Here is a 114,899-nt window from a genome sequence, read left to right on the forward strand (position 1 = left end):
GGCCAGGCCAGGCCAGCCGGTCACGGTGTTGTCCGCCTTGCGGCCCCACAGGTCGGCGGTACCGTCGCCGTCGAAGTCGCCGGAGGAGCCCAGCGTGGGGTAGTCCCCCTGAGGCAGCAGTGGGCCGTCGATCTTCGTGCGGTGTCCTTCGGTGCCCCAGGTTGCGTAGTTCACGGCGGTGTTGGGGTCGAGGGGGTCGGCTTCGCCGTAGGCGCGGTAGAGCTCTCCGCTGCTGTTCTTGCGCATCAGCAGGTCCGGACGGCCGTCCTTGTTGAGATCGCCGGGCGCGACCAGGGTGAACTGGTCCCAGTCGCTGCCGCCGACGGGGATGGGGTGGGCACGGACGGTGTCGAGGTTCTGGGTGCGGTTGCCGTAGTACACCCACAGCTGCTTGCCCTGCTTGACGAGCAGGTCCGGCATGGAGTCCTTGTTGAAATCACCGCCGAGGACCTGATCGGCATCAGACCAGTGATCGTCGCCTGTCCAGCCAGGGGTCTGACGGCACTTGGGGGGAATCACCCCGGGCTTGGGGCAGGCCACCTTGAGGGTTCTGACGTCCTCGCTCTGGGGGTTGATCACACCGCGGCCGTTGTTCGGGTACATCCGCAAGGTGTTCTTGCCGGACTCGCTGTTGCGTTCCAGGGCGATGAGGTCGTTCTTGTCGTCCTCGTTCCAGTCGCCGCTGGCGGCGACCTGCTGGCCGGGGAAGGCGCCGCCGCCGTTGGTGGCGACCGAGAACTCCTTGTTTCCGTGCCCGGCGTAGGTCAGCAGGGTGCCGTTGGCATCGACACTCCAGATGTCCTTGAAGGTGTCGCCGTTGAGGTCGCCGGGCTGGTCCCGTGTCTGGTTGCGGTCGGCGTAGTAGAGGTAGCTGGCGGTGTCGGAGCGGTTGCCGGCTTTGTCCACGCTGAAGGCGTAGACAAGGTGGGGGCCGGCGTTCGGTGGAGCGGCGCCGGTGGTCCAGGCGGTGCCGGCCTGGGAGACGTTGACCCGGGGGTCGGTGTCGGTCCACCAGTGGTAGGCCACTACGTCCTTCACGCCGTTGGGTCCGAAGGTGAAGTGGCCGTCGTCGTTCACGTTGCCGTTGGGCTCGTCCGGCCAGCCCTTGTCGCCGCTGGGGAACACGGTGGAGGTGATGGTCGGCGGCTGGCTGGGGCGTTCACGGTCCACCGTGAATGTGCAGGTGTCGCTCCAGGGCGAAGTCGCGTTGTCCTGGTCCCGGGTCTGGACCTTCCACGTGTAGTCACCACTGGGGACTGCATCGCCTGGCAGGGTGATTGAGGCATAGCGGTTGTTGAGGGCCGGGATCTCAGTGTCGACCACCGCCTTCGCGGTGCCGGTCTTGAAGACCTGGAAGTGGGCCTTGAGGTTGCCGGTGTCCTTGTCGTCGACGTGGGCGGCGACGCTGATGGGCGTGTTGCCGATGGTGCCGCCTGCGGTGCAGCTGGTTGCCGGGCTGGTAGTGAGGTGGTCGGGCTTCTTGGGCGGGTTGTTGTACTTCACCTCCAGCACGGCCGTCTTCTGGTCGAACTTCTTCCACTGGTTGACGTCGTTCTCATTGGGGGCGTAGAGACCGAGCGTGAGGCTTACCTCGTTGGCGGCGACGCTGTCGCGCAGCGCCGACGTCGCGTCGTATTCCAGGTTGCCCGCGGGGCACTGCGAAGGGCTCCAGCCCTTGGACTCCTTCGACGTGGACAGGGCACCGCCGATCTTCTTGGGCTGGTTGTTCCAGGTCGTTGCGGGAGAGATGTCCTCGGTGCGGTACAGCGTGGCTGGGGCGTCCTGGCAGGACCAGGACCATACGTTCCGCAGGCGGAAGGTGGCCGACTGGATCTGCGCCCCGCTCACGTAGCTCGTGTCGACGCGGAAGAAGGAGCGTGAGGTGCCGTTGGTGTCGCTCTCATGGCCGACCCGCACCACGTCGTTCGCGTTCCAATAGGAATGCTTGGGATAGCTGTTGTAGACGCGGGTCCAGCTCCACTTCTGGCGGTCGCCCCAGCCCCAGGTCGGGTCGATGTACACCGGGTACGTGGTGCCGGATCCAGTGAGCAGCTTCTGGTCCGGGGTTATGGCCAGCTTGTCACCGGTGATCTCGGCGTCCATCGGAGCGTCCTTGGCTCCGGCGCCGGGCTCGAAACTGTCGGCGGGTGCGCTGGCGGCCTCCCCTGCGGCCAGCGCACGCTTGGCCACAGGGGCCGCGGCGGGAGTGGGGGGATTCGCAGGGGTACTGGAGTCCCACATCATCGGGGCCGGGCTCGTGAACACCGTCTGCCCCGAGGGGTCCGTCGCGACCAGCGACTTGGTCTCTTCGTCCTTGGCGATGTCCAGGCCGACCGTGTTCGTGGCGAACTGCAGCTGGGCGAGCTCCGGGTTCTTCGCCGCCTCGGCCGTCTTGACCACCAGGAGCTGAGAGAACCCCTCGATGTCGGCCTTCAGCTGCAGGTCCACCCCGGCCAGCACCTCGGGATAGGTCGCCACGTTCCCGTTCAGCGTGGGCTTGGGCAGCGCCTTGGGCCACGACAGCGTCAGCGTCCGCCCGTCCTTGGCACCCGACAGCATCGGCCCCGTACCACCACCGGAGAACCTCACCGCGACCGTCGACGCCTTCGGCACCACCGAACCATCCGCCGCGAACCCTAGCGTCGGATCCGTCGCCACCCACACACCGTCACGCCACACCCGCACAGCCTGACCGTACTGACGCACCGAGAACGACCCGTCCGGCTGCGCCCACGTATCCGTCGCCTCGGTACGCGCCGACGTCAACTCATACGGCTGTCCGGTCGACTTGGCCTGCTGCAGCGCGTACTCCTCCCCGGTCATGACACCGCGCGCCACCGGATCCGGCTCCGCCGAAGCAACCGCCGGAGCCGCCATCGGCGAAGCCGCTGCGGTTGGCAGCGCGACCACAGCAGGAGCAACAACCCCTGCAGCAAGGAGCACGGACATGGCGCGTATGCGCGAGCGGTTTCTCGGCCAGATTCTGACTTGTCGCCTGTACACCTCATCCACCCTTTCTCGATAGAGCAAATTGAAGGCGACTCTATAGCGCCAGAATCGGTCGCCGAGACGCACCATCAGATTCCTCTCGCGCACACTTACTTTACATCCATAAATGACCGCAATCATGATCTTTCGACTCAAAGCAGACGCACAGGTTGCTCTTAGATTTCAATGGCCCACCTCGCTTGACCTGCAACAACCAGAGGAGGTAAAGAAGCTGTAAGTGTCCTGTGTGTCATCTCGGCAGGGCTTCTGATTTCCTCTGCACCTGCCGATGAAAAAGGGAAGTTGACACTCGATTTACACGGCTTGGTACGCTCCGGCGATCATTTTTTAGATGCGCAAGGGGTGGGACGTGAGCCGATTCGGCATGCGTGCACTGGCCGTTACTGCGGCCGCTGCAATTACGGTGGGGGTGCTACCAGCGGTATCGGTGGCCGAGGGGAAGGATCCCGGTCTACCCGGGCTCAAACAGCCAAAGGCTGTGCACGTGGAGAAGGCTCAGCCCGGGGGGATGAAGCGGAAGGACGCTGCGGCCAACCCCTGGAAGAAGCCGAAGGTCACCTGGCCGGCCGCCGCCACCGCCGAGATTGACCTCGCGGCCCCAGATGCGGCGTCAGCCACAAGGAGTGGCTCTCAGCCAGGTGAGCAGCCTGTTGGTAAGAAGCGGGCCGGTTCTCTGCCGGTTTCCGTCACGAGCGGCACAGGCGAGCGAGGCTTCAACCAGGCAGACCCAACCAAGATAAAGGTCACGGTCGCGGATCACGCGACAGCGCAGAAGGCGGGCATCAGCGGCCTACTACTGTCCGTCAACCGAGCGGACAAGGCCACCAGGCCCGGCTCGGCACAGGTGGAACTGGACTACTCCGCTTTCAAGGGCGCCTACGGAGGCGACTGGGCTGCCCGCCTGCGTTTGGTCCAACTCCCCGCGTGTGCCCTCACCACGCCCGGCGAGGCGAAGTGCCAAGTCGGCACACCGCTTGTGACGACCAACAACACCAAAGCCAACACCCTGTCCGCCAACGTGAGCCTGGCAGGCGCCGCACCGATGTTCGCCCGCAGCGCGGCCAGCAGTGCGACGGTGCTCGCCGCCACCGCAGGCAACTCTGGTGGCTCTGGCGACTACAAGGCGACCCCGTTGGAAGCCTCGGGGGCCTGGAGTGCAGGCGGTTCTGGCGGTGCCTTCAACTGGTCCTACCCGATCGGCGTGCCGTCGGTGCCGGGCGGCCTTCAGCCTTCACTCGGGCTGAGCTACAGCTCACAGGCGGTGGACGGCAAGACCGCTGCGTCGAACAGCCAGGGTGGCTGGCTTGGTGACGGCTGGTCGATGGAACCCGGTTTCGTGGAACGCCGCTACAAGGCGTGCTCCGACGACAAGGCCAGCAGCACCAACACCACCAAAATCGGCGACCAATGCTGGTACAACGACAACGCCACCCTGTCGCTCAACGGCAAGAACACCGAGCTGGTCTACGACAAGGCCACCGGCTGGCACCCCGCAGACGACTCGGGCGAGAAGGTCGAGAAACTCACTGGCGCCGACAACGGCGACAAGGGCACCGCCGGGGCCAACGGTGAAGGAGGGGCAGGCGAGCACTGGAAGATCACCACACCCGACGGCACTCAGTACTTCTTCGGTCTGAACAAGCTTCCCGGCTGGCGCGCAGACAACCCAGACACCAAGGACAAGGTAGACCCCGACCCGGTTACCAACTCCACTTGGACCGTCCCTGTCTTCGGTAACCAGCCTGGCGAACCTTGCTACAACGCCTCCTTCGCCTCCGCCTGGTGCCAGCAAGCTTGGCGCTGGCAGCTCGACTACGTCGTCGACCTGCATGGCAATGCCATGTCCTACTACTGGAACACCGAGACCAACAACTACGGCCGCAACGTAGTTGAAAGCACTGGCAAGGCCACTCCCACCTCCTACGTGCGGGGCGGCTGGCTCGACCGCATCGACTACGGCCTCCGCTCCGACAGCGTGTACACCGCCAAGGCCATGGGCCAGGTCAAGTTCGACGTCTCGGAACGCTGCCTCACCACATGCGGAACGTTCGACGAGACCAACCGGCTGAACTGGCCTGATGTCCCCTATGACTTGTACTGCAAGGATGGCGCGACCGAATGCAAGGGCCAGTTCTCACCCACGTTCTGGTCGCGTAAGCGCCTGACCATGATCACCACAAGGGTCCTGACCGGCGGCGTCTACAAGGACGTCGACTCCTGGGCACTTGACCAGGGCTTCCCCGCAAACGCCGGGGATGGCATCTCCTATCCGATGTGGCTGAAGTCCATCACGCGAACGGGTAGGGCCGGCGGAACCACCCCACTGCCACCTGTGACGTTCACCGGTCAAGGAAAGGCCAACCGGGTCGACAAGACAGGCGATGGGCTGGCCCCGTACATCCGGCTGCGCATGTCGCAGATCACCACGGAGTCCGGTGCAACCATCGGCGTCGACTACCTCGACCCAGACTGCACCGCCACCACCCTGCCAGCGGCCGACGGCACGAACACAACTCGCTGCTTCCCCGTGAAATGGCACTACGAGGGAGAAACCGCCAAGCAGGACTGGTTCAACTCCTACGTCGTCCAGCGGGTCATCGAAGGCGACAATCTGGCAACCACGCCGGACACCGTGACCGAGTACAGCTATCTTGATGGCGCCAAGTGGGTCAAGAGCACGGACGAGTTCGCTAAACCCGAAGACCGCACATATTCGGTCGCCCGCGGCTACGAGCGGGTCCAGACCCGCAAGGGCGCCGACAAGGAACAGCGGACACTCACGGAGACCCGCTACTTCCGGGGAATTGACGGCGCCGCAGTGAAGGACTCCGCCGGCGTCAGCGTGGCTGACCGAGAGCAGTTCGCCGGTATGAAGCGGGAGGTCGCCACCTACAACGGCGACGGCGGACCACTCGTTTCCGCCACCTCCTACACTCCCTGGCGCTCGGACAAGACAGCCGGTCGGCCCCGCACCGGACTGCCAGACCTCCAGGCCTTCCACACGGGCACCGAGAAGGAAACCACCCGCACCACCGTCACCGACGGCACCCGCACCACCGAGCTGACCCGGCACTACGACAGCTACGGAATGCCGGACACCGTCTCCCAGGCCGGCGACGTCGCAAAGTCCGGGGACGAGCGGTGCACCACCACCATCTATGTGCGCAACACAGGGATCTGGCTGCTGGACACTGTCTCCCAGACCAAAACGGTCGCCCTGCCATGCGGCACGGCAAGCGACACACCCCGCGACGCCACCATTGATGACACTCGCACGTACTACGACAACAACACTGACGTGAACAGCGCCCCGTCCAAGGGCGAAGTCACCAAAACTGAAAAGATCAAGGGCGCCGGGCTGGGCTACGACACCGTCACCTCCATCCCCAGCACCTGCGGTCCGCTCAAGACCACACTCTGCTACGACCAATACGGCAGGACGCTGGCATCGGCAGATGCCTACGGGAAGGTCACGACCACGGCCTTCACCCCAGCCTCTGGTGAAGCAGCTACAAAGAAGCTGGACACCAACCCCCTCGGGCACACGGTGGCCACCCTGCTTGATCCACTGCGGGGGCAGCCGACACAGGTCACAGACGCCAACGGCAAGGTCACCACGACGGCGTACGACGGACTTGGCCGCGTCATCAAGACCTGGATCCCCACGCGTTCGGTGAGCGAATACCCGAACTCTGCGAACTACACGTTCGACTACCAGATCCACAATGACGCACCCAACGTCGTCACCAGCACCAAACTCACCCACGACGACGCGCGGGAAACCACTTACGCCTTCTACGACGGCCTCCTGCGCCCGCGGGAGACCCAGACTGAGTCCCCCGACCGCTCCGGACGGCTCATCACCGAGATGTTCTACAACACCCGTGGTGAGACCAATCGCTCTTCCGGGACCTACTACGCGACGGGTAAGGCCGAGCCCGTACTGGTGACCGGCGCCGAGTCCTCGGACTACCCAGCCTCCGCGGAAACCATTTTCGACGGGGCTGGCCGCACCACGGTCGTAATCGGCAAGCGGTTCGGGGACGAAACCGCTCGGACCACTACGCGCTATACCGGCGACACCACCACCGTCGTCCCTCCCAAGGGCGGCACCACCACCACGACCGTTGTCGATGCTCTCGGCCGCACCATCGAGCAGAGGCAGTACACGGACGCGGAGGGCAAGAACTTCCAGTCCACGCTGTACACGTACAACAGCCTTGGACGCCTCGAACAGCTCACTGACCCGTCCGGCGCCAAGTGGACCTATCGCTACGACTCCCGCGGCCGCCAGACGCATGTCGACGACCCGGACAAGGGCGCATCGGACATCGTCTACGACCAGGGCGATCGAACAACAGACACCACAGACGCTCGCGGCATCACCCTGCACACCGACTACGACGCCCTCGGACGGCCCACTGCGCGGAAGAACGGCGCGGCAACTCTGGCTACCTGGACCTACGACACCGCAGCCAAGGGCAAGCCAGCGAAGTCAACCCGGTATGACGGCACCAACGCCTTCACTGCTGAGGTAAAAAGCTACGACGACCTGTACAACCCTAACGACACCGCAGTGACGGTACCTGCCAGCGAAGGCAAGCTGGCCGGAACCTACGAGTGGTACGCCCAGTACAACGCCAACAGCAACCAGCTGACCGACCTCTACCAGCCAGCCCTCGCCAGCCTCCCTGAAGAGACCGTCAATACCTCCTACACGGCCGTCCACGGGCTGCCCAATACGGTGCACGCAGGCAACGACCCTCTGATCTCGGACGTCACATACGACCATTACGGCCGCGCCACCCGCCTGGGATACGGCGCCTTCAGCCAACATGTATGGTCCACGACCGAGTACGACGACCACACCGGCAGGCCCACCCGCGTCACTACGGACAAAGACACCTCTCCTAAGCGCGTCGACGACACCAAGTACACCTACGACCCGGCTGGCAATATCACCTCGATAGCCGCCGCCCTCGGTCAGGACACTGCCCGCACCACCGACACCCAGTGCTTCACCACCGATGCCTTGCAGCGCATCACGGAAGCCTGGACTAATTCCGGCGAGCAATGCGCCGGTGCACCGTCGGCTGATGTAGTGGGTGGCCCAGACGCTTTCTGGACCAGTTACGCCTACGACCCTGTCGGTAACCGCAAGACCGAAACCCAGCACAAGACCGCATCCGGCCCGGTCTCTGACACCACCCGCACGTACGCCGAACCGGCCAACGGCACCCACAAGCTACCCAAGGTCACCCAGACCGGCGCCAGCAGTCACGAGGAGACCTACTCCTACGACGAAGCCGGAAACACCAAGACCCGGACCGCAGGCCCAAGGACGCAGAACCTGACCTGGGACGACGAGGGGCACCTCAAGACCCTCGCCGACGGCGCCAACACCACCAGCTACCTTTACGACACCGACGGACAACGCCTCATCCGCCGCGACTCCACCGGCACCACCCTCTACCTCCCCGGCGGCAACGAACTTCACGCCGATCAGGCTGGCGTTGTCACTGGCACCCGCTACTACAGCGCCGCCGGACAGACCGTCGCCATGCGCACCGGTGGCAAACTCACCTACCTGCTCGACAACCACCAAGGCACCGTCAACACCCAGATCTCCGCCGACGCCACTCAGACCGTCACGCGCCGCAAAACCACAATCTTCGGCGCACCACGTGGTGACCAACCCGCGATCTGGGCCGGAGACAAGGGCTTCGTCGGCGGCACCAAGGACGCCGACACTGGACTCACCCACCTCGGCGCCCGCGAATACGACCCCATCATTGGCCGATTCATTTCGGTCGACCCCGTCCTCGAATCAAATAAACCCCAGTCGTTGACTGGCTACGCATACGCCGAAAACAATCCAGTAACCCTCTCTGACCCCACCGGACTGTACACAGTACGCTGTAACCCTTGCAGCGATGAGCAGAAATTTGTCGAAGAACATGTCTCACCTGACACGTTCAGCGGCGAAACTTGGGAGTCCAAGTATCCCACCTACCGAAAGCTCAAAAATAGAAATAGGGGTTCAATAACCCAGGCCAGCTCAAAGCCTACGCCGCAGCATTACCAATACGAAGTCAATGGCGTATGCGTTTGGGCCATGGCAAGCAGCTGCGAAACCGTAGACAATCTGCCGACCACGGCTGCCGAAGTTCCCGACCTGCCTTGCACCCCCGACGAAGCGGGGTGGATCTGCGACCTGAGGAACTCCTATTACAAATCCATGGTCCGCTTCGGCCCACTAATAGGAATGGCCGGAGCCTCCCGCGGTTTGGGTGGACGCACAGCCGGATCCGCCGGGGCGGCCGTAGCCGCAGAGGAGGAAGGAGCTGCGGGTGCCCTAGCTCGCTCGACCGCGGCCACCTCCGATGCGCTATCTGAGATCGCTGAGTCTTTCTCCACGGAAAAACTCTCCGCACTGGGAAAGAATCCAGAAAAGAACAACTTCACGCGCGCCGGCCTTGAGCTCCAGAAGCACGCTAATCGCACGTCGAACACTGGACAATGGCCGTACCCTTCAGGGAAGAAAAACCCGTGGACATGGAGCGATGCAGGGCAAGAGGCACTGGATGGGATTCTCAACGACAAGCGGTCCGCAGTGCAGCGGTACGTGAGCCGCAACGGAGACCACATCATCGAGTACTCTGCTCCGTGGGGCGGCGCCATGTTTAAGCAGACGGGAGGCCAGGGCGACTGGATGTTCTATTCATTCAGGGAGTACGCGGACCGCAAGCAGCCATAAACGCAATCAATTGAGGAGCCCAGTTGACGTATTATCGATATCATGGCGCGCTGATCGAGACGGTCGCAATCAGTGACGGTTCATCAGACCTCGACGGCCATGTCGTCGAATTCTGGGATACCACCCCCGGGGGTCGTGGAGAAATGCTCCACATCTATTATAGTGCGGGCAAGTACTGGAAACTCGACACCTTGGGCCAGACGCTGGAGTCGGAGTTTACGGACTGGGCTCTCGCCATCGCTAAGGATGAACTTCTCGGGCCATAGTCAGCCCTGGAAGCAAAAGGATTCTTGGCGGGATCGCGGCGGCCATGGCCACCGCGATCCCGCCGCCCTTATATAAATATTGACAGCCACCCGGGAACCGGCCGAATTTAGGCCGAGATAGCCTTCCCTAGAAATAGGAGCCAATCGAATTAATTGGCCATAGAGAGATTAATTTTTCGCGCCATATGCGTCCACCAGCAGCCGCGCATAGCCCAGGAGCCAGCCAAATCGCGGCGACAGGTGCTCCTCCCGCGAGCCGGAAGACTCCGTAGTAGACGAAGGTGGCAACCGGGGTCAGGACTCCGGTAACGGCAGTCTCGTCGAGTTCGAGGCCGTGTCGCAGAGCCACGGCGACAAGCCAACCGACGGCAGCTGGCACACCCGTACGCAGCAACGAGGCGTAGACGTTCATGCGGGTACTCCTTGATCAGATGGGGCGGTCAGCTGAAGAGCCGGCGCCAGGTCTCGGGGCCGGGGTAGCCGTCGGCATCGGATCCGGTCCAGCCCTGGGCGCGCTGGAAGTCCTCCGTGTTCTGGCGGTCGGCCTCGCCCCAGTCGCGCGAGGGGCCGACCCTGTAGTGACGGCCGTATCCCTTGCGGACGAGCTGCTGGCCGATCAGGAGGATCGAGTCGTTGACCTTCCCGTCGCCGAACGCGGAAGCGCCGGGGAAGGGCGGAACGGTCGGAGTCGGCTTCTCGCCCGAGGATCCGCCGTTGAGGTAGCGCGCGACACGTGCGCGGAAGTCGTTCATGGAGAAGGAAGGGTCGGGCTTGCCGGGCTGCCATCCCTTGCGGCCGATCACGGACCGCTCGCTCCAGCCATGTGCGCGGCACAGGGCCGCTGCCCAGCGAGCAGCCGCGTCGACCTGGGCCTTGGGCCAGGGATCGCTGCCGTCACCGGCGTTGATCAGCTCGGTGCCGTAGAAGCGGCTGTTGCCGTCGGTGTTCGCCTCGTTGTCGACGGGCAGAGCCCGCTTGTCGATGACAGCCTGGAGCACGTCGGCGTCACCGAGTCCCGCGTGGTTGGCGCGGCCCCAGCCGACCATGTGGCAGGTCCGACTTGTCGATCACGGAGCGGCACAGCGGGCCTGGCGGGCCGGAGTAACCGGTGTAGCAGAGGTCGACCATCTGGGACTGGCTGTACCTGACTTCGACGATGTTCAGGACGGCGGCTCGCGGTGCGGACAGGGCATGGCCGGACGTAAGGGGTGTTGTCATTGGCCGCGTCCCTCGGGGGCGAAGAGGGCAAGGCCTTTCTCATCGGTAAGGCACTCCGCTGTCCGTGAGTTCAACTCCTCCATTGTCCGCACTGCACAACCTGCGTCGATTCAGCTAAGCACCCCGATCCGCTTCCAGGGGAAGGGCTCTCGGGGGTCTCCAGGGGACACGTAGGGGACGGAAGGACCCGGAAGGATCAGGAAGGCCAGCGCAGAGCCAGAACGGTTGCAGGTCGCTGACCTGCGAATACGGGAAGATCGAGGCGAGATCAGGAAGCCGCCGGAAGATCCGAAAAGGACTCATAATCCGTCGGCCGTGGGTTCGAGTCCCACCCGCCCCACTACGAGGCGCAGGTGCAGAAACGATCTGGCCTGCGCCTTTGGCGTTTCTGGCGAGCGGGGCGGCTTCCGCCGGGGAGGGGCCGCCGGCCCCGCCCGGGGCGGCCGGGGCACCCCGTACGAGCGATCACCCGCACGGCTCCCTTCTCTCCCAGGGCGCGTAGCGCGCCGCCGCGCCGGGCGGGTTCCCGCGAGCCCGCCCGGCGCCCTCGGCAGGACCGCTAGGGCGTGGCCGTCATCCGCACACCGGTGCACCCGCGCTGCTTCGCCTCGTTGTCCGCGAACGCCTTCAGGGCGGTGTTCGCGAAGTCGGGGGAGTAGTGGGGGACCGGGTGGGTGATGTCGTTGCCGTGCAGCTCCAGGAGGTGGGTGATGACGAAGGCGGCGGGCTCGGTGGACTGGGGGCACTTGGCGGTGGCCGAGGCGTAGGTCCTGTCCCCGCCGGGAGACGTGAGCCAGCGGGTGGCTCCAGCGCGGAACATCTTCGCGCTCGTGCCGTAGAAGGCGTACAGCCCGTACCCGGGCTTCGTGGACGGCGTGGCCAGATAGCAGTTCACCTGGGGGGCCTGGGCGTCCGCCGGGTACTCCATGGCCTGCGGGACGTCGTGCTGAGCCGCCGTCGGAGCGAGGGTGCGCAACGCGGCGCAGGAGCCGGTCGCCTGGCCGAGGGGCTTGGCCGGGTTGGGCCCGGCGCCGTAGGGAGGCGATGACACCGTGGTCAGCTTTTCGCCGCCGCTCGCCTCACAGCCGTACTTCGCCGCCGTCTTCCGGGCGGTCTCCGTGGTCACCCTGCCCAGTCCCGTGAGGGCGGCAGCGCTCTTTGACGGGGCGAAGCCCGGTGCGGCGAAAGACCCGTAGGCGACGAGCGCCTTGCTCCTGTCGTTCCGGCAGTCGAGTGCGACCTGAACAGCCGCACTGCCGTCATTGCGCACGATGCCCGACCAGCCCCCGCCGAGCGGCGCGACCTGCCCCATGGCCCCGTTGTCGAGGTCGGAGCCGGAGGGAAAGGCCTCCAGGGACGAGGGCTTGGTAGTGCTCCAGCGCAGAGACATCTCCAGAGAGCCGTTCCTTCCGGAATCCGCCCTCAGTACCAGGCAATGGGCCAGGTAGCCGTCATCGAGATCAAGGGGTTTCGCGCGCAGTTCGGAGGATTCCAGAGCCGTGGCGAGATCGCCCTGTGCCAGGATTCCGCCGCAGGCCTGGTCCACCGATCGGCTGTTGCGCCAGGAGTCGTATATGCCGGTGCTGTAAAGGACTTGGGCCGCTATGGCCAGAACAGCGATGAATGTCCCCGCGTACCAGCCGGGGTGGATTCGTCGGAGTCTGGAGATCTTCTGCATGGTGCTCATTCTGTCGAGAGCCGTTTCGCAGGGCGTCAGCGGTCGGCGCGGAGGTAGATGAGTGTGCCGTTACGGCCCTTGTCGTATTCGTCCTGGGCGCCGCGGAGGATGAACTTGGTGTAGTCGCTGTCGATGTCGTGGCCGCGGCTCTGCCCCCACAGCCTGACCATGTGCTCCGCGTCGCGCTGTCCGGCCTCGTAGGTCTTGGCGTTCTCACTGGTGGCCGCGAGATTCGCCTCGGCCGTGTGTTCCTTGTTGGACTCGTACGTCCACAGGTCGACGGCCTTCGTGGCGGCATCTCCCACAGGGCTGAGACTGGACACGGGATTGAACATCAGTGCCGTGCTGAGGGAGGAGCCGATTCCATGGTTGAAGTCGGCTGCCCACTGGGTCTTCTTGAAGCGCTCGTCGAAGATGATGTCCGACCGGATGGCGTCGTAGCCTCCTATGGCCCGTGAGGATTCGGCTATGCGGTTTGTGATGGTGATGTTGTCCGCGTTCTGCGGAATAGCAGCCAGGACGTCGTGAGAGTATTTTTGCTCCGCGCCGTAGAGATGTCCGAAAGCCTCGGGATCATCGGCTATTCCGCGCATGAGCTGTGCCAGGTGGTTGGTTGAGACCGCCATGTGCGCGCCGTCCTTGTCGGACCAGACGCGGCCTGGATCGTCCTTGGGGATCTGGTAGGCCGAAGCGTCGTTCGCGAACGTCTGGTGTGTATCGGCTGTGTACGACGTCAGGATGTGCGCCAAAGGCTCGGTGAGGTTCTTCGGCAGCTTCTGGGCGTGGTTGTCCGCGCTCAGCGTGTCGATCGTCTGCTGCAGGATGCTCGCCTGCGCCGTCGTGTGGTGTCCGATGGGGTGATACGCGCCCGGCGCGTTCCCGGTCGTCGCGGCTTCCAGGGCGGCGCCGAAGCCCTTGCGGACGTCGCCGTCCTCCGCGGTGACCGCCATGCCCTGCGTGGTGCCGCCGGGCGGCGTCGCGAAGTGGTCCACGACCGTGTCCCAATCCCGGCCGTGCAGCAGGTACTTGAGGTTGTCGCTGTGGGCCGGGTCCAGGTAAGCGGTGCTGGTCGCCGGGTCGTGGGACATGATGCCGAGGACGCCGTCGAGCGGGTCGTTGGCGAACCAGCCCCGGTCGCCGCCACTGAACTTGTCCCGCAGGGCCCAGACCGAATCGAGGTTCCCCTTGGCCGTGTACGACACCTCCGCGTGCCGGATGTCGTCCGCGGTGTCCTTGAGGAACTGGCCCGAATAGCCGTCCCCGTGCTGCATCAGGGTGACCAGGCTCTGGTAGCCCCGGACCCGCTCGTTCGGGATCTTGCTCAGGCCGTCCAGCTTGAACTCCTCGGTACCGGCCTTCTGCATTTCGCTGCGGAAGTGCTTGTAGAACGCGGAGTCGGGGTCCTTGGTCGCCGTGGACAGTGTCGTGGCGAGGCCCTTCTGGATGTCCAGATACTGGCCGCTCTGCTTCTTGTCCTTGTAGTAGGCAAGGCTGTCGAGGGAGTTGGAGAGCTTCAGGGTTCCGTCGGCGCCCAGGTTGTCGAGCAGGGTCTGGCTGAACACCTTGTCGCCGGCATTGTCGCGGAACAGGCGCTGCAACTCCTGATAGTCGTGCGCGGTCGCGTCTCCCGAATCGACGCGCAGCGCGATGTCCTTGCCCTCGTCCGCCTCGTACTGCTCGATGTCGCCCTTGGCCTGCCCGTTGAACCCGTTGCTGGTGCCGTCGGTGATGACGGAGTCCTTGACGACCTCGGTGAGGGCCACCTCGAACCCCTCGTCGGCGTCGCACACACTCCGTACGGCGTTGTCGATACGGGACTGCCAACTGCCCGCCTTTTCCTGTGCGGACCGCTGGTAGTCGGGGTCGTGGTGGTAGGCGCTCAGCTCCGACTGGTCGAGTTTGCTGGTGTCGAACGTGACGTGTCCCGTGGATGAGACGGTCATGCCGTCCTTGATGGCGGCATCGCGTTCGGACTCCACCTTCTTTCGCAGGTCCACGAACTGCGTGTGGGCGTCTCTCAGAAGCGAGGCCATCGCCTTGGCCTCGGTCTGGGCTTTCTTGTACTCGTTGAGTGTGATGTCGAACATGGCGTTCGCGGCCCGTGAACTCTCACCCACCCACGACGTGGGGAGCGTGACGGTGTGCACCTTGTCGTGGTACAGCGTCTCGTGTTCCTTGAACTTCCCCGCCATTTCGTCCCACTGCGTCACCGCCGTGATCAATGTGGACAGGTCGGTCGCCAATATCTCTTGGTACGTGGGCATGTGTGAGGTCCTGTATGTCGGCGAAATGCGAGGGGATCAGTAGAGGTCCATGGGGGAACCGGGGCGCGCGATGCCGTGCTTGATCCCGAAGTCGGTGTCGTACAAATGCGTTTTGGCGCCGGTCAGTGAGGACTTCTCGTAGCTCAGGCGGTTCACCAGGGCCTGCACCTGTTCGCCCCAGGTGTGGTGGGCCTTCTTCAGCGCGCCGGACGTCACCCAGCCGTGGCCGTCGTGGGGCCCAAATGCCTTGATGGCGTTGGCCGTTGACTCGTCGGCGTGGGCGCCGGAATCCTTCGTTTCCCGTTCGAGGTGGTTCCCGATGGTGTCGGCGGCGGCCTTCTTCGCCTCGGGAGTCGAGACGAGATCCGACTGGCCTGATCCGGTGAGCAGTGGGGGCGGCAGGGGCTGGTGGTCCAGACTCATGCGGGACGGGCCGCCGTGCTCACTGGTCGTATCCATGGACATGCGAGATCTCCTGAGTCCGCTGGCGGCGGCCGACCGGCGTGCCGCTTCGGGCCGAGGCCGCCTCATGACTGACAGGTTCTTGATCCTATGGAGGGCCGGGTGCCGCGGGCGGGGCCCGGCAGTGCGGGCGGAACATGTGGGGGAATCGTGTGTGGGGGGCATAGCGAAGGCCCCCGGTGACTCGCACGGGGCGTGCGGCTGCCGGGGGCCTCTGGTCTGGGGCCGTGGGTTACGAATCTTTCACAGGGCGGACTGGAAGGCCGATGCGCTCGGCACGTTTCCGGCGGTTGTGGTGATGCGGTCGAGCGCGGTCGGGACGTGGCCCGCGTGCTGTGCCGCGGCACGCGCGGTGAGCGGCACGCGCCGGGCTGTCTGGGGGGCGGTGGTGCGGCGGGCGGCGGCGGAGATCAGGGTGTTCATGGTTGGCCTTCCGGCGAGATGCGTCGCCGCCCCCGCCTGATGAAGGCGGGGGCGGCGGCGACGCTGACTGATCGGGGGAAGCGTAGCGGCGCCCAGGGGCTTCGGCGCGCGCTTGTAGGCGTGGCATAAGGATGGTCCCCGCAACCGGATCGGGCCGCCGCGCCCCCGACCAGAGACGATGCGCGACGGGGGGCATGTCCACCGCCTCCGCACCGTCCCGGATACCGGGCTCCGGTGCGTTGACCCGCTCGGGGTACGACTGCCCCGGTGAGGGCCGTGACGGCCTGCGGGGGTGCGGCGGCCGCATGCCGGTGGGCGGGGGGCGGGGTCACCGGAGGGCCCCCGTGGGGGCGCCCCCTGTGAGGTCGCCCCTACCTGGGCGCTCGCGGTGGGAGTTAGCATCCCGCGTGACCGAACAAGCCGAGCAGCCCACAGAGACGCCCGTACCGCCGGGTGCCGCCACCCGATCCGGTACTGGGGTGAACCGGTCGGAGGACTCCACGGAGATACGCGCGGCGCGGCGCCGGATATTCGCCGACCTCACGCCGTTCCGGATATCGCCGGACTACCGCCGGCTCTGGTTCGGCAACATGGTGTCGTGGGTCGGCAGTGGCATGACCGCGCTCGCGATCTCGCTCCAGGTCTACGACCTCACCGGCTCCAGCTTCTACGTCGGCCTGGTCGGCATCTTCACCCTCGTACCGCTGGTCGCGTTCGGACTGTACGGCGGGGCCATCGCCGACACCGTCGACCGGCGCAAGCTCGGTCTGCACAGTGCGCTCGGATCGGCCGCGCTCTCCGCGGCGCTCGCGGCCGGGACCTTCGCCGGGGTGGCGAACGTGTGGTTCCTGTACGCGGTCATCGCGCTCCAGTCGATCTGCCAGGCACTGAACGCCCCCGCCCGGTCGGCGATGATCCCCAAGCTGCTTCCGCCCGAGCAACTGCCCGCAGCCAATGCGCTCAACTCCATGATCATGACGACCGGCACGCTCGTCGGGCCGATGCTGGGCGGGCTCGTCGTCGGCTTCGCCGGGTACAAGACGGCGTACCTCATCGACGCGATCACCTTCGCCGCCTCCCTGTACGCGATGTGGCGGCTGCCCGCGATGCTGCCCGAGCGGACCGGCGCCAAGCGGGCCTCGGTCCTGGACGGGCTGCGGTTCCTCGCCACCCGGCCCAATCTGCGGATGACCTTCTTCAGCGACTTCTGCGCGATGATCCTGGCCCACCCCCGCGCCCTGTTCCCGGCCGTGGCCGTGCTCTGGTACGGCGGCGATGCCCGCACCACCGGCCTGCTCGTCGCGGCCCCCGCCGTCGGCGCGCTGCTCGGCGGGGTGTTCTCCGGCTGGCAGGGACGCATCCACCGGCACGGGCTCGCGGTGCTGATCTCGGTCGGCGGGTGGGGCGCCGCCATCGCGGTGTTCGGGCTGACCCGGCAGCTGTGGCTCGGCCTGTTCATGCTCGCCGTCGCCGGGTTCTCGGACACCGTGTCCATGGTGTTCCGCAACACGATGATGCAGGTCGCGGCCCCGGACGACATGCGCGGCCGGCTCCAGGGCGTCTTCATCGTGGTGGTCGCGGGCGGGCCCCGGCTCGGCGACTTCCTCGCCGGTACGGTCGCCGACCTCACCTCGCCCGCCGTGATGGTGGTGGGCGGCGGCATCGCCTGCGTCCTCGCGGTGACGGCGCTCGGCCTCGGCCGCCGGGGCTTCGCGCGCTACGACGCCCGCAACCCCGTCCCGTAACGGGGAGTCACGCCCGCGCCCTGGTAGGCGCCGATGTTCGGCGGGGAGGCGACGGGATTGCCGAACCAGTCCCGTACGACCCCGTCGGCGATGGGCGTGCCCGCCCTCAACGCCGGTGATTCCGATCGCAGTTGCACGTCGTACGGGCCTGCCGGAACCGGGGCGGCGAAGGCGGGGTCGGCGGTCACGGGGGAGCGGTCGGAGGGCGGCGCCGCGCCCACGCCCCGGTACAGGTTGTGGTCGTAGGTGTTGCGGGGGTCCGAGACCGGGGCGCCCCCGGCGGCGCTCGACACGAAGACGTTGTTGCGGAAGGTGACGTTCCCGGGCCCGTTGTCGCTGACCATGGCCGTGCCGGACTGGTTGGTCACGATGGTGTTGTCGTACACCTGGGTGCGCGTCGAGGGCCCGCACACCACCGACACGATGCCGTAGGGCGCGCTGCGGTTGCGGTCGTTGACGCTGATGTTGTGGCGCACGGCGTTGTCGGCGGAGGTCATGCCGCCGCCGTTGCAGACGAGCAGGAAGCCGCCCTCGTTGTCGTGGCTGTAGTTGTACTGGTAGACGTTGCCGTTGTTGCCGCCGTCGATGTCGAACGCCATCGAGTCCCGGGTGCCGTGGCCGTGCGTGACCTCGTTGTACTGGTAGCGGACGTGGTCCGCGTTCCACGCCCACAGACCGGCGTTGTAGCCGGCGGAGCGCATGTTGAACCCGTCGACGCTGTTGTGCTCGGCGAGCGCGCCGTCCGTGTTCTGGACGACGATGCCGTCGCCGCCGGCGTCGGTGACGCGGTTGTTCTCGATGCGGAGTGCGGTGATCGGCACGAAGGCGGTGCCGGGGCCGTCGGGGTACTCGGGGCGGTGGCCCCAGGTCGACGAGGTCCCGATGCCGGTGCGGTCGACGTGGCTCACGGTGGAGCCGGTGACGGTGACGTCGTCGAAGCCGGTGGGGGTGGCTGCGCCCTGCACCGCGAAGAGAATGCCGCCGGACGGGTCCGGGTCCTTGAAGTCGGCCCCGTTGACGTCGTGCACGTCCACGTCGCGTACGGCGTAGTGGTGGCCGGTGCCGAAGTCGGTGAGCCGGACGAGGACGCCTGCGCGGCGGGCGGTCGTGGTGGCGGGGCCGGTGTTGGAGACGTCCAGGTCGTGCAGTTCCCACTGCTGGACGTTGTCGAGGAGTACGGCGGCGCGGGCGCCGTTGCCTTGCAGGCGCGGCTTGTTGCCGGTGCCGCTGCCGTACGCTCCGGCCGATATGGGGCGGCCGGGGGTGCCCGAACCCCTTGGGGTGAAGGTGCCTGTGCAGGTGGTGCCGCGTTGGAAGAGGATCTGGTCGCCCGGGCGGTACGTTCTGGCGCTTGCCCTTGCGAGCGTGCGGAGGGGTTTGGCGGGGGTGGTGCCGGGGTTGTTGTCGTTGCCGGCGCGGCAGTCCACGTAGTAGGTGGTGGGGGTTTGGGGGGGCTGATGCTCCGGCTTGGGCGGGGGCGGTCAGAAGGGCGAGGGCGGTGAGGGCGGTGAGTGCGCCCAGGGCCGGGAGTGGGGGCGGGTTTCGTCGCGTCATGCGGGTGAGGATCCCCTTGGGGGTCGGCTTCCCAACCGGGCGTTCGCGAAAGTCCAAGGGGCCGGTTGGTTTGTCCGGGGGCGCCGGCCCGCCCGCGCCCCCGGCGTTGGTGGGCCCGGCCCGTCCTGGGGCTCGGCCCCAGACCCCGATGGCCCCACCCCAGGGGTGGGGTGGGGGAGGAGTTACGCGCCCAGTACCCCCCTCGCCACCCCCAGCTCCACCAAATCCTGCGGGCGCAACCGGAGCTGGGAGGCCGTGCTCCGTACCTCCGATTCCGGTCGCTTCAGGATCGCCGCCGCCAGCTCCGGCGCGATCACCGAGAAGTAGCTGTCCGCCGTCACCCACGTGCGGTCCGGGGACGTCAGGGCCAGGGCTCCTCCCGAGCCTCCCTCGCCGATCACCAGCGTGGTCACCGGCACCCTCGCGGAGGCCAGCGCCGCGAAGGCGTCGGCGATCGCGGCGCCCTGGCCCGCCCGTTCCGCCGCCGCGTCGTTCGCCGCGCCCGGGGTGTCCACCAGGGTCAGGACCGGGATGCCCAGGCGGTCGGCCAGGCGGATCAGGCGGGCCGCCGTGCGGTAGCCCGCCGGGGTGGTCGCGGTGCCGGTCTGCGCTGCGTACGCGTACGAGATCCCCTTGTGCAGGCCGAACCCGCACAGCATTCCCGGGTCCACGCCTCCGCACCGGTCGCCCGACAGCGCCTGCCGGTGGGGGAAGTACGCGTCCAGGTAGGACTCGGCCCGTGGGCGTTCCGGCGAGCGGGCCCGGGTCACCGCCTCCCAGCCGTCCGCCGGGAGGCCCGACGCTCCGAACGGGGCCGGCACCGGTGCCGGGCCGCAATGGCCGGCTCCGGCCAGCAACGTCAGCCAGCCCGCCAGCACGGTCCGCAGGTCCTGCGTCCGTACGATCGCGTCGATCTGGCCCGCCGCCAGCTGGCCCTGCGCTCCGTACGCCGCCGGGTCCGCGTCCGCCGGGCGCACCCGGGAGCCCGCGAAGCCGATCTGGGCGCCCGGCAGGGCCAGGATCACATCGGCGCCCGCGCCGAGGGTGGCCCAGCCGCCGCCCGTCGTCGGGTCGCGCAGGACCGCGATCTGGGGGAGCCCGGCCTCTCTGAGCAGCGTCGACTGCCGTGCCACGCGCTGGAGTTGGGTCAGTGCCAGCATGCCCTCCTGCATGCGGCTGCCACCCGTGGCGATCAGCGACACCAGCGGAAGACGCCGCTCCCGCGCCATCTCGTACGCCGCCTCCAGGCGGTCACCCGTCCGCTGCCCCAGTGACCCGCCCAGGAAGCCGAACTCGAAGGAGAGCAGCACGCATGGCCGTCCTTCGACGGTCGCCAGGCCGCAGATCACCGATTCCTTCTCGCCCGTACGCTCCGTCGCGCGCGCCCGTGACGTTCCGTAGCCCGACCATGCGAGGGGGCCGTCCTGCGGGAAGTCCCCGTCGACGACCTCCAGTTCCTCGAAGGCCGTCGCCACGGCCGTGATCGCTTCCCTCGCCGACATCCGCTCAGACATGCAGGGCCCGCTTCATGATCTTCCCCATGTCGTTGCGGGGGAGTTCGGGGAGGTAGTGCACCACGCGGGGGCGCTTGTGCGGGGCCAGCTGCGTCGCTACGTGGTTCGTCAACTCGGCTTCCTCCGGCGGGGACTGGGGGTCCGTCGGGACCACCCATGCCACGATGCGCTCGCCCAGGTCCGCGTCCGGCTCGCCCGTCACCGCGGCCTCGCGGACGCCCGGGTGGTCGAGCAGCGCGTTCTCGATCTCGCCCGCTCCGATCTTGTAACCGCCGCTCTTGATCAGGTCGGTGGCCTTGCGGCCGACGATCCGCACCTGGCCGTCCGCGTCCCGGCTCGCCATGTCGCCGGTGCGGAACCAGCCGTCCTCGGTGAAGGCCGCGGCCGTCGCGTCCGGCCGGTTGAGGTAGCCGCTGAACAGGTTCGGGCCGCGTACCTGGATCTCGCCGATGCCGTCGGCCTCGTCGGCGAGGCGCAGCTCTACGCCGGGCAGCGGCAGGCCGACCGTGCCGGGGCGGGCCCCGCCGTCCGACCTCGCGGCGCACAGCATGAGGGTTTCGGTCATGCCGTACCGCTCGATCACCGCACGGCCCGTCGCCTCGGCGATCCGGCGGTGGTCGGGCGCGGGGAGCGCCGCCGAGCCGGACACCAGCAGGCGTGCGCCCGCCAGCGCCTTCGTCAACTCCCCGTCCCCGCCCACCGATTCGGCGATCCGGTGATACATCGTCGGCACCCCGAACAGCATCGTCGCGCCCGCCGACAGCTCCCGCGTCACGCCCTGGACCGAGAACCGGCCGAGGTGGCGCACCGAGCCGCCGCGGCGCAGCGGGCCGAGAATGCCGAGGATCAGCCCGTGCACGTGGAACAGCGGAAGGCCGTGCACCAGCACGTCGTCGGCCGTCCAGCCCCAGGCGCCCTGCAACGCGTCCAGCGTCGCCGCGAGCGCACGCCTCGGCAGCACCGCGCCCTTCGGCGGGCCGGTCGTGCCGGAGGTGTACACGATCAGAGCGGCCGACTCGTCGGCGGGCTCGGGCGGCAGCGCCGTCGCCACTCCGGTGAGCGGCACGTCGATCCTCGTCAACGTGGCGACTGCGGACGGAAGTTGGTCGCCCGGTGAAGCCAGCACCAGCGTCGGCTCGCTGTCTCCCACGATGTGGGTCAGTTCGCGTTCGCCCGTCTTCGGGTTCAGCGGCACCACGGGGACGCCCGCGACGAGCGCCGCCACCACGCCGATCACCGTCTGCGGGGTCGGCGTCGCCCAGACCGCGACCCGCCCGGCGCCCGCGATCCTGCGGGCGAGGGAGCCTGCCGCGCCCGCCAGTTCGGCGTGGGTCAGCGACAGGTCGCCGAAGCGGATCGCCTCCCGGGGCTCGGCGGCGTACAGGGAGGGGAAGAGAGGGGACACGTACGGGACTCCTCGGACATCGACGGCGCGGGCGGGGCCCGAACCGTGCCGGGTCCCAGGTCGTCGACCCTACGCGGCGCCGTCCGGACGCATGATCCGCATCCTGCCGTACGGGTCCCCGCGTTCCGCTGGAGCGGGCCGTTCCCTCAGGGCAGGGGGAGCGCGACCTTCACCGCGTACAGCGCGACCAGGCCGTACCCGGCGCGGAACGTCCAGGCGCGGGCCGCCGGGGAGATCCGGGCGCCGGCGAACCCGCTCGCCGCCACCAGAAACTGCTGCCAGGCCAGCGAGGCCAGGAAGACTCCCGTCACGAACACCACCCCCGCCGCGCCGCCGGTGAGGGAGGCGCCGCGGGCGGTGGTCAGGGCGGCGAAGTAGAGGGCGGTGGTGGGGTTGACGAGGGTGAGGGCGGCGAAACGGGCGAAGGTGCGGGCGGGTCCTTCCTTCTTCGCCGGGCGAGGCGTCTCGTCGCGTGCCTCATCCGCCTCGTGCGCCTCGCACCCGGTCCCACGCGACCGAGCCCCCCACAGCCCCCGCCCCGCGATCACCGCAAGCACCAGGGCCGACACCAGCCGCACCCACGCCTCCACGCCGGACAGCGCCTCGGCGACCAGGGGGCCGAGCGCGGTGGCCAGGGCCGCGTAGGCGAGGTCGGCCGTGGCCACGGCCGCCGCCGCGGCCATCGCGCCCCGGCGCCCGCGCATCCCCTCCTGGATCAGCAGCACACCGACCGCGCCCACCGGCACGGCCACTCCGAGGCCCGCCGCCGCGCCCGCCATCGCTGTCGTCCAGAGACCGTTCACGGCAGCCACTGTGGGGTGCCGTGCGTGCCGTACGCAGCCGATTTTCCCGGCACCCGCTAGTGCAGCGGGGCCTGCCAGGTCAGGGTCGTGCCGCGGATGCCGTCGTCGCGCATGCCGTTGTCGACGACGGTCAGGCGCACCCCGGGACGACCGTCGGGGAGTTCGGCGCCCGCGTCGACGACGACGCGTACCGAGGACACCCCGGCCCGGCGGTGGGCCGCCGCCAGTGCGCCGCGCAGGGCTGCGATGAGCTGGGTGTCCACCGGCTCGGCGACCAGCGTGTCGACCGCGCCCTCGAAGCGGACCGAGGGCCGGAAGCCGAGCAGCGCACCCGCGCCGGCCGTTTCGCGCAGGACCCGGCCGCGCAGGGTCGTCGGGGCGTCGGCAGGCGGCTGCTGGAGGGCGAAGATCGCGGTGCGGACCTCCTGGATGGTGGAGTCGAGCTCGTCGACGGCCCGGGTCAGCATCTCGTCGGTGTCGTCGGCCGCGGCCTTCTCGGCCCGGCGCCGGGTGGACTCCAGCATCATCTCGGTCGCGAACAGGCGCTGCACGACGAGGTCGTGGAGGTCGCGGGCGATCCGGTCGCGGTCCTCGTACACCGCGAGCTGTTCGCGGTTGTGCTGGGCGTCGGCCAGGACGAGCGCGAGGGCCGCCTGCGAGGCGAACTGGGCGGCGAGCAGCCGGTCGACCGCCGTGTACGGGCGGTCGCCGCGCCGCCGGGGCAGCGCGAGCGTGCCGATCAGCTTCCCGCCGCTCTGCAGCGGCAGCATCATGCTCGGCCCGAACCGGGTGCGTACGTGCGTGGTCATCCGGGGGTCGGTCGCCGAATCCTCGACGAACACCGGTTCCCCGCCCAGGAGTTGGACCAGGACCGGTGAGCCGGGCTCGATGGTCGTGCCGACGATGTCGTCGGGGTCGTCCGGCGCGGACGCGGCGACGATCTCCATGCCGCCGGCCGCGGTGGGCTGGAGCACCACCCCGGCCGCCGCGCCCGCGAGCAGCCGGGCCCGTTCCGCCACCGTCATCAGCGCGTTGGCCGCGCTCTCGCCGGTGAGCAGGGAGGTGGTGACGGCGGCGGCGCCCTCGATCCAGCGCTCCCGCAGCCGTACGGTCTCGTACAGCCGCGTGTTGCCGATGGCGATGCCCGCCTGTGCGGCGAGGACCCGCAGCTGCGCCAGGTCCTCCTCGGTGAAGGGGCCGCCGCGCTTCTCGGTGAGGTAGAGGTTGCCGAAGACCTGGTTGTGCACCCGCAGGGGTACGCCGAGGAACGAGGTCATCGGCGGGTGGCCCGGCGGCAGTCCGGCCGAGCGGGGGTCGGTGTGCCGGTCGTCCAGGCGCAGGGGCCGCGGGTCCTGGATGAGGGCGCCGAGCAGTCCGGTGCGGCCGTCGGGCAGTGCGCCGATGCGCTCGCGCTCGGCGTCGGTGAGGCCGGTGGTGTACAGCTCGGTGAGCAGGCCGCGCTCGGGGTCGACCACGCCGAGCGCCCCGTACCGGGCGTCGGTCAGCTCGGCCGCCGTGTCCACGATGTGCTGGAGCGTGGTGCGCAGTTCGAGGTCCGTTCCGACGCCGAGCACCGCTTCCAGGAGCATCGGCAGCCGGGGCGCGGTGCTGTCCGGACTCTCCGGCGGGCGGGGCGGCGTGCTGTCCGGACTCTCCGCTTCACTCATCCTTCGAGGATCCCTCACCGCGGCCGCCCGGCCCGGCAGGGGCGACTGTCGCGCCGCTCACTCGGCCAGCGGGTCGAGGACCATGGGGTGGATCTGGCCCTCCAGCATCGCGCCGAGGCCGAGGATCGCGCACACGTCGGGCCGTTCCGCGATGTGCACCGGCATGCCCGTGGAGGCGCGCAGCATCTCGTCGAGGCCGGGCAGCAGCGCACTGCCGCCGACCATCATGATGCCCCGCTCGGCGAGGTCGGCGACCAGGTCCGGAGGGCAGTCCCGCAGCACCTTGCCGATGCCGTCGAGCACGGCGGTCAGCGGGGTGTGGATGGCGTCGCGTACGGCGGCCGTGTCGACCAGGACCGAGCGGGCGAGGCCGGTGGCCACGTCGCGCCCGTGGATCTCGGTGGACTCCGGGCCCATCGGGCTGAGGCCGTTGCCGTGCAGGGCCAGTTGCAGCGGGCGCACGGACTGGCTCGGCAGCATCAGGGCGTGCTGGAGGCGCAGGTGCTGGATGACGGCGTGGTCGATGGCATCGCCGCCGACCGGGAGGCGGACGGCGGTCACGATGGCGCCGAGCGAGAGCACGGCGATCTGGGTCGTGGCCGCCCCGCACACGATGATCATGGTGGCGGTGGGCTGCTCCACGGGGAGCCCGCAGCCGACGGCGGCCGCGATCAGGGTGTCGACGAGCTCGACCCGGCGGGCGCCGATCCCCATCAGGGTCTCGCGCGCGGCGCGCTGGGCGAGCGGGTCGCTGTCGTGCGGCGTGCAGGCGGCGGCGCGCAGCCCCGGCTTGCGGCGCAACTGGCGGCGCAGCTTCTCGCCGAGGAGGTGGCGCAGCATGCGCTGGGCCATCTCGACGTCGACGACGGTGCCGCCGGTCACGGGGCGGGCCACCCGGATGTAGTCCGGGGTGCGGCCCGTCATCTGTTCGGCGAAGGTGCCGACGGCGATGAGCGCGCCGGTGCGGGTGTTGACGGCGGCCACGCTCGGCTCGTCCACGACGAGCCCGGCTCCCTTGATGTAGACCCGGGTTCTGGCGGCCCCGAGGTCGACGGCTACATGGCAACGGCGCAACTGCTCAAGACTGACGGTCACGGCAGATCCTCCCGAGAGCGGTACTTAGTTCGCATAGTGCGACCGCTCGGTGATCGGCGCGCGCTGGAATGCGCCGGTCGGGGAGCCGGGACCTGACGCCCAGCCAGAAAGCCTCCGGCCCGCAGGCCGACCTCCGTTTCTTCGGGCCCGGCCCGCGGTCGGGTCGGGGTGGGTGCTGCCGGCTTGTCGACAGGGCGGGTCGTTCGCGCGGCGGCCTGTGGACCTCAGGGCAGGAGGCGTTGCAGCAGCCCCCATGTGAATTCCGCGACGCGTGTGCCGCCGCCGGGCAGGGTGATGGCCAGCTGCCAGCGCGTCGGCGCCGAGCCCTCCATCGGGCGGGCCGGGGCGAAGGCCCGCGCCACCTCGTCCACCGTGCACGACCAGGGGCGCAGATCGTCCTCCCCGCGCAGCTCGGGACCCGGTATGCCGGGGGCTCTGACCAGCCATTCGTTCCACACCGCACCACCGGGCCCGGCCAGCACCTCGAACCGCAGCCCCGGCCAGAGCGGCACCGGCCACAGCTGCGCCTCGCAGTCCAGATCGCCGATCCTGCGCGGCACGACCGACTCGGGTGCCCCCAGGACCGAGCGGTAGCGGGACAGCGCGCCCCGGGAACGGGCCGAGCGGACCATCGCCTGCCAGCGTCTGTTGGCCTCGCGCATGTCCGCGATCGAGGCGCCCAGCTCATGGCGGGCGTCCTCGACGAGCTCCGGCTGGTGGTCGGCCATCCGTCGCAGCAGCACGAGTTGGAAGTCCAGCGGGCCGAACGGCCGCGTCACGGTTTCCGTCATGACGTCCATCCTGCCCGGCCCCACTGACAACGCCCCGGTCCATGGCGATTCGTCACGCGGACACGCCCCGGAGGCGGCTCTTCCGCACAAGATCCACACATCTCCGGCCCCTTTTGTTGCCCGGCCGCCGCATAGCCTCCCTGGGCCATGGATTACTGCCACTCCTGCCGACGGCACCTCAACGGCGCACTGGCCTGTGCCGGATGCGGAACTCCCGCGGAGGCGCTGGCGCCCGCGCCCGAGGACGAGCTCCTGGTGTACGCCGGGCGGCCGTCGTCCCGCCGTGCGGAGGTGTTCGTACCTTCCGGTCATCGCCGTGCCGGCAAGGGGCGCCGGGCCCGGCGCAAGCGGGGCAAGGTGGTCCTCTTCGGCTCGGCCGGGCTGGTCATGGTGGCCGTGGCGGTGGGATTCGCGCAACTGGCCCTGGAAGGTCCGGTGGACGACCGGGCCTCCACCGTGCACGAGGATCAGACCATCTCCGATCCCCAGCCCCTGCCGTCGGGCAGTGCGGCGGGGGTGCCGTCCCGGCCTACGGCCAAGCCCGTTTCCTCTCGGGGTCACGGGCGGGGGTCCGGCGCCGCCTCCGGGGAGCCCGGCCGCGCCGGCGAGGGTGAGGTCGCGGCGCGCAAGAGCGGCCCCCCACCCAAGACGTCTGCCCCGGGCGGCCCGGGCCCCCGGCCCTCCTCGTCCCTGCCGGCTTCTTCGGCTGCGCCGGGGGCGTCCGATGCGCCCGCGCCGGGCGGGTCGGTGCCCTCCGAGCAGCCTTCCCAGCCGCCGGCCCCTGCTCCGACCAAGCCCTGCAGGCGATTCCTCTGGTGGTGCACCTGAGCCGCTGTTGCCGTGGGCTCCGCCCCGGACTCCCGCTCCTCGAACTCCGCCAAGGGCTTCGTCCAGGGGGACCCGTAAGAGGCCGAGTGGGTGCGGCAGGACCAGACAGGCCCTAGGCCCCCAGCATCCTCTTGAGCAGATCCCGCAGCGCCGTCCGCTCCTCGGCCGAAAGTTCCGCCAGCGGCTCCCTCGCGAAGTTCAGGGAGTCGCGCAGGTCGGTCGCGGTGGTGAGGCCGTCGGGGGTCGGGGCGGCCAGTTTGACGCGGCGGTCCGCCGGGTCGGGGCGGCGTTCCACCAGGCCGCGCGCTTCGAGGCGGTCGACGATGCCCGTGATGTTCGACGGCTCGCACTTCAGCTTGTGGGCGATCTGCCGCATCGGCATCGGTTCGAGGGCGAGCAGTCCGAGGACCCGGGCCTGCGCGCCGGTGAGGGAGTGCTCGGCGGCGGCCCGCTCGTACTCCTCGTAGTAGCGGCCGACGACCGTGCCGATCAGCTCGACCACTTCGAGGCTCAGGGGATCCATTCGGGGGGACATGCCCTCAGCGTACCGAGTTACTTGACAATCTCAAATATCTCGGCGCATTGTTCTTTCAGTACCTGAAGTATTCGGGGTGCCGCCCACCAGGCCGCGCCCTGCCATGTACTCGATGTATCGATCAGCCTTTGCTTCGCAGGAGGACGCACCCCATGGCCACCTCGCCCGCACTCCCCGCCACCAGCCGTGAATGGCACCTCGTCGCCCGCCCGAACGGCTGGCCCGTGCCCTCCGACTTCGCGCTGCGCGAGACCCCTGTCACCGAGCCCGCGCCGGGTCGGATCCTGGTCCGGAACCTGTTCATGTCGGTCGACCCGTACATGCGCGGCCGCATGAACGACGTGAAGTCCTACGTCCCGCCGTTCCAGCTGGAGCGGCCGATGGAGGGCGGCGCGGTCGGCGAGGTCATCGCCTCGAACGACGACAAGTTCGCCGTCGGCGACCACGTCCTGCACGGGCTCGGCTGGCGCGAGTACGCCGACCTCGACGCCCAGCACGCCACCAAGGTCGACGGCGAGCTCGCCCCGCTCTCTGCCTACCTCGGCGTCCTCGGCATGCCGGGCCTCACCGCGTACGCCGGTCTCCTGGACGTCGCCTCCTTCAAGGAGGGCGACGCCGTGTTCGTCTCCGGTGCCGCGGGTGCCGTCGGCAGCCAGGTCGGCCAGATCGCCCGGCTCAAGGGTGCCTCGCGCGTCATCGGCTCGGCCGGTTCCGACGAGAAGGTCAAGTGGCTCGTGGAGGAGCTCGGCTTCGACGCCGCCTTCAACTACAAGAAGGGTCCGGTCCTGGAGCAGCTGCGCGCGGCCGCCCCGGACGGCATCGACGTCTACTTCGACAACGTCGGCGGCGAGCACCTCGAAGCGGCCATCTCCGCGCTCAACGTGCACGGCCGCGCCACCCTCTGCGGCGCGATCGCGGGCTACAACGACACCGAGCCCACCCCCGGCCCCCGCAACATGATGATGATCATCGGCAAGCGGCTGCAGCTCAAGGGCGTCCTGGTCGGTGACCACTACGGCATGCAGCAGCAGTTCGTCGGCGAGGTCGCGGGCTGGCTGGCCTCGGGCGAGCTCAAGTACAACGAGACCGTCGTCGACGGCATCGAGAACGGCGTCGACGCCTTCCTCGGCATGCTGCGCGGCGAGAACACCGGAAAGATGGTCGTCTCCTTCGGCAAGTAAGGACCTGGGCGGGCAGCTCCTCGACAGGCTGGGTGCGCGGCCCGGGGTGACCCATCGCACACTCCCCCTCACGGTTTCCGCGATCCGATAAGGTTTTTCCACATCCCGGCGGCCGTGAGGCGCGAGCGGCCGCGAACCCAGGAGGAGCACCCCAGCATGTCCATACAGAAGTCCGAGGTCCTCTACACCGCCGTCGCCACCGCCGAGAACGGCCGCGACGGCCGCGTCTCCACCGACGACGGCCGGCTGGACGTCGTCGTGAACCCGCCGAAGGAGATGGGCGGCAGCGGCGCGGGCACCAACCCCGAGCAGCTCTTCGCGGCCGGCTACAGCGCCTGCTTCCAGGGCGCCCTCGGCGTCGTCGCGCGCAACGAGAAGGCCGACATCTCCGGCTCGACGGTCACCGCGCACGTCGGCATCGGCAAGAACGACGACGGCTTCGGCATCTACGTCGAGATCACCGCGACCATCCCGAACGTGGACCGCGCCACCGCGCAGGACCTCATCGAGAAGGCCCACCAGGTCTGCCCGTACTCCAAGGCGACCCGCGGCAACATCACGGTGAACCTCGCCGTCGCGTAACCAGTGCCCTGCGAAGGACCGCGCCCCGACTAGGTGCGGTCCTTCGTCATGCCGCCCGGCGCGACCTTCCCGCCGGGCGGCGCCCTTTGCCATGCTGGCCCGCATGACCTTTCCCGAGACGGCCCCGTACGACCACGGCATGCTCGACACCGGTGACGGCAACCTCGTCCACTGGGAAGTCTGCGGAAACCCCGACGGAAAGCCCGCCGTCGTGGTGCACGGCGGGCCCGGCTCCGGCGCGGGGCCCTTCTGGCGCCGCTACTTCGACCCGGCCCGCTATCGCGTCGTCCTCTTCGACCAGCGCGGCTGCGGCCGCTCCACGCCACCCGTCAGCGATGCGGAGACCGGCCTCGAAACCAACACCACACACCATCTGATCGCGGACATGGAGCAGCTGCGCGAGCACCTCGGCATCGCCAAGTGGCTCGTGTTCGGCGGTAGTTGGGGCTCCACGCTCGGCCTGGCGTACGCGCAGACGCACCCGGAGCGGGTCAGCGAGATCGTCCTCTTCTCGGTCGTGACGACCAGCCGCGCCGAAGTGGACTGGATCACCGAGGGCGTCCGGGTCCACTTCCCCGACGCGTGGGCCGCCTACCGCGACGCGGCCCAGCCCCGTGAGGGCGAGCGAGTGGTCGACGCGTACGCCCGGCTGCTCGCCGACCCGGACCCGGCCGTGCGCGAGGAGGCCGCCCGCAACTGGTGCCGCTGGGAGGAGACCCACGTACAGGCGGCGGGCGCGCAACTCGTCGACGAGTTCCTCGATGAGCGGTTCTCCGACCCCGCCTTCCGGATGACCTACGCCCGCCTCGTCACCCACTACTGGCGCCACGCCGCCTGGCTGGACGACGGCCAACTCGTCGACGGCGTACGCAAGTGGGACTCGATTCCCGGTGTTCTCGTCACCGGAGGGCTGGACCTCAGCTCGCCGCCCGACCCGGCGCGGGCACTCGCCGCGGCCTGGCCGGGCTGCGAACTGCTGGTGATCGACGAGGCCGGGCACGGCCTGGGCCACTCCGGCATGAGCGGTGCGGCCCAGGCGGCGCTCGACAGGTTCGCCCGCCACTGAGCGATCCAGTGCTGAGCGATCCGATGCCGAGTGAGCCGTGACTTCGCCCTCTACTCGGCGATCGCCGCGTCGTAGACCGCGCGCGACAGCCGCACGTTCTCCGGAGCGGCGCCGCCCGGGAAGGCGAACCGGCGCCGCGTGTAGCCGTACGCGAGGCCCGAGCGCGGGTCGCCGAAGGCGAGGGAGCCCGCGGCGCCGCTGTGCCCGAAGGTGTCCGCGCCCAGCGACGGGTAGGTGACGCCGAGCGCCTCGAAGCCGAGGGCGAACGAGGTCGGGTTGCCGAGCACGAGGTCGGGCCCGGTCGAGTGGATGCGGGCGAACTCGGCGACGGTGTCAGGCTTCAGGAGCGGTCCCTGCCCGTTGAACTCGCCGAGGGCGGCCGCGTACATCCCGGCGATGCCGCGCGCGTTGCCCGAACCGCCCACGGAGGCCGGGCTCTTGGCGAGCGAGGCGGGCGAGTTGGCGAAGGCGACCAGGTCGAAGGACGGGTCGGCGCTCGTGTTGAACGCGATCGGGAGCCGGTTGTAGCGGCCGATCGGGTTCGCCGACAGGACGGCCTGCTGTTCGGGCGTCGGGAGCATCGGCAGCACGTCGCGGTAGCGGGACCGCTCGGCCTCGGGCAGGCCGAGGAAGAAGTCCAGGCCGTACGGGGCGCGGACGCGCTCCTCGAAGATCTCCTGGATGGAGCGGCCGGTCGCCCGCCGCACCACCTCGCCGGTGAGCGCGCCGATCGACAGGGCGTGGTAGCCGTGTCCCGCGCCCGGCTGCCAGAACGGCCGCTGGCCAGCGAGCCGTTCGGCGACCACGCGGTCGTCGGCCAGCTCCTCGGGGGTGAAGCCGTCGTCCGCGCCGATGACGCCCGAACGGTGCGAGATGAGCTGCCGCAGGGTCACCGCGCCCTTGCCCTCGGCCGCGAACTCCGGCCAGTAGTGGGCGACTTCGCGGTCCAGGTCGAGCACGCCGTCCTGGACGAGCAGCGCCACCACGAGGTGGGCGGCGCCCTTGGTGGTGGAGAAGACGCCGGTCAGCGAGTCCCCGGCGACGTCCCCGGACCACAGGTCCACGACGAGACGGCCGTTCTTGTACGCTGCGAGCTGGGCCGCCGGGTCGTGCTCCTCGCCGGCCACGAACGCCGCGAACTCCTCACGCACGCCCTCGTAGCCCTCGGCGACGGTGCCCTGCACGGTGGCGGCCGCGGCCTCGGTCTGGGTCGCGGTGCTGATGATGGTCGACATTGAAGTCCCCCCGGGATCGCTGCTGTTGATGGGCACAACCTATTGGTTAGCGCGGTCATTCCCCCAGCGCTGAGAAATTTTTGGGCGGCTTGATTCGACTCCGTGGCGGCCGGATAAGGTCGGTGCCATGCGTGATCTAGGGGCGGGCTTCGGATATCTGGTCAAGGGGCAGCGATGGGCCGCCGGGCACGGCAGATCGCTGGGCACAGGACTGCTGCCCGGCCTCATCACCCTGGTGATGTACGTCGGCGCACTGGCCGGACTCGCCTACGGCGCCGACGACTTCGTCGGCTGGGCGACACCCTTCGCCGACGGCTGGTCCTCGCCCTGGCTCGGCCTGTTCCGCGGCTGCCTCACCGCGCTGGTCTTCGCGCTCGGCCTGTTCCTCGCGGTGATCTCCTTCACCGCGGTGACCCTGCTCGTCGGCCAGCCCTTCTACGAGAAGCTGTCCGGCGACGTCGACCGGGCCGAGAGCGGCGGCGAGGCCCCCGAGTCGGGCCTGCCGCTCTGGCGCGAACTGTGGATCTCCGCCCGCGACTCGCTGCGGATCCTGGTCAGGGTCGCGTTCTACGGCATCCTGCTCTTCGGCCTCGGTTTCGTCCCGGTGATCGGCCAGAGCGTGATCCCGGCGATCGGCTTCTGCGTCACCGGCTTCTTCCTCGCGGAGGAGCTGACCGCGGTCGCCCTTCAGCGCCGCGGCATGGAACTGCGCCCCCGCCTCGCCCTGTTGCGCTCGCGCCGCCTGCTGGTCCTGGGCTTCGGCGTGCCGCTCGCCCTCGCCTTCGTGATCCCGCTGGTCGCGGTGTTCCTGATGCCGGGCGCTGTGGCGGGGGCGACGCTGATGGTGCGGGATCTGCTGGGCGAGTCGGCCGACTCGGACTCCGGCTCGGATTCCGGTGACGGCGGCGATGGCGATGGCGATGGAGAAGCGAACGGGTCCGGAGGTGGGGGCGGCGCCGGTCAAGCATCGGTCCGCGTCCCGGAAAGGCCTTGACCCCGGGGGCGGTCGCGGCCGGCATCGCCGCATGACCCAATGCGCCGGCGTGGCCGGATGAAGCCCCTTGAGCTCCTCAAGCCGCTCAACCTGCTGCTGATCTTCCTTCTCGAACTGGCGGTCCTCGTGGCGGCCGGTTACTGGGGCTTCGCCCGCGACGCCGGCCGGCCGGTGAGGATCCTGCTCGGCATCGGCACCCCGGTCGTCCTCGCCGCCCTGTGGTCGCTGCTCGGGGCGCCCGACGCCACGTACAAGACGCGCGGCGCGGTACGGGTCGGGGCCGGTGGGATTCGGGACGTAGTCCAGGGGGCCCGCACTGACCCTGCTGAGGGGCGCGGGGAACTGCGCGACCAGCCACGCACGGTCCGCGGGTGGAGGGGTTCGGTGGGGTTCGGGGCGTGGTCCAGGGGGCCCGCACTGACCCTGCTGAGGGGCGAGGGGAACTGCGCGAGCAACCACGCACGGTCCGCGGGTGGAGGGGTTCGGTGGGGTTCCGGGCGCAGTCCAGGGGAGCCCGCACCGGCCCCGCTAGAGGCGCGGGGGACTGCGCAAGTGCCCCCCCGCGCGGGGCGGAAGGGGTGGCGCGCTGGGGCGAGGTCTCCGGACAGGTACCCCCGATCGCCGCGCCCACGTGCGCAAATGGCATGATCTGGCCGTCATGACGAATCCCCGGTCGCCCCTGCGCACCCTGCGGGCCGCGATGTTCGCGGCGTTGTGCGTGGCTTTGGCCGCGGTGGGGCATTCGTCCATGTCCGGGCATGACATCCCGCTGTCCGTCCTCCTCGCCGCCTTCGCCGCGACGGCCGCGCTCGCCTGGTGTGCCGCCGGACGGCAGCGCGGAGTCGCCGCCATCGCCGGTGGCCAGGTCGCCGCTCAGGGGGCACTGCACGTCCTCTTCGCCAAGACCCAGCCGATGACCGGGATGGCCACCGCCTCGGCCCCCATGCCCGTGCCCACGCCGACCATGACATGCGGCGCCCGGTACGCCCACCTCATGCCGGACCCGCCCGACGGCAACGCGATGCACGACATGCCCGGCATGGGTGACATGGCCGGGATGGCGGGCACGGACTCCCTGACCGGGGCCGCCGGCCAGGCGCACGCCATGGCCATGGACGCCGCCGCCCACACCATGTCCGGCGGCATGCTCGCCGCCCACCTCCTTGCCGCCCTGATCTGCGGCATCTGGCTCTGGCGCGGCGAGGCCGCCGCGTTCCGGCTGGCGCGGGCCGTCGGCGCACTCGGTGTGCTGGCCGCCCGGCCGCTGCGCCGCGCCCTCGCTCTCGTACGCACCTGCGTGCCCGCGCCGCCGCGCCCGGTACGCAGGCCGCGCCCGCACCACCGCCCGCGCCCAAGGCTGCGCGGCGCGGTGCACAGCCATGCCTTCATCCGGCGGGGTCCGCCGGCCCGGGGACTCACCCGAGCCACGGCCCCCGGCCGACCCGCCCTCGCCTGATCCGGCGCGGGGCGTGGCCAGGGGTCCCTTCACCCATGCCCACGCCGATCGTCAGGATTCAGGATCCTCATGTCTGTCGACACCCCGAGCGACACCACAAGCGACACCCCATCGCGGGAAGCCGCACCCCCCACCACCCCGCGCCCCTCCACCTGGGCCGCACTTCGCCCCCTCCTCCTGCGGCTGCACTTCTACGCGGGCGTCCTGATCGCCCCGCTCCTCTTCGTGGCCGCCGTCACCGGCCTCCTCTATGCGCTGTCCTTCCAGGCCGAGAACGTCCTGTACCGGCACGAACTGCGGGTCCCCGTGGGCGACACCACCCAGCCGCTCACCGCGCAGGTCGCCGCCGCGAAGGCCGCCCACCCCGAGGGCTATGTGACGGCCGTCTGGCCCTCGCCCGAGAAAGGCGCGACCACCCGCGTCCTCATGAAGGCCCCGGGGCTCGCCGAGGACGAGTCCCTCGCCGTCTTCGTGGACCCGTACACCAATGACGTACGCGGCGCCCTCGCGAGCACCGGAAGCTCCGGCGCGCTGCCGCTGCGCAGCTGGCTCTCCTCCTTCCACGCCGACCTCAAGCTCGGCGAGCTGGGGCGCAACTACAGCGAGCTGGCGGCCAGCTGGCTCTGGGTCGTCGCCCTCGGCGGGGTCGCGCTGTGGGTGGGCCGACGCAGGCGGGCCCGGCTCCTGCGGCCCGAGCGCGGGCTCACCGGCCGTCGCCGCACCCTGTCCTGGCACGGCTCGGTCGGCCTGTGGGCGGTGGTCGGCCTGGTGCTGCTCTCCGCCACCGGCCTCACCTGGTCGCGGTACGCGGGCGAGAACATCGCCGACCTCAAGGACCGGCTCGGCGGCGCCACCCCCACCGTCGCGGCGGCGACCGCCGGCAGCACGAGCGGCGGTCACGAGCACCACGAGGGCATGGTCATGCCGCCCGCCGCGCCCTCCACGCTCACCCTGGACCAGGTCGCCGAGACCGCCCGCGAACAGGGCGTACGGGCCAGTATCCAGATCAGCCTGCCCAGTGCGGGCAAGGGCTTCGTGGTGCGCGAACGCGACACCGAGTTCCCCGTGCACCTCGACTCGGTGGCCATCGACCCCGCCGACGGCAAGGTCATGGACGTGCTGCGCTTCTCCGACTACCCGGTCCTCGCCCAGCTGACCCGGTTCGGCATCGACGCGCACATGGGCGTCTTCCTGGGCCTGCCCAACCAGCTCGCTCTGGCCGTCCTCGCCGTGGCGCTGATGGCGCTCATCGTCTGGGGCTACCGCATGTGGTGGCAGCGCAGGCCCACCAAGGGGCGCGCGCTCGGCGTCGGCCGCCCGCAGCCGCGGGGCGCCTGGCGCAAGGTGCCGCTGCCGGTGCTGCTCCCGCTCGCGGCGGTGACGGCGCTGGTCGGCTGGTTCGTCCCGCTCCTCGGGATCAGCCTGCTCGCGTTCCTTGTCATCGACGTGCTGCTCGGCCTGCGCGGCCGTAAGAAGGTCGTCACGACGTCCTGAACTCCCTCGGGCCCGCACGGAGTTGATCCGTGCGGGCCCTTCGGGGCTACTCCGCCGCCACCCGCACGATCGCCTTCATCTGCGCCACGATGTCGAGCCGGTTGCGTACGAACTGGGGGTCCGTCACCGTGCCCGTCGCGGGGTCGGTGTTCCCCGGCCCGAACTGCAGGACCGGGGTGTGCACATGACCGCCCGGAATGCTCAGGCGCAGGCGGTCGCGGAGCAGGGTGGCCCGGTAGGCGATCTCGTTGGAGAGGTAGTCGCCGCCGCCCCCGGCCCGCGCGGCCGAGCCCGGGGTCGGCCCGTCCGGGCGGTCCACCGGGTCCGTCGCGCCGGCCGGGATCTCGGTCACGTCGGTGTGGTCGTACACGGGGAAGCGCCCGGTGTTCGCCGCCGCAATGTCCTTGTACGGCAAGGAAGTCGTCGTCCACTGCGGCTGCGTCGCCGGGTCGGTCACCGGGACCTGCCCGGTGCTCGACGCGTTGTCGTTGTCCTGGAAGCCGCCCCGCCAGGCCCCGTTGGACCGCTCGACGTCGATGCGGCCGACCCGGCCCTGGCTCACCGTCGTGAACGCGTCCACCTTCGGCAGCACCGGCGCGAGCGCCTTCTCGACCACGCCGTCCGCGAAGTCCTGCCAGCGCACCGGGAAGGTCACCGTCTCGATGCGCGCGAGCTGCCCGTCGGCGGTACGGATCCAGGTGCCGTCCAGGGCCAGCGCGGTCGCCCCCGACGGGTTGCTGATCCGTATGTCCCTGTCCAGCGTGAACGGGTCGAAGCCGGTCAGCAGGATCCTCTTGAAGCCCTTGCCCTCGGGATAGCCGACGGTGCTCTGGCCGCGCGAGGTCCGCTCCAGGCGGTCCATGAGCTTGCTGCGGTCGGCCTCCGGGAGGCCGAACTCCGGCTCCCAGAGCCGCAGTTCACGGGTGAGGCCGAGCCGGGCCCAGTACAGCGGGCGGTCGTCGTCGCGGCTCAGGTCGCCGCCGGCGGGGCCCCGGCCCTGCGCCCGGTCCACCGCCCGCTTCCACAGCCGCGTCCCCTCCCGCTCGACGAGCCGCTCGGCCGCACCGTACGACCGCGCGGCCGCGAGTTTGTGCGTGAACTCCGGTGCCGCGTCCGCGAATCCGCTGCGGGCCAGGATCTCCTTCGGCACCGCCCCGTCGAGGCGCTGCTCCTCGACGGTGGCCTGCCGGGGCGCGGTCGCGGCCTGCGCGGGGGCCGGGCCGAGCACCGTACAGAACGTCATCGCCGCGAGGGCACACCCCAGCCGCGCCACCCGTACACGTCGTCGCACCACAGATCCTTCCGTCGAAGACCGGTCGCGCCCAGTATTCGCAAGGAAGTCCTGTGTGGATAGAGGGACTTATGAGGCGCCGTCGGCGGCGCCCGCTCCGTCCGGGATCCCGAGCAGCGCCACGAAGTCCTGGAAGGCGGCCGCCATGTCGACCGATTCCGGGTCGAGCAGCCACTGGAACTGGAGGCCGTCCATCACCGCGACGAGCAGCGGGGCCGCCCGCTCCGGGGTGAGCCCGCCGGGCAGCCGGTCGCCGAACTCGGCGCGCAGTACGCCCGCCATCTCCTCACGCACCTGCGCGTAGCGGCGGGTGAAGAAGGGGCGGGCCGGGTGCTCGTCGGTCACCGACTCGCCGAGCAGCGCCGAGAACGTCTGGACGATGCCGGGCCGCATCGCGTTGTACTCGACGAGGGAGGCGAGCAGTTCCAGGCGCCAGCCGTCGGCCGAGGTCCGCCGCCCGCCCGTGTCCCACTGGTCCCGCTCCTCCAGGACGGCGACGAGTAGGGCCTCCTTGGTGGGGAAGTAGTGCAGCAGGCCCTGCTGGGTGAGGCCCACGCGCTCGGCGACCGCGCCGAGGGACGCGCCCCGGTAGCCGCGTTCCGCGATGACCTCCAGGGCGGCGCGGAGAATGTCCGCGCGCCGCTCCTCGCTTCTGGCGCTCCTGGTCCTCGCCATGTCTGCCCCCGATCCGTGCCGGTCCGTCGGTGTGTCCGAGAGGACCGTACGGCATTCGATTGTCACGGACGGATAACTAACCCTACCATTCTACAGGTATCCCGGTCACCATGGTCCCACCAGCGGACTTCTACGAGGAGGTACGGCCGTGGCAGGCGCACCCGTTTCCACTCCCGACTACAGCGAGGCCGTCGAGACGGCCCTCGGCAAGCTCGATCTGGAGGCCAAGGCCCGGCTGCTCGCCGGGCAGGACATGTGGTCGCTGCCCGCACTGCCGGAGATCGGCCTCGGCTCGCTCGTGATGTCCGACGGCCCGATCGGGGTGCGCGGGGTCCGCTGGACCGCCGACGACCCCTCGATCGCGCTGCCGTCCCCGACCGCGCTCGCCGCCACCTGGGACCCGGCGCTGGCCCGCCGGGCCGGCACGCTGCTCGCCCAGGAGGCCCGCCGCAAGGGCGTCCACGTGCTGCTCGCGCCGACCGTGAACCTGCACCGCTCGCCGCTCGGCGGCCGGCACTTCGAGTGCTACTCCGAGGACCCCTACCTCACCGGCGAGATCGCCTCCGGCTATGTGGGCGGCGTCCAGGGCGGCGGCGTCGGCACCACCGTCAAGCACTTCGTCGCCAACGACGCCGAGACCGACCGCTTCACCGTCGACAACGTCGTGGCCCCGCGCCCGCTGCGCGAGCTCTACCTCGCCCCCTTCGAGGCCATCGTCGAAAACGCCCACCCCTGGGGCATCATGGCCGCGTACAACCAGGTCAACGGCGTGACGATGACCGAGCACCGCTACCTCCAGAACGAAGTCCTGCGCGGCGAGTGGGGCTTCGACGGGTTCATCGTGTCCGACTGGATGGCCGCCCGCTCGACCGCCGGGGCCATCCTCGGCGGGCTGGACGTCGCGATGCCGGGCCCGAAGACCGTGTACGGCGAGGCGCTGGCCGCCGCCGTCCGCAAGGGCGACGTGGACGAGGCGGTCGTCGACGACGCGGTACGCAACGTGCTGCGGCTCGCCGCCCGCGTCGGCATCCTCGACGGCGTCGACGGCGCCGTCACCGAACTCCCCGCCGCCGTCGACGGCCAGGCCCTGGCCCGCGAGGTCGCCCGCCGCGCCTTCGTCCTCGTCCGCAACGAACGCGACGTCCTGCCCATCGACCCGGCCCGCGTCCGCAAGGTGGCGCTGATCGGTGCCGCCGCACGCGACGCCCGTGTCCTGGGCGGCGGCTCGGCGACCGTCTTCCCCGAGCGCGTCGTCTCCCCGCTCATCGGGCTCACCGCGGCTCTGCCCGAGGGCGCGCTGACGTACACGGTCGGCGCCGACCCCAGCGACGAACTCGCCCCCGCGGACCAGGGGTTCGAGCTCCGCGCCGTCTGCCGCGACGGCGACGGGAACGTCCTCGGTACGGGGTCGCTCCCGGGCGGCCAGGTGCAGTGGATCGGCGACGACCTGCCCGCCGGGGTGACCCACGACGCGCTGCACTCCGTCGAGGTCACCGGCACCTTCACCCCGCGCGAGAGCGGCGAGCACACCTTCGGCACGCGGGGCATCGGCGCGTATACGCTCACCGTCGACGGCCGCCTGCTGTGGGACGGCACGCAGTCGATGCGCGACGGCGCCGACCCGTTCGAGGCGTTCTTCGGCGCCCCCGCCGAACGCGGCCGGGCCCACCTCACCGAGGGCGTGCCCGTGGAGGTCTCCCTGCGCCACACCGTGCACCGGAACGCCGACGCGCCGCTCACCGCCGTGATGTTCTCGCTCACCCACCTCGGCCCGCGGCGCGACGCCGACGAGCTGATCGCCGAGGCCGTCGAGGCCGCGCGGGCGGCCGAGCTCGCTGTGGTGGTGGTCGCCACCACCGACCGCGTCGAGTCCGAGGGCTTCGACCGCCGCGACCTTCGGTTGCCCGGCCGCCAGGACGACCTGGTGCGCGCCGTGGCCGCCGCCAACCCTCGGACCGTGGTGGTCGTCAACTCCGGCTCCCCCGTGGAACTCCCGTGGCGCGAGGACGTCGCGGCGGTGCTGCTCAGCTGGTTCCCCGGGCAGGAGGGCGGCGCCGCGCTCGCCGAGGTCCTGCTCGGCCACGAGGAGCCGGGCGGCCGCCTGCCCACGACCTGGCCGGCCCGCCTGACCGACGCCCCGGTCACTCAGGTGCGCCCTCGCGATGGCCAACTCCCTTACGAGGAAGGCCTGTTCATCGGATACCGGGCCTACGACCGGGCCGGCGTCGCGCCCGCCTACCCCTTCGGTCACGGCCTCGGCTACACGAGCTGGGAGTACGAGTCCCTGGAGGCGACCCCCACGCATGCCAAGGTCCGGGTCCGCAACACGGGTGCGCGCGCCGGGCGCGAGACCATCCAGGTCTACCTGGCGCCGGTCGCCGACGCGGTGTCGCGCCCGCGGCGCTGGCTGGCCGGGTTCGCGTCGGTGTCGGCGGCCCCCGGAGACTCGGCCGAGGTCGAAATCCCCCTGCCCAGGCGGGCGTTCGAGATCTGGGACGAGTCCGCGGGCGGGTGGAGCTTTGTCCCGGGCCAGTACGAGGTGCGGGCCTGCCACTCCCTGGGCGACGTCCGGCTCAGCGCGACGCTGGAGGTGTGAGGGGCGCTCCGCGGGGGTGCGGTTCATGTGGGCGCGGGCCGGCTGCAACGCGTCGCGCAGTTCCCCGCGCCTCTGAACCCGTTTTCGGCCGCGGGCCGTGCGTGGTGCTCGCGCAGTTCCCCGCGCCCCTGGCGGGGTCGGTGCCGGCCCGCACGGGGTCTGGGTCGGAGACCCCAGGGTTCTCCGACCCCCGCTGGTCAGCCGCCCGCCGTCACCTTTCGGTACGCGATCTCCGCCAAGCGGCCCTGCCCGTTCCGGCTCGGGTGGAACCAGTCCCAGGGGCTCAGCTGGTCCCCGTCGAAGGCGTAGTCGAAGACCGCGCCGCCGTCGTAACGGCAGGCGCGGTCCTTCGCGCACACGTCCCCCAGGACCTTGTTGTACGACACCACCCGGTCGTGCACCGCGGTGCGCCGCTCGGTCGCGACGGCTCCCAGGTCGTCCGCGTCGGCCAGCATCGACTGACAGATGCCCAGCTTCCAGATCTGCTTGCCCAGCGCGCTGCCACGCCCGGTCGACCACAGCCGTTTCAGGTCGGGCACGCTCGACACGTACACCTGGGACTTTGGCGACACCGCGCGCAGCTGCCTGAGCGACGTCTCGAACTCCGTGCGGAACGTGTTCACCGGTGTCATGTCCGACACGTCCTCGCGGCACGCGTCGTTCGCGCCCGCCATCACCGTGACCAGACCCGGGTGCTGGGCCGCGGCCCGGTCCATCTGGGCCGGCAGGTCGGCCATCCGGGCGCCGGTCTTCGCGTAGTTCCAGCTGTTGGCGGGGGCCGCGGGTCCCAGGAGGCGGACCGCGAGCGAGTCGACCTGCGCATCGCTGCCGGTCGCCCAGGAGACCTCCGGGCAGTCGGCGAGCACCGTACAGGCGTCGAAGCCACGGGTGATGGAGTCGCCCACCGCGGCCACCGACTTCGGGCTGCGGTTCCAGGCGGGGGAGGGGCTCGGCGAGGGCTTCTTCGAGGCGGACGGGCTCGCGGCCGCGTGGCCGCCACCGGACTGGCAGCCGGCGGTCAGGGCGAGGGCGCCCGCCGCGAACACGGCGGCGGTGGTACGGACGCGACGGCTCCGGCGGCTGTCCTGCATTCCGGGTCCCCCTCCGTACGGCGGTCGTTCGGCTTTCGCGGCGTCCTCGCGAGTGAAAGCTTGGTGTTCGAAGGCGCTCCGACCGACATTACGACACCCTGGGCACAGCTCCGCGCGGTAGCTTTGGCCCGTCCAGCCAGAGGAACCACGCCAGACGACTCCGGTAAATTACATCACGTCACATACTGTCCCATTTCAGGAGATTAGCTCCCGATGCTGTTTACTGTTGAAACCAGGGGCAGAATGTCAGGTGCTGTCCTGACCGGGAACGGCAGGGGCGCGAGGCCGCTGGGGAAGGCGAACCTCGAACCGCACTGGAGGTCCCGGTGACGACACGTGGAGTTCTCTACGTCCACTCCGCCCCGCGCGCGCTCTGCCCGCACGTCGAATGGGCTGTGGCCGGCGTCCTGGGGGTGCGCGTCCAGCTCGACTGGATCCGCCAGCCCGCATCGCCCGGCACGTGGAGAGCCGAATTCTCCTGGCGGGGCGAACCCGGCACCGCCTCCAAACTCGCCTCCGCGCTGCGGGGCTGGCACCTGCTGCGCTTCGAGGTCACGGCCGAGCCGTGTGCGACGGCGGAGGGCGAGCGCTACAGCGCCACGCCCGACCTCGGCATCTTTCACGCCGTCATCGGCATCCACGGCGACATCATGATCCCGGAGGACCGGCTGCGCGCCGCCCTCGCCCGTTCTATCCAGGGCGAGACCGACCTGGAGGCCGAGATCGCCAAGCTCCTCGGCAAGCCCTGGGACGACGAGCTGGAGCCCTTCCGCTACGCCGGAGAGGGCGCCCCGGTCCGCTGGCTGCACCAGGTCGTCTGAACCGCGCCCTTCGAACCGCGTACGCGAAAGGGCCCCACCGTCCGACGGTGGGGCCCCTTTCAGCTACGTACGCAGACCGCTCAGACCGAGCGGAAGGCGAGCACCACGTTGTGGCCGCCGAAGCCGAACGAGTTGTTGATCGCGGAGATCGAGCCCTCGGGGAGCTTGCGGGGCTCGCTGCTCACCAGGCCCGGGTCGACCTCTTCGTCGAGCTCGTCGATGTTGATGGTCGGCGGGGCCGTGCGGTGGTACAGGGCGAGGACCGTGGCGACGGTCTCGATGCCGCCCGCGCCGCCGAGGAGGTGGCCGGTCATCGACTTCGTCGCGGAGATCGCCACGTGGTCCAGGTCGTCGCCGAGGACCTTGCGCAGCGCCTTGATCTCGGCGATGTCGCCCTGCGGCGTCGACGTGGCGTGCGCGTTGAGGTGGACGACCTCGGACGGTTTCAGGTCCGTCGAGTCGAGCAGGTTCTGCACCGCGGCGGCGACGCCCCGGCCGGTCGGCTCGGGCTGCGCGATGTGGTGGCTGTCGGCCGAGAGGCCCTGGCCGAGGACCTCGCAGTAGACGCGGGCGCCGCGCTGCTCGGCGTGCTCGGCGGACTCCAGGATCACCACGCCGGCACCCTCGCCCAGGACGAAGCCGTCACGGGCCCTGTCGTAGGGGCGCGAGGCCTGCTCGGGGTGGTCGTTGTTCTTGGACATCGCCATCATGTTGGCGAACGCCGCGATGGGCAGCGGGTGGATGGCCGCCTCGGTGCCGCCGGCGACCACGACATCGGCGCGGCCGGTGCGGATCATCTCGACGGCGTACCCGATGGCCTCGGCACCCGAGGCGCACGCGGAGACGGGGGTGTGGACGCCCGCGCGGGCGTTCACCTCAAGGCCGACGTTGGCCGAGGGGCCGTTCGGCATGAGCATGGGCACGGTGTGCGGGGAGACGCGGCGTACGCCCTTCTCCTTCAGCACGTCGTACTGGTCGAGCAGGGTGGTGACGCCGCCGATGCCCGACGCGATGACCGTGCCGAGCCGCTCCGGAGTGACGCCGGACGCCTCGCCCGCGGGGGCGGAGAAACCCGCGTCCGCCCAGGCCTCCTTGGCCGCGATCAGCGCGAACTGCGCCGAGCGGTCCAGCTTGCGGGCCAGCGGGCGGGGCAGCACCTCGCCCGGGTCCACCGCGGCCGGGGCCGCGATCCGGACCGGCAGTTCGGCGAAGCGCTCACCCTCCAGGGGGCGGACACCGGAGCGTCCCGCCAGCAGACCTTCCCAGGTCGAGGCGGTGTCGCCACCCAGCGGTGTGGTTGCGCCGATACCGGTGACGACCACGGTGCGATTGGTCGAGCTCACAGGAAGTTTCTCCACGTGTGTAAGGGACGTGAATCAGCGGCGCCACCGCTGGGTGGCAGCCCGAATTCAGGTCCTGAATCAGGCCTGGTGCTTCAGGATGTAGCCGGCGGCGTCGCCGACGGTCTTCAGGTTCTTGACGTCCTCGTCCGGGATCTTGACGTCGAAGCGCTCTTCGGCGGCGACGACGACCTCGACCATGGACAGCGAGTCGACGTCCAGGTCGTCGGTGAAGGACTTGTCCAGCTGGACGTCCTCGACCGGGATACCAGCGATCTCGTTGACGATCTCGGCGAGACCCTCGACGATCTCTTCCTGCGTGGCGGCCATGTTGGCGCTCCTTCGGTGTTAATGCTTCGAATTACGGGCTTCCGGAAGATCCGGAGTGCCTAGGGGAGGGTAACGACCGTCGCGGCGTACACGAGACCCGCCCCGAAGCCGATGACGAGCGCGGTGTCGCCGCTCTTCGCCTGTCCGGTCGCCAGGAGCCGCTCCATTGCGAGCGGGATCGAGGCGGCCGAGGTGTTGCCGGTGGTCTCCACGTCACGGGCGACCGTGACGTGGTCCGGCAGCTTGAGAGTCTTCACCATCGAGTCGATGATCCGCATGTTGGCCTGGTGCGGAATGAAGACGTCCAGGTCGTCCGGGCTGATTCCGGCCGCGTCCAGCGCCTGCTGGGCGACCTTCGCCATCTCGAACACGGCCCAGCGGAAGACCGCCTGGCCCTCCTGCGTGATCGCGGGGAACTTGCCCGAGCTGTCGTACTCGGTCCACGGCACGGTCTGCTTGATGGTCTCCGACTTGTCGCCCTCGGAACCCCAGATGGTGGGGCCGATGGCCGGCTCGTCGCAGGGGCCCACGACGACCGCGCCCGCGCCGTCGCCGAACAGGAACGCGGTCGCGCGGTCCTGGAGGTCGGTCAGGTCGCTGAGCCGCTCCACGCCGATGACCAGCACGTACTTGGCGGAGCCCTCGACGATCATGCCCTTGGCCAGGGTCAGCCCGTAGCCGAAGCCCGCGCAGCCGGCCGAGATGTCGAACGCGGCGGCCCTGCCGGTACCCAGCTTGTCGGCGATCTCGGTGGCCACGGCCGGGGTCTGCTTGAAGTGCGAGACGGTGGAGACGATCACGCCGCCGATCTGGTCGGCGGAGATCCCGGCGTCCGCGATCGCCTTGCCCGAGGCCTCGATCGACATCGCGGCCACGGTCTCCTCGGGGGAGGCCCAGTGGCGGGTGGCGATGCCGGAGCGGGAGCGGATCCACTCGTCGGAGGAGTCGATCGTCTCCAGGATCACCTCGTTGGGCACCACGCGCACGGGACGGTAGCCGCCCACGCCCATGATGCGCGCGTACGGGGCGCCCTTGCTGGGCCGGATCTTCGACATGGCTCTCGGCTCCTTAGGCGGATGCATGCTCGGCGATGAGCGCACGAGCCGCGTCGAGGTCGGCGGGGGTCTTCAGGGCGACGGTCTTGACACCCGGCATCGCGCGCTTGGCGAGCCCGGTCAGGGTGCCGCCCGGGCACAGCTCGACCAGCGCCGTCGCGCCCAGGTCCTTGAAGGTCTCCATGCACAGGTCCCAGCGGACCGGATTGGAGACCTGGTTGACCAGGCGGGTCACGATCTCCTGGCCGCTCGCCACGGTCCTGCCGTCCGCGTTCGAGACGTACGTGACCTTCGGGTCGGCGACGGTGAGCGACCCGGCCGCCTCGTCGAGGGCCGCCACGGCCGGAGCCATGTGGTGCGTGTGGAAGGCGCCGGCGACCTTGAGGGCCACCACGCGGCGCACGCCCTCGGGCTTGTCGGCCTCCAGGGCGGCGAGCTGCTCGGCGGTGCCGGCGGCCACGATCTGGCCCGCGCCGTTCACGTTCGCCGGGGTGAGGCCCAGCTTCTCCAGGTGCGGCAGCACGTTCTCGGGCTCGCCGCCGAGCAGCGCGGCCATGCCCGTCGGCGTGACGGCGGCGGCCTCGGCCATGCCCAGGCCCCGCTTGCGTACGAAGCCGAGCGCGGCTTCCTCGGAGAGGACGCCCGCGAACGCGGTGGCGGTGATCTCGCCCACGCTGTGCCCGGCGACGGCGCCCGGGGTGATGTCACCCAGTGCCGAGGCGGACAGCAGACCCGCGGCGACCAGCAGGGGCTGGGCCACGGCGGTGTCGCGGATCGCGTCGGCGTCCGCCTGCGTGCCGTAGTGGACGAGGTCAAGACCGATGGCGTCCGACCACGCGGCGAGCCGGTCGGCGGCGCCGGGGAGGTCGAGCCAAGGAGTCAGGAAGCCGGGCGTCTGAGCGCCTTGGCCGGGAGCGACGAGTACGAGCACTCTCACACTCTCTCTTGTGGACGGCTCCGCGCGCCCGTGGGGACAGGGACGAAGAACCGTCGGGGGAATTGTGGGTGTCCGACAAAAGTCTAGGACTGCGAATCTCCGTCGGCCAGACGCCCCAGGATCAGCGCGATCCTCAGCGTGAACGCGGAGCGCACATCGGACGGCGACCACCCGGTGACGTCCGTCACACGTCGGAGCCGGTAGCGAACGGTATTGGGGTGGACGAACAACATCCGGGCCGCGCCCTCCAGACTGCTCGCCTGCTCCAGATAAACGCTCAAGGTTTCCAGGAGCGCCGAGCCCGCCTCCTCCAGTGGTCTGTAGATCTCCTCCACCAGTTGCTCGCGGGCGGCAGGATCCGACGCGATCGCCCGCTCCGGCAGCAGATCGTCCGCGAGAACCGGCCGCGGCGCGTCCTGCCACGCCGAGCACGCCTTGAGTCCGGCCGCCGCGGCCTGCGCGGACCGGGTCGCGGCCAGCAGGTCCGGGACGATGGGGCCCGCGACGACGGGACCCGCGGCATACGGCCCGATCAGGCTCTTCGCCACCGCCAGCGGGTTGTCGCTGCCGCCCGCGATGACGACCAGGCGGTCGCCGAGCACCCCGGTGAGCACCTGGAGCTTGGCGTGCCGGGCGGCCCGCCGGATCGCCTCCACGGTCAGCTCGCTGTCGCCGTCCGGCGCCGTACCGAGCACGACGCACACGTGCTCCGGCGAGTTCCAGCCGAGCGCCGCGGCCCGGGACACGGCGCCCTCGTCGGCCTCGCCGGAAAGGACCGCGTTGACGACGAGGGACTCCAGGCGGGCGTCCCACGCGCCGCGCGCCTCGGCGGCCTGGGCGTACACCTGGGCCGTCGCGAAGGCGATCTCGCGGGCGTACACGAGCAGCGCCTCGCGCAGGATCGACTCGTCGCCCGGCGCCGCGACCTCCTCGATCGCGGTCTCCATGACCTCGATGGTGGTGCGCACCATCTCGACGGTCTGCCGCAGCGTGATGGCCCGCGTCAGCTCGCGCGGGGCCGTGCCGAAGACGTCGGTCGAGATCGCCTGCGGCGTCTCGGGATGCCGGAACCACTCGGTGAACGCGGCGATACCGGCCTGGGCGACCAGACCGATCCACGACCGGTTCTCCGGCGGCATCGCCCGGTACCACGGCAGCGTCGCGTCCATGCGGGCGATCGCGTTCGCGGCGAGCCGCCCCGAGGACTGCTCAAGACGCTTCAGGGTCGCGGCATGCGGATGGGCATTCTTCGCGGGGTGTACGGGATCCGGTGCTGGCACGGGGACAAGACTGCCTTATCGGGAACCGTCCCCGCCGGGCCGGGTCTACGGTGGTGGGCGTGATTTCTGTCAGGCGCGGCGACGAGCGCTACCCGGGCGGCGACCCGGCCGCCGGTATCGAGTCCCTGCACGCCTTCTCCTTCGGCCGGTTCTACGAGCCGGACAACCTCCGCTTCGGCCCGGTGCTCGCCTGCAACGAGGAGCGGCTCGCGCCCGGCGCGGGCTTCGACGAGCACCCGCACAGCCACACCGAGATCCTCACCTGGGTCGTCGAGGGCGAGCTCACCCACCGCGACTCGGCGGGCCACACCACGGTGGTGCGACCCGGCGACGTGCAGTGCCTGAGCTCCGCGGGCGGCGTGCGGCACGAGGAGCGCAACGAGGGCGAGGCTCCGCTGGTCTTCCTCCAGATGTGGCTCGCCCCGAAGAAGCCGGGCGGCGAGCCCGCGTACGACATCGTGCGCGGCATCGCCGACTCCACGCCCTACGCGGTGCTCCCGGCGGGCGCCATGCTGTACGTCCGCCGCCTCGCGCCCGGCGAGCGCAGCGCCGTGCCGGACGCGCCCGGGGTGTACGTCCATGTCGTCCGCGGCCGGGTGCGCCTGGCGAAGGAGGAGCTCGGCCCGGGCGACTCGGCGCGGATCACCGGGGCGCTCGGCCTGGAGCTGACCGCGAACGAGGGCGCCGAGGTGCTGCTCTGGGAGCTCAGCTCCGTGTGAACTCGGCCAGCACGCTGTCGGTGAACACCGGCCACACCTCGGCCGCCCACGGGCCGAACGCGCGGTCGGTCAGGGCGATGCAGGCCAGGCCCGCGTCCGGGTCGATCCACAGGAACGTGCCGGACTGGCCGAAGTGGCCGAAGGTGCGCGGGGAGGACGAACTGCCCGTCCAATGGGGGGACTTGGAGCCGCGGATCTCGAAGCCGAGGCCCCAGTCGTTGGGGTTCTGGTGGCCGTAGCCGGGCAGCACGCCCTTGAGGCCCGGGTACTGCACGTGCATCGCCTCGGCGACCGTGGCCGGGTGCAGGAGCTGTGGCGCCTGCACCTCCGCGGCGAACTTCGCGAGGTCCTCGACGGTCGAGACGCCGTCCTTGGCGGGCGAGCCCTCCAGCGTGCTGGACGTCATGCCGAGAGGCTCGAAGACGGCCTGGCGCACGTAGTCGGCGAAGGGGATGCCCGACTGCTTGGCGATGTGGTCGCCGAGCACCTCGAACCCGGCGTTGGAGTAGAGCCGGCGTTCGCCGGGCGGCGCCATCACCTTGTGCTCGTCGAAGGCGAGCCCCGAGGTGTGCGCGAGCAGGTGGCGGACCGTGGCACCGGCGGGCCCGGCCGGCTCGTCGAGCTCGACGGCCCCCTCCTCGTACGCGACGAGGGCCGCGTACGCGGCGAGCGGCTTGGTGACGGAGGCCAGCGGGAACCGGTGGGACACCGGCCCGTGCGCGCCGGCAAGCGTTCCGTCGGCCCGCACCACGGCCGCCGCGGCGGTCGGTACGGGCCAGGTCTCGATGATCCGCAGGCTCTCCATGCGTACGAGCCTAATCGGTCCTAACGCGACAGCCGCATGGCGGGATTGGGGCTGTGGACGAAGCCCAGCGAGACATAGAGCGGCTCGCCCTCCGGGGACGCCTTCAGGTCGATCTTGAAGACGCTGCGTTCCTGGAACCAGCCCAGCAGCGCCTCCATGCACACCCGGGACAGGCCCCGGCGGCGCATGTCGTCGTCGGTCACCACGTTGAAGACGTACCCGACCGTGCCCGTCGGATTGCCGGGACCGCCGAGCCGGTATTCGATCGTGCCGAGGGCGCAGGCGGCTATGCCGGTGCCGTCGGGCCGGTCCACGACGAAGGCGGTCATGTCCCCGGCGGGCTCGGCAAGCTTCTTGCGCAGGGTCTGCACGGCGGCGGGCTGCCAGGCCTTGTCGGGGTTGGGTGGTCCGGACAGGGCGTCCTGCATCACCTGGCGGAGGCGGACCAGTTCTTCTGCGTCTTCGGGCACGGCGCGACGTACGGCACTCATGGCCGCAGGCTAGCCGGGAGAGGCGGACGGGGTCTCCCCGTATTCGAGTTGCGGTGGTGGCGCGAAGTGTGCGGTGGGGCCGGGCTTGGCAGGCAGTCCGAAACACGTCACCGAATGGGCTTGCTTGGAGTGCACTCCAAGGTCCTAGCGTGGAGGGCATGACGGTGATCGAAAGCACAGCGGTGACGGTGGAGCGGGTCCGGCAGGGCCTGTGCGCGACGCAGCCCCTCCACCCGCGCCCCGACGGCCAGGACCGCTACACGATCAGCGAGGTCGTGGCGTGCACCGGACTCACCGCGCACACCCTCCGCTGGTACGAGCGGATCGGCCTCATGCCGCACGTGGACCGCTCGCACACCGGCCAGCGGCGGTTCAGCAACAAGGACCTCGACTGGCTGTCGTTCGTCGGCAAGCTCCGGCTCACCGGCATGCCGGTCGCCGACATGGTCCGCTACGCCGAACTCGTCCGCGAGGGGGCGCACACCTTCGAGGCGCGCCAGGAGCTCCTGGAACAGACCCGGCGCGACGTCATCGCGCGCATGGCGGAGCTCCAGGACACGCTCGCCGTACTCGACTACAAGATCGACTTTTACGCCGACGCCCGCAAGGTGTCGGAAGCGGACGCCCGCAAGGCGTCGGAAAGGGCCTGAACACCCCATGAGCAACAGCCCGATTGAGAAGATCAGTACCGTCCGGCTCGGCACCGAGGGCCCCCGGATCGGCGTCCAGGGCTTCGGCGCCATGGGCATCAGCGAGTTCTACGGCGACACCGACGAGGCCGCCGCCCGCGACACCCTGGAAGCCACGGTCGAGGCGGGCGTCACCCTCATCGACACCGCCGACATCTACGGATCCGGCGCCAACGAGGAGTTCCTCGCCCCGTTCCTCGCCGCCCACCGAGACGAGGTGACCCTGGCCACCAAGTTCGCCATCGAGCGCCGCGCGGACGACCCCTCCTACCGGGCCATCCGGAACGACGCCCCGTACATCAAGAAGGCCGTCGAGGCGAGCCTGCGCCGCCTGGGCATCGACGTCATCGACCTCTACTACATGCACCGCCGCGACCCGCAGGTGCCGCTCGCCGAGTCCGTCGGCGCGATGGCCGAGCTGGTCCAGGAGGGCAAGGTCAAGTACCTGGGTCTGAGCGAGGTGACCGGCGCCGAGCTGCGCGAGGCGCACGCCGTGCACCCGATCACCGCCCTCCAGTCGGAGTGGTCGGTCTTCAGCCGCGACGTCGAGCGCAGCGCGGTCCCGGCCGCCGCTGAACTCGGTGTGACCTTCGTCCCGTACTCGCCGCTCGGCCGCGGCTTCCTGACCGGGGCGTTCGCGGATGCGGGCAAGGAGCTGTCGGGCGGCGACTTCCGCCAGCTCCAGCCCCGCTTCACCGGGGACAACGCCAAGACCAACGCGGCCCTGCTCGAACCGCTTCACAAGATCGCGGCGGCGCACGGCGCGACGACCGCGCAGATCGCGCTGGCCTGGGTGCAGCAGCGCGCCCAGGTGCACGGCCTGACCGTCGTCCCGATCCCGGGGACCCGCAAGCGCAGCCGCCTCCTGGAGAACACCGGGGCGACCCGGATCACGCTGAGCGCCGAGGAACTGGCGCTCCTGGAGCCGATCGCCGGACAGGTCGCGGGCGACCGCTACCCCGACATGTCCTCGACGTCGGCGGCCCGCGAGCAGTAGGCCGCGCGAACACCAGGGGCTCACGCCAGCCCCAGGGCGAACACCGCGAAGCCCGCCGCGAGCAGCCCCGCCGCTGCCCGGCGGGCCTTCGTCGCCTTCGTCCAGGGCGCCTCGAAGCCCCGCGCGTAACGGGCGATCAGCACCAGAAGGACCGCGAACACCGGCATCCAGGCGAGCCGTTCACCGATCCAGGCCAGGGTGTCGGGCGCGGTGGTCAGCCCCGGCACCCGCCCGGCGAAGGAGGCCGGTACGGCGGCGGCGAGCATGGCCGTCTGGTGCCAGCACAGGATGGTCATCGCGGACAGGTTGACGACCACGACCGGAGCCCAGAGGGCGGGCTTCTTCAGCCAGTCGGCGATGCGGTCGCGCAGCAGGACGGCGGCACCGGACTGGGCCGCGGCGAGTGCGAGCACGAGCAGCGACGGCGGATGCGAGTTGGTACGCGCCTCACCGGGCACGCCGACCATGGACGCCGGGTAGTGGAAGACGACGAGCAGCACGGCGAACAGCAGCGCCCCGCCGCCGAACAACAACCACCCACCCCGGCGCCCGATCCTCTTCTCCCCCCAGGAGACGCCGAGTTGGTAGGCGAACATCCAGCCGGGCAGGATGTTGACGACCGAGATCCACGACGGCATGGAGTCGGCGTACGGCCCGTAGCGCAGGAAGTCGACGAGGGCGACGACCGCGAGCAGCGGAGCCGCCGCCCACCCGCCGAGTGTGCCCGCCGCCCGGACGCAGTAGGGCGTGAGCGCGGTGACGCCGACGTACACCCCCACGAACCACAGGGGCTGGATCACGAGCGTGGACCCGGTACGCAGGGTGTCGTGGGACACGCCGAGCGCGGACAGGACCGGGATCATCGCCGCCCAGACGGCGGTGACACCGAGCACGGGCCGCCCGAGCCGGGCAACGCGCCCCTTGAGCCACTGGGCGGTCGATCCTTTCCTCCGACGGAAGGACAGCACGGAGGCGTAGCCGCCCACGAGGAAGAAGATGCCGAGCATCTGCAGGAACCAGCCGGCCGGGGCGAAGCCCGGGAAGGAGGAGAGCGGGCTGGCGTTGTGCAGGGCGCCGGCGCTGTCGAGGGTGAACCCGCCGAGCAGCCAGTGCCCGGTCGGCACGGCGAGCAGCGCGAGGGCGCGCAGCCCGTCGATGGCGCGGTCGCGGTGAACGGGCGTCCTGTGTTCAATGTCCGCGACGGCCCTGGTCAAGGCGCTCATCGAGCATCTCCCGTGGCGATGGCGGCGAAGGCGTTGAGGGACTCGGTGCCGGGGGCGAAGTAGCCGGTGTGACCCTTGGCGTCGGCGGCGGGCACGCGGCGGGCGCCGAAGGACGGGTCGGTGGGGTCGGTGCCGTGGCCGAGCCCCGCGAACTCGACGTGCGGCACGTCGTCGATCCAGTCCGTGGGGTTCTTCGCGGCCCACACCCGGGCGTCGGTGCCCAGATCGTCCACGGTGTCGGCGCGCATGCCGGGGGAGCCGAGCGCGACGATGTCCGAGGCGTCGGTGTCCCCCGCGGCGAGCCCGCACACCACGGAGCCGTAGCTGTGGCAGAACAGCACGGGGTCGGGCGCGCCGACCGCGTCGAGCCCCTCGGTGAGCCGGCTCAGCCGCTCGGCCCCCGCCTCGGCGAGCTTCCCGGCCGCGGCGTCGAGCCCGACCCCGACGGGGGTGGTGTACCCGGCCCACGCGACCACGGCGGTCGCGTCGTGCGTGGCGTCGCGCAGCGAGGCGGCCATGCCGGCGGGGGTGCCGTAGGGGTCGTTCGTGCGGTCGAAGGTGGCGGCGTCGATGTCGGATCCGGGCACGATGACGGAGACGTGGGCGGCGTCGTCCAACTCCCCGTAAACTTCGGCCACTTGACCCCGACCCCGGGAGTCGAAGGCGAGGATCTGCCGCGACGGCTCGGCGAGCCGCGCGAACCGGGGGTCACGGGTGGCCGATATGGCCAGCCGATTCGCTTGGTACCGCAGGTGTACGGGGGCGCCGTCGAGGTTCCCGACGACCTCGGGGTGCCGCCGGACCAGCGTCTGCTGCTCCGCCTCGCTCAACCCGGCGAAGAACAGGGCGACTTCCCGGGGGGTCGCGCTCGCGGGGTCGGGCAGGGGGCGCCCGATCACGGTGTCGGCCCGCCAGGCGGCGGCGCCGGGCGGGGGCCCGGTGACGGCCTCCTGCGCATCGGCCGTGGCCCACCCCGCGGTGCCGGCGATGGCGGTGACCACCAACGCGGAGGCGACCATTGCCCTTCGGAACCGATGCATGCCGCGACTTCCCTTCCTCGTGTCCGTCTCCTGACGAGGGGAAGGTAGGAAGGGGATGGGGCGCGGGGCGTCACACCGGGGGGCCAGGTGGGGGGTGGTACCTGGGTAGGGGGTGGGTCGTTTCTCCCGGCATGCGAGCTGCCGCAGGCCGAAGACGCCGGTACTGGCCGGCGCCAACCCTGCTGGGGCGCGGGCAACTGCGCGACCAGCCACGCATGGTCCGCGGCCGAAAGCAGTCCCACCCTGCACGGGGCCCCGGGGGGGGGGGCAGCGCCCCCGGCAGCGGACTTCAGCCCCTTCCCGCCCCCGGCGGGTTTCGGGGAGGGGCGGGGTGGGGCGCCTCTCGGGGGCTGGGGCGAGCCCCCAGGGCATCTGGCCGTACCCCGAGGGGTCCGGGCTAGCCCGGGTCGCCGGGGCGGACCACCCCCGCCTCGTAGGCGAAGATCACCGCCTGGGCCCGGTCCCGGAGGCCGAGCTTCGCCAGGACCCGCCCGATGTGCGTCTTCACGGTCTGCTCCGCCAGCACCAGCCGTCCCGCGATCTCCTGGTTGGAAAGCCCCCGGGCAATCAGCTCGAGCACCTCCGTCTCCCGCGGCGTGAGCCCATTGAGGCGCAACGCCGCTGCCCCCCGCCGCGGAGCGGGCCGCTGCGCCGCGAAGTCCGCGATGAGCCGCCGCGTCACGGAGGGGGCGAGGAGGGCCTCCCCGGCCGCCACGACCCGTACCGCCCCGATGAGGTCGGCCGGAGGCGCGTCCTTCAGCAGGAACCCGGACGCCCCGGCCCGCAGCGCCTCGTACACGTAGTCGTCGACGTCGAAGGTCGTCAGCATCAGCACCTTCGGCCGGTGGACGACCCCCACCGGCGGGTCCAGGATTTCGCGGGCCGCGGCGAGCCCGTCCATCTCGGGCATGCGGACGTCCATCAGGACCACGTCCGGGTGGGTGGAGCGGGCCACCTCGACCCCGGCACGGCCGTCGGGCGCCTCGCCCACCACGTCGATGTCGGCCTGCGCCGAGAGCAGCGCGGCGAACCCCGCCCGCACCATGGCCTGGTCGTCGACGATGATCACGCGGATGGTCAACTGGCTTCCTTAGGAGGGGAGTTCAGAGGGGGAGGGGAATCCAGAGGCAGGCGCGCCGCCACCCGGAAGCCGCCGTCCGGCAGCGGTCCCGTGTCCAGGGACCCGCCGGTCAACCGTACGCGTTCCCGCATGCCGACAAGGCCGTGCCCCGTGCCGGAGACCTCAAGGGGCGAAGTGCGGCCCGCCGCCGGGCCGTTGACGACGATCACCGTCAGATGCCGGTCGTCGCACGTGACGGAGATACGGGTCGCGGCGCCCGGCGCGTGCCGTACGACATTGGCGAGCGCCTCCTGCACGATCCGGTACGCCGACAGGTCGACCGCGGGCGGCAGCGCCGGCAGGTCCGCGGCAAGGGAGAGCCTGGCCGGCAGTCCGGCCCGTACCGTCGCCTCGACGAGCTGCTGGAGGCGGTCCACGCCGGGCTGGGGAGTCCGCTCACCGCCCTCCTCGGCGCTGCCGTCGCTGCGCAGCACCGCGAGCAGGCGCCGCATCTCGCTCAGCGACTCCCGGGCGCTGGACGCGATGGACTCGAACTCGCCGCGGGCCGCCTCGTCGAGCCCGGTGAGCCGGTACGGCGCCGAGTCGGCCTGCACGGTGATCACCGACATGTGGTGGGCCACGACGTCGTGCAGCTCGCGTGCGATTCGGGCGCGTTCCTCCAGGAGGGTGCGCCGGGCGCGCTCGCCCTCGCTGATCGTCTCCTGCTCGGCGAGCGCCCGCTCGGCCTCCTCCCGGCTGCGTACGGCGCCCGCGAAGGCCAGCATCACGCCGGTGAGCACGAAGAGCAGGACGTAGGTGCTGGTGGAGCCGCTCGGCGGGAAGATGCCGAGCGCGAGGCTGGCCGCGCCCGTCGTCAGCCACACCGCGACGAGCGTGCGGGTCGTCGCACGCAGCCCGAGGCAGGCCATGAGGACCACGTAGCCGACGATCACCGTCGGCGTCCACGGCCAGGGGCGGCCGGCCGTATCGGCGCCGTACAGGAGGAACGCGCCCAGGACGTCGAAGCCGAAGACGATCACCCAGGCCACCATCGGCCGGGTCACGGCGAGCAGCAGCGGCACCGTCTGGGCCACTCCCAGCGCCCCGGCCCAGCCGCCGCCCAGCCGGTAGTCGTTGGCGAGCACGGTGATGGTGACGGGCAGCAGCGCCAGCACGAAGCAGCCGACGACGACATACGGACTCCACCGCTGCCAGCGTCTGGGCGCCTGCGAGAACAGCGGCCGGGCGGCTTCGGCGGGCGGCCACACCAGGGCGAGCGCGCGGCGGGAGGCGGGTGCGATCTTCATGACCCGGCCAGCGTAGGCAGGACCGGCCCGGCCGCGCGTCATACCGGGGTGCCACCCGCACCCCGGACCTGGGTATCGGTCCGCCGCTCTACAGCTCCGGCGCTCTACAGCTCCGCGAGCAGCTCCGCCTTCTTCGCGCTGAACTCGTCGTCCGTGACCAGGCCCGCCCGGTGCAGGTCACCCAGGTGGCGGATCCTTTCAGCGATGTCCGCGGGGTCGCGCCGGTCCGCCGCGACGCGGACGGCTTGGTGCGGGATGGCGGGGCCGCCTCCGCCCCGTACGGCCGCGAGGACTGCCGCCGCGAACGGCAGGGACTCGTGCACCGGGCCGTAGCCGAGCCCGAAGACCACGGACGCCGGGTCGCGGTCGGCCTGGGGGGCGGATCCGTCGGCCTCGCGGCGCAGCAGGCGCAGGTGGCCGTCGAAGACCTCGGGGGAGCGCCACTCGACACCGCTCAGCGCCGCGACCGGGAAGGTCTGGTCGCCGGCCTTCCACTTCTCGGAGGACGCGCCCGTCCAGAACCAGCGGAAGGTCACCTGCCGGCCGTCGAAGGCGGCCCTGCCGTCGTACGCCTTGAAGTTCAGCGGGGCCTCGGGCGCCGCCACCAGATGGCGCTCCGCGGGTTCGGAGGCGTCCGGCGGCAAGGCGCCCCGCAGCTCGTCCGCGTAGTACTCGGCGAGCGTCTCGCGCTCGGCCGGAAGCACCAGGCGGTAGGGGTCGCAGGACTCCTTCAACTGGCCCGCCGCGGCATCCATCAGCGGGTCGGCGCCCGGTCTCGGCACCGCGTGCAGCACCACCGTGCCGCGTTTGCCCGGGGAGAGCGTCACCGACTCCAACGCCTCGTGGGGGATGCGTCGTTCACGCAGCGCCTGGAACAGCTTCGGCGCGCGGATCCCCCGTTCGAAGCGGATGAGCACGGAGTCGGACTCGAACTCCCAGGTGGCATGAATTCCGGCCAGCACATCACCCATGCGCCTCATCGTAGGCGGCGCACGCCCGCGCGTCCCCCCTCGGAGAAAAGCCCGTCGTCGCGCGAGCGCTCCGGCGATCCCACGGCGTCTACGCGTGTCAGCCCGCCGGAGTGTTCGTCAAGCCGCCGGCCGGTCGGAAATTCCGCTGTCGCACCCGGCGCCGCCGTCGGCGCAGCCGACCGTCCGGTACGCGCCAACTCCGATGGCGGCGAAGTTGGCGAGGCTCTTGGTGCCGGGCTCGAAATAGCCGGTGTGTCCGATGGCCCCGGCCGCCGACAGGACCCGTGCGCCGAAGGCCGCCGAGACCGGGTCGGCGCCGTGGCCGAGGCCCGCGACGTCCAGGTACGGCACGTCCTGGATCCAGTCGTCCTTGTCCCGCATCGCCCAGATGCGCGCCGAGGTGTCCAGCTGGGCGGCGTTGCGCACCCGCATGCCGGGGCTGCCGGCCACCGCGATGTCGTCGACCCGGGGCGGCAGCCGACGCGTCGAGACGCCGCACACCACCGAGCCGTAGCTGTGGCAGAAGAGCTCGACCGAGGACTTCCCCGGAAGCGCGCCCACCATCGCGGACAGCCGTACCGCACCGTCCTCGGCCAGTCTGCCGATGGCCGCATCCATACCGAGACCGGCCGGCGCGGTGTAGTCGGCCCAGGCGATCACGGCGGTCCGGGTGTCCGGCGCGGCTGCCCGCTCGGCCGCGTACAGCGACTGGGCCATGCCGACCGGGGCGGTGTTCTTCTTGCTGGTCTTCTCGAAGGTCAGGACGTCGGTGTCGACTCCGGGGACGATCACCGAGACGCGGTCCGCGTGGTCCAGGTCGCCGAAGACCTCCGCGACCCGGCCGGTGTCGGAGGGGTCGAAGGCGAGGATCTGGCGGCCGTCGTCGAGCAGCGAGTCGAACCGGTGCATCCGGCGGCCCGCCTCCTGGCGGCCGTCGGCGGAGAGCCTGGCGTCGACCATGCGTTTTTCCTCGACGGCGCGTGCCTCGGTGAGCGCGACACGGTTGGCCTGGTACCGCAGGGGTACGGGGGCGCCGTTCAGGTTGCCCACGACCAGCGGGTACTGGTGGGCGAGCGTGCTCTGCTCCGTGGGGGTGAGCGAGCCGAAGAACTGCGCCAGCTGCTGGGCGGTGGCGTCCGCCTTGGGCAGCTTGTGGCCGTCTATCGTGCCCCGCGCCCAGGCGGCGAGGGCCTTGGAGCGTGGCTCGGAGTCGCCCGCGTGGCCGCGGATCGCCGTCCAGCCGGAGGTCGCGAGCATGACGAACACGACGGCGAGCGCGAGCAGCGCGCGCCAGGCGTTCAGTGTGGGGGAGGAGTCGAAGGAAGTCACTGCTGACCACAGTAGGAGACCCTGGAGGTCCACTGGGCTGACAGTGACTCAGATCACGTTTGAGTGAGGTGTGGTCTCACCAAGAGCGCGCGCGGGCGCACGCTCCGTACGTCCGAGGTGCGGTTCCGGCGTGTCGGCCGTCACCTCCCCGGTGCGGTTCAGGCGCGCCAGTCGTCGGCCAGGGCCGGGCCGAGATGGTCCAGATAGCTCGCGGTCAGCTCGCGGATCGCGGACACGCTGGGGTCCTCGCCCTGCCCCCAGAGCCCGCCCGCCACCCGCATCACGCCGGTGAAGGCGGCCACGGCCACCCGGGGGCGCGGGTCGGCGTCGATGTCCAGGCCCTCCCGCTCGGCGATGAGCCCGGCGACCTGCTCCTCCACCGCCGCCGAGCGGCGCAGATGGACCGCGAGCAGCGCCGGGGTCGACTCGATCACCTGGTACGTCCGCATGTACAGGGTGACCGGCACCACGGGCGACAGGAGCTCCTCGATGGTGTCCCAGGCCGAGAGCGCCGCACGCCGCATGGCGGTGAACGGGCCCTCCGCGGGCGGTCGTTGGCGCAGCGCGTCGACGAAGTGCGACTCGATGGCGTCCTGGGCCGCGAAGACCACGGCCTCCTTGTTGGCGAAGTAGCGGAAGAAGGTGCGCTGCGAGACGTCGACGGCGTCCGCGATCTCGTCGACGGTCGTCTGCTCGTACCCCTTGGTGGTGAAGAGCTCCAGGGCCACCCGCAGCAGTGCGTCCCGGGTGCGCTGCTTCTTCAGCTCGCGCAGGCCGCCGCTCGGCGCCACGGGCCGCTGCTCCACCGTCACTTGGCAGTCCTCTTTCAGTCAATTTGGCGTGTTCAGTTTAACTGTGAGCCACGTGACAGCTACCGACTTGTGAAATGGTTTGTCAACTGTCAGCGGCTGACATTAGCCTCGATCGCATGACTAGTCAGACCACCGTCGAAAAGGCGCCACAGGACGAGATGCCGGCGCCGGCCAAGGGGCTGCGCGGCCACCCCTGGCTGACGCTCTTCGCCGTGGCCATCGGCGTGATGATGGTCGCGCTCGACGGCACCATCGTGGCGATCGCCAACCCGGCCATCCAGCACGACCTCGACGCCTCGCTGCAGGACGTCCAGTGGATCACCAACGGCTACATGCTGGCCCTGGCCGTCTCCCTGATCACCGCGGGCAAGCTCGGTGACCGGTTCGGCCACCGCCAGACCTTCCTCATCGGCGTCGTCGGCTTCGGCGCCGCCTCCGGGGCGATCGGCCTCTCCCACAGCGTCACCTTCGTCATCGCCTTCCGCGTCCTGCAGGGCCTGTTCGGCGCGCTCCTGATGCCGGCCGCGCTCGGTCTGCTGCGCGCCACCTTCCCGGCCGAGAAGCTGAACATGGCGATCGGCATCTGGGGCATGGTCATCGGCGCCTCCACCGCGGGCGGCCCGATCCTCGGTGGCGTACTCGTCGAGCACGTCAGCTGGCAGTCCGTCTTCTTCATCAACGTGCCGGTCGGCGCGATCGCCCTGGTCCTGGGCCTGCTGATCCTGCGCGACCACCGCGCGGAGAACGCGCCGAGGTCCTTCGACATCCTCGGCATCGTGCTGCTCTCGGTGGCGATGTTCTGCATGATCTGGGCCCTCATCAAGGGCTCGGAGTACGGCTGGGGCAGCGGCAGGACCCTCGGGTTCATCGCGGCCGCGGTGATCTGCTTCGTCCTCTTCGCCCTGTGGGAGACCAAGGTCAGGGAGCCGCTCATCCCGCTCGGCCTGTTCCGGTCCGTGCCGCTGTCGGCGGGTACGGTCCTGATGATCCTTATGGCGTTCGCCTTCATGGGCGGCCTCTTCTTCGTCACCTTCTACCTGCAGAACGTGCACGGCATGTCGGCCGTCGACAGCGGACTCCATCTGCTGCCGCTCACCGGCATGATGATCGTCGCCTCGCCCGTCGCGGGCGCCCTGATCACCAAGCTCGGCCCGCGCGTCCCGCTGGTCGGCGGCATGGTCTGCACCGCGGTCGCCATGTTCGGCATGTCCCGGCTGACCATCGGCACGGACACGGTCACCATGTCGATCTGGTTCGCGCTGCTCGGCCTCGGCCTCGCCCCGGTGATGGTCGGCGCCACCGAGGTCATCGTCGGCAACGCCCCCATCGAGCTGTCCGGTGTCGCCGGCGGGCTCCAGCAGGCCGGCATGCAGGTCGGCGGCTCGCTCGGCACCGCGGTGCTCGGCGCCGTGATGTCCTCGCAGATCAGCTCCAAGCTGCCGGAGAACTGGACGGCGGCCGGGCTCGGCAAGCTGGAGGGCGCGCCGCTGTCCCAGGCGTCCTCGGCCGTCTCGGTCGGCGCCGCACCGGTCCCGCCGGGCGCGAAGCCGGAGGTCGCCGCCAAGATCGCGGGCGTCGCGCACGACACGTTCGTGTCAGGCATGAGCAGCGCGTTCACGGTCGCCGGGATCGTCGCGGTCGTGGCCGCCGCGGTCGCCATGTTCACCAAGCGCGGTGAGAACGCGGAGGCGGGCGTGGGCGCGGGTCACATCTGATCCCGTCAACTCCGTTACGCGAAAGCCCCGTCGGACCCGGTCCGGCGGGGCTTTCACCTATCCGGATGATCTTCTCCCGCGGCCCCCGGAACCCGGAACCGCCCCCGTCCGCCCCGCGTTCCCATGATCCAACGGATCGAACCGACACGGGAGTTGACCTCATATGCGTACGACGACGACCACGGTGGCCCTGCTCGCCGCCACCGCCTTCCTGCTGCCCACGTCCGCCCACGCCGCATCCGAACCCCGCCTCGGGGACTGCGCGGCGGGCGAGCTCTGTCTCTGGAGCAAGGCGGGCTTCAAGGGCACACGGCACGTGTACGACCTGGCGCACACCGACATCGAGAGCTGCACCCCGCTGCCGCCGGGCACCGACGCCCAGTCCCTCGCCAACCGCATGGGGCGGCCGGTCACGACCTACCAGTCCGCCGAGTGCGCGGAGACGGGCGAGTTCGACACGCACCCGGGCGCCGGGACCTGGATGCCCCAAGTCCCGTATCGCGTAAAGGCATTCAAGGTGTGGGAGAGCTGAGGAGTGGTACCCGCCCCCTTGAGGCCGGGCCGACCAACCTCAGGGAGTGATGATGGCGGGCTTCGGACACACGCGTACACGCAGGACCCCCCGGTCACGGAACCGGATGTGGCCCCGGACCGGGCCGGACCGCGCGACGCTCGGCATCGTCGGACTGGTCTGCGCGGTGGCGGGATTCTTCGTGCTCGGCATCGTCCTCGGGCCGGTGGCCATCCTCTGCGGCCGGCTGGCCATGGGCCGCCGCTGGAACGGCTCCCACCCCCTGCCGGCACTGGTGGCCCTGGTGCTCGGCTGCATCGACACCCTGCTGTCCATCCTCTGGCTGGCAGGCGCGGCAGGCTTGGGCAACGGCATCTTCTGACCGTGCTGTGAACGGCCGGAGGGGGCGGGCTCCCCGGTGGGAACCCGCCCCCTCCATCTGTCTGCACGGGGCCACCTAGTAGGGGCCCATCTGTCTGCACGGGGCCAGCTACTAGGGGCGCGGGGAACTGCGCGACCAGCCACGAACGACCCGCACTTGACCCACAGCACGCGGAAGCGATGGGGCCCGGGGACAAACCCCGCAGCACCCACCGCACCCCGCACTACAAGGCCCAGCGGAGCCTACGCGTCTCCCCCTGCGGCACCCGGGTCAGCCGCAGCCACATCCAACAACCGGTACCGGTCGACCGCCTGCTTGAGCGCGGACCGGTCGACCTTCCCCTCCCGGGCCAGCTCCGTGAGGACAGCCAGCACGATCGACTGCGCGTCGATGTGGAAGAAGCGGCGAGCCGCCCCCCGCGTGTCCGCGAACCCGAACCCGTCCGCGCCGAGCGACTGGTACGTGCCCGGCACCCAGCGCGCGATCTGGTCCGGAACGGCCCGCATCCAGTCGGAAACGGCCACGAACGGACCCTGTGCGCCCTGGAGCTTCTGCGTGACATAGGGGACGCGCTGCTCCTCCTCGGGGTGCAGGAGATTGTGCTCCTCCACCTCGACGGCGTCGCGGCGCAGCTCGTTCCAGGAGGTCGCAGACCAGACGTCCGCCCGTACGTTCCACTCCTCGGCGAGGATCCGCTGCGCCTCGATCGCCCACGGCACGGCCACGCCGGACGCCATGATCTGGGCCGGAATGGCGCCCGAAGTCCCCGCGCTGTACCGGTGGATGCCCTTGAGGATGCCGTCCACGTCGACGTCCGCCGGCTCGGCCGGGTGCTGGATCGGCTCGTTGTAGACGGTGAGGTAGTAGAAGACGTCCTCGCTGTCCGGGCCGTACATGCGGCGCAGACCGTCCTTGACGATGTGCGCGATCTCGTAGCCGAAGGCCGGGTCGTAGGCGACACAGCCCGGGTTGGTCGAGGCGAGCAACTGCGAGTGGCCGTCCGCGTGTTGCAGACCCTCACCCGTCAGAGTCGTTCGTCCCGCAGTCGCACCCAGCACGAATCCGCGCGCCAACTGGTCGGCCATCTGCCAGAACTGGTCGCCGGTGCGCTGGAAACCGAACATCGAGTAGAAGACGTACACCGGGATCAGCGGCTCGCCATGCGTGGCGTACGCCGAGCCCGCGGCGATCAGCGAGGCCGTGCAGCCTGCCTCGGAGATGCCGTCGTGCAGCATCTGCCCGGTCGGCGACTCCTTGTAGGCGAGCAGCAGTTCGCGGTCGACCGCCTCGTACTGCTGGCCCAGCGGGTTGTAGATCTTGGCGCTCGGGAAGAACGCGTCCATGCCGAAGGTGCGGTACTCGTCCGGCGCGATCAGCACGAAGCGCTTGCCGATCTCCTTGTCCCGCATCAGGTCCTTCAGGATGCGGACGAACGCCATCGTGGTGGCGATCGACTGCTGGCCCGAGCCCTTCTTGGCGACCGCGTACGTCTTGTCCTCGGGGAGGCTCAAAGGCTTCGCGCGCACCACCCGGGTCGGCACGTAGCCGCCGAGCCCGAGCCGGCGGTCGTGCATGTACTGGATCTCCTCGGACTTGCGTCCGGGGTGGTAGTACGGCGGCGCGCCGGACTCCAGCTCGGCGTCCGTGATCGGGATGTGCAGCCGGTCCCGGAAGCCCTTGAGGTCGTCGACCGTCAGCTTCTTCATCTGGTGGGTCGCGTTGCGGCCCTCGAAGTTCGGGCCCAGCGTCCAGCCCTTGACGGTGTGCGCCAGGATCACGGTCGGCTGGCCCTTGTGCGCCTTGGCCGCCGAGAACGCCGCGAAGATCTTCTTGTGGTCGTGGCCGCCGCGCCCCAGGTGCAGGATCTGCTGGTCGGTCATGTTCTCGACCATGGCGCGCAGCCGCTGGTCGTCACCGAAGAAGTGGTCCCGGATGTACCCGCCGGTCTCGGTGGCGTACGTCTGGAACTGGCCGTCCGGCGTGGTGTTCATCTTGTTGACCAGGATGCCGTCGCGGTCCTGCGCGAGCAGCGGGTCCCAACTGCGGTCCCAGATCAGCTTGATGACGTTCCAGCCGGCGCCGCGGAACTGCGACTCCAGCTCCTGGATGATCTTGCCGTTGCCGCGTACCGGGCCGTCGAGGCGCTGGAGGTTGCAGTTGACGACGAAGGTCAGGTTGTCCAGGTTCTCGCGGGCCGCGATGGACAGCTGGCCGAGCGACTCGGGCTCGTCCATCTCGCCGTCGCCGAGGAACGCCCACACATGCGACTTGGAGGTGTCGGCGATGCCGCGCGCCTGCATGTAGCGGTTCATCCGCGCCTGGTAGATCGCGCCGAGCGGGCCGAGACCCATCGAGACGGTCGGGAACTCCCAGAAGTCCGGCATGAGGCGCGGGTGCGGATAGGACGAAAGCCCGTACGGGGCCTTCGACTTCTCCTGGCGGAACGCGTCGAGCTGCTGCTCGCTGAGCCGGTCGAGCAGGAAGGCGCGGGCGTAGATTCCGGGGGACGCGTGGCCCTGGAAGAAGATCTGGTCGCCGCCGTCGCCCTCGTCCTTGCCCCGGAAGAAGTGGTTGAAGCCCACGTCGTACAGGGAGGCGGAGGAGGCGAACGTGGCGATGTGGCCGCCGACGCCGATGCCCGGGCGCTGCGCCCTGGACACCATCACGGCCGCGTTCCAGCGCGTCGCGTTGAGGACCTTGCGCTCGATCTCCTCGTTGCCCGGGAAGAACGGCTCGTCCTTGGTGGCGATCGTGTTGACGTAGTCCGAGCTGCGCATCTCGGGCACGGCCACGCGCTTCTCGCGCGCCCGCTCGATCAGCCGGAGCATCAGATAGCGGGCCCGTTCGCGGCCGCGCTCGTCGACGGCGGCGTCCAGGGAGTCGAGCCACTCCTGGGTCTCTTCGGGATCGAAGTCCGGGACCTGGCTCGGCAGGCCGCCAATGATGATCGGGTTGCGATCGGATCCGGAAGCCACGCTGTTCCTTCACTGTCGGGGGGATGCGGAAGACAGCCAATTCTGCGCCGCATCCCATCGTGTACCGCTGGGGCGCAAACGTCATCTCTACTGAGAGGTAACCGAGGGGTAACCGTCACCGGAGCAGGAAGTAGGCTCAGGGCCTGGACGGGTCGGGCCAAATCGCAACCTTACGCTCAACCCGGCCAACCGTTCCCGAAGGGTGTTCGGACCCGATTGGAGTACCCAAAGGAACAGAACGGCGTAAACAGTCACCAATGGTGTGGGATGAATCACCGACGGGGATGCGGATGTCCCTGAACACCGCCACACTGACCCCCAAAGGGCGGGTTCGGAGGCCGGGTACTTGCGAGATTCGTCCCGCCCGTGTGGACTACGCCCCATGCCACGCGTATGCGCGCGGCTGCAGAACTTACCGAATCAAGATCAGGAGGCAAGCCGTGAGCGCGACCGCGGACCACGCGGAGGAGCGGACCAACCCGGCCGGAAGGCTGGGGTTCGAGCCCGGACAGGTGGTCCAGGAGATCGGTTACGACGACGACGTCGACCAGGATCTCCGCGAGGGCATTGAGTCCCTGATTGGCCAGGATCTCGTCGATGAGGACTATGACGACGTCGCCGACGTCGTCGTGCTGTGGTTCCGTGACGAGGACGGCGACCTAACGGACGCCCTGGTGGACGCCATCGGCCTCCTGGAGGACGCCGGCACGATCTGGCTGCTGAGCCCGAAGACCGGCCGGGACGGATACATCGAGCCCAGCGACATCCAAGACGCCGCGCAGACCGCCGGCCTGTCACCGGCCAAGAGCGTCAGCGTCGGCAAGGACTGGTCGGGCACCCGCCTGAAGTCCGGCAAGCGCTGATCCACCCCTCACGCCCCACAGGGCCCCCTCAGGCACCAGCCTGAGGGGGCCCTGTGCATAGGGGGGTGCGTAGGGTGGGGTTTCACCGATACGGCCCATTGAAGGGAAGGCGTTTCCATGGCTATCGAGGTCGGCACCAAGGCCCCGGAGTTCGAGCTCAAGGACAACCACGGCCGGACCGTGAAGCTCAGCGACTTCCGCGGCGAGAAGAACGTGGTGCTGCTCTTCTACCCGTTCGCCTTCACCGGCGTGTGCACGGGCGAGCTGTGCGAACTGCGCGACAACCTGCCGAAGTTCGTCAACGACGACACCCAGCTGCTCGCCGTCTCCAACGACTCCATCCACACCCTGCGCGTCTTCGCCGAGCAGGAGGGCCTGGAGTACCCGCTGGTCTCCGACTTCTGGCCGCACGGCGAGGTCAGCCGCGCCTACGGCGTCTTCGACGAGGACAAGGGGTGCGCGGTGCGCGGCACCTTCATCATCGACAAGGAGGGCGTGGTCCGCTGGACCGTCGTCAACGCCCTGCCGGACGCCCGCGACCTCAACGAGTACCTCAAGGCGCTCGACACCATCTGACCACGGCACGTGCCCGGTCCGGCCCGGCCGACACCGGATGGTCGTTCGGTCGAATCGCCTGTTTGAGCCGGGAACCGGTCACTAGGATCCATTCGTTGATCCGATGCCAACGCACGACGGGGACGCTGTCCAAGCCGGCCCCTCACACCATTGGGAGGACTCGTGGGAGTCAGCCTCAGCAAGGGCGGCAACGTCTCGCTGACCAAGGCCGCCCCCAACCTGACCGCGGTCATCGTCGGTCTGGGCTGGGACGCACGCACCACCACCGGGGGTGACTTCGACCTGGACGCCAGCGCCCTGCTGACCAACGACCAGGGCAAGGTCACCAACGACGCGAACTTCGTGTTCTTCAACAACCTCAAGAGCCCCGACGGCTCCGTCGAGCACCAGGGTGACAACCTCACCGGTGAGGGCGAAGGCGACGACGAGGTCATCAAGGTGAACCTGGCCGGGGTCCCGGCCGACGTCAACAAGATCGTCTTCCCGGTCTCGATCTACGAGGCCGAGAGCCGCCAGCAGTCCTTCGGCCAGGTGCGCAACGCCTACATCCGCGTCGTGAACCAGGCGGACAACAGCGAGCTCGCCCGCTACGACCTGAGCGAGGACGCCTCGACGGAGACCGCGATGGTCTTCGGCGAGCTGTACCGCAACGGCGCGGAGTGGAAGTTCCGCGCCATCGGCCAGGGCTACGCCTCGGGCCTGCGCGGCATCGCGCAGGACTTCGGCGTCAACGTCTGAGCCGACCGCTCTCGTGTGTCCGGCGCCGCACCCCTTGTGGTGCGGCGCCGGACGCGCTCACCACCTGTTCCACTTCTCGGGGAGGACACGAACATGGGCGTCACGCTCGCCAAGGGAGGCAATGTCTCCCTCTCCAAGGCCGCACCGAACCTCACCCAGGTGCTCGTCGGTCTCGGCTGGGACGCACGCTCCACCACCGGAGCCGACTTCGACCTCGACGCCAGCGCCCTGCTGTGCGCGAGCGGGCGGGTGCTCGGCGACGAGTACTTCGTCTTCTACAACAACCTCAAGAGCCCCGAGGGCTCGGTCGAGCACACCGGCGACAACCTGACCGGTGAGGGCGAGGGCGACGACGAGTCGCTCATCGTCGACCTGACGAAGGTGCCCGCCGCCTGCGACAAGATCGTCTTCCCGGTCTCGATCCACGACGCGGACAACCGCGGCCAGACCTTCGGCCAGGTCGCCAACGCCTTCATCCGCGTCGTCAACCAGGCCGACGGCCAGGAGCTCGCCCGTTACGACCTGAGCGAGGACGCCTCGACGGAGACCGCGATGATCTTCGGCGAGCTGTACCGGTACGGCGGCGAGTGGAAGTTCCGTGCAGTTGGTCAGGGGTACGCATCGGGGCTGCGGGGCATCGCTCTAGACTTCGGGGTCAACGTCTCCTAAAGAGATCACCCGGTTGCCTTCAAGTCGAGCGCCGTCCGGGGCGATCCCTGCAAGGAGGCCCCGGGGGCCCGCCCCCGGAGACAGCAGCGTAAAGCCGTGCGCGGTGCGGGGGGAGACCCGCTCTTCGTCGGGTCGGCCCGCTCTACACGATGGGGAAGTCAGTGCTACTGAAAACCTTCGGCTGGTCGTTCGCGATCACCGCGATCGGCCTGGCCCTGGCCGTGCTCTACGACGGATGGACCGCCTTCGGCGTGGTGGCCATCCTGGCGGTCCTGGAAATCTCGCTGTCCTTCGACAACGCGGTGATCAACGCCGGAATCCTGAAGAAGATGAATGCCTTCTGGCAGAAGATCTTCCTCACGGTCGGCGTTCTCATCGCCGTCTTCGGCATGCGCCTGGTCTTCCCCGTCGTCATCGTCTCGATCAGCGCCAAGATCGGCCCGTTCGACGCGGTCGACCTGGCGCTGAACGACGCCGACCGCTACCAGCAGCTGGTCACCGACGCGCACCCGTCGATCGCCGCCTTCGGTGGCATGTTCCTGCTGATGATCTTCCTCGACTTCATTTTCGAGGACCGCGACATCAAGTGGCTCGCCTGGCTGGAGCGCCCGCTGGCCAAGCTCGGCAAGATCGACATGCTGTCGGTCTGCATCGCCATGATCGCCCTGCTCATCGCCTCCATGACGGTCGCGACCCACGCCCACCAGCACGGCGGCGCGCACGTCGACAAGGCGCAGACCGTGCTGATCGCCGGCATCGCCGGCCTGATCACGTACCTCGTGGTCGGCGGGCTCTCCGGCTACTTCGAGAACCGTCTCGAAGAGGACGAGGAGCGTGAGCACGAGGCGGAGGAAGAGGCCGAGCGCACCGGCAGCAAGGTTTCTGCGGTCGTCATGGCCGGCAAGGCCGCGTTCTTCATGTTCCTCTACCTGGAGGTCCTGGACGCGTCGTTCTCCTTCGACGGCGTCATCGGCGCCTTCGCCATCACCAACGACATCGTCCTGATGGCGCTCGGCCTCGGCATCGGCGCGATGTACGTCCGGTCGCTGACCGTCTACCTGGTCCGCCAGGGCACCCTCGACGACTACGTCTACCTGGAGCACGGCGCGCACTACGCGATCGGTGCGCTGGCCGTGATCCTCCTGGTCACGATCCAGTACGAGATCCAGGAGGTCATCACCGGTTCCGTCGGCGTCCTGCTGATCGTCTGGTCCTTCTGGTCCTCCGTGCGCCGCAACCGGCGCCTCGCGGCGGACGGCGGCGAGGATTCCAGCGAACGGGCGGAAGTCGGCTCCGGGGTGTGACCCCGGTGCTTCCGGAGCGCACGCCCTCGGGCGTGTGATCCGCAGTCGAATGAGGAACGCTCTCTGCGGGGCGGTCACGAGGCCTCGGCCTCGCCGGCCGTCCCGCAGGGTTTTGCGTGCGGGGACAGTTCACGGACCGATGGGGTGGGGGCAATGGCGTTCTGGGACGGCCTGTGGCGGGGCAGGGCCTCACAGTTCGACTCGGGCAGCGCGGCGACCAACACGATCGAGCTGACCCGACGGCACAACACGGTCTCGCTCGGGAAGCAGGGCGCCAACACCGGCAGCCTGCGGGTCAACCTGTCCTGGCGGATGCGTACCTCGGACTTCGGGGGCAAGCCCGACCAGAGCGGGCGGCTGCTGCGCCATCCGCTGAAGTTCTTCAAGCCGGAGATGGTCCAGGGCCACACCCAGTCCATGGTCAACGTCGACCTCGACCTCGGCTGCCTGTACGAACTCCAGGACGGCACCAAGGGCGTCGTCCAGCCGCTGGGCAACTTCTTCGGCGCCACCAACAAGGCGCCCTACGTGGAATGCAGCGGCGACGACCGCTTCGGCTCGGCCTCCGGCGAGACGATCTTCATCAACCTGGACCACCGCGACGAGATAAAGCGCCTTCTCGTCTTCGTCTACATCTACGACCAGACCCCGGCCTTCGACCGCACCCACGCCAAGGTGACGCTCTATCCGAGCAACGGCCCGCGCATCGAGATCGAGCTCGACGAGCGCGCCCCCGAGGCCCGTTCCTGCGCCGTGGTCTCCATCGAGAACATCAAGGGCGACATGGTGGTGCGGCGCCAGGTGAAGTTCGTGTACGGCTTCCAGGCCGAGCTGGACCGCCTGTACGGCTGGGGCCTGCAATGGGGCCGGGGCTACAAGACGAAGGCCTGAGCCGCGGCACGGCCGCCTCCCGCGGCCTACGGGCGGATGAACTGCGGCCCCATGGGCGGCAGCACGAACGTGGGGTCGGGCGCGGGCGCCGCCGCGGGCTGGGGGTAGCCGTACGCGGGCTGCGGCGAAGCCGGCTGCGGATAGCCGTAGGACGGCTGCGCGAGGGGCGGCTGGGCGGGAGGAGCGGGATGCGGACAGCCGTACGACGGCTCGGCCGCGTGCTGCGGCAGCGGCTGGGGCACGGACGGCGCACTGGGCGCACTCCGCGCGCTGTCGCTGCCCTCGCCGTCGTCCACGGAGATGCCGTACTCGGTGGCGAGGCCGACCAGGCCGGTCGGGTAACCCTGGCCCACCGCGCGGAACTTCCAGCCGTCGCCGCGGCGGTACAGCTCGCCGCAGATGATCGCCGTCTCCTCGCCGGTCTCCGGCTTCACGTCGAACAGCGCGACCGGCTCGGCCCCCGAGACCGCCGCGTCGAACAGCAGGATCCGCAGATCGCGTACGGCACGGAAGGTCGCGCCGTCCGACGACGCGGTGATCAGCACCCGGTCGACGGAGCGGTCGAGTGCGGCCAGATCGGCCTCGACGGTGTCGGTGAGGCCTTCCGCGACACGCTTCTTGGGGAGCCGGCGCACCAGGCCCGAGGGGTGGCGCGGCTGGTTGTAGAAGACGAAGTCCTCGTCCGAGCGCACCCGGCCGTCGGCGGCGAGCAGCAGCGCCGAGGCGTCCACGTCCGGGACGTCGGCGCCGGGCGACCAGCGGAGCACGGCCCGTACGGCCGGGGCCTCCAGCGGGACGTTCGATCCCTTCAGCATCGCGTGCGTCATGCCCGTCATCCTGCCTTCCCGCAGACCCCGCGGACAACGCGGGGCCCGGCCGGATACGCCTCGCGGTGTACTCGCCGAGTGCGCTCGGGCCGAATGATGCAGACGAGTTACCTGGATTTCACGCACTTGGGGAACTCTTGACACGTGTTCCTACGTACTATTACCGGCCACCCAAATTCTCGGCCGTCCGGCAGTACGGGGGATGTATATGCGGCATTTCGGGCACGTCTCGCCGGCTGCGCGGAAGAACCTCTTCCATCGTGAGCCCTGCGAGTTCACCGCGGGCTCGTCCGCGCGCGTGCTGTCGGCCGCCCTCGGCGCCACCCTGTACAGCCCGGCGACCCGGCCCACCCTCGCCGACGACGTCCTGAAACAGGCCGGCCGCGGTGTCGTGTCCATGGTGCTGTGCCTGGAGGACTCGATCGACGACGCCGAGGTGGCGGCCGCCGAGGCCAACCTGGTCCGCCAGTTCGCCGATCTCGACGCCCGCGGCGAGGAGGTCCCGCTGCTCTTCGTGCGGGTCCGCGAGCCCCTCCAGATCCCCGACCTCGTGCACCGCCTCGGCGACTCCGCGCGCCTGCTCTGCGGCTTCGTCCTGCCCAAGTTCACCGAGGAGCGCGGCATCGACTTCCTGGAGGCGCTCACCGCCGCCGAGTCCGCGAGCGGCCGCCGCCTCTTCGCGATGCCCGTCCTCGAATCGCCCCAGCTGCTCCACCTGGAGACCCGGGCCGAAACCCTGGCCGGAATCGGGCGCACGGTGGAGAAGTACCGCGAGCGCGTCCTCGCGCTGCGCCTCGGCGTCACCGACTTCTGCTCCACCTACGGCCTTCGCCGCTCGCCCGACATGACGGCGTACGACGTGCAGATCGTGGCCGGGGTCATCGCCGACGTGGTGAACGTGCTCGGCCGGGCCGACGGCAGCGGCTTCACCATCACCGGGCCCGTATGGGAGTACTTCCGCGTCCAGGAGCGGATGTTCAAGCCCCAGCTGCGCCGCAGCCCCTTCCTCGAAGGCCGCGCCGAAGAGCTGCGCACCGCATTGATCGAGCACGATCTGGACGGGCTGCTCCGCGAGATCGAGCTCGACCGGGCCAACGGCCTGCTCGGCAAGACCTGCATCCACCCCTCGCACGTGGTGCCCGTGCACGCCCTGTCGGTGGTCAGCCACGAGGAGTTCAGTGACGCCCAGGACATCCTGCGGCCCGAGCGGGGCGGCGGCGGGGTGCTGCGCTCGGCGTACACGAACAAGATGAACGAGGTGAAGCCGCACCGGGCCTGGGCCGAGCGCACCCTGCTTCGGGCCGAGGTGTTCGGCGTCGCCGCCGAGGACGTCGGCTTCGTGGACCTGCTCACGGCCGGCCTGGCCGGCTGACGTACGAACCACCGGCACGAACCCCGGCACGAACGACGAGTACGAACGATCAGTGCGTACGCACAGAACGAACAGAGAGACACAGCACCGTGGTTGAGTGGTCGGGAACATGGGTCGCCGAGCGGCTCGGAGTCGAGCTCGTCGGGGACGAGGACCTGAGCGGTCTGCTCGGGCTCGCCCTGCGCCGCAACCCGAAGCGTGCCCATCTCCTCGTCTCGAACGTGCTGGGCAAGCACGTGCCGCAGAGCCCGTCCGTGGTGTGGCGTACGGGGTACGAACTCGGCCTGCGTGTGAGGGAGTTGCTCGGCGCGGAGGCGGCCGCGCGGGCCGTGGTGCTCGGGTACGCCGAGACCGCGACGGGCCTCGGCCACTCGGTCGCGGACGGCCTCGCCCTGGCCCCGTGCCTGCACTCGACCCGCCGCCCGGTCGACGGCGTGGCGACAGCGGGCGGCTTCGAGGAGTCCCACTCCCACGCCACCTCCCACCTCCTGCTGCCCGAGGACCCCCAACTCCTCGCCGGGCAGGGCCCGTTGGTCCTGGTCGACGACGAGTTCTCGACCGGCAACACGGTCCTGAACACCATTGGCGACCTGCACGCGCGCCATCCGCGCGACCACTACGTGATCGTCGCCCTGGTCGACATGCGCTCCCCGCAGGACCGAGACCGCCTGACCGCCTTCGCGGCGGAGATCGGCGCCCGCGTCGACCTGATCGCCTCGGCGTCGGGGACGGTACGGCTGCCGGAGGGGGTGTTGGAGAAGGGGCGGGCGTTGGTGGAGGAGTTCGAGGCGAGTAACCAGGGACACCTGCTCGGTAAGAGCAGCGCTCCATCCCTGAGCCACGCACACCGCGTCGACCTCCCCTGGCCCGCGGGCCTTCCCGACGGTGGGCGGCACGGGTTCACCCCGGCCCACCGGGCCGAGCTCGAGGCGGCCCTGCCGGAGATGGCGGCCCGCCTTGCCGACGCGGTGGGCGCCGGCGCCCCTGACAGGCCCCGCGTACTCGTCCTCGGCTTCGAGGAGTTGATGTACGCGCCGCTCCGCCTCGCCGTCGCCCTCGAAGAGCTCGGCGGCGCCGAGGTGCGCTACTCCACCACCACCCGCTCGCCGGTGCTCGCCGTGGACGACCCCGGGTACGCCATCCGCACCCGCCTCGCCTTCCCCGCGCACGACGACCCGGCCGACGGGCCCGGCGAGCGGTACGCGTACAACGTGGCGGGCAACGGCTTCGACGCGGTCATAGCCGTCGTCGACTCGGCCGCCGACACCCGCCAACTGCACGCCCCCGACGGCCTGCTGGCCCAGCTCGCCGCCCACATACCGCACGTCGTGCTCGCCGTGCTGCCCTCGTACGTACCCGAAGGTGCCCCCATGCCCGAGCCGCTGCCCGAACCCCTCAGGGGACCCGCCTTCTCCTCCTACGCGCCCGACGAGGTCGGCTGGCTGCTCAAGGACCTGTCCGGGGTCGAGCTCGAAGCCCCCACCGAGGAGCGCGAGGAGGCCATCCAGAGCGGCGGGGCGCACTACGCGGAGTCGCTGCCGGTCGAATACCAGCCGAGCCCGCAGTACCAGGAGCTGTTCCGTGCCGCGCTCGACACCTCGGCGCACCGGATCGCGCAGGCCGTGGGCGTGGTCACCGAGACCGTCCTCGCCGAGCTCCCCCAACGCCGAAAGCGCCGGGGGGACCCCCATCCGCGCCCGGTGCTGGTCTCGCTGGCCCGCGCCGGAACGCCCGTCGGCGTCCTGATGCGCCGCTGGGCACAGCACCGCCACGGCCTCGACCTGCCGCACTACGCGGTGTCCATCGTGCGCGGCCGGGGCATCGACCCGAACGCACTGCGCTGGCTCGCCGCCCACCACGACCCGGCCGACGTCGTGTTCGTCGACGGCTGGACGGGCAAGGGCGCCATCACCCGCGAACTGGCCGCGGCCATCGCCGAGTTCCCCGAGTTCGAGGGCTTCGACCCGGAGATCGCGGTGCTCGCCGACCCCGGGTCCTGTGTGCGGACGTACGGCACCCGCGAGGACTTCCTGATCCCGTCGGCCTGCCTCAACTCGACGGTGTCCGGGCTGATTTCACGCACCGTCCTTCGCCGGGACCTCATCGGTCCCGGCGACTTCCACGGCGCCAAGTTCTACCGCGAGCTGGCCGGCGCCGACGTCTCGGGCGACTTCCTCGACGCCGTCGCCGCCCGCTTCGACGAGGTCGCGGCCGACGTGGACCGCGAGGCGAAGGCCCTGCGGGACGCGGACCGCACGCCGAGCTGGGAGGGCTGGGCGGCCGTCGAGCGGATCAGCGAGGAGTACGGCATCCACGACGTCAACCTGGTCAAGCCCGGCGTCGGCGAGACCACCCGGGTGCTCCTTCGCCGGGTCCCGTGGAAGATCCTCGCCGGGCGGGGCGCAGGGGCCGACCTCGACCACGTCAGGCTGCTCGCCGAACAGCGCGGGGTGCCGGTAGAGGAGGTGGACGGCCTTCCGTACAGCTGCGTCGGCCTGATCCACCCCCAGTACACGCGGGGCGCGACCGGCGCCGACGGCAGGGCGGTGGCGGCCAAGTGAGCATCCCGGTGAGCACGTCTGTGAGCGCCCCTGGTGTGACGCTGGTAGCCAGCGATCTCGACCGTACGCTGATCTACTCGGCGGCCGCCCTCGGGCTGACCATGCCCGACCACCGGGCGCCGCGTCTGCTCTGCGTCGAGGTGCACGAGCACAAGCCCCTCTCGTACGTCACCGAGCACGCGGCGCACCTGCTGACCGAGCTCAAGTCGGCGGCCGTCTTCGTGCCCACCACGACCCGCACCCGCAAGCAGTACCAGCGCATCCAACTCCCGGGACCGGCCTCGGAGTTCGCGATCTGCGCCAACGGCGGGCACCTGCTCGTGAACGGCGTGTCCGACCCGGACTGGGCGCGCGGGGTGACGGGCCGCATCGCCGCCGAGTGCGCCTCCCTCGACGAGGTGCGCGCCCACCTGAGGGCCGTCGCCGACCCGAGCTGGCTCCGCAAGGAACGAGTCGCCGAGGACCTCTTCGCGTACCTCGTCGTGGAGCGGGAGCTGCTGCCCGAGGAGTGGGTCAAGGAGCTCGCCGCCTGGGCCGAGCCGCGCGGCTGGACGGTCTCGCTCCAGGGCCGCAAGATCTACGCCGTGCCGAAGCCGCTCACCAAGAGCGCGGCGGTCCGCGAGGTAGCCCGGCGCACCGGGGCCACACTCACCCTGGCCGCCGGGGACTCGCTCCTCGACGCCGACCTGCTGCTCGCCGCCGACCACGGCTGGCGCCCGGGCCACGGCGAACTGGCCGAGGCCGGCTGGCGGTCGCCGGACACGGAAGCCCTGCCCGAGTGCGGGGTGTTGGCGGGCGAGGAGATCCTGCGCCGCTTCCTCGGCGCCCGGGATTGAGTACGGTCGCAGCATGACCAAGGGAAACAGCACCAAAATCACTGACGAGTTGTACGCGTACATGCTGGCTCACAACCCGCCCCTGGACGCCGTGCAGCGTGAGCTCGTGGCGACGACGTACGAGCGCCTCCCGGACCACGCGGGCATGCAGTCGGCCGAGGAGCAGGGCCCGCTCCTCGCCTTCCTGGTACGTCTGGTGAACGCCCGCCACATCGTCGAGGTGGGCACCTTCACCGGCTTCTCGGCACTGGCCATGGCGCAGGCGCTTCCGGCCGACGGAAAGCTGATCGCCTGCGACGTCTCCGAGGAGTGGACGGCGTACGGCAAGGAGGCCTGGGCGAAGGCGGGCGTGGCCGACCGCATCGAGCTCCGGATCGCCCCGGCCCTCGACACGCTGCGAGCGATGCCTGTCGACCCCCACATCGACTTCGCGTACCTGGACGCGGACAAGGGCAACTACATCGCGTACTGGGAGGAGTTGGTGCCGCGGCTGCGTCCCGGCGGGGTGATTGCCACGGACAACGTGCTGTACCACGGCAGGGTCCTCGACCCGGAGGCGCCGGGGGCGCCCGCGGCGATCCGGGCGTTCAACGAACATGTCGCCGCGGATGAGCGGATGGACAGCGTGATGCTGACGGTGGCGGACGGCCTGACGCTGTCGCGGCGGAGGTAGTTCCCCTGGGCGGGGGGCCTGTTCGTCTGCGACCGCCGCGAGCCGCCGCGCAGTTCCCCGCGCCCCTATGGGGTCGGCGTGCGCCCGCTCGGCGTTCCGCGGGGTGCGGGCTGTTCGTCTGCGGCCGGTTGTGGAGGCTCGCGCCACGCGGAGCCGCGCATTGTCACAGCCCGCGCCCCTGGGGGCGTTTGCGTACGCCGCTCGCTGAGTGCTGTGGGGGTGCGGGTTGTTCGTCCGCGGGCCGTCGCGGGCCGGGCGCGCAGTTCCCCGCGCCCCTGGCAGGGTGGGGGATACGCGCCGGACTTCGGCAAGCCCGCTTAGTCTGGGGCCATGCCTCGCTATGAATACCGCTGCCGCCCCTGCGACGACACGTTCGAGCTCAGCCGCCCGATGGCCGAGTCCTCCGCGCCGGCAACCTGCCCGGCCGGCCACGCCGACACGGTGAAGCTGCTCTCCACGGTGGCCGTAGGAGGCTCAGCCAAGTCCGGGCCCGCCCCGTCCGCCGGTGGCGGCGGCTGTTGCGGAGGCGGCTGCTGCGGCTAGCGAGCCTGTGACCGCATCCCGCGGAGGACCGAGGGGGCTCGGAGCGCACCCTGCTGGGGGCGCGGGGCTGTGACATTGTGCGGCTTCGCCGCGTGTCGCGCCCGGCCGCAGTCGGCCCGCACCCAAACACCCGCCCCCTGGCCCCCCCGCGCGGAGCGACATGCCTGAGGCCGGAGGTCCGCCCTCCATCCGCGGTCGTCTGCGCCGTGGCGGGTAGCAGGGCGGCAGGTCAAAGATCGTCGGTGTGCTCGTGGCGCGCCTTCCAGTACGGGTTGTCGTGCGGCAGGAAGCCGGTGACCCTCCCGTACATCCCGAACACCATCAGGAGCAGCCCGACCACGAAGCTGAACAGCACGTTCTGCATCTTGAAGGCCAGGAAGTTGTGCGAGGTGTCGAGCAGCGCGAGGTTCACGAACCCGCTGATCAGGAACAGGACGCCGAGCGTGATGTTGAGCGTCGAGGCGAAATTGCCGCCCTTGACCATCCCGTACAGGAGCACCAGGCCGACGACGATGGACAGCACGCTCAGCGCGCCGTTGGTGTTCAGCCCGGCGACCCGGTCACCGCCGGTGTCGAAGAACCCGATCTGATGGACCAGTCCGAGAATGCCGAAGACGAGCAATACGACCCCCATCGCCCCGGCGCCGAAGCGGTAGACGCGGTTGAGGCGGTGGTCGACCGGCAGATGCTCGTTGAGCGAGACCCGGCTGTGATTGAGGCGCTGCGAGATCGTGTGGGTGGCCATGGGGCCCTCCTCATCCCTATCGCGAGGCACGCAGGGCGTACGTACACCAGCATCCGCCCGGTGACGGCCCCTAACAACTCGGGTGGGGGTGAGGAGCGCGTGCCGCTCAAGGGGCGCGGGGAACGGCGGGAGCAACCACCCACGGTCCGCAGTCGAAGGGGCCGAGGCTCGGGCTGGCCGGCACCGAACCTGCCAGGGGCGCGGGGAGCGGTGCGAGCAATCACAACGGGCCCGCACCCGAACAAGGGGCACCCCAATACCTACCCCCCCCGCGGAGCGCTCACGCCCCGTGCCCGAGCTCCTCCCGAATGCGGGACACCACATCCGCCACGGCCCGCCGCACGGCGTCCGTCTCCGTCAGGAAGTGCCAGTAGTCCGGGTGCCTGCCCTCCAGCGTGGCGATCGCCCGCTCCAGGCGGGCCACCGAATCGTCCAGGGGCCTGGCGTGACGGGGGTCGGGGGTGTTGCGCCCCGACATCGCCAGGCGCTGGGCGTCCCGGATCGCGAACCGGGTGCGCTGGATCTCCTGCTGCGGGTCCTTCGCCACGGCGTTGAGCTTCTGCAGCCGGTCGCCGGCGGCCGAGACCGCCTCGTCCGTGGAGTTGAGCAGCGCCCGCACCGTACTGAGCCGGGACGTCGCATCCGCCCAGCGCTGCTCCTCGCGCGCCTTGGCCGCCTCCTTGAGCTTCTCCTCCGCCTGCCGTACGGAGACGGCGGCCTGCTCGGGCACCTGCTGGAGGTCCTGCCAGCAGGCGGCGGAGAAGCGGCGGCGCAGTTCGCTGAGCACCGGGTCGACCCCGCCGGCCCGGGTGGTGAGCGCCTGGGCGCGGGTGCGCAGGGATACGAGCCTGCGGTCGATCTCGGCGGCCTTCGCGGGCAGCTGCTCGGCCTCGGCCCGTACGGCCTCGGCGTCGCGCAGCACCCGGTCGGCGCGCTGGAGCGTCTCGGGCACGCCGTGCCGTCCGGCACCCTCGTTGAGCTTGGTCAGCTCGGGGCCGAGCGAGGCGAGCCGCGCCGCGAGCTCGTCGGCGCGCAGGCCCGAGGCCCGTACGGCATCGAGCGCGGTACTGGCGCCGAGCAGCGCGTGCCGGGCGCGTTCGACGGCGGGGGCGAGCCGGGCGAGCTGGGTCTCGGCGGTGTCGAGGAGCGGCCGTAGGCTCTGCTCGAAGCGGTCGAGCTCGCCCTTCACACGGACGAGCTCGTCCTTGGCGGCGGTCAGTTCGGCCCGCGCCCGCGAGGCGACGGAGGCATCGAGGTCGTCCCGGTCCAGGTCGTGGGCGTCGACGGCGTTGATGTACTGGTTGGAGACCTCGTCGATACGGCGCCCGAGGGCAGCGAAGTCGTCGACGGCGCGGCGGGCGCCGAGCGAACTGTCCACGGCCGTGATCGTCTCGATGGAGATCCGCAGATCGCGCTGGGCGGTGTCGAGCTCGTAGAACGCGGCAGCCGCCGCGTCCTTGGCCGCCTGGGCGTCGGCGCGCAGGCTCTCGCCGCGCCCGCCGAACCAGCGGCGCGTACCGCCTCCGGCGAAGGCGCCGGGCAGCACCGCGGCGCCGAGCACCACGGGGAACGCGATGAGCACCAGCACGTCCCGGACGGTGGCACCCGCTCTGCTGTACGGCCGCGCGTGTGTCGCCGTCACATCCCTCTCCCGTGCTGTGTCGCCCTGCTGGTCCATTCTCCCACCAGGTAAGGACGAACACACCGGCCGGTTAGTTCATGGTTCCCCCTCCGATCTCGGGGCCGGTTCTCAGCCGGCGCGCCTCAGCTGCCGTGGATGAAGGGTTCAGCTGTCGTGGACGCCGACCCGAGGACGGTGGAGTGCCCGGCATCGATGGTCAGCACCTTCCCGCCGAAGGCGAAACTCTTGTGCTCGACGGGAGCGTCCGAGGCGTCCGAACTCCCGCACCCCGCGAGGGCGAAGCAGAGGACCCCGGCCCCGGCGGCAGCGAACAGCGCGGAGCGACAGCGAAATGCCGTGGTGATCTTCCCCCGGCTACGTGGCGGTGCCCGTGCCCCCACGGTACGAGCGGTGACGGCGTGGGGTCTCTGGAGCCCGCTACCGAAACGGGGGCGATGCCAACCCCACCCGGATCGGGTTTGCGGCGGCACCCCATGGGCCATGTACGCTGTTCCCTCATCCACGGGTGTGTAGCTCAGGGGTAGAGCGCTGCTCTTACAAAGCAGATGTCGGCGGTTCGAAACCGTCCACGCCCACCATGCCTGACCAGGCAATACGTGAAAAGAAGGACCCTCGGGAGCATTCCCGGGGGTCCTTTCTGTCCTGCTTATACCTCTCTGGCCTGGAACGAGCCGGACTCCCTCACGTCTTCTTCACCGCCCTCGGAGGCTCTCGGACGGAGGACCTGGCCGGCTTCGCCGCCGAGGTGGCCGCCTCCAGCCTCCCCGACGCCGACCGCTTCACGGACTTCGCCGCCCCGCAGTCCTGGGACGCAGCCCTGAGCCTGCTCGCCTCCGTCCTGCCCACCGATGCGCCCAGCGTCGTAGTCCTCGACGAAATGCCCTACCTCGTACGCGAGGACCCCAGCTTCGAAGGCGCGCTGCAAAAGGCCTTCGACCGGACCCTGTCCAAGCTCCCCGTGCTGCTCGTCCTCATCGGCTCAGACATCGCCATGATGGAAAAGCTCAACACCTATGGACGGCCCTTCTACCAGAGGGGCACCGAAATGGTCGTCCCTCCGCTCACCCCGCGTGATGTCGCCACGAAGGCCCACTTCAGCCCTGCTCGTCAGTGGCGAGCGCACCCTCGCCGCCGAATTCCCCACGGAAGCGCAAGCTCGCACCGTGCTCGGCGCCATCGGCCACGGCGAACGCACCTTCACGCTGATCGGCAGGGCTGCCGGTGATCTCAACCCCGGTTCCGTCAAACGCTCCCTGGAACTGCTGACCACTCGTCGCATGGTCGCCGCCGACCTCCCCCTGTCCACCAGACCCAGCCGCGAGACCCGCTACCGCGTCGACGACCCCTACCTGCGCTTTTGGCTCTCCTTCGTCGGCCCCGGAATCCCCGCCGTCGAACGAGGTCGCGGCGACCGCGTCCTCGACGCCATCCGCGAGAGCTGGACATCCTGGCGCGGCCGGGCCGTCGAACCCGTCATCCGCGAAGCCCTCTGGCGCCTGGCCGACGACCACCTGCCGGAAGGCACCAATGTCGTCGGCGGCTACTGGACTCGTACCAATGACCCGGAAATCGACCTCATCGGCGCCGACCGCTCACCCATCGCCAAGAAGATCACCTTCGCCGGATCGATCAAGTGGCTGGAGAACAAGCCGTTCGACCACCGCGACCTCTCTCGCCTCATCACCCATCGTTCCCGACTCCCCGGCGCTGACGAGGGCACCCCTCTGCTTGCCGTTGCCCGGAGCGGCAGCACTGCCGGGGGCATTCTCACCCTCACCCCAGAAGAGCTGATCGAAGCGTGGGCCTGACAGAACAGCCACAGGGCTGAGGAGAGCACGGTGCGGGGGACAGGCGCGGGACGGACGGAAGGCCGACGACAGGCAAGGAAGGCAAGGAAGCACGATGACGGATCGGGAGCACGGCCTTGAGCCGCCCCTGACCCGACCTGCGGCTCTGGTCTGCGCAAACAAGTGAATTGTCGTGCAGCGCCCAGGCGCTGCAGGGGTCCGCAGAGGTCGCCGGGGCGGAGCATGGGCGCTGCCCAGTAGCTCGTCACGAATCGGCTCGGCGCCGTGTTCTCGACGCGGGGTACGCCGACGAAGTGGCCGGGGCCGAGGTGGGTCGCGTACCGGCCGAGGCTGCCGCTTGAAGGCGACGCCGGTACCAGGGCGTAGAAGCGCTGGCGGGTGAGGAGCTTCCGGCGGACGACGACAAACGTCTCGGACTCCTTCACGTCGCGCAGCCGCGCCAGATGCTCCGGGTCGGTCACTCGTTCCCCTTGCACCAGGACGTTGTCGGTCCCTTCGATCTCGTACAGCGTGGGGCAGTCGCCGTCGTCGCTCGTGGTGCCCATGAACCGGAGCGTCATGTTGCCGCCCTCCATTTGCGCCGGCTGGGACGCCAGGATGCGACGGCCCCGCCCCGATCGGCGATTGCGGCAGGTTGCGCAGGGACGCGCTCGGGGGCCGGTTGCGCGCAATCTGAGTACGGCGGGGTCGTGCATGGCGCCCTGCCCCCGAGCAGCGACAAAATTAGGGGAACGCCCGCGTTCAACCGGAAGCCCCGTCGGGGTGCGGACGGGGCTTCTCGGCCGGGGCCGCAGCGCGCTCGGGGATGCGCTCGGCGCCGGAGTTCCGGCGGGTCAGGAGCGGGGAGGACGCCGCCGGATGGCTGAGGTTACGCCTGTGGTTGGCTGAAACGTAACCCCTGTGCAGGATGAGGTCCCGGCGGATTCACGGGGCGCCGGGGGCCTGTTGGTTCGGGTGCGGTGCCGTGTGTTTCTGGTGCGTGGTGAGGGAGTGGGGGCCGGGGCATGGTGGTGGAGCGGCGGCTGCGGACCGCCTATGTCCGTGCACTTGCGGCGGAGCCCGGTTACGCGGAAGTCGGGGCCACCGACGGCCCCGTGCTGCCCGGCGGATATCGCAGCTTCCGGCGGCGGATCCGGGTGGGGTACGGGCAGGACACCTTCGAGCGGGCCGGGGCGCACGTGCTGGCCTGGGGTGCGCAGCGCGGGGCCGGGTTCGGGGTGTACCCCGAAGGGCCCGCCGTGCCCGGCGCGACCGCGCTCGTCGTTCTGCGGCTGCCCGGGTTGCCGTTCCCGCGCCTCGTCATCCCGTGCCGGGTCGTGTGGAGCGTACGGGCCGCCGAACGCATCGGGTTCGCCTACGGCACCCTGCCCGGGCACCCCGAGTGCGGAGAGGAGTCGTTCGTCGTGGGGCGCGAGGCCGACGGGCTTGTCTGGTTCGAGGTCGCCGCATTCTCGCGGCCCGCTCGCTGGTACGCCCGGCTCGGCGGGCCCCTCACGCGGCTGCTCCAGGATCTGGCCACCCGGCGCTATCTCGTGTCGGTGGCCGCCGCCGTCCGCCGGGGAACGTAAGCGGGGTGCGCCTCGTCCTCCAGGGAGGACGTCTCTCAAGGAGGACGTCGTCCGAGGAGGGCGTCTGCCCGGTGGGGCGCCTGCCGATTCCCTGGGGGACGCCTGCCGAGGGAGGCGCCTCCCAGGCAAGGGGGTGCCTCCCGCAGAGCGCGTACAGGAGACGGTGGCACACTGGCCGCTCGTTCGGTGATGGGGAAGGGAAGCTGGTCGTGGCGATGATGCGGAATCTGCGGAGGGCGGTGCGCCGCGCGTACCGGCGGACCGTCGACCTCAGCCATCCGGCGCGCTCGCCCCTGGGGAGCGCCGTCGTCAACTGCGCGGTGTACGCCGGCGGAGTGCGGCAGAAGGACGACTGCCCCGTCGACGAGGCGCTGCGGCGGGTGCGCAAACTGGGCGACGGGGCCTTCGTGTGGGTCGGGCTGCACGAGCCGACCCAGGAGGAGTTCGCCGGGCTCGCCGAGCTGTTCGGGCTGCACCCGCTGGCCGTCGAGGACGCGGTGACCGCCCACCAGCGCCCCAAGGTCGTGCCGTACGACGACATCCTGTTCTCGGTCTTCAAGACGTGCCGGTACGTCGAGCACGAGGAGCTCACCGCCAGCAGCGAGGTGGTGGACACCGGCGAGCTGATGGTGTTCACCGGAGCCGACTTCGTCATCACCGTGCGGCACGGCATGCACGGCTCGCTCGGCCCGCTGCGGGAGGAGCTGGAGCAGGAGCACGAGCAGCTCGCCAAGGGGCCCTCCGCGGTGCTGCACGCCATCGCCGACCACGTCGTCGACGAGTACCTCGCCGTCGTCGACGCCATGCAGAGCGACATGGACGCGGTCGAGACGGCCGTGTTCGCCGAGAACGCCGGACGTGGCGACGCGAGCCGGATCTACCAGCTCAAGCGCGAACTCCTCGAACTGAAGCGGGCGGTGGCCCCACTGGACCGGCCGCTGCAGAAGCTCGCCGGTGAGGCGATGCCCTCGGTCGCCGCCGAGGTCAGGCCGTACTTCCGCGACGTCGCCGACCACCTGCTCCGTACCACCGAACAGATCTGCGCCTTCGACGGGCTGCTCGACTCCATCCTCCAGGCCCACCTCGCCCAGGTCACGGTGGCCCAGAACGAGGACATGCGGAAGATCACCGCGTGGGCGGCCATCGTCGCCGTGCCGACCATGGTGTGCGGCATCTACGGCATGAACTTCGACAACATGCCCGAACTGCACTGGCGTTACGGCTACTTCCTGGCGCTCGGGCTCATGGCGGCGGCCTGTTTCGTCATCTATCGCGGGTTTCGGCGCAACGGCTGGCTTTAGCCGGTCAGCCGTTGCGCCGCTCGGTCAGTCGCGGTGGCGGGAGAACAGGCCCTGGCGTTCGCGCCGGTAGCGGCGCTCCCAGCGGTCCATCCGGTCCCGGCGGGCACGGTAGGCGCGGTAGTCGGAGTCCATGCGGCCTGCCCCGCCTCCGCCCGAGCCGGAGGCCGGACCGCCGCCGGGGCGGCGCCAGACGGTGAGCAGTACGGCCACGACGGCCACCCAGAAGATGATGCTGCCGAGGCTGAGGCCGAATCCGTACAGGATCAGAGCGAGAAGGATCATCCAGAGGATCATGGTGGGTCCTTGAGGGACGGATCGGGAGCTTCCCCTGGCCCCCGGTTCAAGCCACCAAGCTACTCCGCAACAGGGGGAGTTGGCCCCTGAGTTAACCGGCGGAGAACCCCGGCCGCCCTTCACGGAGAATGCCGACCGTCATCGGCGGACAACCCTGGCCGTCATTCGCGGACAACCCCGGCCGTCATCCGTCGACACCCCCGGCCGCCGCCCTCAGCCCGCCGCGCGGCGGCTCTCCGAGAGGCCGCGCAGGCGCTCCATCTCGCGCCGGTCGCGCTTGGTCGGGCGGCCGAGACCCCGGTCCCGTACGCCGGCCGCGAGCACGTCCGCGCGGGCGGGCGGCGGCGGGCTGTTGTCGATGTACGCCTCGACCGCGACCGGGGCGCCGACCCGCTTGCGCAGCAGCGTGACGACCTTCACGATCCGCTCCCGGCCGTCCAGGCGCAGCCGCACCTCGTCGCCCACCTTGACGTGGTGGGCGGCCTTCACGCGCTCGCCGTTGACCTGGACGTGGCCGGCCCGGCAGGCCGTGCCCGCCTGGGAGCGCGTCTTGGTGAGCCGGACCGACCAGATCCAGCTGTCGACGCGTACGGGGCCGGTGCTGGTGCCGTTCGCTGCTTCCGCCATGCCTTCGACTCTAGACGGACCGCCTGGCGGAACCTCGCGCATTTCGGACTCGGACCAGCAGGACGGGTGGGCCGGGGCCGTTGTCAGTGGTGTCGGTCACACTGGGGGCATGTGCAGGAGTATCAAGACGCTGAGGCCGCCGGCCATGCCGGAGGAGGCCACCGACGACGACATCAGGGCCGCCGCCCTGCAGTACGTACGCAAGGTGTCCGGCTTCCGGGTGCCCGCCGCGCACAACCGGGAGGTGTTCGAGCGTGCGGTGGACGAGATAGCCGAGGCCACGCGCGAGCTGCTCGCCGGTCTTGAGGTGCGGGGAGCCGCCGCGAGGAAGCCCGCGTAGTCCGGGCGGTGTGCGTGCCGGGGCGCCGGGGAGGAGCCGCCGGGCTCGGGGCGTGTGCTCTCGCCGAGATGCGGGTCGGGGCCCGCGCCCGCGTATGCCCTGGTCAGGACGCCAGGACGCCAGGATCGGGGCGTGCGCGCTGGTCAGGACGCCGAGGCCGGCGCCGGTTCCGGGCGCTTCATGACGTACGCCGCGAGGCCGCCCGCCGCGAACAGGGCGAGCACCGACACCGCCGTGCCCAGCCAGGTCGCGCCCAGCCACTGCCCGCCGAAGTAGCCCAGCCCCACGCTGTACGTCGCCCAGGCCACGCCCGCCAGCGCCGACCAGGGCAGGAACTCCCGGATCCTGCGGTGCGCCGCGCCCGCGCCCAGCGAGACGACGGAGCGCCCGGCGGGGGCGAAGCGCGCGATGACGACGAGGCCGCCGCCGCCCCGGCTCAGCGCGATGCCGAGTCGTTCCTGCGCCCGGGTCAGGCGGCGGGAGCGGGCGATCGCGCGCTCCAGGCGGGCCCCGCCGCGCCGCGCGAGGCGGTACGCGATGAGGTCGCCGAGCACGGACGCGGTCGCCGCGCACGCGGCAAGGGCGAACAGATCGGCGTGCCCGGTCTGGGCGGCGGCCCCGGCCTCGGCGGACCCGGCCGCCGTGGTCGCCGCCGTGATCACGAGCACCCCGCTGGGCAGCACGGGAAGGAACACGTCGAGCAGAACGGAGAGCGTGACCACGGCGTAGATCCAGGGGCTGGACGTCAGCGCCCCCACACTCTCCAGCACGTTCGCTCCTCTGCGGCTTCGTCGGTTCCCCGGGACCCGGAATACCGCGGTGTCGCGGGGAAGCGGCAGGGGCGGCGGTACAGCCGTACAGCGTACGCCGGGGTCCTTGTGCGTTTCTCCCAGGGGTGGGTGGTGTTGCGGCACAGGGAGGATCGAGCGGGTCGCGACGGCAGGGAGCGACCGTCGTGGAGCCGACGGGTGACGGCATGCCGCTGCCCGGAGTTCGGCGGCTGAACTCCGGGCAGCGGGGCGGGCGTTGGCCGCGCGAGCCTCAGGCGGTGACGGTCTCGCGCTGGCTGTCGGAGGCCGGCCGGGCGGTGCGGCGGGCGCCGAGGAGCTGGTCGAGCGCGAGCGCGCCGGGACCGGTGAAGACGAGCAGCAGGAACGCCCAGCAGTACATCGCGGAGGCCTCGCCGCCGTTCTGCAGCGGGAGCAGCGCGTTGGACTGGTGGACGCTGAAGTACGCGTACGCCATCGAGCCGGACGAGACAAGGGCCGCCGGGCGGGTGAAGAGCCCGGTCAGGACCAGGATGCCGCCGACGAGCTGGATCACCGCGGCGTACCAGCCGGGCCAGGTGCCCGCGGGGATCGAGCCGCCGCCCATCGCGCCGCCGAAGACGCCGAACAGGGAGGCCGCGCCGTGGCAGGCGAAGAGGAGGCCGATGACGATGCGGAACAGGGCGAGCGCGTAGGGGCGCGCGCGCTCGGTATCGAGCGTAGGGGAAGCCATGGGGGCTCCTTCGGTTGGGGACGTGACCGATGGGGTCCACAGGTTAGGCAGCCCTCAGTAGTGCTTGCAAGTTCAACATTCTTAATGTCTTGTTTCCAGCGGGTGAATCGAGCCAGGTGTGACGTCGGGGGCCAGCGGCCGGTCCAAGATGGTTTTCAGTTGGACTGGACCAATTCGCAGGCCTCTCGCACGGCGCGCTCGGTCGAGCCGAAGGCGTGCGGAGCGGCCGTGCAGCGTAAGGGTCATGAGCTGATTGCCGAACCACGGTCCAGCGATCCTGCGCCAGTCGAGCGGCGGCCGAACCACCCGCCCGTGCCGGGCCAGGGCGCGCCCGAGCCGGCGTCCGAAACGGCTCCATCCGAAGCGGAATCCGGCCCGCACGGGGGCCGGAACGGAGTTGTGGACCGGCGAGCACGTCAACTGGGCTACACGCGCGGTGAGTTGGGGCGCGGAATTTGGCCAGAAGGGCTCCGCCACGTATGCGTGGTGCACATCACCGGACAGGATGGCGACGGTGGCGGGCGCGCCGGGTCCCGACCCCGCGCGGACGATCAGCTCGGTGAGGAGCGCGAACGAGGCGGGGAACGCGGCCCAGTGCTCCAGGTCGGCCCGGCGCCGCAGTTTCTCGCCGAACCGCGCCCAGCGCGGGCCGCGCGAACCCGCACAGAGCGCCGCGTCCCAGCCCTCCGCGTCATGAATGAGCGGCGGAAGCAGCCACGGCAGCGAGCTCCCGATCAGGAGGTGGTCGCAGGCGCCCGGCGCCGGCAACTGCTCCCGGAGCCACCGGGCCTCGCCCTCGTCGAGCATCGCCCGCCGCTCCTCGTCCAGGACGCGGGCCGCCCGGGTGTCCACCATCAGCAGCCGGGTGCGGCCGAAGTCGCGCCGGTAGCTCCAGCGCACGGCCGCCGGGTCCGCGTCGGCCGCCGCGGCGAAGGAGCGCAGCGCCTCCGTGCCGTCCGGCGTGCCCCGCACCACCGCGTACAGTGGGTCGGTCGCGAGCTCGGCGGGGGAGAGGTTGCCCAGGTGCTGGTGGACCCAGTACGACATCAGGCCGCTGATCAGCCGCTCCTGCCACCAGGGTGTGGCGCGCATCTCGGCGAGCCAGGCGGCGCTGGTGTTCCAGTCGTCGATCACGTCGTGGTCGTCGAAGATGTGGCAGCTCGGCACGGTCGACAGGAGCCAGCGCACCTCGGGGTCGAGCCAGGACTCGTAGTACAGCCGGGTGTACTCCTCGTAGTCCGCGACCTGGGCACCCGGCGCGTCCCGCAGATCCCGGCGCGCGCCCAGCCAGCGGCGGGTTTCCGCCGAGACGCTGTCCGCGTACACCTGGTCGCCGAGGAGCAGCAGCACGTCGGGCCGCTCGGCCTCCGGATCGGCCGCCAGGCCCGCGGCCAGGGCGTCCAGCGCGTCCGTGCCGCCGGGCTCGGGCGCGCGCCGGCACGACCCGAAGGTGACGCGGAGCGCGGACCCGTCCGCCGGGACCGTGATGGTGCTCGGCGGGAAGCGGGAGTTCGGCTGCGGCCAGACCGGCCGCCCGTCGAGGAGCACCTCGTACGCGGTGGCCGTGCCCGGCGTCAGCCCGGCCAGCGGGACCAGGGCGTAGTGGTGCCCGGCGATCTGGAACGTACGCGAGGAGCCCGTGGTGCCGTCCGCGCACCGCACCCGGACCGTGCAGGGCCGGTCGGCCTCGGCCCAGACCGTGGCGGCCCCTCGCTGATCCACGTACCGCAGCAGCGGTCCCAGGCGAAGCCCGGCCATGTGGTGCCCCCTCCGTCGCCGGTCGTTCGTACGGTACGGAACGACGCAGGGGTGCGACAGGTTTCAACGGCCTCCGGATTCAAGTCCGTTGAGGTCGGCGTGTCAGCAGTTGTCGAGGATGCCCTGGAGCGCGGACTTCTCGGCGGAGTCGACCGTGAGCCTGTAGTAGTGCTCCACGTCGACCCACATCCGGGCGTACGTGCAGCGGTAGGAGGTCTGCGACGGCAGCCACTTGGCCGGGTCCTTGTCGCCCTTGGCCTGGTTGACGTGGTCGGTGACCGCGATCAGCTGGGGGCGGGTCAGGCCGTTGGCGAAGCCCTGGCGCTGGGGGTGGTCCAGTTGTTCGCGCCCGAGCGCCAGGCCTCGGCGAGCGGCACGATGTGGTCGATGTCCACGTCGGAGGGGGCGGTCCAGGTGGCGCCGTCGTACGGGGAGTGCCAACTGCCGCCGGTGGCCGCGCAGCTGGAGTCGGTCGTGACGTTCACGCCGTCCCGCTCGAGGACGACCTCGCGGGTGTCGCAGGTGCCGGACTGGGTGATCCAGTGCGGGAGCTTGGCGCGGCTGCAGCCGGTCAGCGAGCCCTCCGCCGGCGTGACGGCGCCAGGTTTCCTTCGGCTGGGCGCCAGGTAACAGCGTGGCGACATGGACACGTCGGATCAAGAGTGCGTACGTCACTGGCAGGGAAGGAAACTGACGGGCCGTACGCGCGGCCCCGGCAGGAAAGGGAGCCGGCGGGCCCTTCGCGCGACAGCGTCCTGCCGCGCGCGCCGCCCCGCGACGGTGACCCTCCCGGCGAGACCTCCGTCGTACGGTGGGCGCGTGCTGCTGCCGGTGAATGTCACGCTCGGGGCCGTTCTCGTCGCCCTGCTCCTCGCGGCCGCGGGCGTCGCCGCGGCCGCGCACCTGGGGCGGCACCGCGACATCCTGGTCGCCGGGGTCCGGGCGGCCGTTCAGCTCGCCGTGGTCGCCGTCGCGATCCGCTGGGTGGTCGGCTCGGTGCCGCTGCTGCTCGGATTCCTGGCCCTGATGTACGCCGTCGCGGTGCGCACCGCCGGGCGCCGCATGACCGCCAACACCACCTGGTGGTGGGCGGGCGCGCCCATCGCGGCCGGCGTCGTGCCGGTGGTCGCGGCGCTGCTGCTCACCGGGCTCGTCCCCGTCAAGGGCATCGCGCTGATCCCCGTCACCGGCATCCTCATCGGCGGCGCGCTCACCGCGACCGTGCTCGGCGGGCGCCGCGCCCTCGACGAGCTGACCGCGCGGCGCGGCGAGGTGGAGGCGGGCATGGCGCTCGGCCTGCTCGACCGGGACGCCCGACTGGAGATCGCCCGGCCCGCCGCCTCCGACGCGCTGCTGCCCGGCCTCGACCAGACCAGGACGGTGGGCCTGGTCACCCTCCCCGGGGCGTTCGTCGGCATGCTGCTCGGCGGCGCGTCCCCCGTGCAGGCGGGCGCGGTCCAGCTCTTCGTGCTGGTCGCGCTCATGGCCGTACAGGCGGTCGCGGTGTCGGTCGTGCTGGAACTCGTGGCGCGGGGCAAGGTGCACCGGGAGGCACGGGTGGACGTACGGGACCAAAGTCCCTGATGGCGTGCGTACGGCATGCCGTACCCTTGAGGGCGCAGAAGGGGAGTAGCTCTTCGCCGGAACGTCGACATACTGCCGAATCCCTCAGGGGTTCTCGGCCGGCGCCCGGAGGCGAGTGCCCGCGAGGGACCCGCCAGCGAGACCTTCGGCCGCAGTGACCATGACCATTCATGGCGCTGCCGTGCCGAAGCGACCCCGGATTCTGTCCGAACTGCTCTCGGTGCGGCCGTGCCCGACCGATTGAGGAACTCCTTCCGTGCTCAGCTTCACGATCATGGCGATCACCTTCGGTGTGATCTTCCTCGCCGAACTCCCCGACAAGACCGCGCTCGCGGGCCTCGTGCTCGGCACCCGTTACAAGGCCTCGTACGTCTTCGTCGGCGTCGCGGCCGCCTTCGCCGTCCACGTCGTCCTCGCCATCGCGGCGGGCAGCGTGCTGACCCTGCTGCCGCACCGGCTGCTCCAGGCGATCGTCGGGGTGCTCTTCCTCGCGGGCGCGGCGATGCTGCTCTTCAAGAAGGGCGAGGACGACGAGGAAGTGAAGGCGCCCGCCGACCAGTCGTTCTGGAAGGTGTCGGGGGCGGGCTTCATGCTCATCCTGGTCGCCGAATTCGGCGATCTCACCCAGATCATGACGGCCAACCTGGCCGCCCGCTACGACAACCCGCTCTCCGTCGGCCTCGGCGCGGTGCTCGGCCTGTGGGCGGTCGCCGGGCTCGGCATCGTGGGCGGAAAGGCCCTGATGAAGCGCGTGCCGCTGCGCCTGATCACCAAGGTGGCGGCCTGCCTGATGCTGGCGCTCGCGGGCTTCAGCCTGTTCGAGGCGATCGCGGGCTGAGGCACCTCTCCCCGACCTACGGATGTCCTAGGCATACGGATGTGAAAACGGCCCCCGTGGTAGGACGGGGGCCGTTTGTTCTCGGGGCTGCGCCGGGCGGCCGGGTCAGCCGTTGATCTCCAGGCGCAGCGTGCCGTCCGCCCGCGCGGTGACCGTGAGGTGCGTGAGGTCGGGGACGTACGCGGTGGGCTCGTGGGCGTTCGCGCGCGGGCCCACGCCCACGACACGCATCCCGGCCGCCTTGCCCGCCGCGATGCCGGCCTCGGAGTCCTCGAAGACGATGCAGTCGGCCGGGGCGAAGCCCAGCGCGGCCGCGCCCTTGAGGAAGCCCTCCGGGTCCGGCTTGCTCGCGCCCACGCACTCGGCGGTGACCCGCACCTCGGGCATCGGCAGGTCCGCGGCCGTCATACGGGCCCGGGCGAGCGCGGCGTCGGCCGAGGTCACCAGGGCGTGCGGCCGGCCGGCGAGGGCGGCCATGAAGGCGGGGGCCCCGGCGACCGGCACGACGCCGTCGGTGTCCGCGGTCTCCTCGGCGAGCATCACCTTGTTGTCGGCGTGGTTCAGCTCCATCGGCCGGTCCGGGAGCAGCACCGCCATCGTGGCGTAGCCCTGGCGGCCGTGGACGACCTTGAGCGCTTCCTCGGGGTCGAGGCCGTTGCGCTCGGCCCAGCGGCGCCAGCAGCGCTCGACGACGGCGTCGGAGTTCACGATCGTGCCGTCCATGTCCAGGAGGAAGGCGCGAGCGGTCAGGACGGTGGTGGTCGTGGTGCTGGCCGGCATCGGCGGACTCCAGGGCACGGGAGCGGGGGCGCAGAAACACAAAGGTGATCCCCGCCCGCCGGTCAGGGAGTACAGGCAGGGATCACTTTGTTCCACCACGATACAAAACGCGGAGGGGGTTGTGCCACCCGGCCCCCCTTTTGTCACTCGGAGCTACCGTTCGGAGCTACTCGCCCGGGACCGGCGCGGCCACCGTCGCGGGCCGGAGGGCCGGGCCTCGGACGGCGCGGTTCGCGCACCCCGGCGGGCGGCGGGCCGCCCGGGCCGGAGCCGCCCGGCGTGCGGCGCCGCAGGAGCAGTCGCAGCAGCACGATCAGCGGCAGCAGGGGCAGGACGAGCAGGAGCCAGGGGCTCCGCATGGGTTTCGCCGGACTCGTGGGCGTCATCCCTCCACGGTCCGCCTCCCGTGCCCGGATGTCACGGGGCCCGCGGAACAATGCCGCATTCCGGCCGCCCGGTCCTTCGGCGGGAGGTGGCGCGCCGCTCCTACGGCCGGTCCGTCATCGACTCCAGGGCGCGGCGGGTCGCCGGGCCGTACACCCCGGCCGGGTCGCCGTCGATGCCCGTGTACGACTGGAAGTCGCGTACCGCGCGCTCCGTACGGGACCCGAAGCCGCCGTCCGGGGTGCCGCTGTAGAGCCCCAACTGGCCGAGTCTCTCCTGGAGTTCGAGCACCGCCGGCCCGCTGTCGCCCCGCCGCAGCGTCGTGCTCGGCGGCGGCGCGAGCGGCTTGTCGTCGGGGGAGTTCGAGGGCGGCCCGGACGCGGGAGCCGAGGGCCTGGGCGCGGGCTTCGACGGGGGCGGCGAGGCCGGCTTGGACGCGGACGGCGTCGGCGAGGGCCGTGCCGAGGGGGAGTGGCTCGGGGCCGCCTTCTTCGTACGGGAAGGAACGGCCGAGGTGGCCTCGGCGGAGGCGCTGTCGGTGCCGCTGTACGGGACGCCGGTGTCCGCGACGTCCGGCAGCGCGCGCTTCGGCGTGGCGTCCCCGGCGAACAGGGTGCTCGCGAACGCCGCCGTACCGATGACGACCGCGGCGGCGGCGCCGATGGCCAGGGCGGCGAGGCGGCGCCGGCTGCGGGGCGCCTCCGCGGGGCTTTGAGGCTCGGGTTCCGCGGCCGGAGGTTCCTCCGCGGGGACCGCCCCGAGTTGCATGGTCCGCTCGGACAGGGCCTCAGGGGCGGCGGGTGGCTCTTCCCCGGCGTTCGGCAGCATCACGTACGGCCGGATCCGCAGCGGGTCGAAGTCCTCCGCCGCGGCGGCCTCGGCGACGCGTTCCGCGTGCAGGGTCTCAACGGCGCGCTCGGCGCAGGCACAGCCGGGTCTGCCGTCCACCCCGCGGTCCGCGCCGCATTCAGGACAGCCGTGTCCGGTCATCGTCGGGTCCCCTCCCCATGGACTGCGAGCGATTATGCCCGGCGGCCCGCGCGCACCCGGGGTGCGCAGGAGGAGCCCGGCAGGCCATTTCCGTACATTCCGATCAAGATGGTGGGAGCGAGTCGGAGCACACACACGGATGGGACGTGGTCATGGCTCAGGGAATCGCTCCCGCCACCGTCGCCCCCGGTACGGGGCAGGAACGGCGGACCGTACTGGTCGCCATCGGCGCGCTGCTGCTCGGCATGCTGATCGCCGCACTCGACCAGACCATCGTCTCGACCGCGCTGCCGACCATCGTCAGCGACCTCGGCGGGATGGAGCACCTGTCGTGGGTGGTCACGGCCTACATGCTGGCCGCCACCGCCGCCACCCCGCTGTGGGGCAAGCTCGGCGACCAGTACGGCCGCAAGAAGCTGTTCCAGCTGGCGATCGTCATCTTCCTCGTCGGTTCCGGGCTGTGCGGCATCGCGCAGAACATGGGCGAGCTGATCGGCTTCCGGGCGCTCCAGGGTCTGGGCGGCGGCGGACTGATGGTCCTGTCCATGGCGATCGTCGGCGACATCGTCGCGCCGCGCGAACGCGGCAAGTACCAGGGCCTGTTCGGCGCGGTCTTCGGCGCGACCAGCGTGCTCGGCCCGCTGCTCGGCGGGTTCTTCACCGAACAGCTCAGCTGGCGCTGGGTGTTCTACATCAACCTGCCCATCGGAGTGATCGCGCTCCTCGTCATCGCCGCCGTGCTGCACATCCCGGCGCGCGGGACCCGGCACACCATCGACTACCTGGGCACCTTCCTGATCGCCTCCGTCGCCACCTGCCTGGTCCTGGTCGCGTCCCTCGGCGGTACGACGTGGGCCTGGGGATCGGCGCAGATCATCGGGCTCGCGGTGCTCGGCGTGGTGCTGCTCGTGGCCTTCGTAGCCGTGGAGCGCAGGGCGGTGGAACCGGTGCTTCCGCTGAAGCTGTTCCGGATCCGCACGTTCACCCTCGTCGCGGTCATCAGCTTCATCGTGGGCTTCGCGATGTTCGGCGCGATGACGTACCTGCCGACGTTCCTCCAGGTCGTGCGGGGCATCTCGCCGACGATGTCCGGCGTGCACATGCTGCCGATGGTCTTCGGCATGCTGCTGACGTCGACGGGATCCGGTCAGGTCGTGTCGCGTACGGGACGCTGGAAGGTGTTCCCCATCGCGGGCACGGGGGTCACGACGATCGGCCTGCTGCTCCTGCACCGGCTCACCGAGACGAGCCCCACCTGGGAGATGAGCATCTACTTCTTCGTCTTCGGCGCGGGCCTCGGTCTGGTCATGCAGGTCCTGGTGCTTGTCGTGCAGAACGCCGTCGACTACGCGGACCTGGGCGTCGCGACCTCCGGCGCCACCTTCTTCCGCTCCATCGGGGCCTCGTTCGGTGTCGCCATCTTCGGCACGATCTTCACCAACCGGCTCACCGGCAAGCTCTCCGACGCGCTGGCCGGACAGCAGCTGCCGTCCGGCGTCGGACCCGGCACCGTCGCCGCCGACCCGCGCGCGATCGGCGGGCTCCCGCCCGCCGCACGGCCGCCGGTACTGCACGCGTACGCCTCCTCCATCACCGACGTCTTCCTGTACGCGGCGCCGGTCGTGCTCCTCGCCTTCGTGACGGCGTGGTTCCTGAAGGAGGACAAGCTGCGGGGTGCGGTCACCGCGCCCGACACCAGCGAGACCCTCGCCTCGAACCCCGTCCACAGGTCGTCGTACGACGAGTGCGCGCGGGCCCTCTCGGTCCTGGGCACGCGCGAAGGCCGCCGCAAGATCTACGAGACGATCACGACGAAGGCGGACCTCGATCTCCTCCCGGCGGCGAGCTGGCTGCTCCTGCGCATCAGGAAGTACGGGTCCGCAGACCCCGCGGTGCTCGCCGAGCGCGTCACCGTACCGCTGCACGTCATCACCGAGGCGGCCCGCCAGATCGAGGAACGCGGGCTCGCCACGCGCGAGGGCATGCCGATGGTCCTCACGGACCGGGGCCGCGAGGTGGCGGTGCGCCTGGCAGCGGCACGGGAGGAGTCCTTCGCCGAGCTGCTCGGCAACTGGTGGGGCCCGGACCGCCCCAGGGACCTGGAGAAGCTGGTGGCGGAACTGACGGCGGAACTGTCGGGCTCGGACGGGGAACAGCCGACGGGCCCGGGGGCGCCGAGGGACCACGCGGCGTAGGGCCCTGTGACGCCTGGCTCACAGCTCCTTGGCGAACCAGCGCTCCCTGTACGGGCCCTGGCTGTACGGTTCGACCTCGCGATAGCCGTGCTTGGCGTAGAGCCCGCGGGCCTCGACGAGGTCGTGCCGGGTGTCGAGGGCGAGCCGCCGGGCGCCGAGACGCCGGGCCGCGTCCTCAAGGGCCGAGAGCAGCGCGCCGCCGCCGCCGGTGCCGCGCGCGAAGGGGCGGACGTAGACGCGGGTGAGCTCGGCCGTGGCCGGGGCGGTCCCGTCGATGACGGGAGCCTCGGCGCACAGCAGCACACCCCCGCAGGCAGCGGGACGTCCGCCGTACCGCCCGACCACGAAGCCTCCGGTGGGCGAACGCAGTTGATCGGCACCGTCGTCGGTGAGCCCCTGCGCGATCTCCTCGACAGTGGCGGGCCGGCCGTACCACCGGCTCGCCACCTCGTCGTAGTAGTCACGCCGCAGAAGGCTCGCATCGGGGGTGTCGGGCTGCTCGGCAGCCATGATCCAACTCATGGCCACTACCTATCCCGGGGGTGGCGGTTGTGGCCACCGAATTAAGCGGGCCGCCGGGCTCAGGCCTTCGGCGCGGCCTGCTGGACGACCTCGAAGGACCACAGTTCCGAGCCGGAGGCGGCGGGCTTGGGGCGCTCTCCGCCCTCGCCCTGGGGGCCGCCGTGCGCGCCGCGCATGGAGGTGGCCATCCAGTTCTGGAAGTCCTCCTCGCTGCGCCAGCGGGTGTAGACGAGGTACTGGTCGGTGCCCTCGGCCGGCCGAAGGAGCTCGAACCACTCGAAGCCGTCCGAATTCTCCACCGACCCGGCCCGAGCGGCGAACCGCTTCTCAAGGACCTCCCGCTGCTCTTCCGGCACGGTCAGTACGTTGATCTTTACGACGCTGGCCACGCGACACCTCTCGTCAGAAGGCCGCCGGGGGTGGGGGCCTTCGCCTCGTCCTTGTGTGATCAGTGTGCTACACAGCTTCCTTCTGGGGGCCGCAGGGTGACACGGGAGGTCGCGTTGCCAGGCGTTGAGGGGCTGACCGGGCACGCAACGGCCGTACGAGAGCCGGCGGCGATGGCTGCCGCATCTCGGCGGGGGAGACCTCGTGTGCTCGCCCGCCGGTCTGTGGCTCGCCCTCGGCGCGGTCGCGGCCGGCGCACGCACCGAGACCGCGGACGAACTCCGCATGCACCTCGCCCTGCCCCGGCTCACCCTGCGTACACGCCTGGACATCGGCCGCCAACTGCCGACAACTGGACGTGGAGTTCGCGCCCGACTAGGAACTGGCCCACTTCCCCGGGATCGTCGTCCTCGATGCCACCGGTGAGGTCCCCACCTCTTCAACGCCTGGCAGTCCTCCGCGCCCGCATCATGAGACCGGCCCCGGCCCCCAGCACCACCAGCATGCCCCCCACCGTCAACAGCCAGGCCGGAATGCCGCCCACCGTCATCAACTCGTTCGTGTACCACACCCGTTGGAAGGGCGTGTCGTCGGTCGACGTCTTCAGTTCGTGGTCGCCGGTGATCTCGGACGGGTACTGGAAGAACTGGGTCATGGCAGTCAGGTAGACCGGGTTGTCCCGGCCCGCCAGGTCGGCCAGGGGGCCCGTCGGGTGGGCGATGCTGCCCGCGAACAGGGTCTGGGGGGTGGAGCCGCCGATCGGTGACGTTGCTTCCATGCGGTGGTTCGCCAGGACGTACAGGTCCAGCGCCTGCGGGGTCTTCGCCAGGCGGGACAGGCGCATCGGGTAGACCAGGTGGTCGCTGGTGAAGGTCAGGCTCAGGGGGTCCAGGGGGCCGCCGAGGGTCTGGCCCGGCTGGTCGGGGGCGAGGCGGATCGCCACGTACTCCCACTTCTGGTCGACGTACGGGCGCAGCTCGGTGGCCAGGGCGGGCGGGAGCTGGAAGCCGTTGCGGGTCAGCCAGTCGCGCAGGGCCGTCGGGTCGGTGGCGGTGAGGCGGGCCACGTCGAACGGGCCGAGCCGCTCCCTGCCGACCACCTCGACGGGCGGCTTCGCCGCCGGGTTCGGGGCGCCGTCGCCCACCCTGAGGCTCTTGGCGAACGGCCAGTCGCCGTCCCGGGGCCAGAAGTACGAGCGGGTGCGGTTCACCGGCTCGGAGAGCTCCTGGAGCTGGTCGAAGAGGTGCCGGTCGCCGAGCTTCACCGTCGCCCGGCTCGGCACCGGCATGATCCACGCCGCCTTCGGCGCGTTCCCGTCGACCGTGAGCCGCATGACGATCTGCTCGGTGTGCCCGTCGAAGCGCACCGCCGAGGTCTCCTGCTTCACGCTCAACTGCCGCCCGCTCTGCGGCACCATCGCCCCGCAGCCACAGGCGTACGCGGGCGCCACCAGCGAGCCCAACTGCACCGCCACCAGCAACAGTGCCACCAACAGCGCCCGCCGCCGGAGTCTTTGACCGTTCCGCATGTCCGCGTACCCCCGTGCTGATCGATCGACGGGAGCTACGACGGCGTTGCGGTGCCTTCGGTTCCGGTACGTTGCCCGTTCTGGGACCGTTCTGGGACCGTTCCGGACAAATCTGTGTGACGGATGGGCGAAGACGCGGTCGGGCGGGGCTTCATTCCGGCTGCGTCGCCGTCGCCGCGGCCGGCTTCCGGCTCCTGTACGTCCTCGCCGGTCCGCGCCGCATTCAGCTCCCCTGGCCGCCGCCGCCCAGAGCCGCGACATGGTCGGGCACGGCGATGCCGGCGGGCAGCGCGGGGTCGGCCTCGGGTGCCCCGAAGCAGCTCCGCAGCGGCACCACCCCGGCCCACAGGCCGAGTTCCCCGTCGGGGCCGTCCGCATCGTCGGGCGGGCCCGCGGCCACCTTCACGGACGCCTCCTCCAGCGAGAGGGCGAGCAGTGAAGTGGCCGCCAGTTCACGGGAGTTGGGGCGCCGCGCGTAGTCCCACTGGCCGGGCGCGCAGTGCTCGGTGACGACCCTGAGCCCGTGCAGGAGCTCGTCCCCACCAGTGATCAGCCGAGGCACGGCGTACACCATCGCGCTGCGGTAGTTGACCCCGTGCTCGAAGACCGACCGGGCGAGCACGAGCCCGTCGATGTGCGTGACGCTCACGCAGACCGTCGCGTCCGGCGCCGATGCGATGCTGCGGCTGGCGACCGAGCCGTGCACGAACAGCGTCCGGCTCTCGAAGTCCACGCCGTACACGGTCGGCACCACCATGGGCGTGCCGTCGACGACCACCCCGAGATGGCACACGAACCCGGCCCTCAGGATCGCGTCGAGATCCGCGACCCGGGTGCTGCCCTGGTCGCGCAGCCGCCGGTGCCGGGTCCGTTCGGTGACCTTCAGATGTGTCGGCTGAATGTGCCGATCCAGTCGCTCTGTGTCCATTTTCCTGCCGATTCAGTTGCGAAGGTATGCCTGGCCAACTGTTTCAGCAGAAAGGGCGCTCATCAAGAGGCATCGGTCTCCCGTGTGCAGAGGTCGAGTACGGCCTGGACGTAGTCCTCCAGACGCTCCTTGACGAGGTCCTCGGTGAGGTCGGTGCGGCCGAGTGCGCGCCAGGGATCGGCGACGTCCTCCGCGTCCGGCGCGAAGGCGAGGGCGTCGAGGAGGCGCCAGTACAGCCGGTCGTACGGATCGGGCGCGAGCTGCCCGCCCGCCGCGGCGTACTCCTCTGCGAAGGCCAGCCCGGCCGGGGCGCCGTGGAGCAGCGCGAGGTTGGTCGAGCAGTGCGCCACATCGAGGTCGGCCGGGCCCCAGGACGTCTCGACCCAGTCGACCACGCCGCTGACGCGCAGATCCTCACCGGCGCCGGTGAACAGGACGTTGCCGGGATGGAAGTCGCGGTGCAGGAACACCGGCCGGTACGTGGGCGGCCGGCGCCGGATGACGTCGATGGCGCGCCGCCAGACGTCCGGCCGGCGGGTGTCCTCGGGTGCCTCGACTTCGTCGGCGGTGGTCCAGGCCTCGTAGTCGCGGGGCCGCTCGGACGCGCCGACCTCGACGCGGTGGATGTCGAGGAGCTGGCGGGCGAGCAGCGGTGCGCGCTCGTCGGCGCCCGGGATGTCGAGGCGTACCTCGCCCGGGAGCAGTGACATGAGCAGCGAGGGGTGGTCGCAGTGGTCTCCGGCCGGGTCGACGGCGATGAGCTCGGCGGCCGGTACGCCGGTGCGGGCGAGCAGGGTCAGGATGTCGGCCTCGCGCGTGAGCAGCCCGCGGGCGTGCCGGACGTAGAACTCCATGACGAAGGAGCGCAGCACGACCGAGCGCGGCCGCTCCCCGCCTACGTACAGCCGCCGCATCTCGGACGTGATGCCGCCGTGCAGCGCGACCGCCTGCTCGACCTGCGCGCCCACGCTCTTCTCGACCCACAGCCGGGTCGCGCCCCAGCCCTGACCTGTGTTGTCCACCCCATTGACCATGGCACGAGCGTAGCCAGAAGCCCGGGAGGAGACAGGGGCGGGGCGTAGGGGGACGGCCCCTGCCTCCCGGTTCCGGGTGGGTCAACTCCGGGACACCTGAAGGCCCTTGATGCCGTTCAGCCAGGCCGAGCGGAGGCGGCGGGGGTCGCCGGCCAGACGCAGGTCGGGCAGGACGTCGGCCACCGCGTTGAAGATCAGGTTGATTTCGAGCACCGCCAGGGACTTGCCGAGGCAGAAGTGCGGGCCCCCGCCGCCGAAGCCGAGGTGGGGGTTGGGGTCCCGGGTGATGTCGAAGTGCTCGGGGTGCTCGAAGACCTCGGGGTCGTTGTTGGCGGAGGAGTAGAAGATGCCGACGCGGTCGCCCGCCTTGATCTTCTGGCCGCCGAGTTCGGTGTCCTGGGTGGCTGTGCGCTGGAAGGAGACGACCGGGGTCGCCCAGCGCACGATCTCTTCGGCCGTGGTGTCGGGGCGCTCGCGTTTGTAGAGTTCCCACTGATCGGGGTGGGTCAGGAATGCGTGCATGCCGTGGCTGATGGCGTTGCGGGTCGTCTCGTTTCCGGCCACCGAGAGCAGGATGACGAAGAAGCCGAACTCGTCCGGGAGCAGGTTGCCCTCGCCCTCGGCCGCGACCAGCGTCGAGACGATGTCCTTGGCCGGGCACTCCTTGCGGGCCGCCGCGAGGTTCATCGCGTACGAGACCAGCTCCATGGCCGCCTCGGCGCCGATCTCCTCGGTGATCGCGTACTCCGGATCGTCGTAAGCGGCCATCTTGTTGGACCAGTCGAAGATCTTGGTCCGGTCCTCCTGGGGGACGCCGATGAGTTCGGCGATGGCCTGGAGGGGGAGCTCGACGGCGATGTTGGTGACGAAGTCGAAGGTGCCGTTGTTCTTGTCGGCTTCCGACAGGGCCGCGTCCACGATGCTGCGGGCGCGCTCGCGCAGGGCGCCCTCCAGGGAGCGGATCGCGCGCGGGGTGAAGCCGCGCTGGACGATCTGACGGACCCGGGTGTGCTCGGGCGGGTCCATGTTCAGCATGATCAGCCGCTGGACGTCGATCTGCTCGCGGCTGATCGACTCGTTGAAGCGGATGACCGCGGTGTTGGTGGTGGAGGAGAACAACTCCGGGTGCGTGGACACGTACTTGACGTCCGCGTGCCGCGTCACCGCCCAGTAGCCGTCGTCCTGGAAGCCGGCGATGCCGGTCGGCTGGGCGCACCACCACACCGGGGCTGTCTGCCGCAGCTCGGCGAACTCCGGGTGCGGCACGCGGGATTGGAGCAGGTCGGGGTCGGTGAAGTCGAACCCGTCGGGCAGGTGGGGGCAACGCATTGGCCACTCCATGTCTGACGGTCCATCAGAAGTTGTCCGAAAGGTAGTAACGGGTTCTACAAGTGGCAAGGGTCGCGGCAGCATCTGTTGCGCACCGAACTCCCTACGCGGGACGTGCACAACCCTTGCGTACCCGGGGTAGCTCTCATAAGACTGCACTCAGAACTAGAACGCGTACCAGTTCGTGGCCGTGCGGTGCCGGGACACCCAGCGGCTGTGTCAGGAGAGGACGAGCTCATGGCCGCGGAACCCGTCATCGTCGAAGCCGTACGCACCCCCATCGGCAGGCGCCAAGGCGCGCTCGCCAATCTGCACCCCGCCTATCTGCTGGGCGAGACCTACCGCGAACTCCTCGGCCGCACCGGCATCCACGCCGACTGCGTCGAGCAGATCGTCGGCGGTACGGTGACGCACGCCGGCGAGCAGTCCATGAACCCGGCGCGCAACGCCTGGCTCGCGGTGGGGCTGCCGTACGAGACGGCCGCGACCACCGTGGACTGCCAGTGCGGATCCTCGCAGCAGGCCGGCCACATGGTCGCCAACATGATCGCGGCGGGGGTCATCGACGTCGGGATCAGCTGCGGGGTCGAGGCCATGTCACGGGTGCCGCTTGGCTCGGGTTCCAAGCACGGACCGGGCAAGCCGTGGCCGGACGAGTGGAACGTGGACCTGCCGAACCAGTTCGAGGCGGCGGAGCGGATTGCCCGCAACCGGGGGCTGACCCGGGAGCGGGTCGACGCGCTCGGTCTCCTGTCGCAGGAGCGGGCGGCGGTCGCCTGGGGCGAGGAACGCTTCAAGCGGGAGACGTTCGCGGTTCAGGTCCCCACGACGGAGGAGGAGCAGGCGGCGGGGCAGGGCATGTGGCGCCTCGTCGACCGCGACGAGGGCCTCCGCGACACCTCGATGGAGGCGCTCGGGCGGCTCAAGCCGGTCATGCCGACGGCGGTGCACACGGCGGGCAACTCCTCGCAGATCTCGGACGGTGCGGCGGCGATCATGTGGGCCTCCAAGCGGATGGCCCGCGCCCTGAAGCTGAAGCCCCGGGCGCGGATCGTCGCCCAGGCGCTGGTGGGCGCCGACCCGCACTTCCATCTCGACGGGCCGATCGATGCGACGCGGGCGGTCCTTGGCAAGGCGGGCATGTCGTTGCGGGACATCGACCTCGTCGAGATCAACGAGGCGTTCGCGTCGGTGGTGTTGAGCTGGGCGCAGGTCTTTGAGCAGGACCTGGAGAAGGTGAATGTCAACGGGGGTGCGATTGCGCTGGGGCATCCGGTGGGGGCGACCGGGGCCCGGCTGATCGCTACGGCGTTGCATGAGCTTGAGCGGCGGGACAAGGAGTTTGCGCTCGTCACCATGTGTGCGGGTGGGGCGTTGGCTACGGGGACGATCATTCAGCGGCTGTAGGTTTCCCCACCCCGCCCCTTCCCGCTGTGACGTTCTGCGGCTCCGCCGCGTGGCCTCCGGGGGGGCTGATGGGGTGAGGCCCGTTTCCGGGGGCGCTGCCCCCGGGCCCCCGCTCCTCAAACGCCGGAGGGGCTGGACATGCGGATGACCTTCGGCTGCGGATCGTGCGTGGTTGCTCGCGCAGTTCCCCGCGCCCCCTGTAGGGCGCCCAGTACTCGGACCGGGCGGCGGGTCACCCTTCCGGGATCGGGCCGAGGTAGGTGCCGCCGGAGACGTCTATCGTCTGGCCCGTCACCCAGCGGCCCTGCGAGCCCGCCAGGAAGCCGACCGCGTCCGCGATGTCCTCCGGCTCGCCGATCCGGCCGAGTGCGGTGATCGCTTCGAGGCCGGCCACCGCCTCGGGGACGACGGTCCACCCGGCGGTCATGTCGGTCTGCACCACCCCGGGTTCGATCGTGTTCACGGTGATCCCGCGCCGGCCCAGCTCGTTGGCGAGCGAGGGGGCGAGGGCGGCCAGTGCCGCCTTGCTGGCGGTGTAGGCGATCTGGAGGGGGTTCGCGATCCGGGTGGCCGCCGAGCCCACGTTGATGATCCGTCCGCCGTTCCGCAGCAGGGGCAGTGCACGCTGGATCACAAAGACCGGCGTGCGTACGTTGATGGCCAGCACCCGGTCGAGCTCCTCCTCGGTGAGCTGCGCGAGGGAACCGACCGAGTGCACACCCGCGTTGTTGACCAGAATGTCCAGGCCGTCCGCGCCGCGGTCCCCAAGGCCGGCGGCGAACTGCTCGAACAGCCGGTCCACCGCGCCGCTCTCGCCGAAGGTGGCCTGCACCGCGAACGCCCGGCCCCCGGCCTTGTCGATCAGCGCCACCGTTTCCTCGGCGGCCGCCCGGCTGCCGCCGTAGTGGACCGCGACCAGCGCGCCCTCGGCGGCGAGCCGCAGGGCGACAGCGCGCCCGATCCCGCGCGATCCGCCCGTCACGAGTGCGTTCCTGCCGTCCAGCTCTCCCATGATCGCCTCTCCCCGCTGTGCTGCCCGGCCGAAGGTCGGCCTGTACCGACCGGCCTGACACGCTCTTGATCGCACCGTACGTGATGTCCGGCGACGAGACCGGGGAATGCCGCAGCCTCTTGCCGCTCGCTGTTGGGCAGCGGTAAGTCCCGTTGCTCCGAACGGAGTTGGAGCGGCCGGGCTCGCGACCGGTCGGGCCCGGGTTCGGGCGCGACCCGCGAAGCCGGGCCATTCCCTGCACGTCGAGTCGGGGCATCCCTGGGGCCGATGAGTGGTCCGGTAGGGGGCGGGGGCCGTGGTGAACTTGGGCCCCCTTCCGTTGCGGGGGATTGCCGGATGGTCCCGGGCGGGGGCGACCGGACAGGCTTTGCGTATGACGAAGTCAATCGTTCGGGTCATTGTGTCAACTGCCCTGGTTGCAGGGTCGGTTGGAGTTGCCGTACCCGCCCGGGCCCACGCCCCGGCACAGCGCGGCGAGCTTCTGGCTCTCACACCCGTCTCCGATCTCACCACCGCCCAGGTCTCCGGCTTCCTCAAGGACGCCGGTGTCGACAGCGCCGCCGTCCGCTACGGAGTGCGGGGGTATCGGGTCACGTACCGGACCCTTACGCCTCAAGGGGCCCTCACCACTGCAACCGGACTGTTCGTGCTGCCGCTCGACGGACGGCACGGGCGGGTCGATCTCGTCGCGGACATGCACGGGACCATGGTCGACCGGGACTACGCGCCGTCCGTCGGCGAGGACTACGGTCGGCTCTCGCCGTATCTGCACGCCTCTGCCGGGCGGGCCGTCGCCGCGCCCGACTATCTGGGGCTCGGCCGGGGGCCCGGTCGGCACCCCTATATGGACACCGCATCGTCCGTGTCCGCCGCGCTCGACATGCTGCGGGCCACCCGCACCGCCGCCCGCGAGCTGGGGCGGCCGTTGAGCGGGGACGTGTACGGCACCGGGTTCTCGCAGGGCGGGCAGGTCGCCATGGCGCTCGGCAAGGCGCTCGGCCAGGGGGCCGACGCCCATTTCCGGCTCAAGGCGCTCGCACCGGTCTCCGGACCGTACGACCTCGCGGGGCAAGAGGTGCCCGCTCTCTTCGACGGCCGGGTCAATGACACCAGTGGGGTGCTCTACATGTCCTACTGGCTCACTGCTCAGAATCGGCTCCATCCTCTGTACAGGAGTACGGGGGAGGCTTTCCGGGCGCCGTACGACCGGGTCGTCGACGGGCTGCTCGACGGGAGTCACACCGAGGAGGAGATCCTCGGAGCCCTGCCCGGCAACGTGAAGGACCTGCTCACGCCCGGCTTCTACCAGCGGCTTCAGCATCCGCGCGGGGCGCTGCTCGCTGCCATGCGGGACAACGATCACACCTGTGACTGGAAGCCCGCCGTGCCTGTGCGGCTCTACACCGCCACCGGGGACACCGACGTGCCCATCGCCAACACGCTCAGCTGTGTCCGGCAGCTGGCCGCACACGGAAAGAAGGCCCCGGTCGTCGACCAGGGAGCGGTCGACCACAACGGGGCCTTCAAGAAGTCGGGGCCGCAGATCGTGCGGCTCTTCGACTCCGTTGCCGGTACGGCTTAGTACCAGCTGTTCTGCTGCCAGAAGTTCCAGGCGCCACACGGGCTGCCGTAACGCTCGTTCATGTAGCCCAGGCCCCACTTGATCTGGGTGGCCGGGTTGGTCTGCCAGTCGGCGCCGGCCGAGGCCATCTTGTTGCCGGGCAGGGCCTGGACCAGGCCGTACGCGCCGGAGGAGGCGTTCGTGGCGGACGGGTTCCAGCCGGACTCGTGGTTCACGATCTTGCTGAAGCACTGGAACTGGTCGGACGGCATCATCTTCTGCGCGATCGCCTGGGCGCTCGTCGGTGCGGCCTGAGCCGGGACGGCGGCCATGGCGACACCGGCGGCGGCGAGCAGCGTGGCGCCGGCGGCGGCAACGGACTTCTTACGAGCGGTGAAACGGGCGGCGAAAGACAACGCGATACCTAACTTCGGGGACATTGGCCGTCGCGCTCCGCCGGAGGTTCGAAGACCTCCACGGCGAGGGAACTCGTCATGAATCAGCCCGGCGAGCGGACCGGGCGGTTCCGGCGACTCGAACAGTTGTAACCGGCTCGATGGGTGGCCGCAATGACCCCGTTTACTAGTGGGATTCGCACGACGGGTGGAACGTCCCTCGGGTGTAGGATCCGGATAAGTGCAGGTGGGTGGGGCTGCGAGGGCCTCCGTGGATCATGTCCCGAGACCACTAACCCGCCTCGTAGAGGACCAAGGGCCTGTGGGCGGCCTCACCCCGGCGGGACCCTTTTCAGGCCTCGAATGTGACCTGGGCCTCGAAGGCCGCGCGCCTCGTCGCCCGCCTCAACGCCTTGAGCAGAGTGGCCCCGAGCGTAAGGGTCAGTACGACCGTGAGCGCCGCCCGGCCCAGGTCCCAGCCGAGCGAGGTGGCCGCGCAGTACGCGAAGAAGCGGATCAGGTTGTCGTGGAGGGCGTCGCCGGGGTGGAAGGAGATGCCCGAGGACATCCCGCCGATGAAGGTCCAGCCCTGGAGGTTCATGACCGTGCCGTACGCGAATGAGGCCAGTGCCCCGTACAGCGCGAGCAGGGCGAGCTCGGCCCGGCCGCGCAGGCGGTGCGGGCCCGGCAGCAGGCCCGCGCCCATCGTGAACCAGCCCATCGCGAGCATCTGGAACGGCATCCACGGCCCGACCCCGCCGGTCAGCAGGGCCGAGGCGAACATCGTCACCGAGCCGAGTACGAAGCCGAAGCCCGGGCCGAGCACCCGGCCGCTCAGCACCATCAGGAAGAACATCGGCTCCAGGCCGGCCGTGCCCGCGCCCAGCGGGCGCAGCGCGGCGCCCACCGCGGCGAGGACGCCGAGCATCGCGACGGCCTTGGCGTCCATGCCGTCGTCGGCGATCGTGGCGATCACCACACCGACGAGGAGGGGGAGCAGGGCGGCGAAGAGCCAGGGGGCGTCCTGGGCGTGCGCGAGGCCGGAGTCCGCGTCGGCGAGCAGCGGCCAGCCGAAGGCCGCGATGCCGACGAGGGTGATGAGGGAGAGGGCGATCACCGCGCGGGGGCCCAGGCGGACGGGCCTTGGGGCCCCCTTCGTGGCAGGGCCCCGCGTACGTGCGTTCATGACAGGGCCTCGCGTACTTGCGGGACGGTGAGCCAGTGCTGCGGGGCGAGGATCTTGGCGACCTGCGGGGCGAAGGCGGGGGAGGAGACGACGACCTCCGCGGTCGGGCCGTCCGCCACGACCTCACCGCCCGCGAGGATCACGACACGGTGCGCGAGCTCTGCGGCCAGCTCCACGTCGTGGGTCGCGAGCACGATGGCGTGCCCCTCGGCGGCGAGCGCGCGCAGCACCTCCACCAGGCGGGCCTTCGCCGCGTAGTCCAGGCCGCGGGTCGGCTCGTCCAGGAGGAGCAGGGGCGGGCGGCCGGTCAGGACGATCGCCAGCGCGAGAGCCAGGCGCTGGCCCTCGGAGAGATCACGGGGGTGCGTGTCGTCCCGTACGCCCGGGAGCAGCGCGGTCACCAGGTCCCGGCAGCTGCCCGGGGTGGCCCCGGCGTCCTCGTCCGCGGCGGTGCACTCCGCGGCGACCGTGTTCGCGTACAGCAGGTCCCTCGGCTCCTGCGGTACGAGGCCGACCTCGCGGATCAGGTCGCGCGGCGGGGTGCGGTGGGGGGTGCGGCCGCCGACCGTGACCGAGCCCGAGGTGGGCTCGATCATGCCGACGAAGGTGTTGAGCAGGGTCGACTTTCCGGCGCCGTTGCGGCCCATCAGGGCGATGGTCTCGCCCGGGGTGACCGTGAGGTCCACGTGCCGCAGGGCCTCTACGCGTCCGCGGCGTACGCCCAGGGCGGCGGCGGTTGCGATGGTGGGGGTGCGGAGTCCCTCCGGGGGGCGGCGGAAGAGGGTGGCCAGGGTTCGCCTTGCCGTGGCGGGCGGGGTGCGGTCCTCGGCCCCGGGCCGGTGGGCGGGCGCCCGGCCTCCGGCCCGGCCGTGATTCCCACCCGCACCACCCGTGCTTGTGGGTGGATACGTGCGGGTCTCCCCGTGGGGAGTTCCCGCCGTCGGCGTCCGCGGGTCGTGCTCGGCCAGTCGGTCGCGCAGGGTGCCCGCCCTGCGTCGCGCGTCTCGTACCGACAGGGGAAGCGGGGCCCAGCCGGCCAGGTGGCCCAGGGCCACCACCGGGGGGTGGACGGGGGAGATCTTCATGATGTCCTCCGGGGTTCCCATCACCGGGGGCGCGCCAGGGGTGGGCAGGAGGATGACCTGGTCCGCGTACTGGACCACCCTTTCCAGGCGGTGTTCCGCGAGCAGGACCGTCGTGCCCAGGTCGTGGACCAGGCGCTGGAGGACGGAGAGCACGTCCTCCGCGGCGGCGGGGTCGAGGGCCGAGGTCGGCTCGTCCAGGACCAGGACCTTCGGGTGCGGGGTGAGGACCGAGCCGATCGCGACGCGCTGCTGCTGGCCGCCGGACAGGGTGGCGATCGGGCGGTCGCGCAGTTCGGCGAGGCCCAGCAGGTCCAGGGTCTCCTCGACGCGGCGGCGCATCACCGCCGGGGCCAGGCCCAACGACTCCATTCCGTAGGCGAGTTCGTCCTCGACGGTGTCGGTGACGAAGTGGGCGAGGGGGTCCTGGCCCACCGTGCCGACCAGGTCCGCGAGTTCGCGCGGCTTGTGGGTGCGGGTGTCGCGGCCGTCCACGGTGACCCGGCCGCGCAGGGTGCCGCCGGTGAAGTGCGGGACGAGCCCGCAGACCGTACCGAGCAGTGTCGACTTGCCGACTCCCGACGGCCCGACCAGAAGCACCAACTCGCCTTCTGGGATGGTGAGTTGGACATCCCGTACGGTCGGCTCCTCGGCGGAGTCGTATGTGACCGACACGTTCTCGAACCGGATCACTGGGACTCCTTCGGCGGTACGGGTGCGACGAACGCCGGGAGCAGACCGGCGAGCAGCGACAGGGCGGGCCACAGCGGCAGGGCCGGCGCGGTCAGCGGGACGACTTGGAGGGTGAGGGTCTCCGGAGCGTACGTACCCGCCCAGACCATCAGCGCCGCGACCGCCACGCCGGAACCGGCCACCAGCCAGGACCGGACGCCCCAGCGGTCGGGGCGGTAGCGGGTACGGATCTGGCGGCGGCCGCCGAGGCGGAGCCCGGCGAGGGAGGCGAGCACGCCGCCCGCGAGGACGGGGAGGCCGTACCCGGCGCCTTCGGAGGCGAGCAGTCCGTACGTTCCCGCGCAGACTCCCAGGAGTCCGCCCAGGGTGAGGACGGTGGTGGTGAGGCGTACGGGGGCGGGGACCCGGGCGGTGCGGCCGTAGCCGCGCGCGTCCATCGAGGCGGCCACGGCGACCGAGCGCTCCAGGGCGCCTTCGAGTACCGGCAGGCCGATCTGGGCGATCGCCTTGATGCCGCCGGTGGGGCGGCCGCGGAGCCTTCGCGCGGTACGCAGCCGTACGACGTCGGCGACCATGTTCGGCGCGAAGGTCATCGCCACGACGACGGCGACCCCGGCCTCGTACAGGGCGCCGGGCAGGGACTTGAGCAGCCGGGCGGGGTTGGCGAGGGCGTTCGCCGCGCCCACGCAGATCAGCAGGGTGGCGAGGCGCGCCCCGTCGTACAGGGCGAAGAGCATGCCCTCCGCGGTGACCCGGCCGCCGACGCGGATGCCCTTCGCCCAGTCGGGGAGGGGGAGTTCGGGGAGCGTGAACAGGGTGTGGCTGCCGGGGATCGGGGAGCCGAGGACCAGGTTGAACGCGAGGCGGATGCCGACGACGAACAGGCCGATCTTGATGAACGCGGTGTACGAGCGGGCCCAGGGGGCGTCGGTCTTGCGGGCCGCCACGACGTATCCGGCGACGCCGACGAGGAGGCCGAGCAGGAGGGGGTTGTTCGTTCGCGACGCGGCTGTGGCGAGGCCCAGTGCCCAGAGCCACCAGGCGCCGGGGTGCACGGCGTTGCTCCGGCTGGCCTCGGGCGCGGTCAGCCTCCGGCTCGGGGCGTTCCCAGGACGGGGGGTACGGCTTTCGGCCCCGTGCCGGAGGGGGTGGCTCTGGGCCCCGGGCCGGGGAGTGCGGGGTCCGGCCGTGGGCCTGCGGGTGCGCGCCCGAACCTCGGCCGCGGGGCCCGCCTGCGGCTGCTGCGGGGCGTCGTCGTCCTCTGAACGCATCCCCGGGTCAGTTCTTGCGGCGGCGGGATTGCCAGATTGCTGCCGCGCCGACGGCCACGACCGCGGCCACTCCGGCCAGGAGGCCTACTGACGGGCCGCCGTCCTTGCCGGTCTTCGCGGGCTCGGCGGGCTTGGCCGCCGACGGGTCCGACACCTGCTCGCCGCAGCCCGTACGCGGGTAGCCGGCGATCGCGCACAGCAGGGCCGCGCTGTTGTAGCGCAGCGGCTTGGCCACGGCGGCCAGGGCGTCCGCGCTGGTGGCGTCCGGGGACACCTGGGCACAGGCGCTGCGCGGGGCGGGCGGGGTCTCGCCCTGGCCGGCGTCCTGGGGCGTACCGAAGTCGACGACCAGCGCGACCCGCTTCGTGCCGTCCTTGGTCGGCGTCGCACCGCACACCGCCTCGAAGGACGGCGTCGTACGCGGCTGGGACGCGTCCTTGGAGTCCGCGCTCACCGCGAAGCGGAAGCCCTGGACCGAGCCGTCGCCGGGGTGCGCGGACGCCGGGCCCTGGGTGGCGTACGTCCAGTTGTCACCGGCCAGGTCCCAGAAGGACCAGTACCGGTACCCGGCCGCCTGCGCCGGCCCCGTACCGGCGGCGAGCGCCACCAGCGCGAGGAGCAGGGCTGCGAACGAAGCGAGTCGCGTACGCATCACAGCTGCTGGTTCTTCTTACGGCCGCTGATCAGGAAGCCGACGCCGATACCGGCGACCAGGCCGACGCCGACGATCCACCAGACGGAGATTCCGTCGTTCTTCTTCTCCTTGGACTCCGCGGCGGGGGCGGCCGGTGACGAGGCCGCCCGGGGGGCCGGGCCCGTGGCGTTCAGGGACTGGATCAGGTTCGTGCCGCCGAAGTTCTTCGGGTCCGCGCCGGTGGCGTCGGCGGCGAAGATCAGCTGGGCGTAGGCGGCGGGGCCGTTCTCCTTGGCCCAGGCGGTGGCGTTCTTCGACAGCCAGTCGGCGGAGGCCTTCGCCTGCTGGGCCATGCCGTCGGCGGCCAGGGCGACGACCGCGTCCGCGGTGTTGCCGAAGTCGGGCTGGTCGGTGGCGCCCGGCATCGCGGACTTCAGGAACCCGGTCGGGGCCAGCGTCTTGGCGAGGTAGGCGGCGCCGTTGTGCGCGGCCTGCTCGGGGGTGGCGGCCTTCTCGCAGGCGGTGCCCTTGGTGTCGGCCTGGCCGGCGGTGGCGGTGAGGCCCTTGCCGAGCGCGCCGGTCACGGCCGCGGCGGTCGCGTCCGCGTTGGCGTACAGCTTCTGCGTCTTGGGGTCGGGCTGGAAGGCGAAGGCGCCCGCGCCGGCAGGGTCGTCGCAGGGCAGCGCGAACGTGAGCAGCGCGTCGAAGGGGGACTTGCCGCCCTTGGCCGACTTCACCTCGGCGGGCTTCTCGCCGGCGGCGGCGAGCGCGCCGATCACGATGCCGGTGGAGTTGGCGTCGCTGCCGCCCATGCCCGGGGTGTACGGCCAGCCGCCGTCGTCCTGCTGCACCGACTTCAGCCAGGTGATGCCCTTCTTGACGGCGTCGGTGTGACCGCCGACCGCGACGAGGGCCTGTACGGCGGCGGAGGTGGCGTTGGTGTCGAGCTTCGTCGCGTCGCACGCCTTGGTGGTGTCCGCGCGGAACGACATGAAGGAGCCGTCGGCGCACTGCTGGCCGGTGAGCCAGGCCACGGCCTGCTCGGCGGGCCTGACGTTCGCCTTCTCCTGGGCGAGGAAGGCGAGGGACTGCCGGAAGACACCGTCGTACTGGGGGTCCTTCGTGCCGTACAGGCCCGGCGGGACCGCCGCGGGGGGCGGCGTGCCGTCGGCGAATGCCGCCGGGGCGGCACCGCCCAGGACGGCGGTGGCGGCGGCGAGCGCTGCGGCGCAGCGGCGTACGGTCATGGCGGGCGGTGCCTCTCCTGCGGGGGAGCGCGGGCGCGGGCGCGCGCTGGCACCCGGCTCCGGCTCCGTATGCCTCGACGGTGCCGGTCACCTGCGGTGTGCGGGTGACGTGTGAGCCGGTCATGCGGTGACGGGGCATTCCGGCTCTCCGCGGTTACGCGGATCACGGCTGCGGGTCAGCGCCGGGTTTGCACCGGCTTCCCCCCGTACGGGCATGACGACGCGACCACCCTACCGGGCGGGGGTCCTTCCCCCTCCCCGCCCCTTCCCCAAACCCTCCGGGGGTGGGGAGAGGCTGAGGCCCGTTGCCGGGGGCGCTGCCCCCCGGCCCCCGCGCAGGGCGGACGGCTTTCGGCTGCGGACCGTGCGTGGCTGGTCGCGCAGTTCCCCGCGCCCCCAGCAGGGTCGATGCCGGCAGGTCCGAGCATCTTCAGCCCGTCCGACAGCCGCGTGGCACCTGTCGAGACATACCCAGCCCGTCGGTAGTTGGGCGTGGTCCGGCCAGGCATACCCAGCCCGTCCGGCGTTTGAGGGCGAGCGCCCTTCAGGTGCGAACGGGGTCTGGGGCGGAGCCCCGGCAGCCACCGGGCCGCACCCGGACAGCTCACCCCCGGCGGGTCCGGGGAAGGGGCGGGGTGGGGGACAGCCCCCTAAACCGCCCGGTACCGCACCACTCCGCCCCCCACCACCCGCTCCGCCCGCCCCAGCTTCTCCAGGCGCCGCACATGCGCCTCCGCCTCCGACACCGCGATCGTGCGCGACCCGTACGGGATCTGGGACCACGGGCGGTTCCACTCCATGCGTTCCGCGAGCTGCCAGGGGGTGAGGGGAGTGGACAGCAGGGCCAGCAGGCCCGAAAGGCGGTCCTCGTGGTGGGACAGCAACTCCCGCACCCGCGCCGCCGGTTCCGCGAAGGCGTGCTGGTGGGCCGGGAGCACCTCGGCGACCCCGAGGCGGCCGACGCGTTCGAGGGAGTCGAGATAGTCACCGAGGGGGTCGGCCGCCCCGCCCTCGTCGGGGTCCTCGTACAGGCCGATGTGCGGGGTGATGCCGGGCAGGAGGTGGTCGCCGCTGAACAGGCGGCCGTTTCCGGGGAGCTGGGACGGGTGCGCCTCCTCCAGGTGGAGGCAGACGTGGCCCGGCGTGTGCCCCGGTGTCCAGATCGCACGGAGCCGGCGCCCGGCGAGCGGCAGCAGATCGCCGGGCACGATCTCGCGGTCGGGCAGCGCGGCCCGCAGCCCCGGCAGGGTCCGCATCCGGCCCGAGGCGCGGGCCTCGCGCAGCGGGGCGATGTGTTCCTCGGGCGCGCCGACCCCGGCCAGCTTGGCGCACAAGTAGTCCAGCCAGACGCCCGGTTCGGCCTCGCGGGTGCGGCGTACGACGGCGGTGTCGGCGGGGTGCATCGCGATCCACGCCCCGGACGCCTCGCGCACCTGGCCGGAGAGCCCGTGGTGGTCGGGGTGGTGGTGGGTGATGACCACGCCGTGGACGGCCGAGACGTCCGTGCCCAGCGCCCGAAGGCCGGCCGTCAGGGTGTCCCAGGAGGCCGGGTCGTCCCACCCGGTGTCGACGAGCACCGGGCCCCGGTCGGTGTCGACGAGGTGGACCAGGGTGTGGCCCAGGGGATTGTCCGGGATCGGCACCTTGATGGAGTGGACGCCGCCACCGTGGTCGGTCACCTGAGGCGCGGCTGGCTCCTGCGGCATGGCGTCCTCGTCTCTCCGGGAGTCCCGCTGGGCGCGCGGAATCCCTCTGGGTGCACGCCCGGCGGCACGCTTCTGCCCCACTATAACTAGAACTGGTTTCAGTGGTTGGCCGAGTCAACCAGTTCTGCCGAGATCCAACTCCCTTTACCCGCCCGCGCCCCGGCCCCGTTCGGCCCGTGGACTCCTGCAACTAGAACTGGTATCAGTTCTGAAACGAAGTCAGGCAGCCGGCAGGAAAAGCCCCGCAGGAGGCACCAGGCATGACCGAGCTCGTGGAACACGGACAGCTGTTCATCGGCGGGGAGTTGACCGACCCCCTCGGCTCCGACGTCATCGAGGTGATCTCGCCCCATACCGAGCAGGTCATCGGCCGCGTCCCGCACGCCTCCCGGGCGGATGTGGACCGGGCCGTGGCCGTTGCGCGCAAGGCCTTCGACGAGGGGCCCTGGGCGCGGGCCACGCCCGAGGAGCGCATCGAGGTCGTCTCCCGGATCAAGGACGCGATCCTGGTCCGGCACGAGGAGATCGCCAGGTCGATCAGCTCGCAGAACGGCTCCCCGTACTCCTGGAGCGTGCTCGCGCAGGCGCTCGGCGCGATGATGGTGTGGGATTCCGCCCTCACCGTCGCCCGTCAATTCCCCTATGAGGAACGGCGGTCGGGGGCGCTCGGGCCGCTGCTCGTGCGGCGTGAGCCGGTCGGGGTCGTGGCGGCCGTCGTGCCGTGGAACGTCCCGCAGTTCGTCGCCGCGGCCAAGCTCGGGCCCGCGCTGCTCACCGGCTGCTCGGTGATCCTCAAGCCGTCCCCCGAGTCGCCCCTGGACTCGTACATCCTCGGCGAGATGGCCGTCGAGGCCGGGCTCCCGGCGGGCGTGCTCTCCATCCTGCCCGCGGACCGCGAGGTCAGCGAGTACCTCGTCGGGCACCCCGGGATCGACAAGGTGTCCTTCACCGGGTCCGTCGCGGCCGGCAAGCGCGTGATGGAGGTCGCCGCGCGCAACCTCACCCGCGTCACCCTGGAGCTCGGTGGCAAGTCGGCCGCGGTGATCCTGCCCGACGCGGACCTGGCGGCGACCGTCGCGGGCGTCGTCCCGGCCGCCTGGATGAACAACGGCCAGGCGTGCGTGGCCCAGACCCGCATCCTGGCGCCGCAGAGCCGCTACGACGAGATCGCCGAGGCGTTCGCGGCCGCCGCCGGGGCGCTCGTCGTCGGGGACCCCCTGGACGCGGCCACCCAGGTCGGGCCGCTGGTCGCCAAGCGGCAGCAGCAGCGCTCGCTCGACTACATCCGGATCGGGCAGGAGGAAGGCGCCAAGATCCTCACCGGCGGCGGCCGGCCGGCCGGGCTCGACCGGGGCTGGTACGTCGAGCCGACCCTCTTCGGCGGGGTCGACAACGCGATGCGCATCGCCCGCGAGGAGATCTTCGGCCCGGTCATCTGCCTGCTGCCGTACGCGGATGAGGCCGAGGCGCTCAGGATCGCCAACGACTCCGAGTACGGGCTCAGCGGCAGCGTGTGGACCGGCGACGTCGAGCACGGCATCGAGTTCGGACGGAAGGTGCGTACGGGAACCTTCAACGTCAACACGTTCAGTCTGGACATGCTCGGGCCGTTCGGGGGCTACAAGTCCTCCGGTCTGGGGCGGGAGTTCGGGCCCGAGGGCTTCGGCGAGTACCTGGAGCACAAGATGATCCACCTGCCCGCCGGGCACGGAGGCGAGTGATGGGCGACCGCTGGCACGTCGAGGTCGACCGGAGCGTGTGCATCGGCTCCGGCATGTGCGTCAACCACGCCCCGGCCGGCTTCGAACTCGACGCCGCACGTCAGTCCCACCCCCGCACCCCCGACACCGACGCCAGCGAACAGATCCTGGCCGCCGCCGAGGGCTGCCCGGTCGAGGCCATCCTGATCACCCTGCACGACTCCCGCGAGACGGTGTTCCCGCCCGAGGAGTAAGCCCGATACGCCCGAGGGGCAGACCCGATATGCCCGAGGAATAGCGCCGTAACGGCCCCCTTTGCCCCCTCCCGTTCGACGTCCTGCGAACACAGGTTGATCCATGCGTAGTGCACGGTGACCTCATGACAGGCGTGACTGTCCCGGCCCGTCGGTGGCGTGGAAAAGTCGTCCACGCCGTCGAGGGGGGAGCGCCAACTCGATGTCATGACGTCGAGGGGGAGGCACCATGGACAAGCGGTACGAGGTCTTCTGTCTGGCGGACAGGTATTTCTACGAGACCCCGGACCGCTTGTCCTCCTCGCGCACCGAGGACGGCGCCAACGACGCCGGCCGGGTGCCGCTCTTCGAG

Annotated in this window: 100 protein-coding genes, 1 tRNA gene, 4 pseudogenes and 1 riboswitch (1 of these 106 running past the window's edge); of the genes and pseudogenes, 43 read left to right on the forward strand and 62 right to left on the reverse strand. The window is 70.7% G+C overall.

Translation table 11 applies throughout. The annotated features are described in order from the left end of the window. Positions 1-2,823 (reverse strand): FG-GAP-like repeat-containing protein (locus tag IE206_RS05140; RefSeq protein WP_189960816.1); only part of this gene is annotated, 2,823 nt, incomplete at its 3' end. 535 nt (positions 2,824-3,358) lie between these two features. Here IE206_RS05140 and IE206_RS05145 point away from each other — a divergent pair. Further along, complete coding sequence (locus IE206_RS05145) at positions 3,359-9,766, forward strand: RHS repeat domain-containing protein (protein ID WP_226598802.1); 6,408 nt, start codon at positions 3,359-3,361, stop codon at positions 9,764-9,766. Between the two features lie 23 nt (positions 9,767-9,789). Next, on the forward strand, positions 9,790-10,032 hold the full coding sequence (locus tag IE206_RS05150; RefSeq protein WP_189960817.1) for a hypothetical protein: 243 nt from the start codon (positions 9,790-9,792) through the stop codon (positions 10,030-10,032). Positions 10,033-10,159: 127 nt separating this feature from the next. Here the strand turns inward: IE206_RS05150 and IE206_RS05155 are convergent, their stop codons facing one another. The 6 genes and pseudogenes from IE206_RS05155 to IE206_RS05180 form a co-directional block, all read right to left on the reverse strand. Next, positions 10,160-10,444 (reverse strand): hypothetical protein, encoded by a 285-nt coding sequence (locus tag IE206_RS05155; RefSeq protein WP_189960818.1) that lies wholly within the window; start codon positions 10,442-10,444, stop codon positions 10,160-10,162. Between the two features lie 28 nt (positions 10,445-10,472). Continuing rightward, a pseudogene (locus IE206_RS05160) lies at positions 10,473-11,250 on the reverse strand (peptidoglycan-binding protein). A gap of 559 nt (positions 11,251-11,809) precedes the next feature. Next, positions 11,810-12,928 carry a hypothetical protein gene (locus tag IE206_RS05165; RefSeq protein ID WP_189960819.1) on the reverse strand — a complete coding sequence of 373 codons (1,119 nt, stop codon included), beginning with the start codon at positions 12,926-12,928 and terminating at the stop codon, positions 11,810-11,812. Between the two features lie 35 nt (positions 12,929-12,963). Beyond that, positions 12,964-15,192: a hypothetical protein gene (locus IE206_RS05170; RefSeq protein WP_189960820.1), complete on the reverse strand. Its 2,229-nt coding sequence runs from the start codon at positions 15,190-15,192 to the stop codon at positions 12,964-12,966. Between the two features lie 36 nt (positions 15,193-15,228). Then, positions 15,229-15,657: a hypothetical protein gene (locus tag IE206_RS05175; protein WP_189960821.1), complete on the reverse strand. Its 429-nt coding sequence runs from the start codon at positions 15,655-15,657 to the stop codon at positions 15,229-15,231. A gap of 240 nt (positions 15,658-15,897) precedes the next feature. Further along, positions 15,898-16,077: a hypothetical protein gene (locus IE206_RS05180; protein ID WP_189960822.1), complete on the reverse strand. Its 180-nt coding sequence runs from the start codon at positions 16,075-16,077 to the stop codon at positions 15,898-15,900. A gap of 479 nt (positions 16,078-16,556) precedes the next feature. Here IE206_RS05180 and IE206_RS05185 point away from each other — a divergent pair, with 479 nt between their 5' ends. After that, on the forward strand, positions 16,557-17,822 hold the full coding sequence (locus IE206_RS05185; RefSeq protein WP_189960823.1) for an MFS transporter: 1,266 nt from the start codon (positions 16,557-16,559) through the stop codon (positions 17,820-17,822). Here IE206_RS05185 and IE206_RS05190 read toward each other — a convergent pair. From IE206_RS05190 to IE206_RS05220, 7 genes are all read right to left on the reverse strand, one after another. Continuing rightward, positions 17,795-19,249, reverse strand: a complete 1,455-nt coding sequence (locus IE206_RS05190) for a right-handed parallel beta-helix repeat-containing protein (protein WP_189960824.1) — start codon at positions 19,247-19,249, stop codon at positions 17,795-17,797. The two genes, IE206_RS05185 and IE206_RS05190, sit on opposite strands and share 28 nt — an antisense overlap. 309 nt (positions 19,250-19,558) lie before the next feature. Then, positions 19,559-20,890, reverse strand: coding sequence for a carboxyl transferase domain-containing protein (locus tag IE206_RS05195; protein WP_189960825.1), 1,332 nt, complete (start codon positions 20,888-20,890; stop codon positions 19,559-19,561). Next, positions 20,883-22,295 carry an acyl-CoA synthetase gene (locus IE206_RS05200; protein ID WP_189960826.1) on the reverse strand — a complete coding sequence of 471 codons (1,413 nt, stop codon included), beginning with the start codon at positions 22,293-22,295 and terminating at the stop codon, positions 20,883-20,885. Before IE206_RS05200 ends, IE206_RS05195 begins: the two co-directional genes overlap by 8 nt. A 146-nt stretch (positions 22,296-22,441) precedes the next feature. Next, positions 22,442-23,098, reverse strand: a complete 657-nt coding sequence (locus tag IE206_RS05205; RefSeq protein WP_189960827.1) for a LysE family transporter — start codon at positions 23,096-23,098, stop codon at positions 22,442-22,444. Positions 23,099-23,154: 56 nt separating this feature from the next. Then, on the reverse strand, positions 23,155-24,765 hold the full coding sequence (locus IE206_RS05210; RefSeq protein WP_189960828.1) for a GAF domain-containing protein: 1,611 nt from the start codon (positions 24,763-24,765) through the stop codon (positions 23,155-23,157). A gap of 57 nt (positions 24,766-24,822) precedes the next feature. Next, complete coding sequence (locus IE206_RS05215; protein ID WP_189960829.1) at positions 24,823-25,860, reverse strand: rod shape-determining protein; 1,038 nt, start codon at positions 25,858-25,860, stop codon at positions 24,823-24,825. Between the two features lie 224 nt (positions 25,861-26,084). After that, complete coding sequence (locus IE206_RS05220; protein WP_189960830.1) at positions 26,085-26,651, reverse strand: hypothetical protein; 567 nt, start codon at positions 26,649-26,651, stop codon at positions 26,085-26,087. A gap of 147 nt (positions 26,652-26,798) precedes the next feature. Here IE206_RS05220 and IE206_RS05225 point away from each other — a divergent pair, with 147 nt between their 5' ends. Beyond that, positions 26,799-27,479, forward strand: coding sequence for an SCO2400 family protein (locus IE206_RS05225; RefSeq protein ID WP_189960831.1), 681 nt, complete (start codon positions 26,799-26,801; stop codon positions 27,477-27,479). Positions 27,480-27,591: 112 nt separating this feature from the next. On the opposite strand, the gene IE206_RS05230 is transcribed toward IE206_RS05225, so the two are convergent. Beyond that, the gene (locus IE206_RS05230) at positions 27,592-28,014 is read right to left on the reverse strand and encodes a MarR family winged helix-turn-helix transcriptional regulator (protein WP_189960832.1); all 423 of its coding nucleotides are present in this window, start codon (positions 28,012-28,014) and stop codon (positions 27,592-27,594) included. Between the two features lie 152 nt (positions 28,015-28,166). On the opposite strand from IE206_RS05230, the gene IE206_RS05235 reads away from it, so the two are divergent. The 3 genes from IE206_RS05235 (at position 28,167) to pip (ending at position 30,843) form a co-directional block, all read left to right on the forward strand. Further along, the gene (locus tag IE206_RS05235) at positions 28,167-29,195 is read left to right on the forward strand and encodes an NADP-dependent oxidoreductase (RefSeq protein WP_189960833.1); all 1,029 of its coding nucleotides are present in this window, start codon (positions 28,167-28,169) and stop codon (positions 29,193-29,195) included. 156 nt (positions 29,196-29,351) lie between these two features. Next, complete coding sequence (locus tag IE206_RS05240; RefSeq protein WP_189960834.1) at positions 29,352-29,777, forward strand: organic hydroperoxide resistance protein; 426 nt, start codon at positions 29,352-29,354, stop codon at positions 29,775-29,777. A 103-nt stretch (positions 29,778-29,880) separates the two neighbouring features. Then, complete coding sequence (pip, locus tag IE206_RS05245) at positions 29,881-30,843, forward strand: prolyl aminopeptidase (RefSeq protein WP_189960835.1); 963 nt, start codon at positions 29,881-29,883, stop codon at positions 30,841-30,843. Between the two features lie 50 nt (positions 30,844-30,893). On the opposite strand, the gene IE206_RS05250 is transcribed toward pip, so the two are convergent. Then, on the reverse strand, positions 30,894-32,078 hold the full coding sequence (locus IE206_RS05250) for a serine hydrolase domain-containing protein (protein WP_189960836.1): 1,185 nt from the start codon (positions 32,076-32,078) through the stop codon (positions 30,894-30,896). A gap of 127 nt (positions 32,079-32,205) precedes the next feature. Between IE206_RS05250 and IE206_RS05255 the strand changes: the two genes are divergently transcribed. From IE206_RS05255 to IE206_RS05270, 4 genes are all read left to right on the forward strand, one after another. Continuing rightward, a complete protein-coding gene (locus tag IE206_RS05255; protein ID WP_189960837.1) occupies positions 32,206-33,072 on the forward strand; it encodes an EI24 domain-containing protein in 867 nt (288 codons plus the stop codon). A 57-nt stretch (positions 33,073-33,129) separates the two neighbouring features. Next, a complete protein-coding gene (locus tag IE206_RS42345) occupies positions 33,130-33,720 on the forward strand; it encodes a YrdB family protein (protein WP_226598800.1) in 591 nt (196 codons plus the stop codon). Positions 33,721-33,730: 10 nt separating this feature from the next. Further along, positions 33,731-34,528: a hypothetical protein gene (locus tag IE206_RS05265; RefSeq protein WP_189960838.1), complete on the forward strand. Its 798-nt coding sequence runs from the start codon at positions 33,731-33,733 to the stop codon at positions 34,526-34,528. Between the two features lie 69 nt (positions 34,529-34,597). Next, on the forward strand, positions 34,598-36,022 hold the full coding sequence (locus tag IE206_RS05270) for a PepSY-associated TM helix domain-containing protein (protein ID WP_189960839.1): 1,425 nt from the start codon (positions 34,598-34,600) through the stop codon (positions 36,020-36,022). A gap of 46 nt (positions 36,023-36,068) precedes the next feature. On the opposite strand, the gene IE206_RS05275 is transcribed toward IE206_RS05270, so the two are convergent. Continuing rightward, entirely contained in the window at positions 36,069-37,316 is a 1,248-nt protein-coding gene (locus IE206_RS05275; RefSeq protein WP_506005474.1) for a pyroglutamyl-peptidase I, read from the reverse strand. A gap of 66 nt (positions 37,317-37,382) precedes the next feature. Then, positions 37,383-37,988, reverse strand: coding sequence for a TetR/AcrR family transcriptional regulator (locus tag IE206_RS05280; RefSeq protein ID WP_189960840.1), 606 nt, complete (start codon positions 37,986-37,988; stop codon positions 37,383-37,385). Positions 37,989-38,136: 148 nt separating this feature from the next. Between IE206_RS05280 and IE206_RS05285 the strand changes: the two genes are divergently transcribed. Beyond that, the gene (locus IE206_RS05285) at positions 38,137-40,584 is read left to right on the forward strand and encodes a glycoside hydrolase family 3 protein (RefSeq protein WP_226598799.1); all 2,448 of its coding nucleotides are present in this window, start codon (positions 38,137-38,139) and stop codon (positions 40,582-40,584) included. A gap of 197 nt (positions 40,585-40,781) precedes the next feature. On the opposite strand, the gene IE206_RS05290 is transcribed toward IE206_RS05285, so the two are convergent. Continuing rightward, positions 40,782-41,675: an SGNH/GDSL hydrolase family protein gene (locus IE206_RS05290; protein ID WP_189960841.1), complete on the reverse strand. Its 894-nt coding sequence runs from the start codon at positions 41,673-41,675 to the stop codon at positions 40,782-40,784. 326 nt (positions 41,676-42,001) lie between these two features. Here IE206_RS05290 and IE206_RS05295 point away from each other — a divergent pair, with 326 nt between their 5' ends. Further along, positions 42,002-42,496, forward strand: coding sequence for a DUF3145 domain-containing protein (locus IE206_RS05295; protein WP_189960842.1), 495 nt, complete (start codon positions 42,002-42,004; stop codon positions 42,494-42,496). An 80-nt stretch (positions 42,497-42,576) separates the two neighbouring features. Here IE206_RS05295 and fabF read toward each other — a convergent pair whose 3' ends face one another. The 5 genes from fabF to IE206_RS05320 form a co-directional block, all read right to left on the reverse strand. Next, positions 42,577-43,839 carry a beta-ketoacyl-ACP synthase II gene (fabF, locus tag IE206_RS05300; RefSeq protein ID WP_189960843.1) on the reverse strand — a complete coding sequence of 421 codons (1,263 nt, stop codon included), beginning with the start codon at positions 43,837-43,839 and terminating at the stop codon, positions 42,577-42,579. 78 nt (positions 43,840-43,917) lie between these two features. Further along, positions 43,918-44,166, reverse strand: coding sequence for an acyl carrier protein (locus IE206_RS05305; protein WP_189960844.1), 249 nt, complete (start codon positions 44,164-44,166; stop codon positions 43,918-43,920). Positions 44,167-44,225: 59 nt separating this feature from the next. Beyond that, positions 44,226-45,221 (reverse strand): ketoacyl-ACP synthase III, encoded by a 996-nt coding sequence (locus IE206_RS05310; RefSeq protein WP_189960845.1) that lies wholly within the window; start codon positions 45,219-45,221, stop codon positions 44,226-44,228. 13 nt (positions 45,222-45,234) lie between these two features. Further along, positions 45,235-46,152, reverse strand: a complete 918-nt coding sequence (locus tag IE206_RS05315; RefSeq protein WP_189961376.1) for an ACP S-malonyltransferase — start codon at positions 46,150-46,152, stop codon at positions 45,235-45,237. An 89-nt stretch (positions 46,153-46,241) separates the two neighbouring features. After that, the gene (locus tag IE206_RS05320; RefSeq protein ID WP_053730591.1) at positions 46,242-47,438 is read right to left on the reverse strand and encodes a PucR family transcriptional regulator; all 1,197 of its coding nucleotides are present in this window, start codon (positions 47,436-47,438) and stop codon (positions 46,242-46,244) included. Positions 47,439-47,497: 59 nt separating this feature from the next. Here IE206_RS05320 and IE206_RS05325 point away from each other — a divergent pair, with 59 nt between their 5' ends. Further along, a complete protein-coding gene (locus IE206_RS05325) occupies positions 47,498-48,157 on the forward strand; it encodes a pirin family protein (RefSeq protein WP_189960846.1) in 660 nt (219 codons plus the stop codon). Here IE206_RS05325 and IE206_RS05330 read toward each other — a convergent pair. Together IE206_RS05330 and IE206_RS05335 are read right to left on the reverse strand one after the other, a co-directional pair. Then, the gene (locus IE206_RS05330) at positions 48,144-48,962 is read right to left on the reverse strand and encodes a serine hydrolase domain-containing protein (RefSeq protein WP_189960847.1); all 819 of its coding nucleotides are present in this window, start codon (positions 48,960-48,962) and stop codon (positions 48,144-48,146) included. The two genes, IE206_RS05325 and IE206_RS05330, sit on opposite strands and share 14 nt — an antisense overlap. A gap of 20 nt (positions 48,963-48,982) precedes the next feature. Then, positions 48,983-49,453 (reverse strand): GNAT family N-acetyltransferase, encoded by a 471-nt coding sequence (locus IE206_RS05335; RefSeq protein ID WP_189960848.1) that lies wholly within the window; start codon positions 49,451-49,453, stop codon positions 48,983-48,985. A 158-nt stretch (positions 49,454-49,611) separates the two neighbouring features. Between IE206_RS05335 and IE206_RS05340 the strand changes: the two genes are divergently transcribed. Together IE206_RS05340 and IE206_RS05345 are read left to right on the forward strand one after the other, a co-directional pair. Next, positions 49,612-50,103, forward strand: coding sequence for a MerR family transcriptional regulator (locus tag IE206_RS05340; RefSeq protein WP_189960849.1), 492 nt, complete (start codon positions 49,612-49,614; stop codon positions 50,101-50,103). Between the two features lie 7 nt (positions 50,104-50,110). Next, complete coding sequence (locus IE206_RS05345; protein ID WP_189960850.1) at positions 50,111-51,139, forward strand: aldo/keto reductase; 1,029 nt, start codon at positions 50,111-50,113, stop codon at positions 51,137-51,139. A gap of 20 nt (positions 51,140-51,159) precedes the next feature. Here the strand turns inward: IE206_RS05345 and IE206_RS05350 are convergent, their stop codons facing one another. The 7 genes from IE206_RS05350 to IE206_RS05380 all read right to left on the reverse strand — a co-directional run bounded on the left by IE206_RS05350 (position 51,160) and on the right by IE206_RS05380 (position 58,881). Then, positions 51,160-52,362, reverse strand: coding sequence for an acyltransferase family protein (locus IE206_RS05350; protein WP_189960851.1), 1,203 nt, complete (start codon positions 52,360-52,362; stop codon positions 51,160-51,162). Next, positions 52,359-53,402: an alpha/beta hydrolase gene (locus IE206_RS05355; RefSeq protein WP_189960852.1), complete on the reverse strand. Its 1,044-nt coding sequence runs from the start codon at positions 53,400-53,402 to the stop codon at positions 52,359-52,361. The genes IE206_RS05350 and IE206_RS05355 overlap by 4 nt, the downstream gene beginning before the upstream one ends. Positions 53,403-53,799: 397 nt before the next feature. After that, on the reverse strand, positions 53,800-54,483 hold the full coding sequence (locus IE206_RS05360) for a response regulator (RefSeq protein ID WP_189960853.1): 684 nt from the start codon (positions 54,481-54,483) through the stop codon (positions 53,800-53,802). Continuing rightward, a complete protein-coding gene (locus IE206_RS05365) occupies positions 54,480-55,769 on the reverse strand; it encodes a sensor histidine kinase (RefSeq protein WP_226598798.1) in 1,290 nt (429 codons plus the stop codon). Before IE206_RS05365 ends, IE206_RS05360 begins: the two co-directional genes overlap by 4 nt. A gap of 104 nt (positions 55,770-55,873) precedes the next feature. Then, positions 55,874-56,740 (reverse strand): DUF4429 domain-containing protein, encoded by an 867-nt coding sequence (locus IE206_RS05370; RefSeq protein ID WP_189960855.1) that lies wholly within the window; start codon positions 56,738-56,740, stop codon positions 55,874-55,876. A gap of 117 nt (positions 56,741-56,857) precedes the next feature. Next, entirely contained in the window at positions 56,858-58,069 is a 1,212-nt protein-coding gene (locus tag IE206_RS05375) for an alpha/beta hydrolase (protein WP_189960856.1), read from the reverse strand. 158 nt (positions 58,070-58,227) lie between these two features. Next, entirely contained in the window at positions 58,228-58,881 is a 654-nt protein-coding gene (locus tag IE206_RS05380) for a TetR/AcrR family transcriptional regulator (RefSeq protein WP_226598797.1), read from the reverse strand. A gap of 116 nt (positions 58,882-58,997) precedes the next feature. Between IE206_RS05380 and IE206_RS05385 the strand changes: the two genes are divergently transcribed. From IE206_RS05385 to IE206_RS05395, 3 genes are all read left to right on the forward strand, one after another. Continuing rightward, on the forward strand, positions 58,998-60,596 hold the full coding sequence (locus IE206_RS05385) for an MFS transporter (RefSeq protein ID WP_189960857.1): 1,599 nt from the start codon (positions 58,998-59,000) through the stop codon (positions 60,594-60,596). Between the two features lie 163 nt (positions 60,597-60,759). Next, positions 60,760-61,128 (forward strand): peptidase inhibitor family I36 protein, encoded by a 369-nt coding sequence (locus IE206_RS05390; protein WP_189960858.1) that lies wholly within the window; start codon positions 60,760-60,762, stop codon positions 61,126-61,128. Between the two features lie 49 nt (positions 61,129-61,177). Beyond that, the gene (locus tag IE206_RS05395; RefSeq protein WP_189961378.1) at positions 61,178-61,489 is read left to right on the forward strand and encodes a small hydrophobic protein; all 312 of its coding nucleotides are present in this window, start codon (positions 61,178-61,180) and stop codon (positions 61,487-61,489) included. 242 nt (positions 61,490-61,731) lie between these two features. On the opposite strand, the gene aceE is transcribed toward IE206_RS05395, so the two are convergent. Beyond that, positions 61,732-64,464, reverse strand: coding sequence for a pyruvate dehydrogenase (acetyl-transferring), homodimeric type (gene aceE / locus IE206_RS05400; protein WP_189960859.1), 2,733 nt, complete (start codon positions 64,462-64,464; stop codon positions 61,732-61,734). A gap of 440 nt (positions 64,465-64,904) precedes the next feature. On the opposite strand from aceE, the gene IE206_RS05405 reads away from it, so the two are divergent. The 6 genes from IE206_RS05405 (at position 64,905) to IE206_RS05430 (ending at position 69,505) form a co-directional block, all read left to right on the forward strand. Further along, a complete protein-coding gene (locus IE206_RS05405) occupies positions 64,905-65,327 on the forward strand; it encodes a DUF3052 domain-containing protein (RefSeq protein WP_189960860.1) in 423 nt (140 codons plus the stop codon). A gap of 117 nt (positions 65,328-65,444) precedes the next feature. Beyond that, positions 65,445-65,903 carry a peroxiredoxin gene (locus tag IE206_RS05410; RefSeq protein WP_114035478.1) on the forward strand — a complete coding sequence of 153 codons (459 nt, stop codon included), beginning with the start codon at positions 65,445-65,447 and terminating at the stop codon, positions 65,901-65,903. Between the two features lie 162 nt (positions 65,904-66,065). After that, positions 66,066-66,641 carry a TerD family protein gene (locus IE206_RS05415; RefSeq protein WP_189960861.1) on the forward strand — a complete coding sequence of 192 codons (576 nt, stop codon included), beginning with the start codon at positions 66,066-66,068 and terminating at the stop codon, positions 66,639-66,641. A gap of 93 nt (positions 66,642-66,734) precedes the next feature. Further along, on the forward strand, positions 66,735-67,310 hold the full coding sequence (locus IE206_RS05420; RefSeq protein WP_189960862.1) for a TerD family protein: 576 nt from the start codon (positions 66,735-66,737) through the stop codon (positions 67,308-67,310). A 161-nt stretch (positions 67,311-67,471) separates the two neighbouring features. After that, positions 67,472-68,614: a DUF475 domain-containing protein gene (locus IE206_RS05425; RefSeq protein ID WP_189960863.1), complete on the forward strand. Its 1,143-nt coding sequence runs from the start codon at positions 67,472-67,474 to the stop codon at positions 68,612-68,614. A 153-nt stretch (positions 68,615-68,767) separates the two neighbouring features. Continuing rightward, positions 68,768-69,505, forward strand: a complete 738-nt coding sequence (locus IE206_RS05430) for a TerD family protein (RefSeq protein ID WP_189960864.1) — start codon at positions 68,768-68,770, stop codon at positions 69,503-69,505. Positions 69,506-69,531: 26 nt separating this feature from the next. Here IE206_RS05430 and IE206_RS05435 read toward each other — a convergent pair whose 3' ends face one another. Next, positions 69,532-70,341 (reverse strand): TerD family protein, encoded by an 810-nt coding sequence (locus tag IE206_RS05435; protein ID WP_373300867.1) that lies wholly within the window; start codon positions 70,339-70,341, stop codon positions 69,532-69,534. 199 nt (positions 70,342-70,540) lie between these two features. Here IE206_RS05435 and IE206_RS05440 point away from each other — a divergent pair, with 199 nt between their 5' ends. The 5 genes from IE206_RS05440 to IE206_RS05460 all read left to right on the forward strand — a co-directional run bounded on the left by IE206_RS05440 (position 70,541) and on the right by IE206_RS05460 (position 76,317). Then, the gene (locus tag IE206_RS05440; RefSeq protein WP_189960866.1) at positions 70,541-71,704 is read left to right on the forward strand and encodes an HpcH/HpaI aldolase/citrate lyase family protein; all 1,164 of its coding nucleotides are present in this window, start codon (positions 70,541-70,543) and stop codon (positions 71,702-71,704) included. Between the two features lie 89 nt (positions 71,705-71,793). Continuing rightward, positions 71,794-74,265, forward strand: a complete 2,472-nt coding sequence (locus IE206_RS05445; protein WP_189960867.1) for a phosphoribosyltransferase — start codon at positions 71,794-71,796, stop codon at positions 74,263-74,265. Positions 74,266-74,273: 8 nt separating this feature from the next. Continuing rightward, positions 74,274-75,101 (forward strand): HAD family hydrolase, encoded by an 828-nt coding sequence (locus IE206_RS05450; RefSeq protein WP_226598796.1) that lies wholly within the window; start codon positions 74,274-74,276, stop codon positions 75,099-75,101. Between the two features lie 13 nt (positions 75,102-75,114). Next, on the forward strand, positions 75,115-75,774 hold the full coding sequence (locus IE206_RS05455; protein ID WP_189960868.1) for an O-methyltransferase: 660 nt from the start codon (positions 75,115-75,117) through the stop codon (positions 75,772-75,774). A 330-nt stretch (positions 75,775-76,104) separates the two neighbouring features. After that, positions 76,105-76,317, forward strand: a complete 213-nt coding sequence (locus IE206_RS05460; RefSeq protein ID WP_189960869.1) for an FmdB family zinc ribbon protein — start codon at positions 76,105-76,107, stop codon at positions 76,315-76,317. Between the two features lie 229 nt (positions 76,318-76,546). On the opposite strand, the gene IE206_RS05465 is transcribed toward IE206_RS05460, so the two are convergent. The 3 genes from IE206_RS05465 to IE206_RS05475 form a co-directional block, all read right to left on the reverse strand. Further along, positions 76,547-77,062, reverse strand: coding sequence for a DUF4383 domain-containing protein (locus tag IE206_RS05465; RefSeq protein ID WP_189960870.1), 516 nt, complete (start codon positions 77,060-77,062; stop codon positions 76,547-76,549). 280 nt (positions 77,063-77,342) lie between these two features. Continuing rightward, positions 77,343-78,704 carry a coiled-coil domain-containing protein gene (locus IE206_RS05470; protein WP_189960871.1) on the reverse strand — a complete coding sequence of 454 codons (1,362 nt, stop codon included), beginning with the start codon at positions 78,702-78,704 and terminating at the stop codon, positions 77,343-77,345. A gap of 122 nt (positions 78,705-78,826) precedes the next feature. Continuing rightward, entirely contained in the window at positions 78,827-79,084 is a 258-nt protein-coding gene (locus IE206_RS05475; protein WP_189961434.1) for a hypothetical protein, read from the reverse strand. A gap of 123 nt (positions 79,085-79,207) precedes the next feature. Between IE206_RS05475 and IE206_RS05480 the strand changes: the two genes are divergently transcribed. Then, positions 79,208-79,282: transfer RNA gene (locus IE206_RS05480), tRNA-Val, on the forward strand. 59 nt (positions 79,283-79,341) lie between these two features. Further along, positions 79,342-80,512 (forward strand): annotated as a pseudogene (locus tag IE206_RS05485) (ATP-binding protein). Positions 80,513-80,886: 374 nt separating this feature from the next. Here the strand turns inward: IE206_RS05485 and IE206_RS42350 are convergent. Continuing rightward, positions 80,887-81,072, reverse strand: a pseudogene (locus IE206_RS42350) (DUF6879 family protein); the annotation flags it as partial. A gap of 444 nt (positions 81,073-81,516) precedes the next feature. Here IE206_RS42350 and IE206_RS05490 point away from each other — a divergent pair. Next, positions 81,517-82,080 (forward strand): DUF1990 domain-containing protein, encoded by a 564-nt coding sequence (locus IE206_RS05490; RefSeq protein WP_189960872.1) that lies wholly within the window; start codon positions 81,517-81,519, stop codon positions 82,078-82,080. A gap of 215 nt (positions 82,081-82,295) precedes the next feature. After that, the gene (gene corA, locus IE206_RS05495; protein ID WP_189961380.1) at positions 82,296-83,381 is read left to right on the forward strand and encodes a magnesium/cobalt transporter CorA; all 1,086 of its coding nucleotides are present in this window, start codon (positions 82,296-82,298) and stop codon (positions 83,379-83,381) included. Between the two features lie 24 nt (positions 83,382-83,405). On the opposite strand, the gene IE206_RS05500 is transcribed toward corA, so the two are convergent. Then, positions 83,406-83,663: a hypothetical protein gene (locus IE206_RS05500; protein WP_226598795.1), complete on the reverse strand. Its 258-nt coding sequence runs from the start codon at positions 83,661-83,663 to the stop codon at positions 83,406-83,408. 225 nt (positions 83,664-83,888) lie between these two features. After that, positions 83,889-84,302 (reverse strand): RNA-binding S4 domain-containing protein, encoded by a 414-nt coding sequence (locus IE206_RS05505; RefSeq protein WP_226598794.1) that lies wholly within the window; start codon positions 84,300-84,302, stop codon positions 83,889-83,891. Between the two features lie 109 nt (positions 84,303-84,411). Between IE206_RS05505 and IE206_RS05510 the strand changes: the two genes are divergently transcribed. Next, the gene (locus tag IE206_RS05510) at positions 84,412-84,642 is read left to right on the forward strand and encodes a DUF2277 domain-containing protein (RefSeq protein WP_189960875.1); all 231 of its coding nucleotides are present in this window, start codon (positions 84,412-84,414) and stop codon (positions 84,640-84,642) included. A gap of 143 nt (positions 84,643-84,785) precedes the next feature. Here IE206_RS05510 and IE206_RS05515 read toward each other — a convergent pair whose 3' ends face one another. From IE206_RS05515 to IE206_RS05530, 4 genes and pseudogenes are all read right to left on the reverse strand, one after another. After that, complete coding sequence (locus IE206_RS05515; protein WP_189960876.1) at positions 84,786-85,412, reverse strand: DedA family protein; 627 nt, start codon at positions 85,410-85,412, stop codon at positions 84,786-84,788. A 271-nt stretch (positions 85,413-85,683) separates the two neighbouring features. Then, positions 85,684-86,142 (reverse strand): DoxX family protein, encoded by a 459-nt coding sequence (locus tag IE206_RS05520; protein WP_189960877.1) that lies wholly within the window; start codon positions 86,140-86,142, stop codon positions 85,684-85,686. A gap of 81 nt (positions 86,143-86,223) precedes the next feature. Continuing rightward, positions 86,224-87,900 carry an alkaline phosphatase D family protein gene (locus tag IE206_RS05525; protein WP_189960878.1) on the reverse strand — a complete coding sequence of 559 codons (1,677 nt, stop codon included), beginning with the start codon at positions 87,898-87,900 and terminating at the stop codon, positions 86,224-86,226. A 102-nt stretch (positions 87,901-88,002) separates the two neighbouring features. After that, positions 88,003-88,487 (reverse strand): annotated as a pseudogene (locus tag IE206_RS05530) (HNH endonuclease family protein); the annotation flags it as partial. A 232-nt stretch (positions 88,488-88,719) separates the two neighbouring features. Here IE206_RS05530 and IE206_RS05535 point away from each other — a divergent pair. Together IE206_RS05535 and IE206_RS05540 are read left to right on the forward strand one after the other, a co-directional pair. Beyond that, entirely contained in the window at positions 88,720-89,484 is a 765-nt protein-coding gene (locus IE206_RS05535) for an ABC transporter permease (RefSeq protein ID WP_189960879.1), read from the forward strand. Positions 89,485-89,740: 256 nt separating this feature from the next. Then, complete coding sequence (locus tag IE206_RS05540; protein ID WP_189960880.1) at positions 89,741-90,322, forward strand: TMEM165/GDT1 family protein; 582 nt, start codon at positions 89,741-89,743, stop codon at positions 90,320-90,322. Positions 90,323-90,427: 105 nt separating this feature from the next. Here IE206_RS05540 and IE206_RS05545 read toward each other — a convergent pair whose 3' ends face one another. The 3 genes from IE206_RS05545 to IE206_RS05555 all read right to left on the reverse strand — a co-directional run bounded on the left by IE206_RS05545 (position 90,428) and on the right by IE206_RS05555 (position 92,476). Further along, positions 90,428-91,102 carry an HAD-IA family hydrolase gene (locus IE206_RS05545; protein WP_189960881.1) on the reverse strand — a complete coding sequence of 225 codons (675 nt, stop codon included), beginning with the start codon at positions 91,100-91,102 and terminating at the stop codon, positions 90,428-90,430. 143 nt (positions 91,103-91,245) lie between these two features. Next, positions 91,246-91,488: a hypothetical protein gene (locus tag IE206_RS05550; RefSeq protein WP_189960882.1), complete on the reverse strand. Its 243-nt coding sequence runs from the start codon at positions 91,486-91,488 to the stop codon at positions 91,246-91,248. A gap of 100 nt (positions 91,489-91,588) precedes the next feature. Next, entirely contained in the window at positions 91,589-92,476 is an 888-nt protein-coding gene (locus tag IE206_RS05555) for a peptidoglycan-binding domain-containing protein (protein WP_189960883.1), read from the reverse strand. Positions 92,477-92,628: 152 nt separating this feature from the next. Between IE206_RS05555 and IE206_RS05560 the strand changes: the two genes are divergently transcribed. Next, positions 92,629-94,671, forward strand: coding sequence for an MDR family MFS transporter (locus tag IE206_RS05560; RefSeq protein ID WP_189960884.1), 2,043 nt, complete (start codon positions 92,629-92,631; stop codon positions 94,669-94,671). 18 nt (positions 94,672-94,689) lie between these two features. On the opposite strand, the gene IE206_RS05565 is transcribed toward IE206_RS05560, so the two are convergent. The 6 genes from IE206_RS05565 to IE206_RS05590 form a co-directional block, all read right to left on the reverse strand. Further along, positions 94,690-95,193: a GNAT family N-acetyltransferase gene (locus IE206_RS05565; protein ID WP_189960885.1), complete on the reverse strand. Its 504-nt coding sequence runs from the start codon at positions 95,191-95,193 to the stop codon at positions 94,690-94,692. A 59-nt stretch (positions 95,194-95,252) separates the two neighbouring features. Then, positions 95,253-95,582 carry an antibiotic biosynthesis monooxygenase family protein gene (locus IE206_RS05570; RefSeq protein ID WP_189960886.1) on the reverse strand — a complete coding sequence of 110 codons (330 nt, stop codon included), beginning with the start codon at positions 95,580-95,582 and terminating at the stop codon, positions 95,253-95,255. 437 nt (positions 95,583-96,019) lie between these two features. Then, positions 96,020-97,060: a DUF2330 domain-containing protein gene (locus IE206_RS05575; protein WP_226598846.1), complete on the reverse strand. Its 1,041-nt coding sequence runs from the start codon at positions 97,058-97,060 to the stop codon at positions 96,020-96,022. A gap of 271 nt (positions 97,061-97,331) precedes the next feature. Further along, positions 97,332-98,036 carry a pyridoxamine 5'-phosphate oxidase family protein gene (locus IE206_RS05580; RefSeq protein WP_189960888.1) on the reverse strand — a complete coding sequence of 235 codons (705 nt, stop codon included), beginning with the start codon at positions 98,034-98,036 and terminating at the stop codon, positions 97,332-97,334. A gap of 62 nt (positions 98,037-98,098) precedes the next feature. Further along, on the reverse strand, positions 98,099-99,070 hold the full coding sequence (locus tag IE206_RS05585; protein WP_189960889.1) for a phosphotransferase family protein: 972 nt from the start codon (positions 99,068-99,070) through the stop codon (positions 98,099-98,101). A gap of 81 nt (positions 99,071-99,151) precedes the next feature. Then, positions 99,152-100,399 (reverse strand): cytochrome P450, encoded by a 1,248-nt coding sequence (locus IE206_RS05590; RefSeq protein ID WP_189960890.1) that lies wholly within the window; start codon positions 100,397-100,399, stop codon positions 99,152-99,154. 237 nt (positions 100,400-100,636) lie between these two features. Here IE206_RS05590 and IE206_RS05595 point away from each other — a divergent pair, with 237 nt between their 5' ends. Beyond that, positions 100,637-101,806: a steroid 3-ketoacyl-CoA thiolase gene (locus IE206_RS05595; protein ID WP_189960891.1), complete on the forward strand. Its 1,170-nt coding sequence runs from the start codon at positions 100,637-100,639 to the stop codon at positions 101,804-101,806. A gap of 232 nt (positions 101,807-102,038) precedes the next feature. On the opposite strand, the gene IE206_RS05600 is transcribed toward IE206_RS05595, so the two are convergent. Then, positions 102,039-102,818, reverse strand: a complete 780-nt coding sequence (locus IE206_RS05600; protein WP_189960892.1) for an SDR family oxidoreductase — start codon at positions 102,816-102,818, stop codon at positions 102,039-102,041. A 373-nt stretch (positions 102,819-103,191) separates the two neighbouring features. Here IE206_RS05600 and IE206_RS05605 point away from each other — a divergent pair, with 373 nt between their 5' ends. Beyond that, positions 103,192-104,400 carry an alpha/beta fold hydrolase family protein gene (locus IE206_RS05605; RefSeq protein WP_189960893.1) on the forward strand — a complete coding sequence of 403 codons (1,209 nt, stop codon included), beginning with the start codon at positions 103,192-103,194 and terminating at the stop codon, positions 104,398-104,400. Here IE206_RS05605 and IE206_RS05610 read toward each other — a convergent pair. The 7 genes from IE206_RS05610 to IE206_RS05640 form a co-directional block, all read right to left on the reverse strand. Next, a complete protein-coding gene (locus IE206_RS05610) occupies positions 104,397-104,819 on the reverse strand; it encodes an aggregation-promoting factor C-terminal-like domain-containing protein (RefSeq protein WP_189960894.1) in 423 nt (140 codons plus the stop codon). The genes IE206_RS05605 and IE206_RS05610 overlap by 4 nt on opposite strands. 307 nt (positions 104,820-105,126) lie before the next feature. Further along, complete coding sequence (locus IE206_RS05615; protein WP_189960895.1) at positions 105,127-105,960, reverse strand: ECF transporter S component; 834 nt, start codon at positions 105,958-105,960, stop codon at positions 105,127-105,129. Next, positions 105,957-107,735, reverse strand: coding sequence for an ABC transporter ATP-binding protein (locus IE206_RS05620; RefSeq protein WP_189960896.1), 1,779 nt, complete (start codon positions 107,733-107,735; stop codon positions 105,957-105,959). The genes IE206_RS05615 and IE206_RS05620 overlap by 4 nt, the downstream gene beginning before the upstream one ends. Continuing rightward, entirely contained in the window at positions 107,732-109,006 is a 1,275-nt protein-coding gene (locus IE206_RS05625) for an energy-coupling factor transporter transmembrane component T (protein ID WP_373300868.1), read from the reverse strand. Before IE206_RS05625 ends, IE206_RS05620 begins: the two co-directional genes overlap by 4 nt. Positions 109,007-109,013: 7 nt before the next feature. Next, positions 109,014-109,658 (reverse strand): SCO2322 family protein, encoded by a 645-nt coding sequence (locus IE206_RS05630; protein ID WP_189960897.1) that lies wholly within the window; start codon positions 109,656-109,658, stop codon positions 109,014-109,016. Beyond that, positions 109,658-110,887, reverse strand: coding sequence for an SCO2321 family membrane protein (locus IE206_RS05635; protein WP_189960898.1), 1,230 nt, complete (start codon positions 110,885-110,887; stop codon positions 109,658-109,660). Before IE206_RS05635 ends, IE206_RS05630 begins: the two co-directional genes overlap by 1 nt. Positions 110,888-111,020: 133 nt before the next feature. Further along, positions 111,021-111,091: riboswitch (cobalamin riboswitch) on the reverse strand. Positions 111,092-111,537: 446 nt separating this feature from the next. Then, complete coding sequence (locus IE206_RS05640) at positions 111,538-112,593, reverse strand: Strvi_7410 family MBL fold metallo-hydrolase (RefSeq protein WP_189960899.1); 1,056 nt, start codon at positions 112,591-112,593, stop codon at positions 111,538-111,540. Positions 112,594-112,853: 260 nt separating this feature from the next. Between IE206_RS05640 and IE206_RS05645 the strand changes: the two genes are divergently transcribed. The 3 genes from IE206_RS05645 to lanKC all read left to right on the forward strand — a co-directional run. Then, the gene (locus IE206_RS05645) at positions 112,854-114,314 is read left to right on the forward strand and encodes an aldehyde dehydrogenase (RefSeq protein WP_189960900.1); all 1,461 of its coding nucleotides are present in this window, start codon (positions 112,854-112,856) and stop codon (positions 114,312-114,314) included. Further along, positions 114,314-114,547 carry a ferredoxin gene (locus IE206_RS05650; RefSeq protein WP_189960901.1) on the forward strand — a complete coding sequence of 78 codons (234 nt, stop codon included), beginning with the start codon at positions 114,314-114,316 and terminating at the stop codon, positions 114,545-114,547. Before IE206_RS05645 ends, IE206_RS05650 begins: the two co-directional genes overlap by 1 nt. Before the next feature lie 229 nt (positions 114,548-114,776). Then, positions 114,777-114,899: the 5' end (the start) of a class III lanthionine synthetase LanKC gene (lanKC, locus tag IE206_RS05655; RefSeq protein WP_189960902.1), read on the forward strand. 2,451 nt of this gene lie beyond the right edge of the window; the window shows 123 of its 2,574 coding nt (coding positions 1-123); its start codon is at positions 114,777-114,779; the stop codon falls past the right edge of the window.

Origin of the sequence: Streptomyces violascens, from assembly GCF_014649955.1 — a bacterium.
Lineage (GTDB): Bacteria > Actinomycetota > Actinomycetes > Streptomycetales > Streptomycetaceae > Streptomyces > Streptomyces violascens.

Bases quoted from the DNA above. Each gene is read 5' to 3' on its own strand.
- IE206_RS05280 (WP_189960840.1), bottom strand. From the start codon at position 37,988: ATGGCGAGGACCAGGAGCGCCAGAAGCGAGGAGCGGCGCGCGGACATT.
- IE206_RS05465 (WP_189960870.1), bottom strand. From the start codon at position 77,062: ATGGCCACCCACACGATCTCGCAGCGCCTCAATCACAGCCGGGTCTCG.
- IE206_RS05585 (WP_189960889.1), bottom strand. From the start codon at position 99,070: ATGGTCAATGGGGTGGACAACACAGGTCAGGGCTGGGGCGCGACCCGG.
- IE206_RS05210 (WP_189960828.1), bottom strand. From the start codon at position 24,765: ATGAGTGAAGCGGAGAGTCCGGACAGCACGCCGCCCCGCCCGCCGGAG.
- IE206_RS05420 (WP_189960862.1), top strand. From the start codon at position 66,735: ATGGGCGTCACGCTCGCCAAGGGAGGCAATGTCTCCCTCTCCAAGGCC.
- IE206_RS05615 (WP_189960895.1), bottom strand. From the start codon at position 105,960: ATGAACGCACGTACGCGGGGCCCTGCCACGAAGGGGGCCCCAAGGCCC.
- corA (WP_189961380.1), top strand. From the start codon at position 82,296: ATGATGCGGAATCTGCGGAGGGCGGTGCGCCGCGCGTACCGGCGGACC.
- IE206_RS05640 (WP_189960899.1), bottom strand. From the start codon at position 112,593: ATGCCGCAGGAGCCAGCCGCGCCTCAGGTGACCGACCACGGTGGCGGC.
- IE206_RS05545 (WP_189960881.1), bottom strand. From the start codon at position 91,102: ATGCCGGCCAGCACCACGACCACCACCGTCCTGACCGCTCGCGCCTTC.
- IE206_RS05290 (WP_189960841.1), bottom strand. From the start codon at position 41,675: ATGCAGGACAGCCGCCGGAGCCGTCGCGTCCGTACCACCGCCGCCGTG.
- IE206_RS05430 (WP_189960864.1), top strand. From the start codon at position 68,768: ATGGCGTTCTGGGACGGCCTGTGGCGGGGCAGGGCCTCACAGTTCGAC.
- IE206_RS05270 (WP_189960839.1), top strand. From the start codon at position 34,598: ATGTCTGTCGACACCCCGAGCGACACCACAAGCGACACCCCATCGCGG.
- IE206_RS05410 (WP_114035478.1), top strand. From the start codon at position 65,445: ATGGCTATCGAGGTCGGCACCAAGGCCCCGGAGTTCGAGCTCAAGGAC.
- IE206_RS05335 (WP_189960848.1), bottom strand. From the start codon at position 49,453: ATGAGTGCCGTACGTCGCGCCGTGCCCGAAGACGCAGAAGAACTGGTC.
- IE206_RS05580 (WP_189960888.1), bottom strand. From the start codon at position 98,036: ATGGACACAGAGCGACTGGATCGGCACATTCAGCCGACACATCTGAAG.
- IE206_RS05165 (WP_189960819.1), bottom strand. From the start codon at position 12,928: ATGCAGAAGATCTCCAGACTCCGACGAATCCACCCCGGCTGGTACGCG.
- IE206_RS05455 (WP_189960868.1), top strand. From the start codon at position 75,115: ATGACCAAGGGAAACAGCACCAAAATCACTGACGAGTTGTACGCGTAC.
- IE206_RS05440 (WP_189960866.1), top strand. From the start codon at position 70,541: ATGCGGCATTTCGGGCACGTCTCGCCGGCTGCGCGGAAGAACCTCTTC.
- IE206_RS05560 (WP_189960884.1), top strand. From the start codon at position 92,629: ATGGCTCAGGGAATCGCTCCCGCCACCGTCGCCCCCGGTACGGGGCAG.
- IE206_RS05595 (WP_189960891.1), top strand. From the start codon at position 100,637: ATGGCCGCGGAACCCGTCATCGTCGAAGCCGTACGCACCCCCATCGGC.
- IE206_RS05330 (WP_189960847.1), bottom strand. From the start codon at position 48,962: ATGGAGAGCCTGCGGATCATCGAGACCTGGCCCGTACCGACCGCCGCG.
- IE206_RS05180 (WP_189960822.1), bottom strand. From the start codon at position 16,077: ATGAACACCCTGATCTCCGCCGCCGCCCGCCGCACCACCGCCCCCCAG.
- IE206_RS05220 (WP_189960830.1), bottom strand. From the start codon at position 26,651: ATGACGGAAACCGTGACGCGGCCGTTCGGCCCGCTGGACTTCCAACTC.
- IE206_RS05600 (WP_189960892.1), bottom strand. From the start codon at position 102,818: ATGGGAGAGCTGGACGGCAGGAACGCACTCGTGACGGGCGGATCGCGC.
- IE206_RS05395 (WP_189961378.1), top strand. From the start codon at position 61,178: ATGATGGCGGGCTTCGGACACACGCGTACACGCAGGACCCCCCGGTCA.
- IE206_RS42345 (WP_226598800.1), top strand. From the start codon at position 33,130: ATGAAGCCCCTTGAGCTCCTCAAGCCGCTCAACCTGCTGCTGATCTTC.
- IE206_RS05175 (WP_189960821.1), bottom strand. From the start codon at position 15,657: ATGTCCATGGATACGACCAGTGAGCACGGCGGCCCGTCCCGCATGAGT.
- IE206_RS05255 (WP_189960837.1), top strand. From the start codon at position 32,206: ATGCGTGATCTAGGGGCGGGCTTCGGATATCTGGTCAAGGGGCAGCGA.
- IE206_RS05370 (WP_189960855.1), bottom strand. From the start codon at position 56,740: ATGGGTGATGTGCTGGCCGGAATTCATGCCACCTGGGAGTTCGAGTCC.
- IE206_RS05310 (WP_189960845.1), bottom strand. From the start codon at position 45,221: ATGTCGAAGATCCGGCCCAGCAAGGGCGCCCCGTACGCGCGCATCATG.
- IE206_RS05565 (WP_189960885.1), bottom strand. From the start codon at position 95,193: ATGAGTTGGATCATGGCTGCCGAGCAGCCCGACACCCCCGATGCGAGC.
- IE206_RS05460 (WP_189960869.1), top strand. From the start codon at position 76,105: ATGCCTCGCTATGAATACCGCTGCCGCCCCTGCGACGACACGTTCGAG.
- IE206_RS05340 (WP_189960849.1), top strand. From the start codon at position 49,612: ATGACGGTGATCGAAAGCACAGCGGTGACGGTGGAGCGGGTCCGGCAG.
- IE206_RS05170 (WP_189960820.1), bottom strand. From the start codon at position 15,192: ATGCCCACGTACCAAGAGATATTGGCGACCGACCTGTCCACATTGATC.
- IE206_RS05240 (WP_189960834.1), top strand. From the start codon at position 29,352: ATGTCCATACAGAAGTCCGAGGTCCTCTACACCGCCGTCGCCACCGCC.
- IE206_RS05590 (WP_189960890.1), bottom strand. From the start codon at position 100,399: ATGCGTTGCCCCCACCTGCCCGACGGGTTCGACTTCACCGACCCCGAC.
- IE206_RS05525 (WP_189960878.1), bottom strand. From the start codon at position 87,900: ATGGCCGGGCTTCGCCTGGGACCGCTGCTGCGGTACGTGGATCAGCGA.
- IE206_RS05365 (WP_226598798.1), bottom strand. From the start codon at position 55,769: ATGAAGATCGCACCCGCCTCCCGCCGCGCGCTCGCCCTGGTGTGGCCG.
- IE206_RS05155 (WP_189960818.1), bottom strand. From the start codon at position 10,444: ATGAACGTCTACGCCTCGTTGCTGCGTACGGGTGTGCCAGCTGCCGTC.
- IE206_RS05505 (WP_226598794.1), bottom strand. From the start codon at position 84,302: ATGGCGGAAGCAGCGAACGGCACCAGCACCGGCCCCGTACGCGTCGAC.
- IE206_RS05435 (WP_373300867.1), bottom strand. From the start codon at position 70,341: ATGACGGGCATGACGCACGCGATGCTGAAGGGATCGAACGTCCCGCTG.
- IE206_RS05235 (WP_189960833.1), top strand. From the start codon at position 28,167: ATGGCCACCTCGCCCGCACTCCCCGCCACCAGCCGTGAATGGCACCTC.
- IE206_RS05385 (WP_189960857.1), top strand. From the start codon at position 58,998: ATGACTAGTCAGACCACCGTCGAAAAGGCGCCACAGGACGAGATGCCG.
- IE206_RS05250 (WP_189960836.1), bottom strand. From the start codon at position 32,078: ATGTCGACCATCATCAGCACCGCGACCCAGACCGAGGCCGCGGCCGCC.
- IE206_RS05230 (WP_189960832.1), bottom strand. From the start codon at position 28,014: ATGTCCCCCCGAATGGATCCCCTGAGCCTCGAAGTGGTCGAGCTGATC.
- IE206_RS05195 (WP_189960825.1), bottom strand. From the start codon at position 20,890: ATGTCTGAGCGGATGTCGGCGAGGGAAGCGATCACGGCCGTGGCGACG.
- IE206_RS05355 (WP_189960852.1), bottom strand. From the start codon at position 53,402: ATGCATCGGTTCCGAAGGGCAATGGTCGCCTCCGCGTTGGTGGTCACC.
- IE206_RS05510 (WP_189960875.1), top strand. From the start codon at position 84,412: ATGTGCAGGAGTATCAAGACGCTGAGGCCGCCGGCCATGCCGGAGGAG.
- IE206_RS05500 (WP_226598795.1), bottom strand. From the start codon at position 83,663: ATGATCCTTCTCGCTCTGATCCTGTACGGATTCGGCCTCAGCCTCGGC.
- pip (WP_189960835.1), top strand. From the start codon at position 29,881: ATGACCTTTCCCGAGACGGCCCCGTACGACCACGGCATGCTCGACACC.
- IE206_RS05550 (WP_189960882.1), bottom strand. From the start codon at position 91,488: ATGACGCCCACGAGTCCGGCGAAACCCATGCGGAGCCCCTGGCTCCTG.
- IE206_RS05630 (WP_189960897.1), bottom strand. From the start codon at position 109,658: ATGCGTACGCGACTCGCTTCGTTCGCAGCCCTGCTCCTCGCGCTGGTG.
- IE206_RS05265 (WP_189960838.1), top strand. From the start codon at position 33,731: ATGACGAATCCCCGGTCGCCCCTGCGCACCCTGCGGGCCGCGATGTTC.
- IE206_RS05625 (WP_373300868.1), bottom strand. From the start codon at position 109,006: ATGCGTTCAGAGGACGACGACGCCCCGCAGCAGCCGCAGGCGGGCCCC.
- IE206_RS05305 (WP_189960844.1), bottom strand. From the start codon at position 44,166: ATGGCCGCCACGCAGGAAGAGATCGTCGAGGGTCTCGCCGAGATCGTC.
- IE206_RS05650 (WP_189960901.1), top strand. From the start codon at position 114,314: ATGGGCGACCGCTGGCACGTCGAGGTCGACCGGAGCGTGTGCATCGGC.
- IE206_RS05605 (WP_189960893.1), top strand. From the start codon at position 103,192: ATGACGAAGTCAATCGTTCGGGTCATTGTGTCAACTGCCCTGGTTGCA.
- IE206_RS05520 (WP_189960877.1), bottom strand. From the start codon at position 86,142: ATGGCTTCCCCTACGCTCGATACCGAGCGCGCGCGCCCCTACGCGCTC.
- IE206_RS05345 (WP_189960850.1), top strand. From the start codon at position 50,111: ATGAGCAACAGCCCGATTGAGAAGATCAGTACCGTCCGGCTCGGCACC.
- IE206_RS05490 (WP_189960872.1), top strand. From the start codon at position 81,517: ATGGTGGTGGAGCGGCGGCTGCGGACCGCCTATGTCCGTGCACTTGCG.
- IE206_RS05350 (WP_189960851.1), bottom strand. From the start codon at position 52,362: ATGAGCGCCTTGACCAGGGCCGTCGCGGACATTGAACACAGGACGCCC.
- IE206_RS05390 (WP_189960858.1), top strand. From the start codon at position 60,760: ATGCGTACGACGACGACCACGGTGGCCCTGCTCGCCGCCACCGCCTTC.
- IE206_RS05610 (WP_189960894.1), bottom strand. From the start codon at position 104,819: ATGTCCCCGAAGTTAGGTATCGCGTTGTCTTTCGCCGCCCGTTTCACC.
- IE206_RS05635 (WP_189960898.1), bottom strand. From the start codon at position 110,887: ATGACCGTACGCCGCTGCGCCGCAGCGCTCGCCGCCGCCACCGCCGTC.
- IE206_RS05225 (WP_189960831.1), top strand. From the start codon at position 26,799: ATGGATTACTGCCACTCCTGCCGACGGCACCTCAACGGCGCACTGGCC.
- IE206_RS05555 (WP_189960883.1), bottom strand. From the start codon at position 92,476: ATGACCGGACACGGCTGTCCTGAATGCGGCGCGGACCGCGGGGTGGAC.
- IE206_RS05645 (WP_189960900.1), top strand. From the start codon at position 112,854: ATGACCGAGCTCGTGGAACACGGACAGCTGTTCATCGGCGGGGAGTTG.